91 protein-coding genes (1 of these 91 cut by a window edge) are annotated in these 95,719 nt (G+C 74.3%); 38 read left to right on the forward strand and 53 right to left on the reverse strand.

Annotation, left to right across the window (positions count from 1 at the left end; genetic code table 11):
• The 3 genes in view from N555_RS0124575 to N555_RS0124585 are tightly spaced (each overlapping or abutting the next) and all read left to right on the forward strand, a layout consistent with a single transcriptional unit that may run on beyond the window.
• On the forward strand, positions 1 to 614 hold the 3' portion of the coding sequence (locus N555_RS0124575) for a DedA family protein (protein WP_029434139.1). Its footprint begins 61 nt before the window's first position; 614 of the gene's 675 nt are visible here — the last part of the coding sequence; the start codon falls outside the window, past its left edge; its stop codon occupies positions 612 to 614.
• Positions 611 to 1,282 carry an HAD-IA family hydrolase gene (locus tag N555_RS0124580; protein ID WP_029434140.1) on the forward strand — a complete coding sequence of 224 codons (672 nt, stop codon included), beginning with the start codon at positions 611 to 613 and terminating at the stop codon, positions 1,280 to 1,282. The genes N555_RS0124575 and N555_RS0124580 overlap by 4 nt, the downstream gene beginning before the upstream one ends.
• Positions 1,279 to 1,905, forward strand: coding sequence for an alpha/beta hydrolase family protein (locus N555_RS0124585; RefSeq protein WP_029434141.1), 627 nt, complete (start codon positions 1,279 to 1,281; stop codon positions 1,903 to 1,905). The genes N555_RS0124580 and N555_RS0124585 overlap by 4 nt, the downstream gene beginning before the upstream one ends.
• Before the next feature lie 69 nt (positions 1,906 to 1,974).
• On the opposite strand, the gene N555_RS0124590 is transcribed toward N555_RS0124585, so the two are convergent.
• The 8 genes from N555_RS0124590 to N555_RS0124625 form a co-directional block, all read right to left on the reverse strand.
• Positions 1,975 to 2,967, reverse strand: a complete 993-nt coding sequence (locus N555_RS0124590) for an SRPBCC family protein (RefSeq protein WP_029434142.1) — start codon at positions 2,965 to 2,967, stop codon at positions 1,975 to 1,977.
• A gap of 95 nt (positions 2,968 to 3,062) precedes the next feature.
• Positions 3,063 to 3,920 carry an FAD binding domain-containing protein gene (locus N555_RS0124595; RefSeq protein ID WP_029434143.1) on the reverse strand — a complete coding sequence of 286 codons (858 nt, stop codon included), beginning with the start codon at positions 3,918 to 3,920 and terminating at the stop codon, positions 3,063 to 3,065.
• On the reverse strand, positions 3,917 to 6,409 hold the full coding sequence (locus N555_RS0124600; protein ID WP_029434144.1) for a xanthine dehydrogenase family protein molybdopterin-binding subunit: 2,493 nt from the start codon (positions 6,407 to 6,409) through the stop codon (positions 3,917 to 3,919). The genes N555_RS0124595 and N555_RS0124600 overlap by 4 nt, the downstream gene beginning before the upstream one ends.
• Entirely contained in the window at positions 6,406 to 6,888 is a 483-nt protein-coding gene (locus N555_RS0124605) for a (2Fe-2S)-binding protein (RefSeq protein WP_029434145.1), read from the reverse strand. The genes N555_RS0124600 and N555_RS0124605 overlap by 4 nt, the downstream gene beginning before the upstream one ends.
• A gap of 144 nt (positions 6,889 to 7,032) precedes the next feature.
• Complete coding sequence (locus N555_RS0124610; protein WP_051684444.1) at positions 7,033 to 8,301, reverse strand: MFS transporter; 1,269 nt, start codon at positions 8,299 to 8,301, stop codon at positions 7,033 to 7,035.
• A gap of 52 nt (positions 8,302 to 8,353) precedes the next feature.
• Positions 8,354 to 9,667, reverse strand: coding sequence for a GAF domain-containing protein (locus N555_RS0124615; RefSeq protein ID WP_029434147.1), 1,314 nt, complete (start codon positions 9,665 to 9,667; stop codon positions 8,354 to 8,356).
• 79 nt (positions 9,668 to 9,746) lie between these two features.
• Positions 9,747 to 11,177, reverse strand: coding sequence for a mycofactocin biosynthesis glycosyltransferase MftF (gene mftF / locus N555_RS0124620; RefSeq protein ID WP_029434148.1), 1,431 nt, complete (start codon positions 11,175 to 11,177; stop codon positions 9,747 to 9,749).
• Positions 11,174 to 11,716: a cysteine hydrolase family protein gene (locus N555_RS0124625; RefSeq protein WP_029434149.1), complete on the reverse strand. Its 543-nt coding sequence runs from the start codon at positions 11,714 to 11,716 to the stop codon at positions 11,174 to 11,176. Before N555_RS0124625 ends, mftF begins: the two co-directional genes overlap by 4 nt.
• An 87-nt stretch (positions 11,717 to 11,803) precedes the next feature.
• On the opposite strand from N555_RS0124625, the gene N555_RS0124630 reads away from it, so the two are divergent.
• Positions 11,804 to 12,805, forward strand: coding sequence for an iron-siderophore ABC transporter substrate-binding protein (locus N555_RS0124630; protein ID WP_029434150.1), 1,002 nt, complete (start codon positions 11,804 to 11,806; stop codon positions 12,803 to 12,805).
• Between the two features lie 19 nt (positions 12,806 to 12,824).
• Here N555_RS0124630 and mftE read toward each other — a convergent pair whose 3' ends face one another.
• The gene (gene mftE / locus N555_RS0124635; RefSeq protein ID WP_029434151.1) at positions 12,825 to 13,523 is read right to left on the reverse strand and encodes a mycofactocin biosynthesis peptidyl-dipeptidase MftE; all 699 of its coding nucleotides are present in this window, start codon (positions 13,521 to 13,523) and stop codon (positions 12,825 to 12,827) included.
• A gap of 9 nt (positions 13,524 to 13,532) precedes the next feature.
• A complete protein-coding gene (locus tag N555_RS0124640; protein ID WP_029434152.1) occupies positions 13,533 to 14,810 on the reverse strand; it encodes a multidrug effflux MFS transporter in 1,278 nt (425 codons plus the stop codon).
• Positions 14,811 to 15,032: 222 nt separating this feature from the next.
• On the opposite strand from N555_RS0124640, the gene N555_RS0124645 reads away from it, so the two are divergent.
• The gene (locus tag N555_RS0124645; protein WP_029434153.1) at positions 15,033 to 15,512 is read left to right on the forward strand and encodes a pyridoxamine 5'-phosphate oxidase family protein; all 480 of its coding nucleotides are present in this window, start codon (positions 15,033 to 15,035) and stop codon (positions 15,510 to 15,512) included.
• A gap of 280 nt (positions 15,513 to 15,792) precedes the next feature.
• Here N555_RS0124645 and mftC read toward each other — a convergent pair whose 3' ends face one another.
• The 3 genes from mftC to mftA are packed head-to-tail and all read right to left on the reverse strand — an operon-like array spanning position 15,793 to position 17,470.
• Positions 15,793 to 17,022 carry a mycofactocin radical SAM maturase gene (gene mftC / locus N555_RS0124655; RefSeq protein ID WP_029434154.1) on the reverse strand — a complete coding sequence of 410 codons (1,230 nt, stop codon included), beginning with the start codon at positions 17,020 to 17,022 and terminating at the stop codon, positions 15,793 to 15,795.
• Positions 17,019 to 17,342, reverse strand: a complete 324-nt coding sequence (gene mftB, locus N555_RS0124660; protein ID WP_231503149.1) for a mycofactocin biosynthesis chaperone MftB — start codon at positions 17,340 to 17,342, stop codon at positions 17,019 to 17,021. The genes mftC and mftB overlap by 4 nt, the downstream gene beginning before the upstream one ends.
• Before the next feature lie 8 nt (positions 17,343 to 17,350).
• Complete coding sequence (gene mftA, locus N555_RS27625) at positions 17,351 to 17,470, reverse strand: mycofactocin precursor MftA (protein ID WP_081866472.1); 120 nt, start codon at positions 17,468 to 17,470, stop codon at positions 17,351 to 17,353.
• Positions 17,471 to 17,598: 128 nt separating this feature from the next.
• Between mftA and mftR the strand changes: the two genes are divergently transcribed.
• On the forward strand, positions 17,599 to 18,198 hold the full coding sequence (gene mftR / locus N555_RS0124670; protein WP_029434156.1) for a mycofactocin system transcriptional regulator: 600 nt from the start codon (positions 17,599 to 17,601) through the stop codon (positions 18,196 to 18,198).
• 41 nt (positions 18,199 to 18,239) lie between these two features.
• Here mftR and N555_RS0124675 read toward each other — a convergent pair whose 3' ends face one another.
• A complete protein-coding gene (locus tag N555_RS0124675; RefSeq protein ID WP_029434157.1) occupies positions 18,240 to 19,445 on the reverse strand; it encodes a cysteine desulfurase-like protein in 1,206 nt (401 codons plus the stop codon).
• A gap of 43 nt (positions 19,446 to 19,488) precedes the next feature.
• On the opposite strand from N555_RS0124675, the gene N555_RS0124680 reads away from it, so the two are divergent.
• Positions 19,489 to 19,983: an SRPBCC family protein gene (locus N555_RS0124680; RefSeq protein ID WP_029434158.1), complete on the forward strand. Its 495-nt coding sequence runs from the start codon at positions 19,489 to 19,491 to the stop codon at positions 19,981 to 19,983.
• Positions 19,984 to 20,020: 37 nt separating this feature from the next.
• Here N555_RS0124680 and N555_RS0124685 read toward each other — a convergent pair whose 3' ends face one another.
• Both N555_RS0124685 and N555_RS0124690 read right to left on the reverse strand, forming a co-directional pair.
• On the reverse strand, positions 20,021 to 20,224 hold the full coding sequence (locus tag N555_RS0124685) for a hypothetical protein (RefSeq protein ID WP_029434159.1): 204 nt from the start codon (positions 20,222 to 20,224) through the stop codon (positions 20,021 to 20,023).
• 35 nt (positions 20,225 to 20,259) lie between these two features.
• Positions 20,260 to 21,672, reverse strand: coding sequence for a bifunctional 3-(3-hydroxy-phenyl)propionate/3-hydroxycinnamic acid hydroxylase (locus N555_RS0124690; RefSeq protein ID WP_029434160.1), 1,413 nt, complete (start codon positions 21,670 to 21,672; stop codon positions 20,260 to 20,262).
• A 129-nt stretch (positions 21,673 to 21,801) separates the two neighbouring features.
• Here N555_RS0124690 and N555_RS0124695 point away from each other — a divergent pair, with 129 nt between their 5' ends.
• Positions 21,802 to 22,929 carry an NDMA-dependent alcohol dehydrogenase gene (locus tag N555_RS0124695; RefSeq protein ID WP_029434161.1) on the forward strand — a complete coding sequence of 376 codons (1,128 nt, stop codon included), beginning with the start codon at positions 21,802 to 21,804 and terminating at the stop codon, positions 22,927 to 22,929.
• A gap of 49 nt (positions 22,930 to 22,978) precedes the next feature.
• On the opposite strand, the gene N555_RS0124700 is transcribed toward N555_RS0124695, so the two are convergent.
• On the reverse strand, positions 22,979 to 24,679 hold the full coding sequence (locus tag N555_RS0124700) for an AMP-binding protein (protein ID WP_029434162.1): 1,701 nt from the start codon (positions 24,677 to 24,679) through the stop codon (positions 22,979 to 22,981).
• 187 nt (positions 24,680 to 24,866) lie between these two features.
• Here N555_RS0124700 and N555_RS0124705 point away from each other — a divergent pair, with 187 nt between their 5' ends.
• Genes N555_RS0124705 through N555_RS0124715 form a run of 3 tightly spaced genes read left to right on the forward strand, consistent with a single transcriptional unit; the run spans position 24,867 to position 27,725 of the window.
• A complete protein-coding gene (locus N555_RS0124705) occupies positions 24,867 to 25,355 on the forward strand; it encodes a hypothetical protein (protein WP_197029145.1) in 489 nt (162 codons plus the stop codon).
• A 28-nt stretch (positions 25,356 to 25,383) separates the two neighbouring features.
• Positions 25,384 to 26,814, forward strand: a complete 1,431-nt coding sequence (locus N555_RS0124710; RefSeq protein ID WP_197029146.1) for a multicopper oxidase family protein — start codon at positions 25,384 to 25,386, stop codon at positions 26,812 to 26,814.
• A gap of 50 nt (positions 26,815 to 26,864) precedes the next feature.
• Complete coding sequence (locus N555_RS0124715) at positions 26,865 to 27,725, forward strand: helix-turn-helix transcriptional regulator (protein ID WP_231503151.1); 861 nt, start codon at positions 26,865 to 26,867, stop codon at positions 27,723 to 27,725.
• Here the strand turns inward: N555_RS0124715 and N555_RS28105 are convergent.
• From N555_RS28105 to N555_RS0124750, 7 genes are all read right to left on the reverse strand, one after another.
• Positions 27,722 to 29,590 (reverse strand): AAA family ATPase, encoded by a 1,869-nt coding sequence (locus tag N555_RS28105; RefSeq protein ID WP_156036520.1) that lies wholly within the window; start codon positions 29,588 to 29,590, stop codon positions 27,722 to 27,724. The genes N555_RS0124715 and N555_RS28105 overlap by 4 nt on opposite strands.
• 99 nt (positions 29,591 to 29,689) lie before the next feature.
• Positions 29,690 to 30,829, reverse strand: a complete 1,140-nt coding sequence (locus N555_RS0124725) for an NDMA-dependent alcohol dehydrogenase (protein ID WP_029434167.1) — start codon at positions 30,827 to 30,829, stop codon at positions 29,690 to 29,692.
• Between the two features lie 158 nt (positions 30,830 to 30,987).
• Entirely contained in the window at positions 30,988 to 31,713 is a 726-nt protein-coding gene (locus tag N555_RS0124730) for a hypothetical protein (RefSeq protein ID WP_029434168.1), read from the reverse strand.
• 47 nt (positions 31,714 to 31,760) lie between these two features.
• A complete protein-coding gene (locus N555_RS0124735; RefSeq protein ID WP_231503153.1) occupies positions 31,761 to 32,261 on the reverse strand; it encodes an MOSC domain-containing protein in 501 nt (166 codons plus the stop codon).
• A 110-nt stretch (positions 32,262 to 32,371) separates the two neighbouring features.
• Complete coding sequence (locus N555_RS0124740; protein WP_029434169.1) at positions 32,372 to 33,493, reverse strand: XdhC family protein; 1,122 nt, start codon at positions 33,491 to 33,493, stop codon at positions 32,372 to 32,374.
• A gap of 65 nt (positions 33,494 to 33,558) precedes the next feature.
• Positions 33,559 to 34,665, reverse strand: a complete 1,107-nt coding sequence (locus N555_RS0124745; protein WP_029434170.1) for a vWA domain-containing protein — start codon at positions 34,663 to 34,665, stop codon at positions 33,559 to 33,561.
• Positions 34,658 to 35,581 carry an AAA family ATPase gene (locus N555_RS0124750; RefSeq protein ID WP_231503154.1) on the reverse strand — a complete coding sequence of 308 codons (924 nt, stop codon included), beginning with the start codon at positions 35,579 to 35,581 and terminating at the stop codon, positions 34,658 to 34,660. The genes N555_RS0124745 and N555_RS0124750 overlap by 8 nt, the downstream gene beginning before the upstream one ends.
• A gap of 63 nt (positions 35,582 to 35,644) precedes the next feature.
• Here N555_RS0124750 and N555_RS0124755 point away from each other — a divergent pair, with 63 nt between their 5' ends.
• Positions 35,645 to 36,916 (forward strand): M18 family aminopeptidase, encoded by a 1,272-nt coding sequence (locus tag N555_RS0124755; protein ID WP_231503155.1) that lies wholly within the window; start codon positions 35,645 to 35,647, stop codon positions 36,914 to 36,916.
• Positions 36,917 to 37,033: 117 nt separating this feature from the next.
• Here N555_RS0124755 and N555_RS0124760 read toward each other — a convergent pair whose 3' ends face one another.
• The gene (locus tag N555_RS0124760; RefSeq protein ID WP_029434173.1) at positions 37,034 to 37,960 is read right to left on the reverse strand and encodes a DUF2382 domain-containing protein; all 927 of its coding nucleotides are present in this window, start codon (positions 37,958 to 37,960) and stop codon (positions 37,034 to 37,036) included.
• Positions 37,961 to 38,297: 337 nt separating this feature from the next.
• Here N555_RS0124760 and N555_RS0124765 point away from each other — a divergent pair, with 337 nt between their 5' ends.
• Together N555_RS0124765 and N555_RS0124770 are read left to right on the forward strand one after the other, a co-directional pair.
• Positions 38,298 to 39,107 (forward strand): DUF3097 domain-containing protein, encoded by an 810-nt coding sequence (locus N555_RS0124765; RefSeq protein ID WP_034512398.1) that lies wholly within the window; start codon positions 38,298 to 38,300, stop codon positions 39,105 to 39,107.
• Between the two features lie 65 nt (positions 39,108 to 39,172).
• A complete protein-coding gene (locus N555_RS0124770) occupies positions 39,173 to 40,624 on the forward strand; it encodes a hypothetical protein (RefSeq protein WP_156036522.1) in 1,452 nt (483 codons plus the stop codon).
• Between the two features lie 48 nt (positions 40,625 to 40,672).
• On the opposite strand, the gene N555_RS0124775 is transcribed toward N555_RS0124770, so the two are convergent.
• The gene (locus N555_RS0124775) at positions 40,673 to 41,512 is read right to left on the reverse strand and encodes an aldo/keto reductase (protein WP_029434176.1); all 840 of its coding nucleotides are present in this window, start codon (positions 41,510 to 41,512) and stop codon (positions 40,673 to 40,675) included.
• Positions 41,513 to 41,579: 67 nt separating this feature from the next.
• A complete protein-coding gene (locus N555_RS0124780; protein ID WP_051684445.1) occupies positions 41,580 to 42,833 on the reverse strand; it encodes an MFS transporter in 1,254 nt (417 codons plus the stop codon).
• Positions 42,834 to 42,947: 114 nt separating this feature from the next.
• On the opposite strand from N555_RS0124780, the gene moaA reads away from it, so the two are divergent.
• The 4 genes from moaA to N555_RS0124800 all read left to right on the forward strand — a co-directional run bounded on the left by moaA (position 42,948) and on the right by N555_RS0124800 (position 45,091).
• Positions 42,948 to 44,000 carry a GTP 3',8-cyclase MoaA gene (moaA, locus tag N555_RS0124785; protein WP_197029147.1) on the forward strand — a complete coding sequence of 351 codons (1,053 nt, stop codon included), beginning with the start codon at positions 42,948 to 42,950 and terminating at the stop codon, positions 43,998 to 44,000.
• 5 nt (positions 44,001 to 44,005) lie between these two features.
• Positions 44,006 to 44,254 carry a MoaD/ThiS family protein gene (locus N555_RS0124790; protein ID WP_029434179.1) on the forward strand — a complete coding sequence of 83 codons (249 nt, stop codon included), beginning with the start codon at positions 44,006 to 44,008 and terminating at the stop codon, positions 44,252 to 44,254.
• 4 nt (positions 44,255 to 44,258) lie between these two features.
• Entirely contained in the window at positions 44,259 to 44,471 is a 213-nt protein-coding gene (locus tag N555_RS0124795; RefSeq protein ID WP_029434180.1) for a hypothetical protein, read from the forward strand.
• An 86-nt stretch (positions 44,472 to 44,557) separates the two neighbouring features.
• On the forward strand, positions 44,558 to 45,091 hold the full coding sequence (locus N555_RS0124800; RefSeq protein ID WP_029434181.1) for a GAF domain-containing protein: 534 nt from the start codon (positions 44,558 to 44,560) through the stop codon (positions 45,089 to 45,091).
• 30 nt (positions 45,092 to 45,121) lie between these two features.
• Here the strand turns inward: N555_RS0124800 and N555_RS0124805 are convergent, their stop codons facing one another.
• Genes N555_RS0124805 through N555_RS0124830 form a run of 6 tightly spaced genes read right to left on the reverse strand, consistent with a single transcriptional unit; the run spans position 45,122 to position 49,219 of the window.
• Entirely contained in the window at positions 45,122 to 45,532 is a 411-nt protein-coding gene (locus N555_RS0124805) for a molybdenum cofactor biosynthesis protein MoaE (RefSeq protein WP_029434182.1), read from the reverse strand.
• Positions 45,529 to 46,107: a nucleotidyltransferase family protein gene (locus N555_RS0124810; protein ID WP_029434183.1), complete on the reverse strand. Its 579-nt coding sequence runs from the start codon at positions 46,105 to 46,107 to the stop codon at positions 45,529 to 45,531. The genes N555_RS0124805 and N555_RS0124810 overlap by 4 nt, the downstream gene beginning before the upstream one ends.
• A 12-nt stretch (positions 46,108 to 46,119) precedes the next feature.
• On the reverse strand, positions 46,120 to 47,172 hold the full coding sequence (locus N555_RS0124815; protein WP_029434184.1) for an ABC transporter ATP-binding protein: 1,053 nt from the start codon (positions 47,170 to 47,172) through the stop codon (positions 46,120 to 46,122).
• On the reverse strand, positions 47,169 to 47,984 hold the full coding sequence (modB, locus tag N555_RS0124820; protein ID WP_051684446.1) for a molybdate ABC transporter permease subunit: 816 nt from the start codon (positions 47,982 to 47,984) through the stop codon (positions 47,169 to 47,171). The genes N555_RS0124815 and modB overlap by 4 nt, the downstream gene beginning before the upstream one ends.
• Complete coding sequence (gene modA / locus N555_RS0124825; protein ID WP_029434186.1) at positions 47,981 to 48,781, reverse strand: molybdate ABC transporter substrate-binding protein; 801 nt, start codon at positions 48,779 to 48,781, stop codon at positions 47,981 to 47,983. The genes modB and modA overlap by 4 nt, the downstream gene beginning before the upstream one ends.
• Before the next feature lie 45 nt (positions 48,782 to 48,826).
• Complete coding sequence (locus N555_RS0124830) at positions 48,827 to 49,219, reverse strand: TOBE domain-containing protein (RefSeq protein WP_029434187.1); 393 nt, start codon at positions 49,217 to 49,219, stop codon at positions 48,827 to 48,829.
• 118 nt (positions 49,220 to 49,337) lie between these two features.
• Here N555_RS0124830 and N555_RS0124835 point away from each other — a divergent pair, with 118 nt between their 5' ends.
• Positions 49,338 to 50,459, forward strand: coding sequence for a DUF2786 domain-containing protein (locus tag N555_RS0124835; protein WP_029434188.1), 1,122 nt, complete (start codon positions 49,338 to 49,340; stop codon positions 50,457 to 50,459).
• Between the two features lie 89 nt (positions 50,460 to 50,548).
• Here the strand turns inward: N555_RS0124835 and N555_RS0124840 are convergent, their stop codons facing one another.
• The gene (locus N555_RS0124840; protein ID WP_197029148.1) at positions 50,549 to 52,438 is read right to left on the reverse strand and encodes an HNH endonuclease signature motif containing protein; all 1,890 of its coding nucleotides are present in this window, start codon (positions 52,436 to 52,438) and stop codon (positions 50,549 to 50,551) included.
• A 214-nt stretch (positions 52,439 to 52,652) separates the two neighbouring features.
• On the opposite strand from N555_RS0124840, the gene N555_RS0124845 reads away from it, so the two are divergent.
• From N555_RS0124845 to N555_RS0124860, 4 genes are all read left to right on the forward strand, one after another.
• Positions 52,653 to 54,467, forward strand: a complete 1,815-nt coding sequence (locus tag N555_RS0124845; protein ID WP_231503157.1) for a RecQ family ATP-dependent DNA helicase — start codon at positions 52,653 to 52,655, stop codon at positions 54,465 to 54,467.
• A gap of 110 nt (positions 54,468 to 54,577) precedes the next feature.
• The gene (locus N555_RS0124850) at positions 54,578 to 56,224 is read left to right on the forward strand and encodes a carbamoyltransferase family protein (RefSeq protein WP_029434191.1); all 1,647 of its coding nucleotides are present in this window, start codon (positions 54,578 to 54,580) and stop codon (positions 56,222 to 56,224) included.
• A 173-nt stretch (positions 56,225 to 56,397) separates the two neighbouring features.
• Positions 56,398 to 56,874, forward strand: coding sequence for a DUF4383 domain-containing protein (locus N555_RS0124855; RefSeq protein WP_034512399.1), 477 nt, complete (start codon positions 56,398 to 56,400; stop codon positions 56,872 to 56,874).
• Positions 56,875 to 57,022: 148 nt separating this feature from the next.
• On the forward strand, positions 57,023 to 58,234 hold the full coding sequence (locus N555_RS0124860; RefSeq protein WP_029434193.1) for an acyl-CoA dehydrogenase family protein: 1,212 nt from the start codon (positions 57,023 to 57,025) through the stop codon (positions 58,232 to 58,234).
• A gap of 70 nt (positions 58,235 to 58,304) precedes the next feature.
• Here the strand turns inward: N555_RS0124860 and N555_RS0124865 are convergent, their stop codons facing one another.
• Positions 58,305 to 58,505 (reverse strand): hypothetical protein, encoded by a 201-nt coding sequence (locus tag N555_RS0124865; protein WP_029434194.1) that lies wholly within the window; start codon positions 58,503 to 58,505, stop codon positions 58,305 to 58,307.
• A gap of 107 nt (positions 58,506 to 58,612) precedes the next feature.
• Here N555_RS0124865 and N555_RS0124870 point away from each other — a divergent pair, with 107 nt between their 5' ends.
• Together N555_RS0124870 and N555_RS0124875 are read left to right on the forward strand one after the other, a co-directional pair.
• Positions 58,613 to 58,933, forward strand: a complete 321-nt coding sequence (locus tag N555_RS0124870) for an ArsR/SmtB family transcription factor (protein WP_197029149.1) — start codon at positions 58,613 to 58,615, stop codon at positions 58,931 to 58,933.
• A complete protein-coding gene (locus tag N555_RS0124875) occupies positions 58,918 to 59,310 on the forward strand; it encodes a VOC family protein (RefSeq protein WP_029434196.1) in 393 nt (130 codons plus the stop codon). Before N555_RS0124870 ends, N555_RS0124875 begins: the two co-directional genes overlap by 16 nt.
• Positions 59,311 to 59,316: 6 nt before the next feature.
• Here the strand turns inward: N555_RS0124875 and N555_RS0124880 are convergent, their stop codons facing one another.
• A complete protein-coding gene (locus N555_RS0124880) occupies positions 59,317 to 60,915 on the reverse strand; it encodes an LCP family protein (protein ID WP_034512412.1) in 1,599 nt (532 codons plus the stop codon).
• Between the two features lie 179 nt (positions 60,916 to 61,094).
• On the opposite strand from N555_RS0124880, the gene N555_RS0124885 reads away from it, so the two are divergent.
• The 3 genes from N555_RS0124885 to N555_RS0124895 all read left to right on the forward strand — a co-directional run bounded on the left by N555_RS0124885 (position 61,095) and on the right by N555_RS0124895 (position 64,948).
• On the forward strand, positions 61,095 to 62,027 hold the full coding sequence (locus tag N555_RS0124885) for an acyl-ACP desaturase (protein ID WP_029434198.1): 933 nt from the start codon (positions 61,095 to 61,097) through the stop codon (positions 62,025 to 62,027).
• A 46-nt stretch (positions 62,028 to 62,073) separates the two neighbouring features.
• The gene (locus N555_RS0124890; protein WP_029434199.1) at positions 62,074 to 62,877 is read left to right on the forward strand and encodes an exodeoxyribonuclease III; all 804 of its coding nucleotides are present in this window, start codon (positions 62,074 to 62,076) and stop codon (positions 62,875 to 62,877) included.
• A 118-nt stretch (positions 62,878 to 62,995) separates the two neighbouring features.
• Positions 62,996 to 64,948: a potassium transporter Kup gene (locus tag N555_RS0124895; protein WP_029434200.1), complete on the forward strand. Its 1,953-nt coding sequence runs from the start codon at positions 62,996 to 62,998 to the stop codon at positions 64,946 to 64,948.
• 48 nt (positions 64,949 to 64,996) lie between these two features.
• Here the strand turns inward: N555_RS0124895 and N555_RS0124900 are convergent, their stop codons facing one another.
• Positions 64,997 to 66,490, reverse strand: coding sequence for an arylsulfatase (locus N555_RS0124900; protein WP_034512418.1), 1,494 nt, complete (start codon positions 66,488 to 66,490; stop codon positions 64,997 to 64,999).
• Between the two features lie 224 nt (positions 66,491 to 66,714).
• Here N555_RS0124900 and N555_RS28905 point away from each other — a divergent pair, with 224 nt between their 5' ends.
• From N555_RS28905 to N555_RS0124915, 4 genes are all read left to right on the forward strand, one after another.
• Positions 66,715 to 67,014, forward strand: coding sequence for a hypothetical protein (locus N555_RS28905; protein ID WP_231503159.1), 300 nt, complete (start codon positions 66,715 to 66,717; stop codon positions 67,012 to 67,014).
• Between the two features lie 65 nt (positions 67,015 to 67,079).
• Positions 67,080 to 67,814, forward strand: coding sequence for an SPL family radical SAM protein (locus N555_RS26425; protein WP_369794055.1), 735 nt, complete (start codon positions 67,080 to 67,082; stop codon positions 67,812 to 67,814).
• Positions 67,815 to 67,904: 90 nt separating this feature from the next.
• A complete protein-coding gene (yaaA, locus tag N555_RS0124910) occupies positions 67,905 to 68,687 on the forward strand; it encodes a peroxide stress protein YaaA (protein ID WP_034512420.1) in 783 nt (260 codons plus the stop codon).
• Positions 68,688 to 68,816: 129 nt separating this feature from the next.
• Positions 68,817 to 71,423 (forward strand): SpoIIE family protein phosphatase, encoded by a 2,607-nt coding sequence (locus N555_RS0124915; protein ID WP_051684447.1) that lies wholly within the window; start codon positions 68,817 to 68,819, stop codon positions 71,421 to 71,423.
• 7 nt (positions 71,424 to 71,430) lie between these two features.
• On the opposite strand, the gene N555_RS0124920 is transcribed toward N555_RS0124915, so the two are convergent.
• On the reverse strand, positions 71,431 to 72,087 hold the full coding sequence (locus tag N555_RS0124920; RefSeq protein WP_029434204.1) for an FMN-dependent NADH-azoreductase: 657 nt from the start codon (positions 72,085 to 72,087) through the stop codon (positions 71,431 to 71,433).
• A 105-nt stretch (positions 72,088 to 72,192) separates the two neighbouring features.
• Between N555_RS0124920 and N555_RS0124925 the strand changes: the two genes are divergently transcribed.
• Together N555_RS0124925 and N555_RS0124930 are read left to right on the forward strand one after the other, a co-directional pair.
• Positions 72,193 to 72,555, forward strand: coding sequence for a winged helix-turn-helix transcriptional regulator (locus tag N555_RS0124925; RefSeq protein WP_029434205.1), 363 nt, complete (start codon positions 72,193 to 72,195; stop codon positions 72,553 to 72,555).
• Positions 72,556 to 72,596: 41 nt separating this feature from the next.
• The gene (locus tag N555_RS0124930; RefSeq protein ID WP_029434206.1) at positions 72,597 to 74,006 is read left to right on the forward strand and encodes an amidase; all 1,410 of its coding nucleotides are present in this window, start codon (positions 72,597 to 72,599) and stop codon (positions 74,004 to 74,006) included.
• 61 nt (positions 74,007 to 74,067) lie between these two features.
• Here N555_RS0124930 and N555_RS0124935 read toward each other — a convergent pair whose 3' ends face one another.
• The 3 genes from N555_RS0124935 to N555_RS0124945 all read right to left on the reverse strand — a co-directional run bounded on the left by N555_RS0124935 (position 74,068) and on the right by N555_RS0124945 (position 80,237).
• On the reverse strand, positions 74,068 to 74,814 hold the full coding sequence (locus N555_RS0124935) for a YqjF family protein (protein WP_029434207.1): 747 nt from the start codon (positions 74,812 to 74,814) through the stop codon (positions 74,068 to 74,070).
• 78 nt (positions 74,815 to 74,892) lie between these two features.
• Entirely contained in the window at positions 74,893 to 79,821 is a 4,929-nt protein-coding gene (locus N555_RS0124940; RefSeq protein ID WP_081866476.1) for an NAD-glutamate dehydrogenase, read from the reverse strand.
• Positions 79,822 to 79,868: 47 nt separating this feature from the next.
• Positions 79,869 to 80,237 (reverse strand): phage holin family protein, encoded by a 369-nt coding sequence (locus tag N555_RS0124945; protein WP_029434209.1) that lies wholly within the window; start codon positions 80,235 to 80,237, stop codon positions 79,869 to 79,871.
• Between the two features lie 181 nt (positions 80,238 to 80,418).
• Between N555_RS0124945 and N555_RS0124950 the strand changes: the two genes are divergently transcribed.
• Together N555_RS0124950 and N555_RS0124955 are read left to right on the forward strand one after the other, a co-directional pair.
• Positions 80,419 to 81,606 carry an ATP-binding protein gene (locus tag N555_RS0124950; RefSeq protein ID WP_029434210.1) on the forward strand — a complete coding sequence of 396 codons (1,188 nt, stop codon included), beginning with the start codon at positions 80,419 to 80,421 and terminating at the stop codon, positions 81,604 to 81,606.
• A 37-nt stretch (positions 81,607 to 81,643) separates the two neighbouring features.
• Positions 81,644 to 82,393 carry a ZIP family metal transporter gene (locus N555_RS0124955; RefSeq protein WP_029434211.1) on the forward strand — a complete coding sequence of 250 codons (750 nt, stop codon included), beginning with the start codon at positions 81,644 to 81,646 and terminating at the stop codon, positions 82,391 to 82,393.
• Positions 82,394 to 82,399: 6 nt separating this feature from the next.
• Here the strand turns inward: N555_RS0124955 and N555_RS0124960 are convergent, their stop codons facing one another.
• Positions 82,400 to 84,112 (reverse strand): SpoIIE family protein phosphatase, encoded by a 1,713-nt coding sequence (locus tag N555_RS0124960; protein WP_081866477.1) that lies wholly within the window; start codon positions 84,110 to 84,112, stop codon positions 82,400 to 82,402.
• Positions 84,113 to 84,248: 136 nt separating this feature from the next.
• On the opposite strand from N555_RS0124960, the gene N555_RS0124965 reads away from it, so the two are divergent.
• Positions 84,249 to 84,707, forward strand: coding sequence for an ATP-binding protein (locus N555_RS0124965; protein ID WP_034512422.1), 459 nt, complete (start codon positions 84,249 to 84,251; stop codon positions 84,705 to 84,707).
• A 486-nt stretch (positions 84,708 to 85,193) separates the two neighbouring features.
• On the opposite strand, the gene N555_RS0124970 is transcribed toward N555_RS0124965, so the two are convergent.
• The 10 genes from N555_RS0124970 to N555_RS0125015 all read right to left on the reverse strand — a co-directional run bounded on the left by N555_RS0124970 (position 85,194) and on the right by N555_RS0125015 (position 93,698).
• Complete coding sequence (locus N555_RS0124970) at positions 85,194 to 85,682, reverse strand: hypothetical protein (protein ID WP_029434214.1); 489 nt, start codon at positions 85,680 to 85,682, stop codon at positions 85,194 to 85,196.
• Positions 85,679 to 86,041 carry a response regulator gene (locus N555_RS0124975; RefSeq protein WP_029434215.1) on the reverse strand — a complete coding sequence of 121 codons (363 nt, stop codon included), beginning with the start codon at positions 86,039 to 86,041 and terminating at the stop codon, positions 85,679 to 85,681. Before N555_RS0124975 ends, N555_RS0124970 begins: the two co-directional genes overlap by 4 nt.
• 29 nt (positions 86,042 to 86,070) lie before the next feature.
• Positions 86,071 to 86,574: a chemotaxis protein CheX gene (locus tag N555_RS0124980; protein WP_029434216.1), complete on the reverse strand. Its 504-nt coding sequence runs from the start codon at positions 86,572 to 86,574 to the stop codon at positions 86,071 to 86,073.
• Entirely contained in the window at positions 86,571 to 86,954 is a 384-nt protein-coding gene (locus N555_RS0124985) for a response regulator (RefSeq protein ID WP_029434217.1), read from the reverse strand. Before N555_RS0124985 ends, N555_RS0124980 begins: the two co-directional genes overlap by 4 nt.
• 6 nt (positions 86,955 to 86,960) lie before the next feature.
• Complete coding sequence (locus N555_RS0124990; protein ID WP_029434218.1) at positions 86,961 to 87,785, reverse strand: CheR family methyltransferase; 825 nt, start codon at positions 87,783 to 87,785, stop codon at positions 86,961 to 86,963.
• Positions 87,782 to 88,900 (reverse strand): protein-glutamate methylesterase/protein-glutamine glutaminase, encoded by a 1,119-nt coding sequence (locus tag N555_RS0124995; protein ID WP_029434219.1) that lies wholly within the window; start codon positions 88,898 to 88,900, stop codon positions 87,782 to 87,784. The genes N555_RS0124990 and N555_RS0124995 overlap by 4 nt, the downstream gene beginning before the upstream one ends.
• A gap of 373 nt (positions 88,901 to 89,273) precedes the next feature.
• A complete protein-coding gene (locus N555_RS0125000; protein ID WP_029434220.1) occupies positions 89,274 to 89,666 on the reverse strand; it encodes a VOC family protein in 393 nt (130 codons plus the stop codon).
• Between the two features lie 40 nt (positions 89,667 to 89,706).
• Complete coding sequence (locus N555_RS0125005) at positions 89,707 to 90,591, reverse strand: hypothetical protein (protein ID WP_029434221.1); 885 nt, start codon at positions 90,589 to 90,591, stop codon at positions 89,707 to 89,709.
• A gap of 238 nt (positions 90,592 to 90,829) precedes the next feature.
• Entirely contained in the window at positions 90,830 to 91,300 is a 471-nt protein-coding gene (locus N555_RS0125010; protein ID WP_197029151.1) for a chemotaxis protein CheW, read from the reverse strand.
• Between the two features lies 1 nt (position 91,301).
• Positions 91,302 to 93,698 carry a chemotaxis protein CheA gene (locus N555_RS0125015; protein ID WP_029434223.1) on the reverse strand — a complete coding sequence of 799 codons (2,397 nt, stop codon included), beginning with the start codon at positions 93,696 to 93,698 and terminating at the stop codon, positions 91,302 to 91,304.
• 265 nt (positions 93,699 to 93,963) lie between these two features.
• Here N555_RS0125015 and N555_RS0125020 point away from each other — a divergent pair, with 265 nt between their 5' ends.
• The gene (locus N555_RS0125020; RefSeq protein WP_231503163.1) at positions 93,964 to 95,139 is read left to right on the forward strand and encodes a pyridoxal phosphate-dependent aminotransferase; all 1,176 of its coding nucleotides are present in this window, start codon (positions 93,964 to 93,966) and stop codon (positions 95,137 to 95,139) included.
• 79 nt (positions 95,140 to 95,218) lie between these two features.
• Here N555_RS0125020 and N555_RS0125025 read toward each other — a convergent pair.
• A partial coding sequence (locus N555_RS0125025; RefSeq protein WP_034512634.1) for a methyl-accepting chemotaxis protein occupies positions 95,219 to 95,719 on the reverse strand: 501 nt, incomplete at its 5' end.

Here is a 95,719-nt window from a genome sequence, read left to right on the forward strand (position 1 = left end):
TGATCGACACCCTCGGGCCGATCGGCGTGGGATTCAGCATCCTTCTCGAGACCGTGATCCCGCCGATCCCCAGCGAGGCGGTCCTGGGCGCGGCCGGGGTGCTCATCGACACCCCGCTGGACTTCTTCCTGGTCGTCCTCTGCGCGACGATCGGCTCCGTCCTCGGCGCGATCTTCTTCTACTACGTCGGCCGGGCCCTCGGTCCGCGCCGGTCGCACGCCTTCCTCGACCGGTTGCCGCTGGTGGAGACCGAGGACGTCGACAAGACCTTCGAGTGGTTCGAGAAGCACGGCCGCGCCGCGGTGTTCTTCGGCCGGATGGTGCCGATCGTGCGCAGCTTCATCTCCGTGCCGGCCGGCGTCGTGCGCATGCCGGTCGGCCAGTTCCTGCTCTACACCGCCGGCGGCAGCCTGATCTGGAACACCCTGCTGGTGACGCTCGGCTGGCTGGCCCGCGACTTCGTCGAGGCGAACCTGCACTACCTGGACTACGTCGTGGTCGCGGTCGTCGTCCTGGCGGTGGCGTGGTTCGTCTACAAGAAGGCCACCGGCCAGCTGCGCCGTCCGCGCGACGCCGGCAAGGAGCTGCCGGTCGACCAGCGCGACCAGGCATGACGGCCCGCCGTCCCGCGGTCGTCGCCCTCGACGTCAACGAGACCCTGCTCGACCTCGCCCCGGTGCGCGCCGGGCTGGTCGAGCACGGGCACCCGCCCGACCTGCTGGCCACGGTCTTCGCCCGCACCCTGCTCACCGGCTTCGCCGCGGCCACCGCCGGCACCTGGTGCCGCTTCCGGGACGCCTTCGACGCAGCCCTGGCCCAGGCCACCGACCTGTCCGAGCGGGACCGCGGCCGGCTCGCCGACACCTTCCTCGAGCTCGGCCCGCACCCGGACGTCGAGCCCGCCCTGCGCCGCCTGGTCGAGGCCGGGGTCCGGGTGGTGACGCTGACGCACGGCTCCCCCGGAGTCGCCGAGGCGGGGCTGGAGCGGGGCGGCATCGCCCCGCTGGTCGAGCGGTCCCTGACCAGCGAGGTCATCCGCGCCTGGAAGCCCGCCCGCGAGGTCTACCTCTGGGCCGCCGGCGTGTGCGACGTCGAGCCGCAGCGGATGGCGCTGGTCGCCGCCCACGGCTGGGACGTGCACGGCGCCGTCCGGGCCGGGCTGACCGGGGTCTGGTTCCCCCGGTCCGAGCGCACCTACCCGGCGGTCTACGACCCGGCGGCGATCGTGGCCGCAGACCTCGGTGGAGCCGTCGACGCGCTGCTGGCACTGCCCCCCGCATGACGGAGATACCCACGCCCCTGGGCCCCGCGCGGGTCCGGACCGACGACCCGGCGGGCACCCCGCACGGCACGCTGCTGCTCGGGCACGGCGCCGGCGGAGGCGTGGAGTCGGCGGACCTGACGGCCGTGGCCCGCGACGTCGTCGCCGCCGGCTGGCGGGTCCTGCGCGTCGAGCAGCCGTGGCGGGTGGCCGGCAAGCGGATCGCCCCGGCCCCACCGCGCCTCGACGAGGGGTGGACGGCAGTGCTCGGCGCGCTGCGCGAGGAGGACCGGATCGCCGGTCCGGTGGTCTTCGGCGGCCGCAGCGCCGGCGCCCGGGTCGCCTGCCGGACGGCGGCGGCGCTGGGGGCCGACGGCGTCCTGGCACTGGCCTTCCCGCTGCACCCGCCCGGCCGGCCGGAGAAGAGCCGCGCCGCGGAGCTGACCGCGGTGGAGGTGCCGCTGGTCGTGGTGCAGGGCGAGACCGACGCCTTCGGCGCACCGGCCGACGTCGCCGCCGTGCTGCAGGGCCGGGGCACGGCGTCGGTCTACGCGGTGCCCGGCGACCACTCGCTCAAGAAGAACCCCGACGTCGTCGCCGCGGCCGCGCTGGCCTGGCTGGACGAGGTCCACCCGCGCGGCTGACCGCGCGAGATCTGCACACTCGTCAGCATCGGCTCGCGATGGCGACGAGTGTGCAGATCTCGCCGACGGTCAGCGGTTGCGGCGGCGGCGACGCCGGCGGACGACGAGGCCGACCACCAGGAGCACCGCCGCCGCGCCGGCCAGCGGCTTGGCGTAGCGGGCGAGCGCGGCCCCGCCGGCGACCTCGAGCAGGTCGATCGGCTCGGGCTCGGCGACCGGCGGGCGCATGGTCGCCGGGGAGCTCTTCGCCGGCCCACCCGTCGCCGGCCGGGGCGGCGGCGCGGTCGTGCCGGACGGCGGGGCGCTCGGCCGGGCGGCAGCCGCCGGAGCGGTGTCCGTCGCGGCCGGCGCGATGTCGGTGGCCGCCGGCGCGGTGTCCGTCGCGGCAGGTGCCGCCTTCTTCGCCGGCGCCTTCTTGGCGGGGGCCTTGGCGGCGCCCGCGGCGTCCGTCGCCGCCGCGGCGGTCTTCTTGGCCGCGGCTCCGGCCTTGCGGGCGGTCTCGGCGGCGGCGTTGTCCCCCGGCGTCTGCTCGACGGACGCGGCGACCTCCTCGACGGCCCCGGTCACCGTCGCCGCCGCGGTGGCGGCGGCGCTGCGGTCGGCGTCGCCCTGGGCGTCGCCCTCGCCGAGCTGGGCGGCGAGCTTGTCGGCGAACTGCCCGAGCAGCTTGTTGCCGACGTCGGTCATCACGCCGCGGCCGAACTGCGCCGGGCGGCCGGTGATGTTCAGGTCGGTGAGGACGTCGACGCGGGTGATCGAGCCCTCCTCGGCCAGCCGAGCGGTGACGACGGCGGCGGCGGTGCCGTTGCCGCGCTGGTCCTTGCCGCGGGCGTCGATGACCGCCTTGTGGGCCGCCTCGTCCTTCTCCACGAACGAGGCCTTGCCCTGGTAGGTCAGGTTGATCGGCCCGAGCTTCACCTTCACCCGGCCGGTGAAGTCGTCACCGGTGACCGAGTCCAGTGCGGCCCCCGGCATGCAGGGGGCGATCCGCTCGATGTCCAGCAGCACCCGCCAGGCCTCGTCGATGGGGACCGGGACGGTGAACGAGTTCTCCAGCTGCACGGGGGCGACCTCCTGACGGTGGACGGCTCGGCCGGCCCGCCGGGAGGGGCGGACCGGCCGAGCCGGTGGAACGCGGTTTCCGGTTGTGTCGGACGCTACAGCCCGGCGGCCGCCGACACCGCCCTGCGGGTCAGCACCTGTACGAGGTGCGCGCGGTAGTCGGCCTGACCGTTGAGGTCGCTGCTGGGGCTGGTGCCCTCGCCGGCCGACCGTGCCGCCGCGGCGATGGCCTCCGGGGTGGCGTCCGCCCCGGCCAGCGCCGCCTCGGTCGCCCGCGCCCGCAGCGGGGTCGGGCCCATGTTGGTCAGCCCGATCCGCGCCTCGGCGATGTGCCCGTTCTCGCGCCGCACCGCGGCCGCGACGGCGACGATCGACCAGGCCTGCGCCACGCGGTTGAACTTCTCGTAGCGCACCCCCCACGTGCCGCTGAGCTTCGGCACGCGGATCTCGACGAGGAGCTCGCCGTCCTCCAGCGCCGTCGTCAGGTAGTCGACGAAGAAGTCGGCGGCACCGACCGTCCGCCGTCCGTTCGGCCCGGCGATGACGAACTCGGCGTCCAGGGCGAGCGCGACCGCCGGCAGGTCACCGGCCGGGTCGGCGTGCGCCAGCGCGCCGCCGAAGGTTCCCCGCCGGCGCACCTGGCGGTCGGCCACCGTCTCGGTCGCCTCGGCGATGAGCGGCGCGTGCTGGGCGATCAGCGGGTCGGTGATGACGTCGTGGTGGGTGGTCATCGCGCCGATGACGAGCGTGTCGCCCTCCTCCCGGACGCCGCGCAGCTCGGTCACCCGGGTCAGGTCGACGACCGTCTCCGGAGCGGCCAGCCGCAGCCGCATGACCGGGATGAGCGACTGCCCGCCAGCGAGGATCTTGACGTCCTCGCCGCCGTCGGCGATCGCCTGCAGCGCCTCGTCGACCGTCGTCGGCCGGGCGTATGCGAACGGAGCGGGGATCACCGGTCACCTCCGAGCGAGGACTGAGGGGTGGAGACACCGGCGGTGGACTCCGTCTGCGCCCCGCCGTAGGCGTTGGTGCCGGCGGCGGCGCGCGCTCCGCCGTCCCCGCCCTCGTGGATGGCCCGCCAGACCCGTTCGGGGGTCAGCGGCATGAGGATGTCGGAGACGCCGAGGTGCCGGACGGCGTCCAGCGCGGCGTTCACGACCGCGGGCGTGCTGGCGATGCAGCCGGCCTCGCCCACCCCCTTGGCGCCGATCGGGTTGCCGGGGGCGACGTGCACGGTGTTGGCCGTGTCGAAGTGCGGCAGGTCCGCGGCCGAGGGCACCAGGTAGTCGACGAAGGAGCCGGTCGTCAGGTTGCCGTCGGCGTCGTAGACCGCCTCCTCGTACAGGGCCTGCGCGATGCCCTGGGCCAGGCCGCCGTGGATCTGCCCCTCGACGATCAGCGGGTTGACGACCGTCCCGACGTCGTCCACGCAGGCGTACTTGCGGATCTTCACCATCCCGGTGTCGGTGTCGACCTCCATCGCGCAGAGGTGCGTGCCGTGCGGGAACGAGAAGTTGACCGGGTCGAAGGTCGCCTCCGCGTCGATGGAGGGCTCGACGTCCTCCGGGTAGTTGTGCGCGGCGAACACCGCGAGCGCGATCTCCTGGATGCCGACGGCCGCACCCGGGGTGCCGCGGACGGAGAACTTCCCGTCGGCGAACTCGAGGTCGTCCTCGCTGGCCTCGAGCAGGTGCGCGGCGACCTTGCGGGCCTTGGCGACCACCTTCTCCGCGGCCTTCACCACCGCGGTGCCGCCGACGACCAGCGACCGGGAGCCGTAGGTGTCCATGCCGCGCGGGGAGACGGCGGTGTCACCGTGCAGCACCTCGACGTCCTCGAACGGGACGCCGAGCTGGTCGGCGACCAGCTGGCTCCAGGCCGTCTCGTGGCCCTGGCCGTGCGGCGTCGAGCCGGTGACGACCTCGACCTTGCCGGTGGGCAGCATCCGGATGGACGCCGACTCCCAGCCGCCCGCGCCGTAGCTGAGCGAGCCGAGCACCCGCGAGGGGGCCAGCCCGCACATCTCGGTGAAGGTCGAGAAGCCGATGCCCAGCTGCACCGGGTCGTTGGACTCGCGGCGCCGCTTCTGCTCGGCGCGCAGCTCGTCGTAGCCGAGCAGGTCGAGGGCCTTCTGGGTGGCCTGCTCGTAGTCGCCGCTGTCGTACTCCAGGCCCGCCACCGTGGTGAAGGGGAACTCCTCGGCACCGATCCAGTTCTTCCGGCGGAGCTCCAGCGGGTCCATGTCCAGCTCGACGGCGAGCTCGTCCATGATCCGCTCGATCGCGAACGTCGCCTCGGGCCGGCCGGCGCCGCGGTAGGCGTCGGTGGGCACCTTGTTGGTGAAGACGCCGTCGCACTCGAACCGGTACGCCGGGAACTTGTAGATCCCCGGGAACATGAACGCACCCAGCGCCGGGACGCCCGGCGTGATCAGCCGCAGGTAGGCGCCCATGTCGGCGAGCAGGCGGACCCGCAGGCCCTTGACGTTGCCCTGCCGGTCGCTGGCGATGTCGATGAACTGCACCTGGCCACGGCCGTGGTGGGCGGCCATCAGGGACTCGCTGCGCGTCTCGGTCCACTTGACCGGCTTGCCCAGCCGCCGGGCGACCAGCAGCGCCAGCACCTCTTCGGGGTTGACCTGCAGCTTCCCGCCGAATCCCCCGCCGACGTCGGGCGCGATGATCCGCAGCTTGTGCTCGGGCACGCCGGTGACCATCGCCAGCATCACCCGCAGCACGTGCGGGATCTGGGTGGCCGACCACATCGTGAAGTTGTCGCCCTGCGGCTGCACGACCACCGACCGCGGCTCCATGAACGCCGGGATCAGCCGCTGCTGCACCAGCCGCCGGCTGACGACGACCTCGGCATCGGCGAAGGCCTGCTCGGTGTCCACGCCCGTGCCGGCCTCGCCGGCGTCGAAGACGAAGTGGTAGCTGGTGTTGGACTCGAGCTCGTCGTGGACCAGGTCCGCGCCGTCCTGTACCGCCGTCTCCATGTCGAGCACCGGCGGGAGGAGCTCGTAGTCGATGTCGACGAGCTCGACGGCGTCGGTGGCCGCGGCCTTCGTCCGGCCGACGACGATCGCGACGGCCTCGCCCACGTGGTTGACCTGGTCGACGGCGATCGAGGGGTGACCGGGGTTGACCATGTCGGCCGTGACCGGCCAGGCGCAGGGGATGGAGCCCTGCTCCGCGGCGAGGTCGCGGCCGGTGAGGACGGCGACGACGTTCGGCGCCTGCTGGGCCGCGCTCACGTCGACCCCGGTGATCCGCGCGTGCGCGACGGGGCTGCGCACCACCGCGAGGTGGAGCATGCCGTTGAGGACCATGTTGTCGGTCCACGTGGTCCGGCCGGTGATCAGCCGGGCGTCCTCCTTGCGGCGGCGCGGCTGGCCGACCTCCTTGGCCGGGGCGAGCGTCGCGGCGTCCTCGGTGACGGTCATGCCTGACCCGCCGATCCGGAGAGCTCGCCGGCGGCCTGCTGCACCGCGCGGACGATGTTCTGGTAGCCGGTGCACCGGCAGAGGTTGCCCTCGATGCCCTCGCGGATCTCGGTCTCGCTGGGGCTCGGGTTCTCCTGCAGCAGGTCGATCGAGGCCATGATCATCCCCGGGGTGCAGAACCCGCACTGCAGGCCGTGCATCTCGTGGAAGGCCTTCTGCACGGGGTGGAGCGCGTCGGCGCTGCCCACGCCCTCGATGGTGGTGACCTCGCTGCCGTCGGCCTGGACGGCGAAGACGGTGCACGACTTCACCGCGTTGCCGTCGAGGTGGACGGTGCAGGCGCCGCAGTTGCTGGTATCGCAGCCGACGACGGTGCCGACCTTCCCCAGCTGCTCGCGCAGGTAGTGGACCAGGAGGGTCCGCGGCTCGACGTCGTCGCTGTACGACGCTCCGTCGACCCGCACGTTGATGGACGTCACGTAGGACCTCGCTTCGTCGCAGGACTGGACGTCGCGACCGGCGGACCGGGCGCTGCGCGAGTGTGTCCCTGCGGGAGTGACCTGGGCCACGTGGAGCGGGGCCGGCCGTGACCGGCGGAGGCATCTGAGGGGCGTACGCCCAGGTCAGCGCACGGCGGACGACGTTGCAGCGAGGTTGCACTCCCGGCGCTCGCGGCGCTCCAGCAGGCCCGAGGCGGTCAGGGCGACCAGCCCCAGCACGGCCAGCCCGGCCCCGGCCACCGCCGGCGCGCGGTAGCCGGCGCCGGCGGCGATCACCACGCCGCCCAGCCAGGCGCCGAGCGCGTTGGCGGCGTTCAGCGCCGAGTGGTTCAGCGCCGCCCCGAGCATCTTCGCGTCGGCCGCGACCGCCATCAGGCGCAGCTGCAGGCAGACGACGAGCACGGAGGCCGCGATCGACACCAGGAACACGACGGCGAAGAGCGTGGCAGCGCCGGCCGACGCGGCGGGGACCAGCGCGAGCAGCACCCCCATCGCCACCGAGGCGCTGACCAGCGACGGGAACAGCGCGCGGTCGGCGAGCCGCCCACCGAGCACCGTCCCGGCGACCATGCCGACGCCGAAGGTGAGCAGCACCCACGGCACCGCGCCGCGCGCCAGGCCGGTCACGTCCGTGGTCAGCGGGGCGATGTAGCTGTAGAGGGCGAACATGCCGCCGAAGCCGGTGACACCGACGGCGAGGGTGAGCAGCACCTGCGGCCGGCGCAGCGCGCCCAGCTCCGTGCCGATCGACGCACCCGGCGCCGGCGGGATCCGCGGCACCACGGCGACGACCGCCGCGAGCGTGAACGCCGCGAGGACGACGACGGCCCAGTACGCCGAGCGCCAGCCGAACTCCTGGCCGAGCCACGTGGCGGCCGGGACGCCGGCGACGTTGGCGACGGACAGGCCGAGCATCACCGAGCTGACCGCCCGTCCGCGCTGCTCGGGCAGCACGAGCGAGGCCGCCACCAGCGAGGCGACCCCGAAGTAGGCGCCGTGGGGGACGCCGCTGACGAACCGGGCGAGCAGCAGCATGCCGTTGCTCGCCGCCAGCGCGCTGAGGGCGTTCCCGGCGAGGAAGGCGACCATGAGGCCCAGGAGCAGGCCGCGCCGCGGGAGGCGGGCGCCGAGCGCAGCGATCACCGGAGCACCCACGACGACGCCGAGCGCGTACGCGGAGACGAGGTGGCCGGCGCTGGGGATGTCGACCCCGATGCCCTCGGCGATCTCCGGCAGCAGCCCCATCGTCACGAACTCGGCCGTGCCGATCGCGAACCCACCGACGGCCAGGGCCACGATCGCGGCCACCACCCGCCGCCGGGACGGCAAGGACGGGGTCGCCGGGGACGCCGGTTCCGCGAGGTCGAGGTCGAGGTCGGGGGCTGCGCTCACGTGAACGGGGCAAGGCGGCGGATGCGGCGGGCATTCCCGGCCGCGGTGGAGGTCACCCCGGCCGGCGGACCTGCCGCAGCCGGCCGAGGTGCGCGGCGACGGCCGCGCGGCGGGCCGAGCCCGCCGGCAGCACCTCGAGGCAGGCCTGCCACACCGCGGTGTCGGCCTGCGCCTCCGGCAGCCGGCTGTAGCGCAGCAGCAGCTCCGGCCGGCGGGCGGTGAGGACGGCGGCGCGGAGCCGGGAGGCCAGCCGCTCGCGCGCCGCGGCCACGCCGGGTGCCGAGGAGCGGGGCAGGACCGCTCCCGGATAGCGCTCGAGCGCCTCGGCCACGGCCCCGAGGTCCAGCAGCCGGCGGACCCGGTCGAGGTCGGTGACGAGCGGCCCGACCAGGCGGTAGGGACGTGAGCCGACCACGTTCGCGCCCACCAGCCGGCGCAGCCGGGAGAGCTCGGCGCGCACGGTGACGGCGGGGGCGTCGGCGCCGTGGCACTCCGCGGCCAGCTGCTCGGCGGTGCGCCCCTCGCCGGCGGCCGCGGCCTCGGCCAGCAGGAGCAGCAGCTCGGAATGCCGCAGCGACAGCGGCACCGGGCCGGCCGGCAGCACCAGGCGGGCCCGGTCCCGGCCGAGCACCTCGAGCCGGGGGGCCGGCCGCGGAGCCGCCGGCGGGGGCGGGCCGGTCCGCGCGTCGAGCGCGACCCGGTGCAGCCACCGCAGCTCGGCCTCGACCGCGGCCACCGTCGCCCTGACCAGCGTGAGCATCTGCGGGCTGGCCACGTGGTCCCCGCCGGTGACGTCGATGGCCCCGAGGAGCTCTCCGGTGACCGGCGAGTGGACGGGTGCGGCCGAGCAGCTCCACGGCTGGACGGGCCGGCGGTAGTGCTCGCTGCCGTAGATCTGGACGGCGTGGTCGAGGGCCAGTGCCGTCCCGGGGGCGTTGGTGCCCGCGACGTCCTCGGCCCAGCGGGCGCCCTCGACGAAGTTCATCCCCGCCGCTCGGCTGCGCAGCCGGGAGTCGCCCTCCACCCACAGCATCCGCCCGGCCGCGTCGGTGACGGCGACGATCATCCGGTCGTCCTCGGCGTCCTCGACCAGCAGGCGGCGGATCACCGGGAGCACCGGCGCCAGCGGATGCGCGGCGCGGAGGGCCTCGAGGTCGTCGTCGACCACGTCGACCGGCGGGGCCGCGCCGTCGGGGTCGATGCCGTTGTGCAGGCTGCGCCGCCAGGACTCCCAGACCACGCTGCGGACCTGCTGCGGCGGTCGCGGGCCGGCGGTGGCCAGCGCCTGGTGCGCGGCGCGCAGCCGCCGGGTCAGGGCGGGGTCGGGCCGCCCGTCGGGCAGCGCGAGCCACGGGGAGACGGTCATGCTCTGAAACCCGTGATGTGGCTCATGTCACGCTCATCGTCCCTGGTGGAGCGGCCGCGCACCAGGGTCCTCGGCACCCTCACAGCGGAGGCGGGCTCGCCGGCAGCAGCGCCCGGGCGCTGCGGGCCCGCAGCGCACCGGCCCAGAGGCCCGCGCCGTAGGCGAGGTCCTCGGCCCGGCGGGCCGCGACGAAGGTGGCCGCCCCCACCTCCGCCCGGTGCGGCCACCAGCCGGCCAGCCCGTCGGCGAGGGCGACCCCGGCCAGGAGGACGCGTGCGCGGCGGGAGAACACCGCGGCGGCGACCGCCAGCGGCCAGTGGTGGCGGGTGGCGGCGCGGGCGAACGTCCGGCCGGCCGTCGCCGTCCCCCGGAGCACGAGCCCCGCGGCCAGGGCGACCGGCGGGCGCGCGCCCGGCGGGGCCAGCCGGCGGGCGAGGCGCACCGTGGCGCCCGCCAGGACGCCGGCCGCACCCAGCCGGCCGAGCGCCGACCCGGACACGGCCAGACCCACGGCGGCCGCCGTCCAGGGCAGGACGACGACCGGCGCCACCGCCGCGCCGTGCCGCTGCGCCAGGAGGGCGGCCCCGGTGCCGTAGAAGGCCCGCCGGCCCAGCCACGAGCCCAGGGTCGCCGGGTGCTCGTGCGCCACCTCGGCAGCCGGCTCGTACCGGATCCGCCAGCCGGCCGCCAGCAGCCGCCAGACCAGGTCGACGTCCTCGGCGACCCGCATCGACTCGTCGAACCCCGGACCGAGCGCCGCCCGCCGGGTCAGCAGCGCGGCGCTGGGGACGTAGGAGACCGCGGTCAGCGGGCGGACCGCCGCCGCGGCGGGGCCCATGTCCAGGGCACTGACCGCCGCCTCGTACGCGGCCAGCGGCCCGGTCGTGGACCGCAGGGAGGTGATGCGGGGGGCGGCGACGGCGAGGCGCGGGTCGCCGAGGTGGCCGCGCAGCGCCGGCAGCCAGCCGGGGCGCGGCACGCAGTCGGAGTCCAGGAACGCCACGAGCGGGGTGTCCGCGGCGCGCAGGCCGGTGTTGCGGGCCGCGGCCGGGCCCCGCGAGACGTCGTGGCGCAGCACGTCCGCACCCGCCGCGGCGGCGACCGCGGCCAGGGCGGCGGGGTCGGAAGAGCCGTCGTCCACGACGAGGACCGGCAGCGCCACGGTGTCGGGATCGGCGCGGAGGGCGGCCAGGAGGCGGGCGACCCCGGCGGTGCGGTCCCGCACCGGGACGACGACGGTGACCGTCGTCCCGGGGTCGGGCAGCGCGCCCAGGTCGGGATGACCGATCCCGGTGTCGAGCAGCCGGCCCGCGAGCGCCGCCGTTCCCGCGTCGGTGACCGTCAGCCGGTCCTCGCGCAGCAGCTCGAGCGCCCGCGGGCGCAGGCGCAGCAGCCGCCGGGGGGAACCACCGAGCAGCGCCGTCCCGCCGTCCCGGCGGCGCACGCCCGGGTCGAGCCGGACGGTCCAGCCGTCCGGCAGCCGAGCATCCGGCGCCGCGGGGAGGCTCAGCCCAGGCCTCCGAGCACCGCGGCGGTGGTCGCCACCTGCACCAGCGGCGCGTAGCCGCCGACGAGCCGCAGCGTGTCCTCGTGCGCCCGGTCGCTCGCCCCGGCACACGCGTCGGAGACGACCCGCACCGCGATGCCGGCGTCGGCGGCCGGGAGCACTGTCGACAGCACGCAGCAGTCGGTGGCCACGCCGGCCAGGGTCAGCGGGCCCTCTCCGACGATGCCGGCCAGCTCGGGCCCCCACTTGCCGAAGGTGGTCGTGTCGACCACGGGCGCCGGGCCCGGGTCCTCGACCAGCCGGTACAGCGGCGCCTCCGGTGGCTGCAGGGCGAAGTCGTACTGCTCGTAGTAGTCGACCCAGGCGCCCTCGGGCTTCTCCGGGGCGACGAACCGGGTGAAGACGACGCGGTCGCCGAACGCCGCCACGAGCCGGCGGACGTTCGGCCGGATCTCGTCGAAGCGAGGCGTCGTCCACGGCGAGTCGGGATCGCGGAACACCTGCTGCAGGTCGACGACGACCAGCCACCCCTCGGGACGCACGTCGCCAGGCTAGCGACGGCCGTGACCGGGCCGTGACCCTCATGGGGTTAGGTGAGCCTTGCCTATCCGCCGATCGAGGAGTTCCGCATGCCGTCCCGAGTCCCCACCCGCACGGCCGCCCTGGTGGCCGCCGCCCTGCTGCTCGCCGGATGCGGGGACGACGGCGACGACGACGCCCAGTCCGGCGGCGGCGACGGCGGGTCGTCGTCCTCCGGCGCCTTCCCCGTGACGATCGAGACGGCGTTCGGGGACGTCACGATCGACGAGGAGCCGATCACCGTCGTGGCGCTGGGCTGGTCGGACGCGGAGACGGCGCTGGCCCTCGGTGTCCAGCCGGTCGGGGCCAGCGACTGGCTCGCCGTCGGCGGGGACGGGCTCGGCGAGTGGGTCGAGGAGTCCTACGACGAGGCGCCCGAGATCATCGAGACGCTGGAGCCCGACCTCGAGGCCATCGCCGCGCTCGAGCCCGACCTGATCCTGGACACCCGCTCGTCGGCCACCCAGGAGCGTTACGACTCCCTGAGCCAGATCGCGCCCACCGTCGGTCAGCCCGAGGGCGTGGGCCCGTACCAGACCTCGTGGCAGCAGCAGCTCGAGCTCGTCGGCCAGGCCCTCGGGAGGACGGCCGAGGCAGATGAGCTCGCCGCCGACCTCGAGCAGCGGATCGCCGATGCCGCCGCCGAGCACCCCGAGTTCGAGGGCGTCGAGGTCGCCGTCGGCGCCTACACGTCGGAGGGCTTCGGCGCCTACGTGCGCGGCGACGGCCGGGTCGACCTCATGGAGCAGCTGGGCTTCGTGAACAAGGAGGCCATCCAGGACGAGGCCGGCGAGAACTTCTTCATCCCGGTCGGCGACGAGCAGGTGTCGCTGCTGGACGCCGCGCTGACCGTCGTCTTCCCGATCTACGTCGAGGTCAGCGAGATCACCGGCAACCCGCTCTGGGAGACGCTGACGTCGGTCCAGCAGGGCCACGCGGTCGTCCTCGAGGACAAGGCCGTCGCCGACGCCTTCTCGGCCGCCTCGGTCAGCGGCATCGCGTACGCCCTCGACAACGCCGTCCCGCTGTTCGCCGAGGCGCTGGCCGGCTGAGCCGTCCCGACCGGGCGGCTCAGTTCCCGAGCCGCCCGGTCGCCGGATCCACCTGCCACCCGGCCACGGCGGCCACCAGCCGGTCGGCCAGGCCGGCCAGCAGCTCGGCCCCCTCGGCGGCGCCGGCGCCGGCCGGATCCCCCAGGACGCCGTTCTCGCTGACCGCGCGCACCCCCTCGGCGCGCAGCCGGGGCAGCAGCTCGCCGATCGGGGTGCGATCGCCGGCCACCGCCCGCTGTCCCAGCACCCACTCGGGTTCCACGTGCAACATCAGCGACGTCTCGGTGCGGCCGGCGTGGGCGTCGCCACCGGGCACCCCGCACGGCCACCAGGCGACGTCACGGCCCTCGGTGCGGAGCAGCGCCCCCGCCGTCCGGAGGGCGTCCAGGTTGCCGCCGTTGCCGTTCACCAGCAGCACCCGGCCGGCCCAGCGGCACGCCGACCGGCCGTACTCGACCAGCAGGCCGGTCAGCGCCTCGGTGCCCAGCGAGATGGTGCCGGGGAAATCCTCGTGCTCACCGCTCGCGCCGTAGGCCAGGGCCGGGGCCAGCAACGCCGAGTCGATCCGGTCGACCGCCGCGTCGGCGACGGCCGCGGCGACCGCGGTGTCGGTGATCAGCGGGAGGTGCGGGCCGTGCTGCTCCACCGCGCCCAGCGGCACCAGCAGCAGTGCCGACTCGGGCAGGTCCGGCCAGGTCGCGGCAGCGAGGGAGCGCACCCGGGAACCCTAGTGAGCGATGACCAGGACCTCGTCGTCGTCGGACGGGTCGGGCAGCTCCCACGGCCGCACGACCACGACCAGGACCACCAGGGCCAGCGTCAGGGCCAGGACGACGACCGTGCCCATGGCCAGCGCGTCGTTCCCGAGCACCCCGACCAGCGGGGCGACCGCGGCGCCGACCACGAACTGCACGGCACCGAGCATCGCCGCGGCGGTGCCGGCCGTGTCCCCGTGCCGGGCCAGCGCCAGGGCCGGTGCGTTGGGGAGACCGAGGCCGGTGGCGAACAGGACCGCCCACATGGGCACCGCCACCGCCCAGATGCTGCCGGTGTCGACCAGTGCGAGGCCGGCCAGGAGCGCGCCGGCGACCACACCGCCGATGGTCGCCCCGAGCAGCACGCGGGAGGGCGGCCACCGCTTCAGCAGGACGGGGTTGAGCTGGGTGGCGGCGATCAACCAGATCGCACCGGCCCCGAAGAAGAGCCCGAACTCCTGCTCGTCGAGGCCGAACTCGTCCTGGTAGACGAACGCGGCGCCCGAGACGTAGCTGAAGAGCCCGGCGATCACCAGGCCACCGACGAGCACCAGGCCGACGAACACCCGGTCCCGGAAGAGCCCCCGGTAGCTGGCCAGCGTGCTGCGCACCCCGACGGCGAGGCGGCGCTCCGGGGGGAGCGTCTCGCGCACGACGAACCACCCGACGACCAGCAGCAGCAGGCCGTAGGCGGCGAGGATGACGAAGACCCCGCGCCAGGACGTGTAGCGCAGCACCTGGCCGCCCAGCGCCGGCGCGAGCACCGGGAACGCGCCGATCACCAACATGAGCCGCGAGATCATCGTGGCCGCCGCGCGCCCGCTGAACAGGTCGCTGATGACGGCGAGGGCGACGACCATGCCGGCCGCCGTCCCGATGCCCTGCATCAACCGCAGCACGCCGAGGACGGCGACGTTGGGCGCCACCAGGACCAGCAGCGAGGCGATGACGTGCAGGGCGGTGCCGGCCAGCAGCGGCGTGCGGCGGCCGAGGGCGTCGGACAGCGGGCCCAGGACGAGCTGCCCCAGCCCCATCCCGACCAGGGTGCCGGTCAGCGTGAGCTGGACGCCCGCCGACGTCGTCAGCAGGTCGTCGGCCACGGTCGGCAGTGCCGGCAGGTAGAGGTCGATCGTCAGCGGCCCGAGCGCGACGAAGGCGCCGAGCGTCAGGGCGGTCCGTGCCATGCCCGGAGGCGCGGGGCTGGCGGCGGCCGCCTCGGCCGCGGTCGGCCGGTCGTGCGTCGTGGTCACGCGAGCGCTCCTGTGTCCGGGTGTGTCCCCCGGGTGCTGCGCTCCCGGCTCGTCGGGCCCAAGGGGCTGCGTCGCCCCGGCATTCCCGGTCCCGGCGCGTCGCTGCGCCGTCTCTCGTATGCCTTTCGGTTTCCCCTGTCCTTTGTAGCCCGTCGGCAGCCCACGTGTCACGGGACCGGCGCGAGGGCACCCGGTGGACAGGAACAGAGGAGAGGACGGGACATGAGCACCGAGGACGCACACAAGGTCGCCGAGCTGATCAAGGGGGAGCGCTTCGGCTTCCTCACGACGACGACGCCGACGGGGACCCTGACCAGCCGCCCGATGACGCTGCAGGAGGTCGAGTTCGACGGTGACCTGTGGTTCTTCGCCGAGCGCGGCGCCGACTGGCTCGACCACATCCGGGCCTCGCCGCAGGTCAACGTCGGGATCGGCTCCGGTGGCACCTGGGTGTCGCTGACCGGGCAGGCGGCGGTCGTGGACGACGTCGCGAAGAAGAAGGAACTGTGGAACGGCGGGGCCGAGGCGTGGCTCCCGCAGGGCCCGGAGGACCCGTCCGTCGTCCTGGTCCGGGTGGACGGCGACTCGGCGGAGTACTGGGACAGCCCCGGCGGCCGGCTGGCCACCGCCTTCAGCTTCGTGAAGGCCAAGGCCACCGGCCAGCGGATCGACGCGGGCGAGAACGAGGTCGTCGACCTCTGACGCGGCCCGCCGAGGTCGCCACTGTGCACTCGTCCACCGCATCCGCGACGGATGCGGTGGACGACTGCACACTCCCGGGTGGGCGCGCTCCCAGCGGGCTCGCAGCGGAACCGGAGGAGGCCCTCAGCCGGCAGGACGAGGCTCGGTGCACCCCACCAGGAGGTGCACCGTGTTCCTCGTCGTCGTCCTGATCGCCCTGCTGCTGACCATGACCCTGGCCGACCTCACCCCGGACCTGCTGCCGGAGCACGGCCGGGGCGTGGTGCGGCTGCCCTGACCCTTACTGCATGCCCGCCAGGGGCGACTCGTCGCACAGCTTGGCCGGGATGGAGGGGAACCCCAGCAGCGTCGGCTGGCCACGCACCGGGCCGGAGTGCGAGTGGTCGATGTGCGACTTCGGCGCGGTCCGGTCGGCGTCGCGGGCGGCCAGCGCCGTCTCGCCGTAGCCCTGCACGCACTCGGGGTCGGGACCGTCCAGCGGCAGGCCGGTGAAGAACTTCGCCGCCATGCAGCCACCGCGGCAGGCGTCGAAGTGCGCGCACTTGGTGCAGGCGCCGCCGGTCTGCGGCGAGCGCAGCTCCTGGAACAGGTCCGAGGTCTGCCAGACCCGCTGGAAGCCGCCCTCGTCACGGACGTTGCCGGCCAGGAAGTTCTCGTGGATGGCGAACGGGCAGGCGTAGACGTCGCCCACCGGGTCGATCAGGCAGACCACGCGCCCCGCGCCGCACAGGTTCAGCCCGGGGAGCGCCTCGCCGTACGCGGAGAGGTGGAAGAAGGAGTCGCCGGTGAGCACGTTGTCGCCGTTGGCGAGCAGCCAGTTGTAGAGCTCGCGCTGCTGGGCCTGGGTGGGGTGCAGCTCGTCCCACACGTCGGCCCCGCGGCCCGAGGGCCGGAACCGGGTGATCCGCAGCTGCGCGCCGAAGGAGTCGGTCAGCGCCTTGAACTGGTCGAGCTGACCGACGTTCTCGCGGGTGACGACGACCGAGACCTTGAAGTCCTTCATCCCGGCCTCGGCCAGGTTCTCCAGCGCCCGGGTGGCGGTCGCGAAGGAGCCGGTGCCGCGGACCCGGTCGTTGACCTCGGCGGTCGCGCCGTCGAGGGAGAGCTGCACGTCGACGTAGTCGGTCGCCGCCAGCTGCGCGGCCCGCTTCTTGTCGAGCTTGATGCCGTTGGTGGAGAACTTGACGCCGACCTGGTGGTCGATCGCGTAGTCGAGCAGGTGCCAGAAGTCCGGCCGCACGGTGGGCTCGCCGCCGCCGACGTTGACGTAGAAGACCTGCATCCGCTGCAGCTCGTCGATGACCCGCTCGGCCTCGGCGGTCGACAGCTCGCGGGGGTCCCGCCGGCCGGAGGACGACAGGCAGTGCACGCACGCCAGGTTGCAGGCGTAGGTGAGCTCCCAGGTCAGGCAGATCGGGGCGTCCAGGCCGTACTCGAACTGGTCGATCAGCCGGCCACCGACGGGACGGTCGGGGCGGACGGTGGGGCGGGACGGCAGGACGGCGGTCATGCGGGCAGCTCCCTGAGTTCGATCATCTGCGAGCGCGAGAGGTCGGCCAGCGCCTTGACGTAGGCGGGCCGTTGCGCCTCGGGCACCGCGCAGGCCTCGAGCGTGGCGTGCACGCTCGGGTGCTGCTCCAGTGACTCCACGACGCTGACCAGCAGCTTCGACTTCAGGAACGACAGCTTGCGGTTCCCGAAGTGGTACACGAGCGCCCCGAACGGCTCCGGGCGCATCGCCACCGACCGGGCCCGCTGCCAGGGGAGCTCCGGGTCGAACGCGGCCCCCGGGGCGTCCTGGTCCACGGCAGCGGGCTCGGCGGTGGTCACCGGCTGGCTCAGTAGACGCCGCACATGCCGTCGATGGAGACCTCCTCGACGAGGGTCTCCTCGACCAGCGCCTCCTCGGCCACGGCCGGGGTCTCGTTCTCGGTGCTGACGGTGACCTGCTCGGGCATGACGCCTCCTCGGAGATGGGTGACCTGGGTCGCGCCGAACGCTAGTGACACCCGGTGCCACAGGCAACACCGGGTGAACCGGCGGCGCGGCGGTTCCCGCGGCGGACCCGTCGGTACAGGATGGACGGGTGACCACCGCCCAGGCCGATCTGCGCGCCGACACCCGCGCGCGCCTGGAGCAGGTGGCCCTGGACCTGTTCACCGCCGAGGGCTTCGAGCGCGTCACCGCCGACGAGATCGCCGAGGCCGCCGGGATCAGCCGGCGCACGTTCTTCCGCTACTTCCCCACCAAGGCCGATGCCGTGTGGGGCGACTTCGCCGGCCACGTGGCCCGCCTCGAGGCGCGGCTGGCGGCGACCTCCCCCGCCCAGCCGGTGCTCGCCTCGATCTGTGCGGCCTACCTCGAGGTCAACGACTACCCGCCCGCGCAGCTGCCGCTCCTGCAGCAGCGGATGCGGCTGATCCTGGGCGAGCCGGCCCTGCAGGCCCACTCGCAGCTGCGGTACGCCGACGTCGACCGCGCCGTGGCCGCGCACGTCGCCCGGCGCACCGGCGTCGCCCCCGCCGCGCTGGTCCCGCGACTGGTCGCCACCAGCACCCGCGCCGCCGCGACCACGGCCTTCGAGGTGTGGCTGAACGGCGGCGGCCCGCTGGCCGACGGCCTGCGCCGCGCCTTCGACGAGCTCGCCGCCGGCTTCCCCGCGCTGCTCGCCGCCCCCGGCCACTAGCCCCCGGGCAGAATGGCGTTTCTGCACGGTGCGCAATGGCGCTATTGCCCGGTCAGGAGCTCCGTCAGGCCGGTCAGGAGCCGGTCGACGTCCTCGTCGTCGGTGTAGGGCGCCAGGCCGATCCGCAGGCCGCCGGCGTCCCCCAGCCCGAGGCGGCGGGACGGCTCGATCGCGTAGAAGGAGCCGGCCGGCGCGTTGACGTCGCGCTCGGCCAGGCCGCGCGAGAGCTCGGCCGCCGGGCGCCCCTCGGCGGTGATCAGCAGCGTCGGCGTGCGGTGCCGCGCCCGCGACCAGAGCGTGACGCCGGGCAGCGCGGTCAGGGCGTCCTCGGCGCGCACCCGCAGCCGGTCCTCGTGCTCCTCGACGGCGGTGAGCCCGCGCACCAGCCGGTCCCGCCGGTCGCCGGCACCACCCCCGAGCCCGGCCAGGTAGTCGACGGCCGCCGTCGTCCCGGCGAGCAGTTCGTAGGGCAGCGTGCCCAGCTCGAACCGCTCGGGGACGGCGTCGGTCGAGGGCAGCAGCTTGTCCGGGTGCAGCGTCTCCAGCAGCTCCGGCGCCGCGATCAGGCAGCCCAGGTGCGGGCCGAGGAACTTGTACGGCGAGCAGGCGAAGAAGTCCGCGCCGAGGGCGGCGACGTCGACCGGGGCGTGCGCGGTGAGGTGCACGCCGTCCACGAACGCCAGCGCGCCGGCCTCGTGCGCGAGGGCGGTGATCGCCGGGACGTCGGGCCGCGTGCCGATGAGGTTCGAGGCGCCGGTCACCGCCACCAGCCGTGTGCGCGAGCCGAGCACCGCCGCGACGGCGGACGGTTCCAGCTCCCCGGTTGCGGGGTCGAGGTCCGCCCACCGGACGGTCGCGCCCCGCGCCTGCGCGGCCTGTACCCACGGCCGCACGTTCGCGTCGTGGTCCAGGCGGGTCACGACCACCTCGTCGCCCGGGCCCCAGCCGGCGGCCAGCGTGCGCGAGAGGTCGTAGGTCAGCTGGGTCATGCTGCGACCGAAGACGACGCCCCGCGGATCCCCGGCGACGAGGTCCGCGACGGCGGCGCGCGCGGAGAGGACGACGTCGTCGGCGTTGCGCTCGGCGGCGGTGAGCCGGCCGCGGTTGGCGATGGGGCTGGTCAGCGTGGCGGCGACGGCCTCGGCGACCGGCGTCGGCACCTGCGAGCCGCCCGGGCCGTCGAAGTGGGCGGCGCCGGCCCGGAGTGCGGGGAAGGCGGACCGGACGGCGGCGACGTCGTAGCTCACCCGGTCAGCATGCGGGGTGCCGGGCGGCTGCGAGGATCCGGCCATGGAGAGCCTGACCCACAGCGATGCGGTCGTCGTGCCCGTCTCCGCCGAGGAGCTGTACGACCTGGTGTCGGACGTGACCCGGACCGGCGAGTGGAGCCCGGTCTGCCGGGCGTGCTGGTGGGACGAGGGCTGGCAGGGCGAGGACGGCGGCCCGCGGGTCGGCGCGTGGTTCACCGGCCGCAACGAGGTCCCGGGCCGCACGTGGGAGACGCGCAGCGAGGTGGTGGTGGCCGACCGCGGCCGTGCGTTCGCCTGGCTGGTCGGCGGATCGCTGGTGCGCTGGTCCTTCACGCTCGAGCCCGTCGACGCGGGCACCCGGCTGACCGAGTCGTGGGAGTTCCTGCCGGCCGGGCAGCGGGTGTTCGTCGAGCGCTACGGCGCCGACGCGCAGGCGCAGGTCGAGGACCGGACGCGAGCGGCCCGCGAGGGCATCCCGGCGACCCTGGCCGCCATCGCGCGCGTCGCCACCCGCCCGGACGACCCGGCGGCCTGACGCGGGGCCCGGACGGCGTCGCCCGGGCCCCTCCCGGTCAGGTCCCGGCGATGTTGCCCAGGCCGCCGCCCCCGGCGAACTGGCTGGCGAGCTGCATCGGGTCGACACCGAGCTCGCCGAGCACGCCGGCGTGCTCGTGGATGTCCACCTGGTCGGGGAGCTCGCGGTCGGCGCGGTCGGCCGCGGCGTCGTCGCCACGGGTACGGAGGAGGTCCACGATCTGGGACTTGTCGGTCTGCATACCGGAAGCCCTACCCGTAACTGCGGCGGGCACGCTCAAACCGCCGAGCGGATGATCCGGTCCGGCCGGACGGCGACCGTGTGCGCGCTCCCGAGCCACTCCGAGAGCACGCCGTCGACGTCGTCCAGGACGATCCGGCGGCCGTCCGCGAACGCCACCAGCCCGCTCGCCGAGCGGGAGAGCGTCGCGCTCCCCGAGCCGAGCACCTCGTCGACCGGGCACCGCCGGCCGTCGACCCCCACCTGCGCGCGGGGCAGCAGCGTGCCGGCCAGGCGCCGGCCGGCCCGGCCGGAGCGCTCCACCAGCGGTCCACGGCGCAGCGGCGGCGTGCGACTGTCCGTGGCGAACGCCGCCACGGCGGGGACCCGGTCCACCCCGGCGAGCACCGCCCGGCGCACCGCGGCCGCGCTCCGCCCGCCACCGGTCATCAGCGCCCCGACCAGCACCGCGAGCCGGACCAGCGCCCGGGCATGCGGCGCGCGCTCCGCCTGGTGGGTGTCGAGCAGCGACTCGCGGGCCTCGCCGGACAGGACGGCGGCCAGCTTCCACGCCACCTGGTGGACGTCGCGCAGGCCGAGCCCCAGTCCCTGCCCGATGAACGGCGGGGTCAGGTGCGCGGCGTCCCCGGCCAGCAGCACCCGCCCGGCGCGCCACCGGTCGGCGACCTGCGGGCGGTAGGTGTACTCGGCGATCCGCACGACCTCCGCGCGGCCCGCCCCGAAGGGCGCGAGGAGCTCACCCAGAGCCAGGTCCGCCGCGGTCTCCCCGGGCGCGAGCCGGGCCTCGAACCGGTACCGGTCCCCCGCCACCGGCATGAAGGTCGCCGCGCGCCGGGGATCGCAGACCTGGTGCACGCCCGGCCAGACCGGCAGCGGCTCCGCGGCCCGCAGGTCGGCGACCAGCCAGCGGTCGGCGCGGCCCAGGTCCCGCATCCGGGCGCCGATCAGCCGGCGGACCGTGCTGTTCGCGCCGTCGCAGCCCAGCACCGCCCGCGCCGGGACGGACCGGTCCCCCACCCGGACGCTCACGACGCCGTTGTCCTCGCTCAGGCCGGTCACCTCGGCCCCGTGCTCGATCCGGACCAGCGGCTCGGCGCCGACCGCGGCGCGCAGCAGGGCCTCGAGGTCGGGCTGGTGGAACATCGACGCCTGCGGCCAGCCGTGCAGCCCGGCACCGGGGTCGCGGCCGAACTCGGCGAGCACGCGGGCATGTCCGTCGAGCAGGCGCAGCCCGAGGGCCGGCCGGCTGATCTGCAGGAAGTCCCCGACGACGCCGGCGTCGGCCAGCGCGCGCAGCGCCTCGTCGTCCAGGTGCACCGCGCGGGGCTCGCCGTACGGCGACGCGTGCCGCTCCAGGACGAGCACCGGCAGGCCCCGCCGGGCGAGCAGCAGCGCCGCCGTCAGCCCCACCGGCCCGGCGCCGACCACGACCACCGGGACGCCGGACACCGCCCCAGTCTGACCGTCGACGCTGCACGACGTTGCAACCGGCGGGCCTGGGCTTGCGCCGTGCCCGCCGCCGGGTCAGCGTGACCGGCAGCACACGCCCGCGACAGCGGGCCGAGGGAGGGACGGACCGTGAAGACCAAGGGTGCACTGCTGTGGGGCGTCGGCGAGGAGTGGTCGATCGAGGAGATCGAGCTGGGCGACCCGAAGGAGGGTGAGGTCCAGGTCCAGCTCGCCGCCTCGGGCCTGTGCCACAGCGACGAGCACCTGGTCACCGGCGGCACGCCGGTCGCCTTCTACCCGGTCATCGGCGGGCACGAGGGCGCGGGCGTCGTCACCAAGGTCGGCCCGGGCGTGCAGGGGCTGAAGGAGGGCGACCACGTCGTCACCGCCTTCATCCCAGCCTGCGGGCAGTGCCCGCCGTGCTCGAAGGGGATGCAGAACCTCTGCGACCTGGGCGCGAACCTGCTGGCCGGCACGTCGATCTCCGACGGCAGCTACCGGATCCAGGCCAAGGGCAAGGACGTCCTCCCGATGTGCCTGCTCGGCACGTTCTCGCCCTACATCACCGTGCACCAGGCGTCGGTGGTGCGGATCGAGCCCGACATCCCCCTCGAGGTCGCCGCGCTCGTCGGCTGCGGCGTCACCACCGGGTGGGGCTCGGCGACGAAGGTGGCCGACGTGCGGCCCGGCGAGAACGTCGTCGTCATGGGCGTCGGCGGGGTCGGCATGAACGCCGTCCAGGGCGCGGCGGCGGCCGGCGCCAAGCGGGTCATCGCCATCGACCCGGTGGCCAAGAAGCGCGAGTGGGCCATGGAGATGGGCGCCACCCACACGTTCGCCAGCATCGAGGAGGCCACCGGCCCGATCAACGACCTGACCTGGGGCCGGATGGCGGAGAAGACGATCATCACCGTCGGCGACATCCAGGGCGAGGACGTCGCCGCGGCCCTGAGCGTCACCGGCAAGGGCGGCCGCGCGGTCGTCACCGGCATGGGCAACGCCGCCAACGTCGACGTGAAGCTCAGCCTGTTCGAGCTGACCCTGCTGCAGAAGGACCTGCAGGGCGCGATCTTCGGCGGCCTCGCGCCGCGGGCGGCCATCCCCGAGCTGCTCTCGCTCTACCAGGAGGGCCAGCTCAACCTCGACGACCTGGTGACCACGAAGTACTCCCTGGAGGACGTCAACCAGGGCTACCAGGACATGCGCGACGGCAAGAACATCCGCGGGATGATCGTCTACACCGACGCCGACCGCTGACCTGCGGGGAGTGGATTCGTGGGCGTGACGCCCACGAATCCACTCCGGGTCAGCCGCGCAGCTCGGGGAAGTCGCTGTCCTTGAACTCGGTGGCGCTGCCCGCGGGGGCCAGCTGCTCCTCGCGCTCGCGCAGCTCGACCCGGCGGATCTTCCCGGAGATCGTCTTCGGCAGCTCCGCGAACTCCAGCCGGCGCACCCGCAAGAAGGGCGCGAGCCGCTCCCGCGCGTGCCGGAACACCGACAGGGCGGTCTCCGCGGTCGGCTCCCAGCCCGGCGCCAGCGTGACGTACGCCTTCGGGACGGCGGCGCGGAGGGGATCCGGCACCGGGACGACGGCCGCCTCCACCACGGCGGGGTGCTCTATCAGCACGCTCTCCAGCTCGAACGGGCTGATCTTGTAGTCGCTGGCCTTGAAGACGTCGTCCGTGCGCCCCACGTAGGTGATGTAGCCCTCGGCGTCCCGGGTCGCGACGTCCCCGGTGTGGTACCAGCCGCCGGCCATCGCCTCCGCCGCCCGCTCGGGGTCGCTCTGGTAGCCGGTCATCAGGCTCAGCGGCCGTTGCGAGAGGTCGAGGCAGATCTCGCCGTCGTCCCCGGGCTCCCCGGTGACCGGGTCGACCAGCACCACGGGCACCCCGGGCAGCGGCCGGCCCATCGACCCGGGCTTGACCACCGCACCCGGGACGTTGCCGACCGACGCCGTCGTCTCGGTCTGGCCGTAGCCGTCCCGCAGCGTCAGCCCCCAGGCCCGCTGCACCTGCTCGATGACCTCGGGGTTGAGCGGCTCACCGGCGGCGAGGACCTCGCGCAACGACCCCGGGCCCGCGGAGAGGTCGGCCTGGATGAGCATCCGCCAGACGGTGGGCGGCGCGCAGAAGGTCGTGATGTGCGCGCGGCGCAGGCGGTCGAGCAGGGCCGGGGCGTCGAAGCGCGCGTAGTTGTAGAGGTAGACGGTGGCCTCGGCCGCCCACGGCGCGAAGAAGCAGCTCCAGGCGTGCTTGGCCCAGCCCGGCGAGCTGATGTTGAGGTGCACGTCGCCCGGGCGCAGGCCCTGCCAGTACATCGTCGACAGGTGCCCGACCGGGTAGCTGACCTGCGTGTGCTCGACCAGCTTCGGCCGGCTGGTGGTGCCGCTGGTGAAGTACAGGAGCAGCGGGTCGGTCGACACCGTGCCCGGGTGGCCGGGCGCCTCCTCCGGCGCGGAGTGCGTCTGCGCGTACGGCGCCCAGCCGGGCACCTCGCCGCCCACCACGACCCGGCCATAGTCGCCCGGGACCTGTTCGAACTTGGCGGCGTCGACGGCGTTGGCGACGACGTGCCGGGCCCCGCCGCGGCCGATCCGGTCGGCGAGGTCCGCGGGCCCGAGCGCGGTGGTGGTCGGCATGATCACCGCACCGAGCTTCATCACCGCGAGCATCGACTCCCACAGCTCGACCTGGTTGCCGAGCATGAGGACGACGCGGTCGCCCTTCCGCACCCCCTGCTCGCGCAGCCAGCCGGCGACCTGGTCCGAGCGGCGGGCGAGGGTGTCGAACGACCAGGACCCCTCGGTGCCGTCCTCCTCGACGATCACCAGGCCGGGCCGGTCGACGCCCCGGGCGATCGCGTCGAACCAGTCGACGGCCCAGGAGAATGGCCCCGTGAGCTCCGGCCAGCGGAACTCCGCGACGGCCCGCTCGTGGTCGCCGCTCAGGGCCAGCAGCTGGTCGCGGGCGGCTCGGTACGCGGCGGTCGCCGGGCTCTCGGTCATCGGTGGGGATCCCCTCTCGTCCACCTCGCATCCTCAGCGCGGGCCCGGGGCCCCGCCACCCCCGGACGTGCCTGCCGAGCTGCGCCTCCGCGCGGCGCACGAACGCCTGTCGACCGGTGCCCCGGCAGGTGTACAACCGCCGCGTCACCGGTCCCGGCCCACCCACGGGGGACGAGGGAGACAGATCGTGAAGCAGACCTACCGCGTCATCTCCGGGCTCATCGCCCTGGGCGTCCTCGTCCAGGCGGGAGCGATCGCCGCCGGCTGGTTCACCGCCCTCCACGACGTCGACAACGGCCTGGTCATCGACGACAACTACGACGGCAACGCGTTCCACGGCGTCCACGGCTTCGTGGGGTTCAACGTCATGCCGCTGCTGGGGCTGGTCCTGCTCGTCGTGTCCTTCTTCGCCGCCCGGACCGTCCCGGGCGCGCGGAAGTGGGCCGGCATCGTGTTCGGCCTGATCATCCTGCAGGTGGCCCTGGCGCTGTTCGCCTTCAGCGTGCCGGCCCTCGGCGCGCTGCACGGCATCAACGCCCTGGCCGTCCTCGGGACCGCGATCCGCGCGAGCATGCTGGCCCGCGACGCCGGCCCGGCCGGACCGCACGGTGCCGACCAGGTCGACGTCCCCGCGCAGCGAACCGGGTCCGCGGCCCCGCAGTCGCGCATTGTCTGACCTCCTCCGGCGGCGGTGGCGCGTACTGGTGCCCGCCACCGTCGGAGTGCTCCTGCTCGCCGGTGGCGGCTGGTACTGGTCGACGAGCCTGGTGCCCTCGACGTACTCCGTGATGGACATGGGCTACGCCGACTTCGGCGGCGGCCCCGAGCACGAGCACCACGGGTCGACGGGCACCAGCGTCGCGGACCTGACCGGGCCGGCGACCGGCGACCCGGACGTCGACGTGCGCCTGGAGGCACGCCAGCAGGCCTTCGACCTGGCCAGCGGCGAACGCGTCGAGGGCTACACGTTGAACGGCAGCTCCCCCGGTCCGGAGATCGAGGCCACGGTGGGCGACCTGGTGCAGGTGACGCTGGTCGACGTCGACGTGTCCGACGGCATCACCCTGCACTGGCACGGCGTCGACGTCCCGAACGCCGAGGACGGCGTCGCGGGCGTCACCCAGGACGCGGTGGAGCCGGGCGAGGAGCACGTCTACCGGTTCGTCGCCGAGGACGCCGGCACCTACTGGTACCACTCCCACCAGGTCTCCCACGAGCAGGTGGAGGGCGGCCTCTTCGGCACCCTCGTCGTCCGCCCGCCGGCCGCCGCCGGCGACGCGGACGAGCCGGCGGACGTCGTCGCGGCCGTGCACACCTACAGCGGACGACGGACGATCGGAGGCCGCACGGGCCTGACCCCGGTCCTCGCCGAGGACGGCGCCCCGGTGCGGGTGCGGCTGGTCAACACCGACAACGGCCCCCTGCGGGCGTGGGTGAGCGGCGGGCCCTACCGGGTCGTCGCGGTCGACGGCCGGGACGTGCACGAGCCGACCGACGTGTCCGGCGAGGGGGTGCTGGTCACCGCGGGCGGCCGGGTGGACCTGCTGGTGACCGCCCCCGCCCGGGTGGACGCCGGCGCGGGGACGGCGGTCGTCGTCGGTCCCGAGGGGGTGGAGGTGCCGGCCGATCCCGAGCCGCAGGAGCGCGTCGACCTGCTGAGCTACGGCGGCCCCGCAGCGCTGCCCTTCGACCCCGACCAGGCCGACCGGCGCTTCGAGTACCGGATCGGGCGGCGGATCGGCCTCGTCGACGGCGAGCCCGGCTTCTGGTGGACCATCAACGGGCACCTGTTCCCCGACGTGCCGATGTTCCACGTCACCGAGGGCGACGTCGTCCGGATGACCATCAGCAACGACAGCGGCGGCGTGCACCCCATGCACCTGCACGGGCACCACGCCGTCGTCCTCTCCCGGAACGGCGTCGCCGCCACGGGCAGCCCCTGGTGGGTCGACTCGCTCAACGTGGCCGACGGCGACAGCTACGAGATCGCCTTCCTCGCCGACAACCCCGGGCTCTGGATGGACCACTGCCACAACCTCGACCACGCCGCGGACGGCCTGGTCGCCCACCTGGCCTACGCCGGGATCACCGAGCCGTACCGGGTCGGCGGATCGCACGACAACGCCCCGGAGTGACCCCGCCCATCTGCACTAATGTGGTCCGCGTCACCTCGATGGGAGCCGCCGTGTCCCCCTCCCCGGCCGCACGCCCCGACGACGGCGACGTGCTCCGCGCCGCTGTGCGCGAGGTGCACGCGCAGTCGGGGATGAGCGTCGTCTTCGCAGGGCCGGTGCTCGCCTCTCCCGCAGGGACGGCGATCCGGATCGGCGAGCTGCTGGGTGCCCGGACGACGCACCTGCGCGACCTCGACGTCCGGGTCGGCGCGGGCCTCGGCGGGCGGGTGCTCGCCGAGGGCCGGCCCGCCGGGGTGGAGGACTACTCGGGGTCGCTGGACATCACGCACGAGTACGACGGGCCGGTCCTGGCCGAGGGGCTGTGCACCGTGGCCGCCGTCCCGGTGGTGGTGGCCGGCCGGCCGCGGGCGGTCGTCTACGCCGCCTCGCGGGAGCGGGGATCGGTCGGCGACCGGGTGCGCGACGCCCTCGCCCGGTCCGCCCGGCGGATGGCCTCGGAGCTGGCGATCCGCGACGAGGTCGACCGGCGGGTGGCACGGCTGACCGCCACCCCGGCCGACGACCAGCCGGCCCGCTGGGAGGAGGTCCGGGCCGTGCACGCCGAACTCCGGCTGGCCGCCCAGGACGCCGCCGACGAGGTCCTCCGGTCGCGGCTGCTCGACGCCTGCACCCGCCTCGCCGCGTTGGGCGCCGCACCGGACGCCCGGCCGGCGACGGTGCACCTCTCGGCCCGCGAGCTCGACGTGCTGGCCCAGGTCGCGCTCGGGTGCAGCAACCGTGATGCGGCGGAGCGGCTGTCGCTCCGGCCGGAGACGGTGAAGAGCTACCTCAGCGCGGCGATGACCAAGCTCGACGCGCACACCCGCCTGGAGGCCGTCGTCCACGCGCGGCGGCTGGGGTTGCTCCCCTAGCCGAGCAGGCGGGTGAGGGCGGGGCCGAGGTCGCGGATCGAGCGGACCATCTCCGCCGTCCCGCCGCCGCGGGCGGCGAGCGCGCGGGCGGCCTCCTCGGCCTCCGGCGTCGGCAGCGGGCACAGCACGTGCAGCCGGTCGATGCCGGCCAGCGCCGTCTCCGGCGGATCGCCGGTGGTGTGCAGGCAGTCCGACAGCAGGACGGCGATCCGCTCGTCGGCGACCGCGGGCAGCAGCTGGCGGCGGACCGCCCGGAGCGCCGCCGCGAGGTCGGTCATCCCGTGCCCGCGGAGGGTGACCAGGTGCTGCACGAGGTCCTCCGGCGCCCGCCGCTGCCCGTGCCGCTGCACCACGTCGACCTCCGCGCCGAAGGTCAGGACGCTGGTCTGCAGCCGTTCGTCGGCGGTCAGCACGACCCCGGCGGCGGCGATCGCGGCGATCGCGACCCCCAGGCCGGTCATGGAGCCGGACGTGTCGACGGCCAGGCACACCGCGCGGCGCGCCCCGGTCCAGGTGCGGGTGACCAGGTCCTCCGGCGCCAGGGCCCGGCCGGGGTCCCAGCGGTCCAGCGTGCGGTCCAGGTCCAGGTCGCCGTCCCCCCGGCGGTCGGCGACCAGCCGCCGGGTCCCGCGGGTACGGGTGCGGCCGACCCGGCCCACCTGCACGAACACCCGCGCGGCCACCCGCTGGGCCGCCGCGCGCAGCTCCCGGTCGGTGGCCAGCGCGAGGTCGGTGAGGAGCGCCGCCGCGGCGTCGGCGTCGGTGGCCATCAGGGCGGAGAAGGCCTCCTCGTCGAACTCCCCGACCTCGGGGCTGACCTCGTCGAACGACTCGTGCCGGGCGGCCATCTCGCGCCGTCCGGTCTGCCGCCGCGCGCCACCGCTGCGGCGGTCGCGGCGCAGCGACGACGCGGACTCCGGGCCCGCCTGCTGACCGGCAGGCGGGCCCTCAGCTTTTCCCGGGTCTCCCCCGTCCGCGGGCGGCGGCTCCTCGGCGGCCGGGGGCGGGCCGTCCGCCGGCCAGATCTCGTCGAGCAGGTCGTCGATCACCGCCTCCGCGGTGCGCTCGACGCCGTCGGCGACCCGGATCCGGCCCGAGAGCGCGGCGTACGCGGCGTCCCGGGTGGTCTCCCGGGCCCCGTCGTCGGCCAGGCCGGTCAGACCGCGCATCTCCAGCAGACCTCCGAGCAGCAGGACCAGGTCGATCGCGCCGCGCACCGAGGAGCCCATCCGGACGTCGCGGTGCTCGCGGGTGGCCCGGACCAGGCGCACGGCCAGCGCGGTGAGGTCCGCCGGGGCGGCGGTGACCGCGGAGGTGATCGACCGCTCGCCCGCGGCGTCCTGGTAGCCGAGGACGACACGGCACATCCGGTCGGCGATGGCCTGGCCGACGCGGGCGGTCCCGATGGCGTCGAAGGGGTTCATCGCCGCGATCAGCCGGAACCCCGCGGCCGCGCGCACGTGACCCAGCCGCGGCACGGTGATCTCGCCCTCGGTGAGCACCGTGATGAGGACGTTGAGCGTCTCCTCGGGGATGCGGTTGAGCTCCTCGAGGTAGAGCAGGCCCGAGCCGCGCATCGCCGTGAGCAGCGGCCCGTCGGTGAAGCTCTCGGGCACGTAGCCGGCGGCGAGGACGGCGGCCGGGTCGTACTGACCGATCAGCCGGGCCGGGGTGAGCTCGGCGTTGCCCTCGACGAAGACGACCTCCTGGCCGACGTCGGCCGCGATCGCCCGCAGCAGCGTGGACTTGCCCGTGCCCGGCGGCCCCTCGAGGACGACGTGCCGGTTGGTGCGCAGCGCGACGGTCAGCACCTCGCGCTCCCGGCGCAGGCCGATGACCGGGTACGGCGCGGTCTCCGCGGTCACGGTCCCCCTCTCCTGCTCGGCGAGATCTGCACAGAGGTCTTCAGCACAGGGCCCCCATCAGAGCGCGATACCGACGACTGTGCAGATCTCGCCGGCGGATCAGGCGGGTGCGCCCTCGAGCGGCGCAGTGTCGTACGTGATGACGCCGCGGATGTTCTTGCCTGCGACCAGGTCCTCGTAGCCCTGGTTCACCTGGTCCAGCGTGTACGTCGTGGTGATCAGCTCGTCGAGCTTGAGGTCGCCGGACTGGTAGAGCTCGACCATCTTCGGGATGTCGTGGAACGGGTCGCCGGAGCCGAACAGGCTGCCCTTCACGGTCTTCTCGAACAGCGTGAGCATGGCGCTGTTGAGCTCGATGTTGGTCTTGGTCGGGTCGGCCAGCCCGGTGATGACGGCGACGCCGCCCTTGCGGATCGTGTTCACGGCGTCGGCGACCACCTTCGCGTCGACCACACCGACCGTGATGATCGCCTTGTCCGCGCCGACGCCCCGGGTGAGCTCCTGGATGAGCTCGTGGGCCTCCTCGGCGGTCTCGCAGCTGTGCGTGGCGCCCAGCTGCTCGGCGGCCTCCCGTTTGTTGGGCAGCGGGTCGACGGCGACGACGTTGCGGGCCCCGGCCAGCGCCGCGCCCTGCACGCTGTTGATGCCGATGCCGCCGATGCCGTAGATGACGATCGTGTCGCCGGCCTCGGTCGCCGCGGCGTGCACGGCCGAGCCCCAGCCGGTCGGGACGCCGCAGCCGATGAGCACGACCTTGTCCAGGGGCAGGTCGGGGTCGACCTTCACCGCGGAGTTCTCGCTGATGACGGCGCGCTCGCTGAACGTGCCGAGCATGCACATGCCGCCGTAGTCGGTGCCCTGCTCGTCGTGGAAGCGGTAGGTGCCGTCGGCCAGCATCCCGTCGAGGATGGTGGCGCCCATGTCGCACAGGTTCGACTTCCCGGTCGAGCACCAGCGGCAGTGCCCGCAGACCGGCAGGAACGAGCAGATGACGTGGTCGCCGGGCTGCAGCCGGGTCACCCCGGGGCCCACCTTCTCGATGATCCCGGCGCCCTCGTGCCCGCCCACGATGGGGAACCGCGGCACGATGTCCCCGTGCCGCAGGTGCTCGTCGGAGTGGCACAGACCCGCCGCGACGTACCGGATCAGCACCTCGCCGGCCTTGGGTTCGTCGAGCTCGAGCTCGACGATCTCGAACGGCTGCCCGACGTCACGGAGTACGGCTGCCCTGGTCTTCATCGACCCTCCACTCCCCGGCCCCGACGCGGGAGCCAGACGTGCTACACGAATGGGTTCCGGCACCGGGTGGCGTGGTGCATCACGGGCCGGACGCCATCGTGGGCGCGGGAGTGTGATCCCGGCCACCCCCGGACGGGGGTGTGGCCGGTCGTGGCGGGTCAGCCGCCGAGGTCCTCCAGGTCCAGGAAGTCGGCCGGCGGGTCGATCGGCGCGACGGTGCCGAACTCGCTCAGCCGCACGACCCCGGCCTCGGCTCCCGTCTTCGAGAACTGCAACGGGTACGGCGGCCCGACCGCGGCGACGAGCATGACGGCACCCTCGGAGTCGCGGAGCTCGTGGACCGGCTGTCCGTCGAGCTCCGAGTCGCCGACCTCCTCCTCGATGGTCGCGCCGGGCGACCGCATCTCCTCGACCATCCCGGCGATCGAGAAGTCGGCGAACTCCTGCTCGCCGCCCGGCACCAGGACCCAGGTGCCGGCGAGGCCCGCCGCCATGACCGGGGGCACCCCCTGCGACGTCCACATCTCCTCCGGCGCCTGCATGTAGAAGGCGCCGCCGACCACGAGCAGCTGCACGGTGAAGCCCTGCACGGTCATGCTCCCGGCGACGTCGTCGCCGCTGAGCCGCAGGTCCATCTCGGCCTGCTCGCCGTCCATGGTCATCGAGCCCGCGATGCGCACGGACCCGGCCTGCTCCAGGGCGTCGATGGCCGCCTCGTTGAGCTCCGGTCCGGTCGGCGCGTCGGAGGCGGCATCCGCGGGCGCGCTGGGACCGGGGCCGGCCCCGAGGGTGCCGGCGGGGCTCGCCGAGCCGTCGATCGTGCTGCCGCACGCGGTGAGCAGCACCGTCGAGAGACCGGCGAGGGCGAGGGCGCGCAGGCGCATGGGGAGTCCGTTCGTCGCGGGGCCGGCCCGATCGGGACCGGCGCGACCTACATCGGCAGCCCGGTCCGGCTTCCGTACCGGACGGTGCCGGAACCGGCGGGCGGCGGCGGGCGCACGGCCGCGCCCGCGCGGGCCGGGTCCAGGGCGACAGGCGAGCGGAGGACGGCGGGGCCGACCCGCAGCACGCCGTCGGACAGCGCCGCGCAGCGCACGCCGCCGCGGCCGCGCATCCCGCGGTGCGCTCCGGGCGCCAGGACGACGTCCATCCAGGCACACGGGTTGGCCGGCCGGCCGCCGCGGAGCCGCACCTCGCCCTCGCCGCAGTCCAGCGCGAACTCCACGCCGCGCAGCGCCTCGACCTCGGCGCCGCGCAGGACGACGGTGCGCCGGGCCAGCAGCGGGTCGAAGGGCGGCACCCCGAGCTCCGCGGCCAGCGACTCGAGCGACTCGACGGCCAGCACGGTGAGCGCGGCATCGCGGTGCGCCGGCTTGCCGGCGTAGCGGTCGCCGACCACGCCGTGGCCGGCCCGCACCTCGGCCCGGCCCACCCTGTCGCCGTCCTGTGACGGAACGGTCCCGCCGGGTCGGCCGTCGTAGCGGTGCACCGGCGAGACGACCAGCCCGACGATCTCGACGTCGTAGGCGAAGGCGACCTCGCTCAGCGCTCGGCCGTCTCGTGGATCGGTCCGTCGAGGCCGGTCAGCCGCTCCCCCGACCCGCCCCAGCGGCCGGCGATGATCTCCGCCGCGATGGACACGGCGGTCTCCTCGGGCGTCCGCGCGCCGAGGTCCAGCCCGATCGGCGAGGAGAGGCGGGCGATCTCGTCGTCGGTCATGCCGGCTTCGGACAACCGCGCCAGTCGTTCGGTGTGCGTCCGCCGCGACCCCATCGCACCCACGTAGGCCACCGGCAGCCGGAGCGCGACCTCCAGCAGCGGCACGTCGAACTTGGGGTCGTGAGTGAGCACGCAGAGCACGGTGCGCTCGTCGATCCGCCCGCCGTCGACCTCGGCCTGCAGGTAGCGGTGCGGCCACTCGACGACCACCTCGTGCGCGTCGGGGAAGCGCTTCGGCGTCGCGAACACCGGCCGGGCGTCGCAGACGGTCACCCGGTAGCCGAGGAAGGCGCCGACCCGGGCGACCGCCGCGGCGAAGTCGATCGCGCCGAACACCACCATGCGCGCCGCCGGGGCGAAGGAGTTCACGAAGAGGGTGAGGTCGTCGCCGCGGCGCTCGCCGTCGTGCCCGACGTGCAGCAGCGCGGTGCGGCCGGCGGCGAGCATGCCGCGCGCGTCGGCGGCCACGGCGTCGTCCAGACGCTGCGAGCCGAGCGTGCCCGACACCCGGTCGGGCCAGACCACCAGCCGCTTGCCGAGCCGGTCGTCAGTGCCCTTCACGCAGGTGACGACGGCGACCGGCTCGTGCCGGCCCACCGACTCGGCGATCTCCCCGAGCTCGGGGAACGACTCGCGGGAGATCTGCTCGACGAAGACGTCGAGGATCCCGCCGCAGGTCAGGCCGACGGCGAACGCGTCGTCGTCGCTGACGCCGTAGCGCTCCAGCGTGGGGACGCCGGTGTCGACGACGTCCCGCGCCTCCTCGTAGACCGCGCCCTCGACGCAGCCGCCGGACACGCTGCCGACGGCGGTGCCGTCGGGCCCGACCAGCATCGAGGCGCCGGCCGGACGGGGAGCCGAGCGCCAGGTGGCGACGACGGTCCCCATGCCGACGGTCTCGCCCGCCTGCCACCAGCCCACCAGGTCGTCGAGCACGTCACGCACGGTTGCTCCCTTCAGTGGAGTGCCGGAGCGCAGAAAACCTGCACCGTGGCACTCCGCACAACGCCTCACACACGCGAGATCACTCCCGTGAGCTCCTCGAACGCGGCGAGGCTGTGCCCGGCCACGAACGCGTCCAGCGACGGCAGGGCCGCCTGCATCCCGCCGGTGAGCGGCTCGTAGCCGGCCCGGCCCTTGTGCGGGTTGACCCACACCACGGCGTGGGCGAGCCGGCGCAGCCGCGCCATCTGCTCGGCGAGCAGGTCGGTGTCCCCGCGCTCCCAGCCGTCGCTGCACACGACGACGACGGCGCCGCGGGCGGTGCCGCGCTGCCCCCACCGGTCCAGGAACGCCTTGAGCACCTCGCCCAGGCGGGTGCCGCCGGACCAGTCCGGGATCGCGCTGCCGCTGGCGGCCAGGGCCTTGTCCGGGTCACGCAGCCGCAGCTCCCGGGTGACCCGCGTCAGCCGGGTGCCGATGGTGAAGACCTCGGTCGCCGCCGGCCGGGCCCGCACCGCCACGTGCGCGAACCGCAGCAGCGAGTCGGCGTAAGGGCTCATCGAGCCGGAGACGTCGATCAGGAGGACGACGCGGCGCGGGCGCGGCCGGGCCCTCCGGTGCATCAGGCGGCTCACCTCGCCGCCGTCGCGCAGCGCCCGGCGGATCGTGCGGGCGGCGTGCACCGAGCCGTGGGCGCTCGGCCGGCGGCGGCGGGAGGCGCGCATCGGCGCGGCCGGCCGGAGCAGCGCGAACAGCCGGCGCAGCTCGTCCCGCTCGGCCACGGTGAGCTCGGCGACGTCACGGTGGCGCAGCACCTCGTCGGCGCTGGCCTGCCCGGCGACGTCGGAGGGCTCGTCGTCCTCCCCCTCGCCGGTGCCGCTCTCCAGCGGGGCCGACAGCGCCATGACCTGCCGCTGGTCCGCCGGCGCGGACCGCATCCGTGGCGACTCGCCGCCGAAGTAGGCGGCGAAGGCGGCGTCGTAGCGGTCGAGGTCGTCGGGGCTCCCGCACAGCGTGAGCCGCCCCGCCCAGTACACGGCGGTGGCGTCGAGGACGTCGAGCGCGCCCACCGCGACCAGCATCGCCTCCACCCGGTCCGGCGAGGCGGCGACACCGGCGACGCGCAGCGTGCGCGCGAAGCCGAGCACCGTGGCGACGACGTCCCGCTCAGCCACCGAAGAGCGCTCCGCGGGCGAGGGAGTGCACCCGGTCGGTGTCCTCGCGGTACTTGAGGACGGCGCCGAGCGTGCGGGCGGCGGTGTCGGGGTCGAGCTCCCGGGCACCGAGGGCGTGCAGCGCGGCGGCCCAGTCCATCGCCTCGGCCACGCCCGGCGGCTTGACCAGGTCGAGGGTGCGCAGCTTCGCGGTCGCCGTCGCGACCTCCCGGGCCAGCCGCTCGGTCACCTCGGGCAGGCGGGTGCGCAGGATGGCGACCTCGCGCTCGAAGTCCGGGTGCTCGAGCCAGTGGTAGAGGCAGCGGCGCTTGAGCGCGTCGTGCACCTCGCGGGTCCGGTTCGAGGTGAGCACGACCAGCGGCGGCACCTCGGCGCGGATGGTGCCCAGCTCCGGGATGGAGATCGTGAAGTCCGACAGCACCTCGAGCAGGAACGCCTCGAACTCGTCGTCGGCACGGTCGACCTCGTCGACCAGCAGCACGCTCGGGGAGTCCTCGAGCGCCTGCAGCAGCGGGCGGGCCAGCAGGAACCGCCGGTCGTAGAGCGAGGCCTCGAGCTGGTCGGTGTCGGTGGTCGCGTGCGCGGCCTCGGCGGCGCGCAGGTGCAGCAGCTGCCGGCCGAAGTCCCAGTCGTAGAGCGCCTGACTGGCCTCCAGGCCCTCGTAGCACTGCAGGCGGTAGATCGGCCGGGCGGTGACCTCGGCGAGCGCGCGGGCGAGCGCGGTCTTGCCGACGCCGGCCTCGCCCTCGAGGAACAGCGGCCGGCGCATGACCAACGCCAGGTACGCGGCGGTGGCCAGCCCCTCGTCGGGGAGGTACCCGGTGTCGCGCAGGGCGTCGGCCAGGGCGTCCGGGCTGGAGAAGTCGGCCGGGGTGGGCGGGGAGAGGCCTTCCGCCGGCAGGGTGGTCTCGCTCACGTCGCCGAGCATCCCACCTCGCGGGTCGGCCGGTCCGGAGCGCATGAGGGCACGATGGCGGGCATGCCCGACCTCTCCTCCGGGGACGACCTGCGCGCCTTCGTCGACGCCGCCCCGAGCCCCTTCCACGCCGTCGCCGAGATGGCCCGCCGGCTCACCGCGGCCGGCTTCTCCGAGCTCGCCGAGGACGACGCCTGGACCCTGGCGCCGGGCGACCAGCGCTTCGTCGTCCGCCAGGGCAGCCTGATCGCCTTCCGGATGGGCCGCGCCCCGCTGGGCGAGGCCGGGCTGCGGATGGTCGGCGCGCACACCGACTCACCGACGTTCCGCGTGCGGCCCCGCTCCGACGTCCGGCAGGCCGGCTACCGGCTGGTCGGCGTCGAGCCCTACGGCGGCGGCCTGTGGCACACGTGGCTGGACCGCGAGCTCACCGTGGCCGGCCGGGTGGTGCTCCGCGGCGGGGGGTCGGCGCTGGTCCGCCTCCCCGGCGCACCGCTGCGGCTGCCCTCGCTCGCGATCCACCTGGACCGGAGCGTGCGCGACGGGCTGACCCTCGATCCGCAGCGCGAACTGGTGCCCGTGTGGTCGCAGGACATCGCCGACGTCGCGGGCCTCACGGCGGCCGTCGCGCAGGCCGCGGGCGTTCCCGCCGACGACGTCCTGGGCGCCGACCTCGTCCTGGCCGACACCCAGCCGGCGGGCACCGCGGGAGCGGACGGCACCTGGATCGCCGCCCCGCGGCTGGACAACCTCGCGAGCTGCCATGCCGGCGTCACCGCGCTGATCGCCGCGCCGGCCGGCCCGCGGACCCAGCTGCTCGTCGCCAACGACCACGAGGAGGTCGGTAGCGGCTCCATGTCGGGAGCGCGCGGCAGCTTCCTCGAGGACGTCGTCGCCCGGCTGGTCGCCATCGCGGACCCCGGGGACGTCCAGGCGCTCCCGCGGGCGATGGCGCGGTCGCGGCTGGTGTCGGCCGACATGGCCCACGCCGTCCACCCGACCCGGTCCGAGCGGCACGAACCGGCGCACCAGCCGCAGCTCGGCGGCGGCCCGGTGCTGAAGGTGAACGCCAACCAGGCCTACGCCACCGACGGGGCCGGCGCCGCCTGGTTCACCGAGCGGTGCGCCGAGGCCTCGGTCCCGGTCCAGTACTTCGTGTCCCGGGCCGACCTGCCGTGCGGGAGCACGATCGGCCCGCTCACCGCCACCCGGCTGGGGCTGGCGACCGTCGACATCGGCGGGCCCATGCTGGCCATGCACTCCTGCCGGGAGCTGGCCTCGGCCCTGGACGTCCCGCTCGTCGTGGGTGCGCTGACCAGCTGCTTCGCCGACTGAGCGAGCCCGCACACGCCGCGGCGGCCGGGCCCCCCACGGCAGGTGGCCGGCCGGGACCTGTCCGCCGCCGGCCACCGCCGTGTGAGGGCCCGGCCGCCGCCGGGCGTGAGACGCAGGTCAGCCGAGGCGGCCGTCGCGGTCGCGGTCGAGGTCGGTGCCCCGGTCGCGGTCGCGCGTGGTGCCCTCGGCGCCCTCCATCTCGATCTGCTCCTTGCGGACGGTGTCGGTGACCGTCTCCTGGTCCGTCACGGTCTGCTTGTCCAGGCGGACCCGCTCGACCGGCACGGCTTCCTTGGCGACGACGGGACGCTCGGCGTGCAGCGTGACCTCGTGCTCCTCCTCGGAGATGGCCGGACCGTCCATGGCGTTGCCGATGTTGGCGTCGGTGATCGGCTCGCGCTCGACCCGCACCTCCTCGCGGGAGACCGGCACCGTCTCGGTCACGTTCTCGGAGACGACGTACTTGCGGAGGCGGGCGCGGCCGATCTCCTCGCTGCGGGTACCCACCGACAGCTGCTCCTCGGACCGCGTCATCGCGTCATCGGTCGTCGGGCCGGAGGTGTCGTGGCCGACGGTGCCGTGGGCGTTCGCCGTGTCGCGCCCGGCCGTGCCGGTGGTCGCCATGCCCGTCGTCGACTCGGTGCCGGTCATCGTGCCGGTGGTCGTGGTGTCCCGGGTGGTCATGCCACGGGTGGTGTCCGTGCCGGCGAACTGCTGGCCGGACTGACCCGAGGTGCCCAGGCCGTAGTAGCGGTAGAGCTCCTGCTCCTCCTGGGGGGAGAGGTGCCCGTCGGTGTCGATCTTGGGGGCGTCCTTCACCCGGTCCTTGCTCACGGGGACGCGGACGCCGTCGTTGGTGAGGTCGGCGTCGCGGATCGGGACGAAGGACTCCTTGGTGCCGAACAGGCCGGTGCGGACGGTGACCCACTCCGGCTGACCGGTCTCGTCGTCGAGGTAGACCTCGGACGCCGATCCGATCTTGCTACCGGTCTCGTCGTAGACGTCCTGGCCGATCACTCGGCTGATGCTCTCGGTACCGATCATCGTCGTTGCAGCTCCCATCTGAGCGCGGGGTGTCACGGTCACGTAGATGGGTGACCTCAGAGCTCCGAGCGAAACGAGACCGGCCGCTGCGACACGCCCGAGACCGGTCTCCTCCAGCGATGGCGGCCCTTGCGTGGCGCGCCATCCGACGGCCCGCCACGCACGAACGCGCAGCGCAGGGCGGGGGCGGCGGCCGTCCGTCGGCCGGGGTGATCCGGATTGCGAGGTCGGTTAGTTCCGGTGACTCAGCGTGAGAGCGGGCGTACTCGGGCGTGTCGGCCGTCACAGTTCGGCGCGTCTGCCCGCCGCCGCCCTTCCGGCTGCACACACTCGGGACGTGCCACCTCGCTCGCCTTACGACAACCTGGTCCACCCGCGGACGGTCAAGAAGGCCCTCCCCGAGGTGGAGGCCGCCCGCGACGTCGTCGTCGAGGACCCCAGCTCGGGGTTCGTCGGGGCCGTCGTCCGCTGCGAGAAGGACGTCGTCCACCTCGAGGACCGCTTCGGGAAGGTGCGCGCCTACCCGCTCGGCCCGGGCTTCTGGGTCGACGGCCGGCCCGTCGTCCTCGTGCGCCCGAAGGTGAACGCGCCGTCGGGGCCGCAGCGCAGTGCCTCGGGGTCCACCTACGTCGTCGGCGCGCGGGCCCGCGTGGCCCGTGAGGGCCGGATCTACGTCGAGGGCAAGCACGACGCCGAGCTCGTCGAGAAGGTGTGGGGCCACGACCTGCGCATCGAGGGCGTCGTGGTCGAGCCGCTGCACGGCGTCGACGACCTGCCCGGCATCGTGCGCGAGTTCCGTCCCTCGCAGGGCCGGCGGCTCGGCGTGCTGGTCGACCACCTGGTGAAGGGCTCCAAGGAGTCCCGGATCGCCGGACAGGTCACCGGCGAGCACGCGCTCGTCGTCGGGCACCCGTTCATCGACATCTGGCAGGCCGTCAAGCCGTCGGTGGTCGGGATCAAGGCCTGGCCGAACGTGCCCAAGGGCGAGGACTGGAAGACCGGCGTCTGCCGGCGGCTGGGCTGGGAGGACGACACCGGCTACGTCTGGGCGCAGCGCATCCTCGCGCGCGTGAAGGTGTGGACCGACCTCGAGCCGCAGCTCATCGGCCGGGTCGAGGAGCTCATCGACTTCGTCACCACCGACTGAGCCGGACGGGACCCGCCGGGCTCGGAACCCGTCCACCGGCGCCGGTTCCCTGCCACGCTGCGCGCATGACCTCACGGGGACGGGTGCGGACGGCACTGCTCGTCGCCGCACTGGCCGTCGGCCTGACCGGCTGCGCGGATGCGGGGGACGACGCTGCGGCACCGGCGGCGGGCATCGGCCCGGAGCGTCCCCCAGCAGGCGGTGATGACCTCGTTGTCGACAGCTCCCCGCTCGTCGCCCCGCTCGTCCTCGACCCGGTGCCGGACGGGTTGCTGCTCACCCATGTCGAGTACAACCGGCCGGGCAGCGGGCTGCAGTACAACGAGGCGGCGGGCGACTACGTGCCGGTGCGCGCCACGCTCTACGGCGATCCGGGGCTGGCAGACACCCTCGATGGGCCGGTCCTGCTGGTCGGCACGAGCTCCGGCTCCGCGAGCATCGCCGGCCCCGGGCGCGACGCCCCCGGGGAGCGGCAGGTCGACCTGGACGGGCGGAGCGGACGGGTGGTGACCGACGGCGATCGCACCTGGGTCCTGATCGAGGGGAACGACTACGTCGAGTTCGTCGTCGGCCGGGGGATCGGCGAGGACGAGCTCGTCGCGGCGGCGCGTGCAGCCGACTTCGCCTCGGCCACCGCGGCCCTCGACCCGGACACCGTCCCGGCCGGGCTCGAGCCCCTGATCGCCGGCGGCCCGCAGGACGGGCCCGGCTTCGGGTCCACCCCGGGCGAGTACCTGGAGCTCCGACGGGGTTCGACCGTGCTGCTGCTGTCCGCGGTGCGCGCCGATGCCCGCCTCGCGGCGCTCTGGGGCTTCTGGACCGATGACGCGACGGGCAGCGTGATCCGTGGCCGGCCGGGCTCTGCCGGCACCCTGCAGGGAACCGGCCAGGGGTGGCCGGACGCCGGAGCCCGGATCTGGGCCGAGGACGGCATGGTCGTCACGGTCGTCGACCTGGACGGGGGCGGGGACGAGCTGCTCGACCAGGTGGTGGCGAACCTGCGGGCGGGCACCGAGGCAGAACTGGAGGCCCTCCAGCGGCAGATCGCCGACCGCCCGCCGACCCGTGAGGAGGCGCCGACGTTCAGTCCGGACAGCGGCTTCGTGAGCGGCGTCGAGGGCGCCGCCCGGTGGTCGTTCGAGCTGTACCCCAATCCGAACCCCGCCATCGGCGACTGGAGCACCGCGTACTTCGACCTCACCTCCGGCGGCGGAGGCGGGGGGACGATCTTCCCCGTACCGCCGGTGGGCGAGATCGCCGTCTCCGTGGGCGGATCGATCGTGGGCGGCGCGGCCCCACCCGGGACCGCCCGCGTCACCGTCACCACACCGGACGGGAGCACCCGCGAGGCGGTGCTCTCCGACGTCGGCCCGCGTCCCGGCGAACGGGTGTGGGGCACCTTCCTCCCCATCGCCCCTGAAGCGACGACGTCGTCGACCCCGCCGTACGTCTTCTGGTCGATCACCGTGACCGCCTACGACGCGGCCGGCGCCGTCCTGGACAGCACGACGGTCTAGCGGAGTGCGACAGCGCAGGTTTCCTGCGCTGTCGCACTCCACTCAGCCTCAGCGGGGGACGTAGTCGAACGTGTCCGGGTCGGGGCCGGTGCGCTCGTTCCGGTTCAGGGCGGTGATGTCGCCCATCGCGTCCTGGTCGAGCGCGAAGTCGAAGAGCGCGAAGTTGTCCTCCATGCGGCTGCGCGTCACCGACTTGGGGAAGACGACGTCGCCGCGCTGCACGTGCCAGCGGAGCACGACCTGCGCAGGCGTCTTCCCGTACCGCTCGGCCACCCGCACGACCGCCGGGTCGTCGAGGACCTTGCCCTGCGCGATCGGCGACCAGGCCTCGGTGACGATCTCGTGGTCGGCGTCGAAGGCCCGCAGCTCGTCCTGCGTCAGGTAGGGGTGGATCTCGATCTGGTTGGCGGCCGGCCGGATCTCGGTCTCGGCGAACAGCCGGCGCAGGTGGTGGGGGTTGAAGTTGGAGACGCCGATCGCCCGGCAGCGGCCGCTGCGGTAGATCTCCTCCATCGCCTTCCACGTCTCCACGTAGTCGACGTCGATGGTCGGCAGCGGCCAGTGCACGAGGAACAGGTCGAGGGTCTCGAAGCCGAGGGCGGCCATCGTGCCGTCGAAGGCGCGCAGGGCGTCGTCGCGGCGGTGGAAGCCGTTGTTGAGCTTGCTGGTCACGAACACCTCGTCGCGCGGGATGCCCGAGCGCCGGACGGCCTCCCCGACCTCCTTCTCGTTGCCGTACATCTCGGCGGTGTCGATGTGCCGGTAGCCGATCTCCAGCGCCGTCGTGACCGCTTCGACGGTCTCGTCGGCCGGGATCTGGTAGACGCCGAAGCCCAGCTGGGGGATCTCGACACCGTTGTTCAGGGCGATGGTGGGCACGGTTGCCACAGGGGGTCCTCTCGATTCGCGGTGGAGCGCGCGACACCCGGTCGCGCACGTCCTTCCGTACGACCCGCTACCCGGCGGCCTCGCGCTCAACCGGCTCGGCCGGTGAGGGGTCGGGCACCCCGGCAGCCCTGAGCCACGGCGAGCCGACGATCGCCAGGACGCCGCCCAGCGCGGCCGCCAGCGCCGGGACGGCGAACGCGTCCTCCGCGCCCCAGGCGTCCACGGCGGCTCCGGCGAGGGCAGCCCCGAGCGTCACCCCGCCGATGATCCCGGCCGTGGTCCAGGTCAGCGCCTCGGTCAGGCTGCCGCGCGGCACCCGTGACTCGACCAGCGAGACCCCAGACACCAGCGTGGGCGCGATGGCCATGCCGCCGAGGAACGCCGCGGGCATCAGGAACGACAGCGAGCCCACGAGGAACAGCAGCTGCGCGGCGACGCCGAACAGCACCGAGCAGACGACGAACCGGGCGGCGAGCGTGCCGGGCAGCCGGAGGATGCCGTAGACGAGGCCGGCGATGAGACTCCCGGCGGCGAACAGCGCCAGGATCAGCCCGGCCGACGTCGGCGAGCCCTCGTCCTCGGCGAACGCGACGACGACGACGTCGATCGCGCCGAACGTGATGCCGACGCCCAGGGAGGAGATGGCGACCACGACCACGGGCGCGACGAGGATCCCCGACCGGCGGCTCGGGCCGCCCTCCTGCACCGGCTCGACCGGCGGCTGGCTGGCCCGCATGCCGCCGAGCGCCCAGCCACCGGCCACCCCGGAGAGCAACCCGGTGAGGAAACCGGCCGGCGAGGCGACCAGCGAGGCCAGCACCGTGACCAGCGGCGGGCCGACGACGAAGACGACCTCGTCGACGACGGACTCGAAGGCGAACGCGGTCTGCCGTTGCTCGGCTTCGGGCAGCGCGTTCGCCCACCGCGCCCGGACCAGGGAGCCGATGTTCGGTGACGCCGCGCCGGTGGCGGCGGCGAGCGCGAACCACGTCCACTGGGGCGCCCCGGCGACCACCGCGGTGAGGAACGCCAGCCCGGTGACGGTCAGGGCCACCATCGCGACGCGCAGCACGGTGCCCTGACCGCGCCGGTCGACGACCCGGGCCCACAGCGGCGAGGCGAGGGCGAAGGCGGCGGCGAGGGTGCCGGAGACCGCACCGGCGAGGCCGTAGCTGCCGGTCTCCCCCTCGACGAGGAGGACGGTGCCCAGCCCCAGGGTCGAGGCGGGGATGCGGCCGAGCCAGCCGGCGAAGGCGAACGCACGGCTGCCCGGGACGGTGAACAACCGGGCATAGGGGCTGAAGACGGTGCGCGACGACACGGGAACTCTCGCAAATCCTGGCCACAGGCGAGTGCGGAGGGAGTCCGCCGGGCTCTCGGGTGACCTGGCGACGGTAGCAACGCCGTCGCCGCCTTTCCGCACTACATTCGGCTCATGACCACGTCGAGCCCGCTCCCGGATCCGGTGCTCCGCCGCGCCGATCCGGCGCCGGGCACCGGCGGGCTGGTCGACCGCTACGGCCGGACCGCCACCGACCTCCGGGTCTCGCTGACCGACCGCTGCAACCTGCGCTGCACGTACTGCATGCCGCCCGAGGGGCTGGACTGGCTGCCCAAGGTCGAGGTGCTGACCGACGACGAGATCGTCCGGCTGGTGCGCATCGGGGTGGAGCAGCTCGGCATCCGCGAGGTCCGGTTCACCGGCGGCGAGCCCCTGCTGCGCCCGGGCCTGCCGGGCATCGTCGCCGCCGCCACCGCCCTGGAGCCGCGCCCCGAGGTCAGCCTCACCACGAACGCGATCGGCCTGGCCCGGGTCGCCCCCGCGCTGGCCGAGGCCGGGCTGGACCGGATCAACGTCAGCCTCGACACGCTGGACCCGGTCCGGTTCAAGCAGCTCACCATGCGCGACCGGCTCGACGACGTCCTCGCCGGGCTGGCTGCCGCGCAGGCCGCCGGGCTGACGCCGGTCAAGGTCAACGCCGTCCTGCTGCACGGGATCAACGACGTCGACGCCGTCCCGCTGTTGGACTACTGCCTGGAGCACGGCTACCAGCTGCGGTTCATCGAGCAGATGCCGCTGGACGCCCACCACGCCTGGACCCGCGGCCGGATGGTCACCGCCGAGGACATCCTCGAGCGTCTGTCCGTCGCGCACACGCTCACGCCGGACACCGAGGCACGCGGCTCGGCCCCCGCGGAGCGCTGGCTGGTCGACGGCGGACCGTCCACGGTCGGGATCATCGCCTCGGTGACCCGGTCGTTCTGCGGCACCTGCGACCGGACCCGGCTGACCGCCGACGGCCAGATCCGCAACTGCCTCTTCGCCCGCGAGGAGTCCGATCTGCGGGCGGCACTGCGGTCGGGTGCCACCGACGACGAGATCGCCGACCGGTGGCGGATCGCCACCCTGAGCAAGCTGCCCGGGCACGGCATCGACGACCCGAGCTTCCTGCAGCCGACCCGGCCCATGTCGGCGATCGGCGGCTGAGTCCCGTGAGCCCGGATGTCACCGTCCGCTACTTCGCCGGGGCCCGCGCCGCGGCCGGCGTGGAGACCGAGGACCGGACGGCGGCCACGCTCGCCGACCTGGTCCGCCAGATCGCCGACGCGCACGGCCCCCGGCTGGAGAAGGTGCTCACCGCCTGCTCGTTCCTGGTCGACGGCCAGCAGGCACGCGACCCCGGCCTGGCGCTGGCCCCGGGCACCGTCGTCGACGTGCTGCCACCCTTCGCGGGAGGATGAGTTCATGAGCGTCTTCGACAAGGCAAAGGCCAAGGCCGAGCAGCTGCTCGGGCGCGCCGAGGAGCTGTACGGGCAGACGCACGGCGACGCCGCCGCCACCCTCGACGGCGAGGCACGGCGCCTCGAGGGCGAGGTCGAGGAGGAGGACGCCGAGCGCGAGGAGGCGGCCGAGGAGGCCCGCCGGCACGGGGACGACGGCCTCGCCGGTTCGCGGTGACCCCGGCTTCCCAGTGACGGCCGGACACGTTCCGGCACGCGTCCGGCGATGAATGGGAACGAAGCCGGCGGGTAACGTGAACGGGTATGTCCCAGCCCGGGATCGACACCAGAGCGCTCGACGACATGACGCCGTGGTCCACCTGGCCGGCTGCCTCCGCCGGTGCGCTGCGGTACCTGCAGGCCCACTCCTCGTGGGACGTCTGGATGGTCACCCGCGTCGTCGGTGAGCACCAGATCGTCCTCAGCGCGGAGCCCGGGGACGCGATGCGCCCGGGGGCGAGCCTGCCGTGGGCGGAGAGCTTCTGCCGCTACATGGTCAGCGGCGAGGCCCCTCGCGTGGCGACCGTGACCGCCGCCGTGCCCGAGTACGCCAGCCGCACGCTGCCGAACGGCATGACGGTCTCGGCCTACCTGGGCGTGCCCCTGATCGCGGCGGACGGCGGGCTGTTCGGCACGCTCTGCGCCGTCGGCGGCCGCGCCAGACCGCGCAGCGCCGCCCGCGACCTGCCGGCCGCCGAGCTCATCGCCCGCATGCTCAGCTCGCTCCTGGCCGCGGGCATGGATCCCGGCCCCCTGCCCGAGCCGCTGTCCCTCACCGACGCCGTCGGCCCGTACTGACCGCTGCAGGCCCGGCGCACGGGTCCAGCGCTACGGGCAGGCGACCCACTCCTCCTCGCCGTCGGTGAAGACCTGCCGCTTCCAGATCGGCAGCCGCTTCTTCACCTCGTCGACGAGCTCCGCGCAGGCGGTGAACGCCGCGCCCCGGTGCGCCGCGCTGACCGCGCAGGCCAGGGCCACGTCCCCGATCCCCAGCAGGCCGATGCGGTGCGACACGGCGACCGCCTGCACACCGGGCCGGGCGGCGAACTCCTCGGCGAGCTCCCGGATCACGTCGGCGGCCGTGGGGTGGCCGACGTACTCGAGCTCGGTGACCGACCGCCCGCCGTCGTGGTCGCGGACGACGCCGGAGAACGACACCACGGCGCCGGCGGCCTTGTCGGCCACCGCGTCCTCGTGCTCGGCCACCGAGAGGGGCTCGTCGACCACCCGCGCGATCACGGCTCCGACGCTACCCCGCCCGGCGGGACGTCGAGGTCGACCGGATCGGCGAGACCGGTGCAGTCGACCTCGACCACCTCGCGTCCGGCCAGGTACCGCCGGGCACCCTCGTCGCCGGTCGCCGTCTCGGCCACCCCGGCCCAGTGGTCGCGGCCGAGCAGCACCGGGTGCCCGCGGACGCCGTCGTAGGTGGCGACCGCGAGAGCGCCCGGGGCGGCGTGCTCGGCCACCCGCTCCAGGGCCGCCGGCGTCATGCCCGGCATGTCGACCAGCGTGACCAGCACGGCGTCCACCCGCCCCGGCCAGCCGCGCAGACCGTCGAGGCCGGTGCGCAGCGAGGAGGCCATGCCGGTCTCCCAGTCGCGGTTTGCCAGCACCGTCGCGCCCGCCAGGTCCGCCGTGCGCCAGACGTCCACCGCCCGCGCTCCGAGGACGACGAGCACGGGATCGCAGACCACCCGCGCCGTCCGCACCGCGCGCTCGACGAGCAGGCTGCCCTCGTACTCGACCAGCGCCTTGGGCATGCCGTACCGGCGGCCGCCACCGGCGGCGAGGACGAGCGCAGCGGTGGTCACGCCCCCACCCTCTCAGCGTTCGTAGACCGCGACCTCGGAGGCCTTCACGCTCGCCCACAGCTCCGCGCCCGGGGCGAGCCCGAGTTCGGCGAACGCGGCGGCGGTGACGTCGGCCAGCAGCGGCACCTCGCCGTCGAGCTCGCAGCGCACCGTCGCCCCGTGCGGGGTCGCGCCGACCAGCCGCACAGGCCAGACGTTGCGCGGGCTGCCGTGCGGCGGGTCCGGCCACAGCGCCACCGACTCCGGGCGGACGGCGACGAACACCGATCCCGACGCCGGCTCGGCCACGGCCACCCGGCCACCGCCGTCCAGCCGGACCGTCGCCCCCTCCCCGGCGCCGGCGAGCAGGGACAGCCCGACCAGACGGGCGACGTAGTCCGTCCGCGGCCGGCGGGCCACCTCCCCCGGCGGCCCGGCCTGCACGACCCGGCCCTCCTCGACGACGAGCACCCGGTCGGCCAGCGCCATCGCGTCGACGGGGTCGTGGGTGACCAGCACCGTGCTGCCGGGGAAGTCCCCGAGATGCCGGCGCAGCTCCGCGCGCACGGTGAGCCGGGTGCGGGCGTCCAGGGCCGACAGCGGTTCGTCGAGGAGCAGCAGCGCGGGCTCCCCCGCGAGCGCGCGGGCGAGGGCCACGCGCTGCGCCTGCCCGCCGGAGAGCTCACCCGGCCGGCGGGAGCCGAACTCCGCCAGCTCCACCCGGGCCAGCCACTCCCGCGCCGCCGCCCGTGACTCCCGGCGGCCGGCTCCCCGGGTGCGCAGCCCGAAGGCGACGTTGTCGGTGACCGTGAGGTGCGGGAAGAGCAGGTGGTCCTGGAAGACCATGCCCAGCCGGCGGCGGTGCGCCGGCAGGTGCACGCCCGCGGCGACGTCGTCCCACGGCTCTCCGTCGACCTCGACACGGCCGCCGTCGGGCGGCAGCAGCCCGGCGAGCACCCGCAGCAGCGAGGACTTGCCGGCGCCGTTGGGCCCGAGGACGGCGAGCACCTCGCCGTCCTCCACGTGCACGTCCAGTTCCACGTGCAACACCCCGCGCTGCACGCGGACGGCGGCGTCGAGGCTCACGGCGCGGCTCCGGCGCGGCCCAGCCACCGGCCGCGGAGGGCGAGCAACGTGGCCAGCGAGACGGCCAGCAGGACGACGGAGAGCACGATCGCCGACTCCGGGTCGCGCTGGAGCGCCAGGTAGACGGCCAGCGGCATGGTCTGCGTCGTCCCCGGGAAGTTGCCGGCGAAGGTGATCGTGGCGCCGAACTCCCCCAGCGCGCGGGCCCAGCAGAGCACCGCACCGGCCGCGATGCCCGGGGCGACCAGCGGCAGCGTGACCCGGCGGAACGTCGTCCACCGGTCGGCGCCGAGGGTGGCCGCGGCCTCCTCGTAGCGGGCGTCGGCGGCGCGCAGCGCGCCCTCGACGCTGATCACCAGGAACGGCATCGCGACGAACGTCTCGGCGATGACCACGGCGGTCGTGGTGAACGGGATGGTCAGCCCGAACGTCTCGTCGAGCCAGCGCCCGAGGATGCCCTGCCGGCCCAGGACCAGGAACAGCGCGACGCCGCCGACGACGGGCGGCAGCACCAGGGGCACCGTGACCAGCGCGCGCAGGACACCGCGGCCTCGGATCCGGGAGCGCGCCAGCACCCAGGCCAGCGGCACCCCGAGCACGAGGGAGACCGCGGTCGCCAGGGAGGCCGAGAGCAGTGAGAGCCGCAGCGCCTGGCCCACGCCGGGCAGGGTCAGCTGCGTGGCCAGATCGCTCCACGGCGTTCGGATCAGCAGGGCGACCAGGGGGAGGACCAGGAAGGTGACCGCGGCGACGGCGGGGACGAGCAGGGGGAGCGGGATCCCGGGATCACGGCGCCGCGGCTGACCCCTCACGCGGTGCGGAACCCGGCGTCGGCGAGCGCCGCCTGCCCCTCGTCGGACAGGACGAGGTCGACGAAGGCCTGCGCCGCCGCTGCGTTGGGAGCGTCCGTGAGCACGCACACCGGGTAGGTGTTGACGGCGTCGTCGGCCTCGGGGAACTCGATGCCCTCCACCGAGTCCCCGGCCGCGGTCACGTCGGTGGCATAGACCAGGGCGGCGTCGACCTCCCCGAGCTCGACCTTGGTCAGGGCGGCGCGCACGTCCTCTTCCTGGGTGTCCGGCACGGCGGTGATCCCGGCGGCCGCGAAGACGTCCTCGGCGGCGGCACCGCACGGTACCTCCGGGGCGCACACCGCCAGGGTCAGCTCCTCCCGGCCGAAGTCGGCCAGCCCGGTGACGTCGGCGGGATTGCCCTCGGGCACGGCGATCTCCAGGACGTTCGACGCGAAGACCTCGGGATCGCCGTCGGCCAGGCCTGCGTCGGTGACGACCGTCATCTGGCTCGTGTTGGCCGACGCGAAGACATCGGCCGGGGCGCCCTGGGTGATCTGGGTGGCCAAGGCGGAGCTGCCGGCGAAGTTGAACTGCACGTCCAGGCCGGGGTTGTCGGCCTCCAGCTGGTCGCCGAGGTCGGTGAAGACGTCGGTGAGCGAGGCGGCCGCGAAGACGGTCAGGGTGCCGCTGAGACCACCGTCCTCCGTGGCCGACCCCGAGGACGACGTGGCCGTGTCGCCCCCGTCGTCCGACCCGCAGCCGGCGAGCAGCGCTACCGCGATCGCGGCGGTCAGGTACCGGGTCGGCTTCCGCATGTGCGGGACCTTAGCCGGATGGCACCTCCGCTCGCACGGAAGCGATCAGGGGACGTCGACGCTGACCTGCGTCGCCTTGACGGTGGCCACCGCGCGCACGCCCACCTCGAGGCCCAGCTCGTCGGCCGCCTCGCGCGACATCAGCGACACCAGGCGGAAGGGGCCGGCCTGGATCTCCACCTGGGCCATGACGGTGTCGCGGACGACGCGGGTGACGATCCCGGCCAGCCGGTTGCGCGCCGACGACGACCGCGTGGCGCCGGGCTCGGGCGCCTCGTGCAGCCCGGCGGCGACGGCGGCCAGGGCCTCGCCGTCGACGACCGCCGGCCCACCGCCCTCGCGGCGGGCGGCCAGGCGGCCGGTGTCGATCCACCGGCGCACCGTGTCATCGCTGACCCCGAGCAGCTGGGCAGCCTCGGCGATGCGGTAGGTGGCCACGGCCGGAAGGTAGCCGTCGCACTCGACGTCGTGTCACCGGTCCGCCGACCTGTGGACCAGCCGCCGTCGTCCACAGGGCTCGCGTCGCACCGTCGGCGCCGTGGCGCACCCTGCCGTCATGTCGCAGAACCCGACGGTCGACGACCGCCTGCTGGACGCCGTCGCCGATGCCTGGGAGCGGGGGTGGCGGCCCGCCGACCTCGTGCACGCCGTCGGGCGCACCGCACCGGGTCTGGCCGGCCTCGCTGCGGCGGTGGCCGCGGCCAGTGTCGAGACGCTGGCTTCTCGGCGGGAGATCCCGGCGGAGTGGTGGACACAGGTCCGCGAGGTGCGTCGTCGGGCGCGGGCCGCGAGACGGCCGGGCGACGTGCCCGACCTGCTGGTCCAGCTGCGACTGCTGCCACCTCTCCCGCAGCTGGGCGAGGCACCGTCCCGGTGGCGCCCGCGTTCCACAGGGGACGTCGGCGCCGGTGGCGGCCCCGGGTCCACGGAAGGGGCCAGGCCGAACGCCGGCGGCACCAGGGATGCGGCCAGCGAGGCCGGGGCGCGCGCGCTTCGGCGAATCCGGGCCCTGCTGGCCAAGGCGGAGTCGACCGACTTCCCCGACGAGGCGGAGGCGTTGACGGGCAAGGCCCAGGAGCTCATGGCCCAGCACGCCATCGACGCCGTCCTCCTCGAGCAAGACGGCGGTGCGGCGGCGACGACAGAGGTGGCCGAGCGGCGCCTGCACCTCGAGCCGCCGTACCTCGACGCCAAGATGCACCTGGTCAGCGCGGTAGCCGGGGCGAACGGGGTCCGGTCCGCCTGGTTCGGCTCCTTGGGCATCGCGGTCCTGGTCGGCACATCGGCGGACCTGGACGCGGTCGAGCTGCTGGTCACATCACTGCTGGTGCAGGCCGGCCGGGCGGTGCAGTCGGCCGGGAGGGCCGACGCGGGCCACACCCGGTCTCGCGGCTTCCGCCGCGCCTTCCTTCTCGCCTACGCCGTCCGGGTCGGCGAGCGGCTCGATGCGGCACGCCGCAGTGCGACGGCCGAGGCCTCGCAGGCGGCGACCGCGCGGGGCACCGACCTCGCACCGGTGCTGCGGAATCGCGACGCCGCGGTCACCCGAGCCTTCGAGGACCTCTTCCCGCGCCTGAGGACACGACGGACCACGTCCGTCGACCGTTCCGGGTGGCTCGCGGGCCGCGCTGCCGCCGAGTCCGCCGACCTGAAGCGCAAGCGCCCCCTGTCGTCCTGAGGCGCCACCGGGCGCCGGCTCGGTCGGCGAGCGCGGGCAGAGGATGTCCGTCGCCCCCGGCCGCGCAGCCGACCCGCCCGCCGCAGGGGTCAGAAGGGCGCTGCTTCGTCGTCAGGCCGCGGGCGGCGGCCGAGGACGAGGGCGCGGCTGCGGGCCCGGCGCTCGTCGGGAGTGAGGTGGCGCCAGTCGACCCGGTCGTCGATCGCTCGGGCGGCGCCCCTCTCGGTCGTCCTGCGGCCGGTCGCCCCGGTGTCGGCCGCGCTGCCGTCGTCGGTGCCGAAGCGGGGCGGGACGGTGGTGATGGTGGTGCCGCCGGGCAGCGTCCAGACCAGTCCGCCGTCAGACGTCCCGTCCAGGCGCCATCCGGGTGCCTGGTGGGATAGCCGGTGATGGTGTTCGCACAGTCCTTCGAGGTTGGTGTGCGCCGTCGGGCCGTGGGGATGGGGGACGCGGTGGTCGAGGTCGCATGTACGGATACGGGCGCGGCAGCCGGGGAACCGGCAACGCCGGTCCCGGAGCCGGACGAACCGGTCCAGCGGTACGGAGGGCCGGTAGCCGTCGGTCTCGGGTGGCGGGCCGAGTCCGTGGCCGTCTCGGGCGGCCCGGCGTAGTTCGATGCTGTCGGTGAGGGCGAGCAGGCAGCCGGTCAGCTCGTCGACGACGGCGATCCGGGGCCGTTCGGCCAGTGCGGTGTCAGCGATCCGGCGCGTGTCCACCAGAGCAGCGAGCGCAGCCTGCGGTCGATCCTCGGCGCCAGGGGCCGTCTCGCCGGTCCGGTCCGGGTCGGAGCCCTCGGTCGGCGGGGGCCCCGGTCGATCCGCGGGTCCACCGGCGGGGGGCGCGACGTCCGCCGGATCCGCCGCTGCGGCACCAGCCGAGACACCGTCGGCACCGGCGGCCGGGGCCGCCCCGGGGCGTGGCATGAGCCCGAAGGCGTAGACGAGCTCACGGACGAGTGCCGCAGGCACGGTGTCCCCGTCGATCTCGCCGGGCTCCTCGGCGTCCGGCCCGGTGCGGGTGAGAGCCCCGGCGGTGGCGATCACGGTCAGCAACACCTGCACCGGTGACCGCCCCTCGGCATCCGGGCGCAGCAGCAGATCAGCGGCACAGTCGACCATCCGCTGATCCCGGGTCCGCGGATCCGGCCGACCCTCCTCATCGGTCATGCAGGCATCCGCGTAGCCGACCAGTGCCTCGTAGCAGGCCCGGCCGACCGGCCCGGGCGTCACCAGGGTCAGCACCGCCATCCCGTCCTGCCCAGGCGCCAACGTCACCTTCCGGTCCCGCACCGCCTGCACCAGCCGCCGCACCGCCGAAGCCGCGTCGATCTTCGCGACTGCCCGCTTCGTGCACTCCCGCAACTGGGAGACCGTCTGCCGCGGCGCCCGCGGCAGCACCCGCGCCTCCACCAGCGCCTTCTTCTCGTCAGCGACCGGACGCAACAGATCCACCAACGCCCGGGCGTGCAACCAGGAGATGTCCCCGGCCTCCAACGACGCCAGGGTGGCCGGCAACTGCTCCACCAGCTCGACACAGTCGGCCAGCAACCCCGACGCCGTCCGACCGGGGATCCGCAACCTGGCCGCGACCTCCGCCACCGCCCACTCGCTCACCGTCGTCAGGGCCTCAGGCCGCGCAGCCCGTGACGCGGCCGATGCCGCACCGCGCTCACCGGGCTGCCGGTCCCACGCCGAGGGCCGGCACCGGGCGAACGACGCCAGTGCCCGCGCCCGCGCACCGGCCAGCTGTGCCAGCCCGCGCTCGAGATCCACGGCCGCGTCCAGCAGACCGGCCCCCTCGTCGAGCAGCCGTGCCCGCTCATCGAGCGGGCCCGACAGGGGTGCTCCGTCGGCTCCCCGCGCGGCATCGTCGACCGGGGGTTGGGTGGCGGGCTCGCCGCTCGTGCTGTCCGCCAGAGCCCCCAGCGAGCCGCGGCCGTGTACCGCCTCGATCACCCAGTGACCGCTAGCGCGGCGCACGACGATGCGGCTCCGCTGATGCGCCAGCCGGGTGCGCAATGCGAGTTCGACGACAGAGCACGGCCCCTCGCCCCCCGTCGCGCCATCCTCGTACATACGTTCGAGGATATCGCTCGCGCAGGCCTGTGATCAGCGGAATCGTGACTGTGGACGAACCGGGCACCTGTGGACGGCCAGTGCCCTGTCACCACGCCCGACGGCCAGAGTGGCGGACGTGAGCAGCACGGCAGCCCTCCAGACCGGCCGGGAACGGGCGGGACCCATCGACGCGGCGACCGCACCGGCGCGCCGTTTGTCGATCTCGACGTCCGGGCAGCGGCATCCGGTGCCACACAACTCAATGGGGGGATCCGCCTCCGTCCGCACCCGCCGGCTCCGCGAGGTCGCCCACGACGTCCTCGGCTTCGACGAGTTCCGCCCCGGCCAGGAGGAGGCCATGCGGGCCGTGCTCGCCGGGCGGGACACCCTCGGCGTGCTGCCGTCCGGCGCCGGGAAGACGGCGGTCTACCAGATCGCCGGCGAGCTCCTGGACGGCCCGGTGCTCGTCGTCTCACCGCTCATCGCCCTGCAGCGCGACCAGGTGGAACGGCTGACCGAGCTCGACGGACTCACCGGCCGGCCGGCGCAGCTCAACTCGACGCTCGGGGCCGCGGAGCAGCGAGCCGCGCTCGAGGGCCTGGCGGACGGAACGGTCCGCTACCTGTTCCTCGCACCCGAGCAGCTGGCGAAGCCGGAGGTCGTCGAGGCCGTCGCGGCGGCGCGCCCGGCGCTGTTCGTCGTCGACGAGGCGCACTGCGTCTCCGCCTGGGGCCACGACTTCCGGCCCGACTACCTGCGGCTGGGCACGGTCGTGGAGCAGCTCGGCCACCCCACGGTCCTGGCACTGACCGCCACCGCGGCGCCGCCGGTGCGGGCCGAGATCGTCGAGCGGCTCGAGATGCGGGACCCGGCGGTCGTGGTCGCCGGGTTCGACCGCCCGGAGATCCGGCTGGAGGTCGAGCAGCACGCCGACGCGCACGGCAAGCACCAGGCGGTGCTCGACCGGGTGCTGGCCGAGGTCGGTGAGGGACGCGTGCCGGGCATCGTCTACAGCGCCACCCGGAAGGGCACCGAGGAGCTGGCCGGCGACCTCACCGAGCGCGGCCTGCGCGCCCGGGCCTACCACGCGGGCCTGAACAAGGGCGAGCGCGAGGACACCCAGCGGGCCTTCATGGCCGACGAGCTCGACGTCGTGGTGGCCACCACCGCGTTCGGCATGGGCATCGACAAGCCCGACACCCGCTTCGTCGTCCACGCCGAGCCCGCCGACTCCCTCGACAGCTACTACCAGGAGATCGGCCGCGCCGGCCGCGACGGGGAGCCCGCGCTCGCCGTCCTCGTCTACCGCCAGGAGGACCTGGGGCTGCGCCGGTTCTTCGCCGCCGGCGCGCCCGCCGAGGAGGAGCTCCAGCAGGTCGCCGGCCTGGTCGCCGCCGCCCCGGCGGCCGGCCTGGACGACGGCGTGGAGATCAAGCAGCTGCGCGAGGAGACCGGCCGGGGCGCCACCCCGCTGGCGCGGGACCTGAACCTCCTCGAGCAGGTGTCGGCCGTCGTCCTGGACGAGGAGGGCGCCGCGCACCCCGCCGACGGCGGCCCCACCCCGTCCGAGGCCGCGGCCGCCGCCCGTGAGCTGGCCGAGCACCACGAGCGGGTCGACCAGAGCCGGGTGGAGATGATGCGCGGCTACGCCGAGACCACCGACTGCCGCCGCCAGTTCCTGCTCGGCTACTTCGGCGAGCAGCTCGAGGAGCCGTGCGGCAACTGCGACAACTGCTCGGCGGGGCTGGCCTCGGAGCGGACCACGGCCACCGAGGGGGACGACCCGTTCCCCCCGCAGTCACCCGTGGAGCACGCCGAGTGGGGCCCCGGCATCGTCATGCGGGTGGAGGACGACCGCGTCGTCGTCCTGTTCGAGGACGTCGGCTACAAGACGCTGGCGCTGGCCGCGGTCCTCGAGAACGACCTGCTGCGGCCGCGCAGCCCCGCCTGACCCGCGACGAACGTCCCGCTCTCGACCTGCGGGAACCCGGCGCCCATCGCATGATCGCGACGGGAGGAGCGCCTCAGCACCGGGCCCGGCCCCCGATCAAGGAGTTCTGCGTGAAGGTCCTCGGCATCAACGCGATCTACCACGACCCGGCTGCGGCGCTGGTGGTCGACGGCCGGATCGTGGCCGCGGCGGAGGAGGAGCGGTTCAGCCGGCGCAAGCACGGCAAGCGCCCCCTGCCGTGGAGCGCGTGGGAGCTGCCCGAGCTGTCGGCCGCCTGGTGCCTGGCCGAGGCCGGCCTGCGCCCGGAGGACCTGGACGCCGTGGCGTACTCGTTCGACCCGGCCCTCATGGGCACCCCGGAGGAGTCCGGGCTCGACGACCCCGGCGACGTGATGCGGAAGATGTACGCCGAGAAGGCGCCGGAGTTCCTCGCGCACGCGCTGCCCGGCCTCGACCCGGCGAAGGTCCGCTTCGTGAAGCACCACGTCGCGCACGCGGCCTCGGCCGGCCTCGGCGCCCCGACGGCGGACAACTCCGTGCTCGTCCTCGACGGCCGCGGGGAAGCGCACAGCCACCTGGCCGGGCGCTACACCGACGGGCAGCTGGAGATCCTCGCCGGGCAGGCGCTCCCCCACTCCATCGGTCTCCTCTACGAGGACCTCACCGACCACCTGGGTTTCCTGCGCAGCAGCGACGAGTTCAAGGTCATGGCGATGGCCTCCTACGGCAAGCCGCGCTTCCTCGGCGAGCTGTCGGAGCTGATCGTGGCCACCGACGACGGCGGCTTCCGGACGCCGAGGATCGACTTCTCCGAGTACGCGCCGCGGCTGGGCAAGGGCGACGACTGGACCGCCGACCACGCCGACCTGGCCGCCAGCGTCCAGCAGCGCGTCGAGGAGGTCCTGCTGGACCTGGCCCGCTGGCTGCACGACCGCACCGGCGACCGCACCCTCACCCTCGCCGGCGGGGTCGCACTCAACTGCGTGGCCAACACCCGCATCTTCGCCGAGACGCCCTTCGAGCAGGTGTGGGTGCAGCCCGCCGCCGGCGACTCCGGCACCGCGCTGGGCGGCGCCCTGCACGTCGCCCGCGGCCTGGGCGAGACGACCGAGCCGATGCCCGGCGCCGACCTCGGCCGCGGCTGGTCCGACGACGAGATCCAGAGGTGGCTCGACACCGCGGCCATCGAGTACGAGCGCCCGCGCGACGTCGCCGACGCCGTGGCCGAGGTGCTCGCGAGCAACGGCATCGTCGCCTGGTTCCAGGGCCGCAGCGAGTTCGGCCCGCGGGCGCTGGGGCACCGCTCGCTGCTCGCGCACCCGGGCTACGAGGCCAACCTGGAGCGGATGAACGACGTGAAGGGCCGGGAGCAGTTCCGCCCCGTCGCCCCGATGGTGCTGGCCGAGCGGGCGAGCGAGATCTTCAGCCGTGGGCCGATCCCCTCCCGCTACATGCTCTTCGTGCACGACGTGGCGCAGGAGTGGAAGGACCGCATCCCGACCGTCACCCACGTCGACGGGACGGCGCGGATCCAGACCGTCGACCGCGCCGAGGAGCCGCTCGTCGCACGCATGCTCGAGTGCTTCGAGCGGCGCACCGGACTGCCGGTCGTGGTCAACACCAGCCTGAACACCGCGGGCCGCCCGATGGTCGACGACCCGCGCGACGCGCTGGAGTGCTTCGGCTCGGCGCCGGTCGACCTGCTGGCCATCGGCCCGTTCGTCGTCCGGCGGCGCCGCTCGACGCTCCCCGGCTGAACCGCACAGCCGGCACGCGACGAATCCCGGGGGCACGGGCCCCGGCGATGACGGTTCGGCAACGGGTGTCGTCCGAACGGGCGACTGCTGTTACCGGAACGGCATCGGCGGGTACCTGATCCACCGAGTTGCCGTCAAGGACTGACGAGCGACGATCCCTCCTGGAGGACCCCATGGCTTCACCGCGGAACACCGGCGCCGCGCGCCCCGGCATGACCTGGCCGCAGCAGCTCGCCCTCGCCTTCGGCGTCATCTACCTGCTGGTCGGCATCGTCGGCTTCTTCATCACCGGCTTCGGCGACTTCTTCGGCAACGAGAACGCCCAGCCGCCGGCGCACATGGACGACAAGCTCTTGTTCTTCATGATCAACCCGATGCACAACGTCGTGCACATCCTGATCGGCGCCGTCGGCATCGCCCTGTCCCGCACGCTGGCCGGCGCCCGCACCTACGGCTGGCTGCTCGCGGTCGGCTACGGCGCGGCCTTCGTCTACGGCCTCATCGCCGTCGGCAACGACTGGGACTTCCTCAACCTGAACGCCGCCGACAACGTGCTGCACATCGCCACCGCGCTCGTCGGCCTGGTCATCGCGCTCGGCCCGGTGCGGACCGCGGTCGACCACCGCGACACCCGCGACACCCGCGTCTGACGCGGAGCCCCCTCTGGGGGCAGCGCACGGAGCCGGGTCCCTCCTCGAGGGGCCCGGCTCCGTCGCGTCCGGGCGCCGGCCGGGGGCGCACCCGGTCCGGTGCCACCCCCGGTGTGCCGGTGGTCACCCCTCCCTCTACCGTCCGCTCATGGACTTCGCTCTCTCCGCCAAGGCCGAGGACGTCTGTGCGCGCGCGTGGGACTTCATGCGCGAGCACGTGTTCCCCGCCGAGCCCGTCTACGAAGCCTGGCGCGCCGAGCGCGGCCACGACAACCACGAGCACCCGCCCGTCCTGGAGGAGCTCAAGGCCGAGGCGCGCAAGCGCGGCCTGTGGAACCTCTTCCACCACGAGCTCGGCGGGCTGAGCAACCTCGAGTACGCCTCCGTCGCCGAGATCACCGGCTGGTCGCCGACCATCGCCCCCGAGGCGATGAACGTGGGCGCGCCCGACACGGGCAACATGGAGACGCTCATGCTGTTCGGCACGCCCGAGCAGAAGTCGCAGTGGCTCGAGCCGCTGCTGGAGGGCGAGATCCGGTCGGGCTTCGCGATGACCGAGCCCGACGTCGCCTCCTCCGACGCCCGCAACATCCAGACGTCGATCGTGCGCGACGGCGACGAGTACGTGATCAACGGCCGCAAGTGGTGGACCAGCGGTGCCGCCGACGAGCGCTGCCAGATCTTCATCGTCATGGGCAAGACCGACCCCGAGGGCGCGCCGCACCGGCAGCAGTCCATGGTCCTGGTCCCCCGCGACACCCCGGGGTTGGAGATCATCCGGCACCTGCCGGTCTTCGGATACCAGGACCAGCACGGCCACTCGGAGCTGCGCTTCACCGACGTCCGCGTGCCGGTGACCAACATCCTGTCCGGCGAGGGCGACGGCTTCATGATCGCCCAGGCCCGGCTGGGCCCCGGCCGCATCCACCACTGCATGCGCGCCATCGGCATGGCCGAGCGCGCCCTGGCCCTCATGGTCGAGCGGACGAAGAACCGCGTCGCCTTCGGCCGGCCGCTGGCCGAGCAGGGCACCGTCCGCGAGGCGATCGCGCTGTCGCGCATCGAGATCGACCAGGCGCGGCTCTACGTGCTCAAGACCGCCGACCTCATCGACAAGTACGGGGCCAAGGGCGCCAAGACCGAGATCTCCGCGATCAAGGTGGCCGCGCCCCGCGTCGCCCTCGACGTCATCGACCGGGCCATCCAGGTGCACGGGGGCGCCGGCGTCAGCAACGACACCGTGCTCGCCCGCTTCTACGCCAGCGCCCGGACGCTGCGGATCGTCGACGGCCCCGACGCCGTGCACATCCGCGGTGTCGCCAAGGAGGAGCTCGCCCGCGAGCGCCCCTACCTCGGCTGAGCCCCGCCGCAGCACGCGAGAGGCCCAGGACCCGATCGGGTCCTGGGCCTCTCGCGTCCCGCCGTCCGGCTCAGGGGCTGAGCGTCGTCCCGAACGCCCCGCCGGCCAGGTGCGCCATGAGCTGGGTGCGGTCCAGGCCCGCCGCCTCGAGGGCCGCGGCGTCCCGGTCGGTGTCGATCTCGTCGGGCAGCTCCGCGGCCACCTTGTCGGCCATCTCGTGGTCGCCCTCGGTGCGCAACGTCTGCACGAGGGCCTTCTTGGTCAGCTTCACGGGGTTCCTCCGTCCTCGGCGGGTGCTCCGCGTCGAGTGTGGCCCCCGTCACAACGGGCTCGCCACCCTCTTGTCAGGCAAGCAGCCACTTGCCTATCGTGGCGGGGGTGGGCGACGCGCACGGGAACGTGTTCCGGGCCCTCGCCGACCCGACCAGGCGCGCCATCCTCGACGAGCTCCAGGACCGGAGCGGCCAGACCCTGTTCGAGCTGTGCGCCCGCCTGGTGACCAGGCACGGCGTCGGCTCGTCACGGCAGGCCGTCTCCCAGCACCTGGAGGTCCTCGAGGCAGCGGGCCTGGTGCACAGCCGGCGGGAGGGCCGCTACAAGTTCCACGACCTCGACACCACACCGCTGCGCACCATCACCGACCGGTGGCCACCGCCACCGGCCACTCCCGAGGAGGAACCCCCGTGCGGATCGGCCTGACCAGCATCTTCGTCGACGACCAGGAGAAGGCACTGCGCTTCTACACCGACGTGCTCGGCTTCCTGCCCAAGAACGACGTCCCGCTCGGCGAGCACCGGTGGCTGACCGTGGTCTCCCCGGAGGCCCCCGACGGCGTGGAGATCGTGCTCGAGCCGGCCGGGCACCCCGCCGTCGGCCCGTTCCGCGAGGCCCTGGTCGCCGACGGGATCCCCTTCAACGCCTTCACGGTGGACGACGTGCACGCCGAGGCCGACCGGCTCCGGGCCCTGGGCGTCCGGTTCACGCAGGAGCCGCTGACGATGGGGCCGGTGACCACCGCCGTCCTCGACGACACCTGCGGCAACCTCATCCAGCTCATGCAGGTGAGCGCCGGCTAGGAGCGGTCAGCCGTTCTTGCTCGGCGGCTCACCCGCCGCGCGGGCGGCTGCGGCCTGCTCGGGGTCGTATGCACAGGCCCCGGCGATGTCGTTGACCGGCTGCGCCGACGGCACCTCGCCGGCGGGTGGCGGCGGCTCGGAGGACTCGGGCGCCGCCGACGTCGACGGGGCCGCCGGCGCGTCCGGACCGAGCAGCGCGCTGTAGGCGATCAGCCGCATCTGGTCGTAGTCGGGATAGGCGGGGCTGATCACCGAGTCGTCGAAGACGACGCTGGTCACGTCCCCGTTCTTCACCCGGTCGCCCAGCTCGACGAAGTCGTGGAGGGCCGAGCGCGGGATGTCGGTGCTCACGATGTCGCGGGTGGCCGACGCCAGCTCCTGGTAGCTCTGCAGCAGGGTGAGCGGGTCGGCCTCGTCGATGATGGCGTCGATCGTGCAGCGCTGCCGGGCCATCCGGTCGTAGTCGGTGAGCCCGTAGCGGCCGCGGGCGAACTGGAGGGCGAGCCAGCCGTCCATGTGCTGATGGGGGCCCGGGACGATGTAGTCGTCCGGGAGCTCCTGGCCGGTGATCCCGTTGATGGGCACGTAGTAGTTGACGTTCAGCGTGATGCCGCCGAGGGCGTCGACGAGGCGGGCGAACCCGTCGAGGTTGACCAGCACGTAGTAGTCGATGGTCAGCCCGAGTGCCTCGCCGACGCCCAGCTTCAGGAAGTCCGCGCCGGGGTCGTCGGTCGGCCCGAGGATGTCCGGGTGGGCCGCGGGGCCGTTGCGGTAGACCGCGTTGAGCAGGCCCTCGCTCTCGGTCTCGCCCTCGAAGCCGTCGGGATAGACCTCGGCCAGCGGGCTGTCCTCGGGGAAGGGCAGGTTCTCCAGGTTCCGGGGCAGGCTGAACAGCACCGTGTCGCCGGTGTCGGTGTCGATGCTGGCCACGATGACGGTGTCGGTGCGGACGCCGTCGCGGCCGGCGCCGCCGTCGCCACCGAGGAGCAGGACGTTGACCCGCTCCTGGTCCCCGAACGGGTCCGGCTCGTCGACGACGGTCGCCGACTGCCGGTCGTCGGCGAACAGGTCGTCGATCAGCCCGGTCTGGGCGACGGCCACCTCACCCACCTTGAACGCGGGGTAGGCGATCCCGGCGACCAGCGCGGCGACCAGCAGCGCGCCGACCGCGTGCCGGACCCCCGAGGCCGGCCGCGACAGGAGCGCCCGGTAGCCGAGCACGACCACCAGCGCCCAGAGCACCGCGACGGTGATGACGGCGGCGAGCAGCCAGCGCAGTTGCACGGTGTCGAGCGCGATGTCGATGGCCGTCGACCGGCCGGCCGTGACCAGCCAGACCGCGCCGCCGACCAGCAGGAGGAAGACGGCCAGGACCGCCAGCCCGGTGCGCCGCCGGCCGGCCGCGAGGAAGCCGGTGCCGGGGACGACGGTGTTGGCGACGGTCCAGGCCAGGGTGGCGGCGAACCCGCGCGGCCGCGCGGGACGCCGATCCGCGGCGGGAGTCGTCGAGGCCGAGCCGGACCGCGACTCCCCGGTGCCGGGAACGGGCGGGAGCCCGCCCCGGGAGAGCCCGATCCGCCGGGTCGCGTCGTCGGCATCCGTCACGGACGCACTCCTCCGCGGCAGGGGCTCATCCCGCCATCGTCCCATCCGCTCGCCACCCGAGCGCGGTCGTGGAGGCCGTGCACCGAATACCATCCGAACGGCGTACGGCCAGCTCCGACCGGGTGTGACGGGCGCCTCACGGGGAACCACAGCTCGTACCGAGACGACCGGAGTGCACCGTGACCACCTCTGCGCAGACCGCCCTCCTGACCGAACTCGAGCCGGTGGTCGCCGACAACCTCGACCGGCACGTGTCGATGGCCAAGGAGTGGCATCCGCACGACTACGTCCCGTGGTCGGAGGGCCGCGACTTCGCCTTCCTCGGCGGTGCCGACTGGGCGCCCGAGCAGTCCCGGCTCGACGAGACGGCGCGGGCGGCGATGATCACCAACCTGCTGACCGAGGACAACCTGCCCAGCTACCACCGGGAGATCGCCACCCGGTTCGGCCGGGACGGCGCCTGGGGGCAGTGGGTGGGCCGCTGGACGGCGGAGGAGAACCGGCACGGCATCGCGCTGCGCGACTACCTGCTCGTCACCCGCGGCGTCGACCCCGTCGCGCTGGAGCGGGCCCGGATGGACTACATGGCCAGCGGCTACGACTCCGGGGACAAGAGCCCGCTGGAGGCGCTGGCGTACGTCTCGTTCCAGGAACTGGCGACCCGTGTCTCGCACCGCAACACCGGCCGCGCCACCGGTGACCCGATCGCCGACAAGCTGCTCGCGCGCATCGCCACCGACGAGAACCTGCACATGGTCTTCTACCGGAACCTCATGGCGGCGGCCTTCGACATCGACCCCGACCTCGCCATGCAGGCGGTGACCACGGAGGTCGTCGGCTTCGAGATGCCGGGAGCGACCATGACGGGGTTCCGGCGCATGTCCATGCTCATCGCCAAGGCCGGCATCTACGACCTGCGGCTGCACCACGACGAGGTGGTCAGCCCGGTGCTGCGCGCCTGGCGGGTGTTCGAGCGCACCGACCTCGGCCCGGCGGGCGAGAAGGCCCGCGAGGAGCTGGCCGAGTTCCTGACCGGCCTCGATGCGGCGGCCACCCGCTTCGTGGAGAGCCGGGAGCGGGCGCGCGCACGGGTGGCGGCCCGCGAGGCCTGACCGGCGGCGCGGTGCCCGACGGGACCACTCCGTAAGCTCGGTGGACGTGCGTCTGGCCACGTGGAACGTCAACTCCATCCGCTCTCGCGTCGACCGGGTGGTCGCCTGGTTGGAGCGCTCGGACGTCGACGTCCTGGCCCTCCAGGAGACGAAGTGCCGGGACGACCAGTTCCCCGAGGCCCGGTTCCGTGAGCTGGGTTACGACGTCGCGCACGTCGGCCACTCGCAGTGGAACGGTGTCGCGCTGCTGTCGCGGGTGGGGATCTCCGACGTCCAGGTGGGCTTCCCCGGCATGCCGTCGTGGTCGGCCAAGGAGGGGGTGGACCCGGCCCCCGAGGCCCGCGCGCTCGGCGCCACCTGCGGCGGCGTGCGGGTGTGGAGCCTCTACGTGCCCAACGGCCGGCAGCTCGGCGACCCGCACCTGGACTACAAGCTGGCCTGGCTCGAGGCGCTGCGGATCTCGGCCGGCGGCTGGCTGACCGACGACTCCGAGGCGCAGGTCGCCCTGGTCGGCGACTGGAACATCGCCCCGCAGGACGACGACGTGTGGGACATGTCGGTCTTCTCGCACTCCACGCACGTCTCCCCGCCCGAGCGGGAGGCCTTCCGCGGCGTGGTCGAGGCGGGGTTCAGCGACGTCGTCCGCCCGTACACGCCCGGTCCCGGGGTCTACACGTACTGGGACTACACGCAGTTGCGCTTCCCGCGCCGCGAGGGCATGCGGATCGACTTCGTGCTGGGCTCCCCCGCGCTGGCCCGGCGGGTGTCCGGCGCCCGGATCGACCGCGAGGAGCGCAAGGGCAAGGGCGCCAGCGACCACGCCCCCGTCGTCGTCGACCTGGCGGACTGACCCACCGGTCCCGGTCCGCGGGGCGCGCACGACGGCGGGGACGGCGCGGCGGTGCAGACTCGACCGGGCCGGGTCCGGGCCTCCGGACGCGGCCTCGCCATCCACGGGAGGCACGCTCGTGTCAGGTCCGACGACGGCGCCCGGGGCCACCGCACCCGCGCCCGACCCCGCACCGCCGGCGCACGGGCACGGCCGCGCGCGCAACGCGCTGCTCCTCGCCGCCCTCGGGGTCGTGTTCGGCGACATCGGGACCAGCCCGCTGTACGCCCTCCAGACGGTGTTCTCCATCGACGGCGGCGCCGTGCGGCCGACCGAGGGTGACGTCTACGGCGTGATCTCCATGATGTTCTGGTCGGTCACGCTGATCGTGTCGATCAAGTACATCGGCGTCCTCATGCGGGCCGACAACAACGGCGAGGGCGGCGTCATGGCGCTCACCGCGCTGGCCCGCCGGCTGTACTCCCGGAGCTCCCGGTCCGCGACCTTCGTCGTCCTCGGCATCCTGGGGGTGGCGCTCTTCTACGGCGACTCCCTGATCACCCCGGCGATCAGCGTGCTGTCCGCGGTGGAGGGCGTGCGGGTCGTCGCGCCGGGTCTCGGGCACCTGGTCGTGCCGGTGGCCGCCGTCATCCTCGCCGTCCTGTTCGCCGCGCAGCGCTTCGGGACCGGCCGGGTCGGCGCGCTGTTCGGGCCGGTCATGCTGCTCTGGTTCGCCGCCCTGGCCGCGGCGGGGGTGAGCGGGATCGTGGCGGAGCCGGGTGTGCTCCGCGGCCTGTCCCCGACCTACGCCGTCCTCTTCGTGGTGGACCACCCGGGCATCGCGTTCGTCGCGATGGGCGCGGTGGTGCTCGTCATCACCGGCGCGGAGGCCCTCTACGCCGACATGGGGCACTTCGGCCGGCCGCCGATCGCCCGCGCCTGGTTCTTCGTCGTCTTCCCGGCGCTCACCCTGGACTACCTGGGTCAGGCCTCGCTCATCCTCCGTCACCCCGAGTCGGCCGCCAGCCCCTTCTACCTGCTGTTCCCCGGGTGGGCACAGGCGCCCATGGTGCTGCTCGCCACCGCCGCGACGGTGATCGCCAGCCAGGCCGTCATCACCGGCGCCTTCTCGCTGTCGAGGCAGGCCGTGCAGCTCGGGCTGCTGCCGCCGGTCACGGTGCGCCAAACGTCGGAGCACGAGGGCGGCCAGATCTACCTGCCCGGCGTCAACGCGGCCCTCTTCGTCGGGGTGATGGTGGTGATGCTGTCGTTCCGCTCCGCGGAGCGGTTGGCCACCGCGTACGGCGTCTCGGTCACCGGGGCGCTCGTCATCGACACGCTGCTGCTGCTGGCCGTGGCCCGGGTGCTGTGGAAGTGGCCGCCGTGGAAGCTCGCTCTCGCCGCGGTCGCGTTCGGTGGCGTGGAGGCCACCTTCCTGGCGGCCAACCTGTCGAAGGTCGCCCACGGTGGGTGGCTCCCGCTGCTCATCGCGCTGCTGGTGTTCACCCTCATGACCACCTGGCGGCGCGGCCGGGAGATCGTCGCGGCGAACCGGAGGCGGCAGGAGGGGTCGCTCGGGGAGTTCGTCGAGGAGCTGTACGCGCGCGACATCCCCCGGGTGGCGGGCACCGCCGTGTTCCCGCACCCGGGCAAGGACACCACCCCCCTGGCGTTGCGGGCCAACGTCGAGCACAACCAGGTGCTGCACCGCGCCGTCGTCATCGTCACCGCCGGATCGGAGACCGTGCCGCACGTGCCCGTCGCCGAGCGCTTCACCCTCGATCACCTGGGCCACGAGGACGACGGCATCCAGCACCTGTTCATCCGCTTCGGCTTCTCCGACGAGCCGGACCTCCCCCTCGCACTGCGCCAGGCCGAGGAGGCGGGGGTGCTCGAGCCCGGCACCCTGGACGTCGCCGGTGCGTCGTACTTCCTCTCCCGGGGGCCGATCCGGCGCACCCGGGCCCATGGCATGGCGCAGTGGCGCAAGGCGCTCTTCGTCGCGCTGTCCCGCAACGCCGCCGACCCCACCGCCTACTTCGGGCTGCCGGTCGACCGCACCGTCACGATGGGCAGCCCGGTCGACGTGTGAGGTCGGCCGGCGGTCGTGGCAAGCCCGCCGGGGTCGCGGCCACGGCCGTCACTTGCCGGCGACGATCGAGTGCAGGAGCTTCTGCACCTGCTGCTGGACCTGGGCGTCCTCGACGTCGAACATCGCCCCGCTGATCCCGGCCGTCTGCAGCGGCCGGTTCGGGTACTGCTTGTAGGTCGGCAGCAGGCTGAGGGCCTTGGCGCCCATCTGCGGGGCCTGCCAGGTCTTCTCCGCCCAGCCGTTCATGAACCGGTCGTACCGCTCCCCCGGGTCGTTCCAGAGGTCGAACAGCTCCGGCGCGACGTTCGTGTACTCGGCGGCACCCTTCCAGCCCTCGCGGATGTTCCAGATCGCCTTCCACTTCCCGTGGCGCACCGCGCCGGGGATGAGCTCGGTCTCGGTCATGTAGAACCAGGTGTCCCGCGTCGAGGGCCCCGTCCCCTCCAGCAGCGCGGTCTGGTCACAGCTGTCGAAGATCGTCGGCACGCCGTCGCGGGCCTCGGTGGGGAGGTCGACCCCGGCCAGCGCCGCGAAGGTGGCCATGAAGTCGAGCGAGCCCACGATGTCGGCGGTGCGCCGGCCGGGCTCGATGACGCCCGGCCACCACGCGATCGCGGGGACCCGGCTGCCCCCCTCGTAGTCGGTGCCCTTGGTGCCCCGGAACGGGGTGTACCCGCAGTCGGGGTAGACGTCCTGCCACGCACCGTTGTCGGTCGTCCAGACGATGAGCGTGTCCTGCTCGATGCCGAGTCTCCGGACCTCGTCGACGACCGTGCCCACGTGGTGGTCGAGCTCGACCAGCGAGTCCAGGTACTTGCTCTTCCCCGCCGAGCTCCCGACGAAGTCCGGGTGCGGCAGGTTCGGCTGGTGCATCTTCGCGGTGTTCAGGTAGAGGAAGAACGGGGCGTCGGCCGTCGCGTGCTCGGCGATGTAGGCGGTGGCGTGCTCGACGGACTTCTCGTCGATGAACGGGATCTTCGCGGCGTCGAGCTTCTCGGTCTCCTTCCAGTGCTCGCCCGCCCGGCCCTCGACGGCACCGATCACGTCGCCCCACATCTTCATGACCTCGGGGTCGTCGAAGGGGAAGTCGGGGTTGAACGTCGGATCGGTGTAGGTGTACGCGTTCAGGTGGTAGAGCGTCGTGTTGTGCATCTCGTCGAACCCGTGCTCCGTCGGCATGGAGTAGTCCTCCTCGCCGAGGTGCCACTTGCCGATCTGGCAGGTGTCGTAACCGGCCTGCTTGAGCACGCTGGCGACGGTCCACTCCCCGGCGGGGAGCCCACCGCCCTGCCCGGGGAAGGCCACCGCCGTCATGCCACTGCGGATCGGCAGCCGACCGGTCATGGCCGCGGCCCGGCCGGGCGTGCAGCTGGGCTGCCCGTAGAAGGACAGGAACTGCAGGCCCTCGGCCGCGAGCCGGTCCAGGTTCGGCGTCGCCGCTCCCCGGTTCTCCCCGCCGCCGTAGCAGCCCAGGTCGCCCCAGCCGACGTCGTCGGACATGAAGACGATGATGTTCGGCCGGCGGGCGTCCGTGCGTGCCATGTGCGCTCCTCGGGATCGGGCCGCCTCGTTCGCGCCCGGACGGCGCCGGGAGGCCCCCGAGCGGCATGACGTCCGAGCAGGCGTACCGCGCTGCTGCCTGAGCAGAGGAGACCGTGCGGGACGCCGACCCGGCATCCGCCGGAGCGGATGAGACCGCTCCGTGGTGGTCGACCTCACCCGGGGCGCGGGCGGGGACCGGACCCGCTGGGGTGTCGTCCCGGGTGATGACCTCTCCGGTGCTCGCCCCGTCCCGCGTCTGGACGCCGTCCCGCGTCCTCGTCACCCGCTCCGCCGCCGAGCGGCCGCACGGGCAGCGCGTGCTCGCCCGGCTGGAGGCCGCCGGCGTGACCGCCGTCGAGCTGTTGCGCGGCGACCGGCTGCCCAACCTGCGCGGCGACGGCGACCGCGCCGCGTTCATGGCCGCCAAGGACACGCTCGCCCTCGTCGTGCCGCCGCCGTCCAAGCGCCGGCTGCAGCCGATCGCCCCGTCGGCGGACTTCCGGCTGGACCTCGCCGTGACCTGACCCACCCGCCCTGCCCCGCGCACTGCCAGTACTGCTATCTCGCCGGCTCGCTGACCGGCCCGCCGATCACCCGGGTGTGGGCCGACCTCGACGAGGCGCTGTCCGGCCTGGACGGCTACGTGGGCGCCGGCACCGTCACGTCGGGCACCGCGGCGCGCGGCGACGAGGGGACGACGTTCGAGGCGTCCTGCTACACCGATCCGCTCGCCCTCGAGCACCTGACCGGCGGCCTCGCCGCGGCGATCACGCACTTCGACACGCACGACTGGTCCGGCCCGGTGCAGCTGCGGGCGACCACGAAGTTCGACGACGTCGCCGGGCTGCTGGACCTCCCGCACGGCGGCCGCACCCGGCTGCGTTTCTCGGTCAACGCCACGTCGGTCGACCGCCGCTTCGAGGGCTCCACGGCGAAGGTCCCCGCCCGGCTGGCGGCTCTGGGCGCGGTCGCCGCGGCCGGCCACCCGGTCGGGCTGACCATCGCGCCGATCATGCCGGTCGAGGGCTGGCGCGAGGAGTACGGCGCCCTGCTCGACGACGTCGCCGCAGTGCTGCCCCCAGGCGCCGACCTCACCGTCGAGTGCATCACCCACCGCTTCACGCCCGGCTCGAAGGAGACCCTCCTCGACTGGTACCCGCGGACGAGGCTCGAGATGGACGAGAGCCGGCGCACGACCAAGCGAGGGAAGTTCGGCGCGGTGAAGCACGTCTACCCGAAGGAGACGATGGCCGAGCTGCGGAGCTGGTTCGAGCGCGAGCTGCCGGCCCGCCTCCCCTCCGCCCGCCTCCTGTACTGGACGTGAGCGACAACTGAGGCATTGGAGGCTTTCCCCACGTATCGACGCCGAGGACGTGGGGAGAGCTTCCTATGCCTCGACGTAACCTGGCTCCTCGTGCTCGTCCTGCTCCCCCCGTCCGAGACCAAGCACCCCGGTGGGGACGGCCCCCCGCTCGACCTCGGCGCGCTGGCGACGCCGGAGCTGACCCCCGTGCGCGAGCGGCTGGTCGAGGCGCTCGTGGAGCTGGCCGCGGACCCGGAGCTCACCGCGAAGGTGCTCGGTCTCTCGGGCAAGCAGGCCGCCGCCGAGGTCGAGCGCAACGCCGCACTCCTGACCGCACCCACGCTGCCGGCGCTGGACCGCTACACCGGCGTCCTCTACGACGCGCTCGACGTGCGCTCGCTGACCCGCGCCCAGCGGGCCCGCGCCGATCGCCGGCTGGCCGTGGGGTCGGCGCTGTTCGGGCTGGTCCGCGGCACCGACGCCATCCCGGCCTACCGGCTCTCGGCCGGCACCGTCCTGCCGGGGCTGCCGACGTTGCGGGCGCTGTGGAAGCCCGTCCTCTCCCCCGCGCTCGCCGCCGCCGGAGAGCTCGTCGTCGACCTGCGCAGCGGCTCCTACCAGGCGCTCGCGCCGGTGCCGGGGGCGGTCACGGTCGAGGTGCTGAGCGAGCGGCCCGACGGCTCCCGGTCGGTGGTCAGCCACTTCAACAAGGCGCACAAGGGCCGGGTCGCCCGGCTGCTGGCCACCACCACGGCCGAGCCGGCCGACGTGGTGCGGCTGCGGGCGCTGCTGCGGCGCGCGGGCCTGACCGTCGAGCACAGCGGCGGGACGGCGCTCACCCTCGTCGTCCCGGCCGACGAGGTGACGCGGCGCGACCGCATACCCGCCGACTGATCACCCAGCGTGCTGTCGCGCGGCTTTCCGGTCGAGCCTGTTGCCCGCAACGGACCTCCCGTGTCATAACTGTGCCGAAAATGAGCCGCAAGCCGGTCGGCTCCCGTGCCCATGGGGCAGAGGAGAGCTGTGTCCGACGCAGCGCGGCCCGCGCCTGCCGCCGACGAGCCGGCGACCGCCCGCGCCGCCACCCTGCTGCGCTCGGATCCCGAGCGGGTGGCGGCGGCGCTGCGCCTCCGTCCGACCGAGGCGGGCAACCCGGCGCTCGACCGGATCACCGAGCTCGCCGCCCGTCTGCTGGGTGCCCGCTCGGCGCAGGTGTCGCTCATCGACGACGTCCTGCTCGTGGCGGGCGCCGCGGGTGACGCCGCCCCGACGGTCGGGGACGAGATCCCCGTCGAGGAGTCGTTCTGCGGCCTGGCTGCCGCCGCGCGGGCGCCCCTGGTCATCCCCGACGCCGCCGCCGACGACCGCGTCCGCGACCTGACCTGGGTGACCGGCGGGCAGATCGGCGCCTACCTCGGCGCGCCGGTCGCCGCACCCGACGGCAGCACCGTGGGCACGCTCTGCGTCTTCGACCCGCAGCCGCACGCGTGGACCGACGCCGACGCGGGCCTGCTCGCCCAGCTGGCCGCCTCCGTCGCCACGGAGCTGGAGCTCGCCGCCCTGGTCGTGGAGTACGACCGGGTCCGGGTCAGCTGGCGCCTGGCCGTCGACGCCGGCGGGGTGGGTGCCTTCGACTGGGACCTGCGCACCGGTGAGCTCGTCTGGGACGAGCGGCTCATGGCGATGTTCGGCTACGCGCCGGCGGAGTTCGACTCCACCATGGGCGCGTTCCACGCACGGGTGCACCCCGGCGACCTGCCCCGGGTGTCGGAGGCGCTGCAGGCCTCGATCGAGTCCCGGCGCGAGTTCGAGGCCGAGTACCGGGTGGTGCTGCCCGGCGGGGACACCCGCTGGGTGCAGGCGCGCGGGCGGACCGTGACCGATGCCGACGGCACCCCCGTGCGGTTCGTCGGTGCCGCGTACGACACCACCGACCTGCGGTCGGAGGACGTGCGCGTGTCCCGGGTGCTGGAGGCCATGCCGGCCGGCTTCTACTCCCTCGACCGGGACTGGCGGTTCACCTACGTCAACGCCGAGGCCGAGCGGCTGCTCTGGCACTCCCGCGACGAGCTCCTGGGGGAGCTGTTCTGGGACGCCTTCCCGGCCGCGGTGAACAGCGTCTTCGAGGAGCAGTACCGCGCCGCCGTCCGCACCGGGCGGCCCACCGCCTTCGACGCCTACTACCCGCCCCCGCTGGACGGCTGGTTCGAGCTGCGCGCCTGGCCCAGCCCCGAGGGCCTGTCGGTGTACTTCGTCGAGGTGACCGAGCGCCGGCAGGTGCAGGCCCGGGCCGAGCGCTCGGCGCAGCGGCTGGCGCTCCTCGCCCAGGTCAGCGCCGAGCTCGCCGGCTCTCTGGACGCCCAGGCCGCCACCGCGCACCTCCCGCGGCTCGTCGCCCCCGCGCTGTCCGACTGGTGCATCGTCTCCCTGGTCGACGACGAGGGACGGCCCCGCGACGTGGGCCACTGGCACGCCGACCCCGCACTGCGGCCGCTGGTCGCCCGCTACGCGGCGGCGCGCCTGGACGCCATGCCCGCGACCGCCCCGGTGGGCCGTGCGCTGGTCTCCGGCGAGCCGGTGCACGCGCCGCTCCGCGAGGTCCTGGGCCTGCTCCCTCCCGGCGAGGCCCGCGACACCCTGACGGTGCTGGACCCCGAGAGCGGGGTCGCCCTGCCGCTGCGGGCGCGCGGGCGCACCCTCGGCGTCCTCACGCTGTTCTTCCGGCGCGGCTGGACCCCGCGCCAGGAGGACCTGGCCACGGCGCAGGACGTCGCCGACCGCGCCGGGCTGGCGCTGGACAACGCCCGCCTCTACCGCCAGCAGCAGCAGCTGGCCGAGGGGCTGCAGCGCAGCCTGCTCACCGAGCCGCCCGAGCCCGACCACGCCGAGGTCGCCGTCCGGTACCTGCCGGCCGCCGAGGCGGCGCGCGTGGGCGGGGACTGGTACGACGCCTTCCTGCAACCCTGCGGCGCGACGGTGCTCGTGATCGGCGACGTCGTCGGGCACGACACCGCGGCCGCCGCCGCCATGGGGCAGTTGCGCGGGCTGCTGCGGGGCATCGCCACCTACAGCGACGCCGCGCCGGCCGAGGTGCTGCGCGGGCTGGACGCCTCCATGGCGGTGCTCGGCACCGACGTCCTGGCGACCGCCGCCGTCGCCCGCCTGGAGCAGAGCGACGACGAACGGGCCCGGGGCGTCACCCGGCTGCGCTGGGCCAACGCCGGGCACCTCCCCCCGCTGGTCCTGCAGCCCGACGGCAGCGTCGCCGAGCTCGCCTCCTGGCAGGGCGACCTGCTGCTCGGGGTGGACGCCGACGCCGTCCGCAAGGAGTCCGTGGTCACCCTCGACCGCGGCGCGACGGTGCTGCTCTACACCGACGGGCTGGTGGAGCGCCGGGACTCCGACCTCGACGCCGGCGTCCTCCGGCTGCGGCAGACCCTGACCGAGCTCGCCTCCCTGCCACTGGAACAGCTCCTCGACGAGGTGCTGGAGCGGCTGGTCGACGGCCGCCCGGAGGACGACGTCGCGGTGGTCGCCGTCCGGCTGCACCCGCAGAGCCGGCCCCGTCCGCCCGAGGCCGGCCCCAACCGCGTGCCCGGCGTCGTCCCCGACGACCCCGCGACCCCCTGAGGGTCGCTCAGGCGGCGAGCGACCCGCGGCTGCGCAGGTGCGGCGCGTGGCCGGCGGCCTCGCGCTCCGCGGCCTGCTTGAGCTCGGCGGCGACGTCGGCGAAGGAGTCCAGGGCCGGGTTGACGCCGACGAGGGTGAACTCCCGCTCGACGACGCGCAGGTCCAGCTGCCAGACGTCCTCGAGGATCCGGCGCATCCAGGAGGTGGCGTGGTCCCAGCCCTCGCGCGGGGTGCCCGCGGAGTAGTTGCCGCCGCGGACCGTCACGAGGACGGCGGGCCTGCCGGCCAGGGGCGGCGGCGCGCCCGGGCCCATGCGCGGGTCGGTGATCACGAGGTCGACCCAGGTCTTGAAGTGCTGGGAGACGCCGAAGTTGTACAGCGGCACGGCGAACAGCAGCGCCTCGGCGTCGACCAGCTCGTCGGTCAGGGTGGCCGCGAGCGCCACGGCCTCGGCCTGCTCGGCGGTGCGCTCCGCGGCCGGCGTGGCGGACCCCGCGACGGCCGCGGCCCAGGCGGTGGCCGGCACGGGCTCGGTGCCGAGGTGGCGGCGGACCACCGGGGCCGCCGGGTCGCCCTCGCGCCACCCGGCCTCGACGATGTCGGCGATCTCGCGGCTGGCAGAGCCCTCGACGCGGATGCTCGCGTCCAGACGGAACAGGGACATGGGGTGCTCGCTCTCTGGGAGTTACTAGGAGATGACTAGTGCTTCGAGAAAGCTAGCACTTCGGGAAACGAAGTGATCCCTGACCCGGCCGCCTAGGATGGGCGGGTGTCCGAGGAGGTCCTGCACACCCCGCAGGCGTGCGACGACGCGCTGAGCCGCGCCTTCGGCTTCCTCGGCAAGCGCTGGAACGGGCTGATCATCGGCGTGCTGACCCGGGGGCCGGCCACCTTCAGCGGCGTGCGCCGCGCGGTCGGGGGCATCAGCGACTCCGTGCTGTCCGACCGGCTGACCGAGCTGGCGGCAGCCGGGCTGGTGCACCGGGCCGTCGATCCCGGCCCGCCGGTCGCGGTGACCTACGAGCTCACCGAGGCCGGTGCCGCGCTGCTGCCCGTGCTCGACCAGCTCACCGACTGGGCGCGGGAGAACCTGCCCGTGCAGCGCTGCGCCGAGCAGGCCCCCGGCTGCTGAGTGCCGCCGACCGGCACCGTCCGGTGTGGCAGCCTCGTCCGGTGACCGTCGACGAGGAGCTGTGCCTGCGGCCGGCCACCGAACTGGCCGCGCTGCTCCACTCCCGTGAGGTGTCGGCCCGGGAACTGCTCGAGGCCTCCCTGGCACGGATCGACCGGCTGAACCCGGGGCTCACCGCCCTGGTCACGCTCGATCCCGAGGGGGCCCGGGCCTCCGCCGACGTCGCCGACGCCGCCCTGGCCGCGGGCGACCCCGTCGGGCCGCTGCACGGCCTGCCCGTGGCACACAAGGACACCCACGTCACCGGCGGGATGCGCACGACCTGGGGCTGGCCGGTGTACGCCGACCACGTGCCGGCGCGCGACGAGCTGGTGGTCGAGCGGCTGCGCCGGGCCGGCGCGATCCGGGTCGGCAAGACCAACGTCCCCGAGTTCGCCGCCGGCTCGCACACCTTCAACACGCTGTTCGGGGCGACCCACAACCCGTACCGGCACGGGCTGTCGGCCGGCGGTTCCAGCGGTGGGGCCGCGGCCGCACTGGCCGCGGGCCTGGTCCCGCTCGCCGAGGGCAGCGACATGGGCGGCTCGCTGCGCAACCCGGCCGCGTTCTGCGGCGTCGTCGGCCTGCGGCCCACGCCCGGCCGGGTGCCGACCTGGCCGGCACCGATGGCCTGGTCCCAGCTGTCCGTGCAGGGGCCGATGGGCCGCACCGTCGCCGACGTCGCGCTCACCCTGTCCGCCATCGCCGGCCCCGACCCCCGGGTGCCGATCTCGCTGGACGCCGACACGGGCGACCCGTCCCTGCCCGAGGAGCTGCCGGGGCTGCGCGTGGCGTGGGCGCCGGACCTGGGCGGCCGGATCGCCGTCGACCGGGCGGTCCGGGAGGCGCTGGCCCCGGTCGTCGGGGTGTTCGAGGGCCTCGGCGCCACGGTGGAGGAGGCCTGCCCGGACCTCGGGGGCGCGGACGACGTCTTCGGCACGCTGCGCGCCTGGCTGTTCGACGCCTCCTTCGGCGACCTCGTCCGCCGCTCCCCCGAGCTGGTCAAGGAGGCCATCCGGTGGAACGCCGGGCAGGGGGCCCGCCTCACCGGCGCCGACCTCGCCCGCGCGGAGCAGCAGCACACCCGACTGTTCGAGCGGATCGTGGAGTTCTTCGACCGGTACGACGTCCTCCTGGCGCCGACCACCCAGGTGCTGCCCTTCCCGGTCGGGCAGGAGTATCCGACCGAGATCGACGGGGTGGAGCAGGCCAACTACCTCGAGTGGATGCGGTCGTGCACGCTGCTCTCCCCCACCGGCTGCCCGGCCCTGTCGGTGCCCGCCGGCCTGACCCCCGACGGCCTGCCGGTCGGGCTGCAGGTCGTCGGGCCGCCCCGGGCCGACCGGCGGGTGCTGGCGATCGGGCACGCCTTCGAGAAGGCGCGCGGACCGCTGCCCGCACCCGTCCTCTGACGCCGTCTGCGGCTCTCTAGCTTCGGAGCTAGAGAATCGCAGACGAGGGCATCGACCAGCGTCAGCCCCGCACGCGGGGGCCGAACCGGACGTCGACGCCGGGGGAGTACAGGACGCTGTCCGGCGGGCCGGCCACGGGCAGTCCGGCGGCCGCGGCGAGGTCGTCGTCCCAGCCGAGCAGCTCAGCCTGGTGCAGCGGCCAGGCCGGGTGCTCGTTGGGCCAGTAGCGGGTGCGGCCGAACGCGTTCTGGTGCAGGCCCCAGCGGCCGGTGAGGAAGGCCGCGAGGCGATCGGGCTCCGCCAGCCGGCCCCCGACGCGGAACTCGACCCGGCTGGCGGCTCCGCGCGGTGCGGGCCAGCGGCGGCGGGAGGTGTAGGTCAGCCGGTCGCCGTCGCGGTCCAGCCGCATCCGGGCCCAGGTGTAGGGCAGTCGCGCGATCCCGCGGGCGACGAGCACCGTCGGCAACCGCTCGGCCTCCAGCGACCGGAAGACCACGCCCCGGCGGCCGAGGCCGTCGACCGAGTACAGCCGGATGTTGGTCTCCAGGAACGAGCCCACCCACGGCAGCCCCGGGCTGCCGGCGATCCCGATGCGGCGCATCCGGAACGGGACGAGCCCGACGTAGGTGACCCCGTCGAGCACGTCCGGGCGGGTGCCCGGTGGCAGCAGCGGTGCGACCCGCGCCGGGTCGACCGCCCAGTGCAGGAAGGCCACGTCGCGCCACCCCTGGGTGAAGAGGGTGCGGCCGGCGGCGCGCGGCGCCGTGGCGGTGACCGGCTCGGGCTCGGCCGGGAGGAGAGGGGGCACTCCCCCAGCGTCCCCCTGCCCACCGTGCGGAATGGCGGTTCTGCACCGTGCGGAATGGCGGTTCTGCACGGAAGAGGGTCAGCGGCCGCGCAGGCCGCGGAGGGTCCGGACGGCGACCAGCAGCTCGGCCAGCTCCTGGCGGTCCCCCGACGAGAGGTCGGCGAGCTGGGCGGCGGCCCGGCGCTGGGTGGCGTCCCAGCCGTCGATCCAGCGGGCCACCAGCTCGGCGGCATCCGCGCCGGCGACCGCGCCCTCGACCACCTGCGCGGTGAGCGCGGCCTCCTCGGCGGCGAGGTCGTCCCGGAGCGTCGCGCGGGCCAGCGACGGCCAGCGCCGGTCCCGGGGCAGCGCGGTGACCAGCTCCCGCAGCGCCACGAGGCCGAGCCGCTCGGCCAGGCACTGCTGCACCCGGCCGGCCAGCTCGACGGAGGCGCCGGTCCGCTCGGCGACGACGGCGAGGTCCAGGGCGGCCGGCATCAGCGACGCGGCGGCGACCTCGGCCGCCTGCGCGGCGGGGACGCCGGCCGTCCGCAGCCGCCCGGTCCGCTCGGCGTAGGCGGCGGCCTCGGCGCCCAGCAGCCAGCCGGGCAGCCCCGCGCGCACCGCGGCGACGGGCGCGGTGAAGCGGGCGACCACCTCGCTGATGGGAACGGGCCGGTCGCCGGCCAGCTCGGGCCGCCGGAGCAGCCAGCGGGTCGCCCGCTCGGCCAGCCGGGTCGCCTCGGTGCGCAGCTCGATCTGGACGGCGGCGGGGACCCGGTTGTCCAGCGGACGGGCGGCGTCCCAGAGCCGGTCCACCTCGAACACGGTCCGGGCGACCGCGTGCGCCCGCACGACGCCGGCGAGCCCGACCCCGGTCTCCTCGGCCAGCCGGAACAGGCCGGTGACGCCCGCGATGTTGACCGACCGGTTCGTGAGGGCGGTGGCCACGATCTCCCGGCGCAGCGGATGGCCCGACACCGCGTCGGGGAAGCGCTCGCGCAGCGCGGTGGGGAAGTACCCGGTGAGCAGCGGGGCCAGCGCCGGGTCGTCGGGCAGCTCCGAGGCCAGGACGGCGTCCCCGGCCTCGAGCTTGGCGTAGGCGAGCAGCACCGACAGCTCGGGACCGGTGAGGGCCTGGCCGTCGCGGCGGCGCTCGGCGAGGGCGCGGTCGTCGGGCAGCGCCTCGACCTCGCGGACCAGCCGCCCGCTGCGCTCCAGCGAGCGGATGAACCGCTGACCGGCGTCCAGCAGGCTGCGGGCGGCGGCGACGTCACCGGCCAGCGCGGCGTTCTGCGCGTGGTTGTCGGTGAGGACGGCGACGGCGACCTCGTCGGTCATCCCCTGGAGCAGCGCGGCCCGGCGCTCGGGGTCCAGGCCGACGCCGTTGAGCGCGATCTTGATGTTGACCTCGTGGTCGGAGGTGTCCACGCCCGCGGAGTTGTCGATCGCGTCGGTGTTCACCCGCCCGCCGGCGAGGGCGTACTCGACGCGGCCGCGCTGGGTCAGCCCGAGGTTGCCGCCCTCGCCCACCACCCGCACCCGCAGCTCGCCGCCGTCGACCCGGACGGCGTCGTTGGCCTTGTCGCCGACGTCGAGGTGGCTCTCCGTCGCGGCCTTCACGTAGGTGCCGATGCCGCCGTTGAACAGCAGGTCGACCGGTGCGAGCAGGACGGCGCGGACCAGCTCGACGGGGGAGAGGCTCTCGGTGCCGGGGTCCAGCCCGAGCGCGGCGCGCATCGGCTCGCTCACCGGGATCACCTTCGCCGTCCGCGGCCACACGCCGCCGCCGGCGCTTATCAGCGTGGGGTCGTAGTCGGCCCACGAGGAGCGCGGCAGGTCGAACAGCCGGCGGCGCTCGGCGAACGAGGTCGCGGCGTCGGGCGTCGGGTCGACGAAGACGTGCCGGTGGTCGAAGGCGGCGACCAGCCGGATGTGCTCGGACAGCAGCATCCCGTTGCCGAACACGTCGCCGGACATGTCGCCCACGCCGACGACGGTGAACCCCTGGCTCTGCACGTCGACGCCGAGCTCCCGGAAGTGCCGGGTCACCGACTCCCAGGCCCCGCGGGCGGTGATGCCCATGGCCTTGTGGTCGTAGCCGACCGACCCGCCGGAGGCGAAGGCGTCACCCAGCCAGAAGCCGCGCTCCAGCGCGACCGAGTTGGCCAGGTCGGAGAAGGTCGCCGTCCCCTTGTCCGCGGCGACGACGAGGTAGCTGTCGTCGCCGTCGTGGCGGACCACGCGGTCGGGCGGCACGACCTCGCCGTCCTTCAGGTTGTCGGTGATCGACAGCAGCGCGCCGATGAACAGCCGGTAGCAGGCCTGCCCCTCGGCCAGCTGCGCCTCGCGCGAGGGGTCGGCCGGGGGCCGGCGGACGACGAACCCGCCCTTCGCCCCGGTCGGCACGATGACCGTGTTCTTCACCATCTGCGCCTTGACCAGGCCGAGGACCTCCGTGCGCAGGTCCTCGTGGCGGTCGGACCAGCGCAGCCCGCCCCGGGCGACCGCGCCGAAGCGCAGGTGCACGCCCATGACCCGGGGGGAGCTCACCCAGACCTCGCGTTCCGGCCGGGGCTGGGGGACGTCGGGCACCTCGGCCGGGTGCAGCTTGATCGCCAGCGGCGTGCCGGGGGAGGAGACGGCGTAGTAGGTGGTGCGCTGCGTCGCGAGGACGGCGGCGAGCAGCGAGGTCAGCAGCCGGTCGGCGTCCAGCGACTCGACCTCGCCGATCGCCTTCCGCAACGACCCGGCGAGGGCCTCCTGCCGCTCGGCCCGGCCGGCCGCGCGCCCGGGGGAGAACCGGGTCTCGAAGAGGGCCACCAGGCGGGCGACGACGTCGGGGTGGGCTGCCAGCGTGGCTTCCACGTAGGACTGGCCGAACGGCAGACCGGCCTGCCGCAGCCACTGCACGTAGGCCCGCACCACCGCGACCTGCCGCCAGTTGAGGCCCGCCAGGAGCACCAGCGCCCCGAGCCCGTCGTCCTCCGCCTCGTCCCGCCAGACGGCGAGGACGGCGTCGGTGAACCGCTCGGGCAGCGAGCCGGCGAAGGGCAGCTCACCGCCGGGCGCGGCCAGGCCGAAGTCGTAGATCCAGGCCGGGGGAGCGCCGATCCGGTCGATCTCGTAGGGCCGCTCGTCGACGACGTCCACGCCCATGTGCTGCAGCACCGGAAGGACGTCGGACAGCAGCAGCCGCTCGCCCACCCGGTAGACCGACAGCCGGGCCTCCCCGCCCTCCCGCGGCCGGCGCAGCAGCAGGCCCAGCTCGCCGGGGCCCAGGGTGTCCAGGCGGGCGAGGTCGTCGACGGCCGTGGCGGCGGAGAAGTCCTCCTGGTAGCCGGCCGGGAAGGCGTCGGCGACGCGGGCCAGGTACCGCTCGGCGTCGGCGCCGTGCCGGGCCTGCAGGGTGTCGGTGAGGTCGTCGGTCCAGCTGCGGGCGGCGGCGGCGAGCTCTGCCTGCAGCGCCGCGACGTCGGCGTCGGGCAGCACCGGCCGGCGGCCGCGGGCCACCGGCGGGCGGACGACGAAGTGCAGCCGCGCCAGCACCGACTCGGTGACGCGCGCGGTGTACTCGATGCTGCTGCCGCCCAGCCGCTCGAGCAGCAGCTGCTGCATCCGGGTGCGGACCTCGGTGGTGTACCGGTCGCGCGGGAGGTAGACCAGCGCCGACCAGAACCGGTTCTGCGGATCGCGGCGGAGGAACAGGCGGGTCTGCCGGCGCTCCTGCAGCTGCAGCACCCCGAGTGCGACCGGCAGCAGCTCGTCGGCGTCGACCTGGAGCAGCTCGTCGCGGGGGTGGGCCTCCAGCAGGTCCACCAGCTCCTTGCCGGTGTGGCTGTCCTCCGGGACACCGGTGCGGGCGACCACCTGGGCCACCCGGCGGCGCACCACCGGGACGTCGCGCACGCTGCTCGCGTACGCCGCGGTCGACCAGAGCCCGGCCAGCCGGTGCTGGCGGGGCGTGCCGTCGTCGTCGGGCAGGGTGACGGCGACGAGGTCGAGCCAGGCGCGCCGGTGCACGGTGGCCCGGACGTCGGCCTTCGTGACGGTCAGCAGCGCACCGTCGGCCGCGCGGAACTCCGGGGGCGCGGAGCCCGCGGCGGGGTCGCTGCGCAGCATGCCCAGGCCGGTGCCGGGGACGGCGTGGGCGGTGCGGGCACGGCCGGTGGGCGGCTCGACGTCGCGCGCGCCGAGGAACACGAAGTGCCCCTCGGCCAGCCAGCGCAGCAGGGCGGCGGTCTCGGCGGGGTCGTGCGCCGGGTCGGTGTCCTCGTCGTCGCCCACGGCGGGGAGCCGGTCGAGCCGGTCGGCCAGCGCGAGCGCGCGCCGGCGCATCCGGTCGGCGTCCTCGTCGACGGCGCGGACGTCGGCGAGCACCGTGCGGAGCCCGTCGACGAGGTCCTCGCGCGCCTCGTCGTCCAGCGGGCCGTCGAGGACGACGGCCATCCAGGACTCCGCCACGGCGTCGGGGCCGCACTCAGCGGGGTCGGCGCTGTCGCAGAAGGCGCCGATCCGCCCGGCGACGTCGCGGCGGACGACCAGCACGGGGTGGACGACGTGCTCGAGCCGGAAGCCCTGGCGGACCACCTCGGCGGTGACGGAGTCCACGAGGTAGGGCATGTCGTCGGTGACGACGAGGACGATCGAGCGGCTGATCGTCGACCCGCCGGGGCCGGTGCCGTGGCGGCGGGTGATCTCGACCGTGGCCGAGCCGCGCGGGCGGACGGCGGCGATCCGCAGGTGCTCGAGCGCGAGGGCGGCGAGCTCGGCCGGGTGCTGCCGGACGACCTCGGCCGCCGGCTCGCTCCAGTAATAGCGGCGGAACAGGCCGGGGAGGTCCGCGGCGGTGCAGCCCGCCGGCAGGGACGGATCGGACGGGGACTGCTCGGCGGCGGCCTGCAGCAGCTTGCGCTTCTCGTCGCGGGCGGCCTCGAAGGCGGCCAACTCGGTGGGCGCGGAGCCGTCGGGGGAGGGCTGCTCGGGGGAGGGACCGGCCTCGGCGACGCTGCCGGTGCTGCGTGCCATGCGCCGACGCTAGCCCCGCCGCCGCCCCCCGGCCCGACGGGACGCGCTCAGTCCCGGTCGAAGACCAGGTCGAAGACCCAGCTCACGAGCGCCAGGATGAAACCGCCGACGAGCGCCGCCCAGAAGTCCTCGACGGTCAGCCGCGTCGTCAGCAGGGCGGTCAACCCCAGCATCGCGGCGTTGAGCACGAAGTAGAACAAGCCGAGGGTGAGCAGCAGGAACGGCAGCGACAGCAGGGTCAGGATCGGCTTCGCCACCGCGTTCACGACCGCGAAGATCAGACCCACCCACAGGAACGTGCCGGTGATGCCCAGCGTCGCGTCCTCGTTGCCGACGACGTCGATGCCGGGGACGTTCTCGGCGACGAAGTAGAAGGCCGCCGCGAGGGCGACCACTTTGAGCGCGAACCTGATCACGGCGGGCACGCTAGCGGGGCCGGTGTCCGCGATCGGGGACCTAGTGCCGTCTAGAGAGTTCTAGGGTCGCGGCTAGAGGACCTCAGACGACGCTCGAGTCCCGCTGGTCCCGGGCGACACGCAGTAGCTCGTTCTACGGATGTCTACGGCGGCCGCTAGAGACCGCCATACGGTGCTCGACGTGGATCCCGTCCGGAACCCCTATGCCCCCGGCGCCGGCCAGCGCCCGCCCGAGCTCGCCGGGCGGGACGACGAGCTGTCCGCGTTCGACGTCGTGCTGGAACGCATCGCCCGCGGCCGGCCGGAGCGGTCCCTCGTGCTCACCGGGCTCCGCGGCGTCGGCAAGACCGTCCTGCTCAACCAGCTGCGCTCCGCGGCGATCGGCCGCGGCTGGGGGACCGGGAAGATCGAGGCCCGTCCCGACCAGTCGCTGCGCCGTCCGGTCTCCTCGGCCCTGCACATGGCGCTGCGCGAGCTCCGCCACCCGGACCAGGAGTCGATGGACGCCGTCCTCGCCACCGTGAAGGCGTTCGCCCAGCGCGCGGTCAGCAGCGACGCCAAGGTGCGCGACCGCTGGCAGCCGGGGATCGACGTCCCGGCGGCGACCGGGCGGGCCGACTCCGGGGACATGGAGATCGACCTGGTCGAGCTGCTGAGCGACGCCGCGGGGCTCGCCGCCGACGTCGGGAAGGGTATCGCCCTGTTCATCGACGAGATGCAGGACGTCCAGGCACCCGACGTCTCGGCCATCTGCGCGGCCTGCCACGAGCTGAGCCAGCAGGGGGCGCCGCTGATCGTGGTCGGCGCGGGCCTGCCGCACCTCCCCGCGGTCCTGAGCGCCTCCAAGAGCTACTCGGAGCGGCTGTTCCGCTACCTGCGCATCGACCGGCTGGACCGCGCGGCCGCCGACCGGGCCCTGCTGGCGCCGGCCGAGCGCGAGGAGGTCACCTTCGAGCCCGCCGCGCTCGACGCCCTCTACGCCGCCGCCGACGGCTACCCCTACTTCGTGCAGGCCTACGGCAAGGTCACCTGGGACGTCGCCGGCGCCTCGCCGATCAGCGCCGCCGACGTCGCCGTGGCCGCGCCGGTCGCCGAGGCCGAGCTCGCCGTCGGCTTCTTCGGCTCGCGCTACGACCGGGCCACCCCCGCCGAGCGGGAGTACATGCACGCGATGGCCGAGCTGGGCGGTCCGCAGGGCAACGCCGTCGCGACGTCCGAGGTCGCCGTCTCCCTGGGCCGCAAGCCCGCGTCGCTCTCCCCGGCGCGCGACTCGCTGATCAAGAAGGGCTTGGTCTACTCCGCCGAACGCGGGCAGATCGCCTTCACCGTCCCGCACTTCGGCCGCTACCTGCTCAGCCACCCCGACTGAGGGTTGGCCGCCGAGGGGCCCGGGCAGGGAGCCCCGCGTGCCGGTGTGGATCGAGGCGGGCCTGTGGGGCCTGCTGGGCGGGGCCGCCCTCGTCCTCGGGGCCCTCGTCGCCTGGTTCGTGCGCGTGCCCCAGCCGGTCATCGCCTCCGTCATGGCCTTCGGCTCCGGCGTCCTCATCTCCGCGGTGGCCTTCGACCTCGTCGCGGAGGCGGCGGACATCGGGGGCCTCGTGCCCACCGCGATCGGGTTCCTCGGCGGTGCGCTGGCCTACGTGGGCGCCAACGCCGTCCTCGCCCGGCGCGGCGCCCGCCACCGCAAGCGGTCCGGCGGGCAGCCCTCGGAGGACGAGCAGGCCGGCAGCGGCGCCGCGATCGCGGTGGGCGCGCTGCTGGACGGGGTGCCGGAGAGCGTCGTCCTCGGGCTGGGCCTGATCGGCGGTGGGGGAGTGAGCCTCTCGGTCCTCGCGGCGGTGTTCATCTCCAACGTGCCCGAGGGGCTGTCCAGCGCGGCCGGGATGAAGCGCAGCGGCCGCTCGGCCCGCTACGTGTTCGGCATCTGGGGCGGCATCGCGGTGGTCAGCGCGCTGGCCGCGCTCTTCGGCTACCTGGTGCTGGGGGACGCCGCCCCGGAGATCATCGCCGTCATCACCGCCGTCGCGGCGGGCGCGATCCTCACCATGGTCGCCGACACGATGATCCCGGAGGCCTTCGAGGAGACCCGCACGTGGACGGGCCTCATCACCACCGTCGGCTTCCTCGTCGCCTTCGCGATCGAGCAGGCCGGCTGATCCGGGTCAGCGGGCTCCCGCGCGGGTCCGCAGGGCCAGGACGGCGACGTCGTCCTCGGCGCCGTCGACCAGCATCTCGGTCAGCAGCCGGTCGCAGAACTCCTCGAGCGGGCGGTCGCCGAACCGGACCAGCAGCTCGCGGACCTGGTCGCGGCCGTCGTCCAGCGGGATCCCGCGGCGCTCGAACAGGCCGTCGGTGAACAGCAGCACCGTGGCGTCGTCGGGCAGGTCCGTGGCGCCGTCGGCCCGCGGCCCCCGCCAGCCGATGCCCAGCGGCGGCCCGATCGGCGCGGTGAGGTCGGTGACCCGGCCGTCGGCCCGGCGCAGCATCGGCTCGGGGTGGCCGGCCGACGACCAGCGCAGGGTGCGGCCGCCGGCTCCGTCGTGCTCGACCCGGCAGACCAGCGCGGTCGCCATGGTGGGCACCGCCAGCCCCACCAGGGCGTGGTCCACCCGGCGCAGCACTCCGGCCGGCTCCTCGAGCCGGTCGAAGGCGATGCCGCGGACCAGGGTCTTCACCTGGCCCATGGCCGCCGCGGCCTCGATGTCGTGCCCCATGACGTCGCCGATGACCAGGACCATGTCGCCGTCGGGCTGCAGGATGCTGTCGTACCAGTCACCGCCGATGGAGACCCCGCGGGTCGCCGCGCGGTAGCGGACCGCGGTCTCCAGGTGCGGCTGCTGCACCGGCGGGGAGAGCAGGGAGAGCTGGAGCCGCTCGGCGACCTGCTGGTTGGCCGCCGCCAGCCGGGCGTTGTCCAGCGCCAGTGCCGCGCGCCGGGAGGCGATCTCGGCGGTGCGCAGCTCGACGTCGGTGTGCGGCCCCCGCTCCGGACCGTTGACCAGCGTGATGGCACCGAACTGCTCGCCGCGGGCCAGCAGCGGGAAGGTGGCCACGGCAGCGGGCTGCAGCGGCTCCAGTGCCTCCCGCGCAGCCTCGTTGGCGACCATCTGCTCGATGTGCGCGCTGGTGAGCTGCGGGATGACCACCGGCCGGCCGCTGCGCAGCGCCGTCGGCACGGGCGCGGCCGGTCGGTTGCTGCCCACCCGTGCGTCCGCGTAGCGGTGCATCGCCTCGACCATGGCCGGATCGCGGTGCGCCCGGCCGACGTCCCGCCGGGTGCCGTCCGGGTCGACGACGCTCACCAGGCACCAGTCGGCCAGCAGGGGGACGACGAGGCGGGCGAAGCGGGCCACGGCCTCGTCGTTGTCCAGCGTCGACGTCATCGCCTGGCTGATGTCGCCGAGCAGCATGAGGTGCCGGCCGGCGAGCTCGGCGGCGCCGGCCGCGTCGGCGGCGCGCAGGGCGGCGTCCTCACGGGCGGCGACCGCGGCGGTCCGCTCCTCCTCGGCGCGCCGGCGGGCGGTGACGTCGTCGTAGGTGACCACCAGGCCCGCGTCGGTGAGGAAGGCGTCGGCCTGGAACCACGTCGCCAACGGCTCGAACCACGCCTCCGTGCGGCCGGACTCCCCGGTCCTGCGCACCGACGTGTAGAGCTTCTGGAACGGGCTGCCGACGGCCTCGGGGAACTCGTCCCAGATGCCCATGCCGAGGAGGTCGCCGACCGTGCGGCCGAGCACCTTGGCCCCCGCCGGGTTGATGTAGCTGAAGCGCCAGTTGTCGTCGAGGACGAACATCGGGCGGTCCATGCCCTCCACGGCCTGCTCCAGCAGGCCACCCGGAGGCGGCTGCGGCCGGTCGGTGATCACGACGATCACTCTGCCTCATCCGGACCGCCACGCCCGACTCCCGGGAGCGGACACCACCCCGACGGGCCCCACACGGTTGAGGCACCGCACCCCTGGGCACCTTGAGGACATCCGAGAAAACGGACACAAGTGACGGGGGAAGGACATGAGTCGACTGGCGTGGCCCCTGCGGCCGCTGCCGGACGGCCGGGGCGAGATGTGGCGATGGGACCTGCGGTCCCTCGCGGAGCTGCCGGCAGTGCGAGCCGCGCTGCGCGCCCGGTTGGACGAGGTCGGCTTCCCCCGCGACCCCGACGACCCGGTCGCCGACCAGATGATCCTCGCCTTCGACGAGCTCGCGTCCAATGCCCTGCGCCACGGCGACAGGCCGGTGGTCGGGACCGTCATCGCCGGCAGCGGCGGCTGGATCCTCGACATCAGCGACCGCGCGCGGGACACCATGCCCTCACCCGCGGTGGGCCGTGACCCGAGCCGGGGCGGCATGGGCCTGCACCTGGTGGCGCGGCTGTCGGTCGCCCACGGCTGGTACGTCGACGGTCTGAGCAAGCACGTGTGGGCCTGCCTGCCCACCACGGTCGAGTACCAGGAGCCGGTCCACTCCTGAGGGGCACGGCCCCGGCGCGAGTGGGGCCCGGAGGGTCCCGCGAGGGGACGGCAGGTGGGGCTCGACGCAGCCGGGGAACGGCTCGTGGCCGCGGTGCCGGGCCGAGTGGGGCCCGGAGGGTCCCGCGAGGGGACGGCAGGTGGGGCTCGACGCAGCCGGGGAACGGCTCGTGGCCGCGGTGCCGGGCCGAGTGGGGCCCGGAGGGTCCCGCGAGGGGACGGCAGATGGGGCTCGACGCAGCCGGGGAACGGCTCGTGGCCGTGTTGCCGGGCCGAGTGGGGCCCGGAGGGTCCCGCGAGGGGACGGCAGGTGGGGCTCGACGCAGCCGGGGAACGGCTCGTGGCCGCGGTGTCGTCCGGAGGACGACGGATCGCACAGCAGGATGCGCCCGGGGCGGCGGAGCGCGGGTGGCCCGGCGCCGCCCCGGGGCAGCTCGTCGGCACGGCGGGGGTCACCCGCGAGTGCGCGATGGGTGGTGCGGAGAGGTCAGGGGATGACCAGGGACAGGTTGCCCTTGCCGTAGCCGGGGACCTCGACCTGCAGGTCGAGCCGGTTGAAGGCGGCGAGCATGCCGGCGATGTCACCGTCGATGTCGTCGCCGGGGGCGAAGAGCTTGTGCAGCTTGGAGTGCGGCGCACCCGGCACGTTGAACAGCGCCGAGACGACGTTCACGACCTCGTAGAGCGCCTCGGTCAGCATCGACGACAGCTCGCCGTCCTCCTCGACCGCGTCCTGGACGCCGCCGGGGGGGAGCATCGCCAGCGCGCCGGCGGTCCAGGCCGACAGGGCCAGGTCCATGACGCACAGCGCGTTGACGTTGAGCTGCGGATCGACGTACACGGCGACCGACACGGGGGAGCGCTCGGTCGGGGTGACCGGTGCGCCGGGGGCCACGGCCACCGGCTTGCCGACCAGGCCCGAGAGCATGTCCTTGGCGTCCTTGCTGGTGGGCAGGACCCGGGTGTCGGCGCTCATGCGATCACCCCGTCCAGGTGCTCGGTGAAGGTGTCGGCGGTGAAGGGCTTGGCGATGAGGAACAGCGCGCCGGCGTTGGCCGCCTTGTCCCGCATCTCCGCCGAGCCCTCGGAGGTGACGAAGCCGAAGGGGACGGTCGAACCGGAGTTGCGCAGCGCCTCGAGGCACTCGATGCCGGTCATGTTGGGCATGTTCCAGTCCGACAGGACCAGGTCCGGCTTCTCCGACGAGACCTTGGCCAGCGCGTCGGCGCCGTCCTCGGCCTCGACGATGTCGTGGTCGTCGTAACCGGCCTGGCGCAGGGTCCGGATGACGATCTGCCGCATCACACGGCTGTCGTCGGCGATCAGGATCTTCACGGGGTGACTCCGTTCTCGTGCGTGGGTGATCAGGGGGTGGTGCTGTGCGGGGGCAGGGCCGGGAGCGCGCCCTGGACCGAGATGACGATCGGCTCGCCGCGCCAGAGCACGTCGATCCGGCAGACGTCGGCGGGGTTGCGGATCTCCGGTGCGGTGCCCACCGACGGCAGGCTGAGGGCCGAGTGGCCCGGGAGCACGGCCTTGACGCTGCCGCCGACGACGTTGGCGATCTCGCCGAAGGCGTCGACGACGTCCTCCTCCTCGAGCACCTCGGGGGCGCTCTCGCGGAGCAGGGCCCGGGACAGGTCCTCGGCGGTCCGCCGGCTGGTGGTGAGGACGACGCTGCCGGTCCACGGGCCGACGACGTCGACCCAGCTGGACACGACGTCCGCGGGCAGCTCACCCGGGATCGGGACCAGCACCTCGTCCTCACCGACGAGGGAGATCCAGGCCTCCTCGGTGATCGACAGGACCGTCGGCCCGTCGATCAGCTCGTCGATGACCGGGCGGGCGCCGATGTCGGTCGTCGTCACAGGGCAACCTCCTGGGGGAGAAGGCCGAGCAGCGCCAGCTTGTCGCGGATGGCATCGGCCGTGAACGGCTTGATCACGTACTCGTGCGCGCCGGCGGCCAGCGCTCGCACGATCTGGGTGTGCTCGCTCTCCGAGGTGACCATCATCATGGTCATCGAGCGCCAGGCCGGGTTGGCCCGCACGGCCGAGACGAACTGCAGTCCGTCCATGACCGGCATGTTCCAGTCGATGGTGGCCAGGTCGGGGACCCAGCCCTCGTTCAGGACGTCGAGGGCCTCCCCACCGTGGCCGGCGTCCCGGACCTCGTAGCCGAAGCCGGTCAGGATGCTGCTGACGATCCGGCGCATGGCGCGCGAGTCGTCGATCACCAGAGCACGCATGGTGTGTCAGGCCCCCTTCAGCGGGCGGTAGGCAGAGCTGCGGCCGAGGACGACCCGCTCCCAGTCGTTGTCGACGCCGAGAGTGGTCTCGGCGGCACCGAGGAACAGCCAGCCGTCCGGCTTCATGAGGGCGCGGACCCGGCGGAGGATCGCCTGCTTGGTGGGCAGGTCGAAGTAGATGAGGACGTTGCGCAGGTAGACCACGTCGAACGGGCCCATCCGCGGCAGCGGGGCGGCGAGGTTGCACTCGCTGGCGGTCACCATGCGGCGGAGCGTGGAGTTGACCTCCCACTCGCTCCCGGCGCGGGAGAAGTGGCGGACCAGCATCGCCGCCGGGAGGCCGCGGTTGACCTCCAGCTGGCTGAACCGGCCGGCGCGGGTCCGCTCGACCATCTCGCGGGAGAGGTCGGTGGCCGTGATCGACACCCGGCCCGCCGCGTTGGGCATCGCGTCCTCGAGGAGCATCGCGATCGTGTACGGCTCCTGCCCCGAGGAGCAGGCCGCCGACCAGATCTGCAGCCGCTCGTTGGGGCCACGCGCGCTCAGCAGCGAGGGCAGGACGGTCGTGGTCAGCGTGGTGAACGGGTCGCCGTCGCGGAACCAGGACGTCTCGTTGGTGGTGAGCGCCTCGACGATGCGCCGGGTGTCCTCCGGGTTCGGCCGGGTGCGGACGTTGTCGACCAGCTGGCCGACGTCGGCGAGCCCCTTCTGACGGGCGATCGGCAGGAGCCGGGCCTCGACCAGGTACTCCTTGCCCGGCGCCAGCACGATCGCGCTCTCCCGGTGCACCACCTGGCGCACCCAGTCGAAGCTCGTGGCGGTCAGGGTCATCGGACTCCTCCAGTGGCCAGCGCGGAGAACCGGCTGGGTGCGGTGCTGATGCTGGGACCGGTCAGCCGCCGCACGATGGTCTCGGCGATGCGGTCCAGCGGGAGGATTTCGTCGGCGAGGCCCGCCGAGGCGATGGCGCCCGGCATGCCCCAGACCACCGAGGTGGCCTGGTCCTGGACGACGACGGTGCCGCCGGCCTCGCGGATGCGGGCGGCGCCGAGCTTGCCGTCGGAGCCCATCCCGGTCAGGACGACCGCGAGGACGGCGCCCTTGTGCGCGTCCACGGCGGAACGGAACAGCGGGTCGACGGCCGGCCGGCAGAAGTTCTCCGGCGGGCCCTGGGTCAGCATCGTGGCGTTGCCGCGGGCGCTCGTCCGGATCGTGAGGTGGTGGTCGCCGGGGGCGAGGTGGACGGTGCCCGGCGACAGCTGCGTGCCGTCGACGGCCTCGACCACGCGCAGGGCGGACAACCGGTCCAGTCGCTGGGCGAACTGCCGGGTGAAGACCGGCGGCATGTGCTGGACCAGGAGCACCGGCACCGGCAGCGAGGCCGGCAGCGCGGGCAGGACCTTGGCGAGGGCCTCGGGGCCGCCGGTGGAGGAGCCGATGACCAGGATCGCCGGCTTCTCGACGGGGGTGGTCCGCGGCGCGGCCGGGCGGACCGGGGCGAGGGACGCGCTGGCGCGCACGGGGCCCGCGGAGACGAGGCGGCCGGTGAGCGCCTTGATCTTGGGGATCAGCTGCTCGCGGACGCTCTCCATCGACTGCGCCACGCTGCCCACGTTGGCGGGCTTGGTGACGTAGTCGTTCGCGCCGGCCGAGAGGGCGTCGAGGGTGGCCGACGCGCCGCGCTCGGTGAGCGTGCTGAACATGATGATCGGGACCCGGCTGCGCAGGGCCCGGATGGCCTTGACCGCCTCGATGCCGTTCATCTCCGGCATCTCGATGTCCATGGTGACCAGGTCCGGCTTGAGCTGCTCGACCTTGCCGACCGCGAGCTTGCCGTTGACGGCGGTGCCGACGACCTCGATGCCGGGGTCCTGGGAGAGCACGTCGGTCACGATCTTGCGGACGACTATCGAATCGTCGACCACCAGCACCCGGATCGGGTTCATCCGTCCTCCTGCTCCTGTCGGACAGCCGACGGGGGCTGCTAGTCGTGTATCGGCACCGGTTGTGGCCGGTTGAAGTTCGGCCGGGCGCAACCGGTTCCGCGCCTCGCGGCGGACCCGGGTGCCTCAGGCGTCACAGGAGTTGTCGGCCGCCACAAACGTCACCTGAAGTGCTGCGGCGGACTCGTTACGCAATCCGCGATGACTGCTCGCGGGAATGGCCGTTTCGCCATTTGTCGACCCGGCGGGACGGTCAGTGCGGCGGCTCCGGTCGCCGCTGACCAGGCCATTCCGCTCCTGCTACGGGGACTGTGCGCCCAGAGACCGTTCGGTCACCGGAACGGGCACCCAGCGCACACCGCTCGTGTCAGGACGCTCAGTCGGCGAGGAGCTCCGGCGACGGCGCGAACGGCGTGATGCAGAACGGGTGGCCGGCCGGGTCGAGCAGCACCCGCCACCGCGGGTCCGGCTGCGGGTCGGCCAACCGGGCGCCGAGGGCCAGGGCCCGCTCGGTGGGCCCGTCCAGCGCGTCGCCGGCGGTGAGGTCCAGGTGGACGACGGAGGCGCCGGGCCAGACCGGCGGGCGGTAGGCCTCGACCCGCTGAGGGATCAGCAGCAGCCCGGGCACCCGCACGCCGACGCTGTTCTCGCGCCGCCACAGCACCCGCCCACCGAGCAGCCGCAGGTAGAAGTCGGCCAGCTCGTCCGGGTCGGCGCAGTCCAGCGACACCCCGACGACCCGCACGTCGGCGGGCTCGACCTCGTCCACGGCCGGCACGCCAGCTCGCCGGAGCCGTCGGGGAACCGGGTCAGGCGGTGGTGACGCGCTCCCAGGGAGCGAGCAGGACCGACAGCGCGCTGGTGTCGAGCATGTCGCCCATCGTCAGGCCCTGGACCACCCCGGCGACGGCGTTCCAGACGCCCTGCGCGCCGTCACGACCGTCGAAGCCGCCGTCGGCGAACGCCTGCACCGCGAGCAGCTGCGCGCCGGCGAGCACCCGCAGGCGGCCGGACACGTGCGCGGCCCACGAGGCCTCGTGCATCGCCTTGGCCCACGGACGGCGCTCCAGCCGGCTCTCGTCGACGGCCTGGCGCCAGCGGGCCCGCGCGGCGTCGTCCTGGTCGCCGATCGCGGTCAGGAACGCGCGGACCTCGACCTCGGCGGGCCCCAGGTCCGGCTCGACGGGCGGGATCAGCCCGGTCGCCATCGCCAGCGCCAGCGGACCGGTCAGCTGCCGGCGGACCAGCGGGGGCAGCACGTCGGCGGCGAAGGAGCCGATGACGGCGTCGCCGAGCACGTCGGCGGCCGCTGCGAGCACGTCCTCGTCGAGGTGCGCGGCAGCGGGGTGCTCGGGCCCGAGGACGTCGTCCCGGAGGACCCGCTCCACGGCGGCGGCGTCCCCGATCAGCCCGCGCTCGAGCTGCTCGACCAGGACGGCGGCGCGGTCGGAGGTGCCGGCCGAGCGCAGGCTCGGCACGGCGGCGGCCATCTCCCGCGCCCGGCGGGCCCGGACCGCGAGGACGGCCCGCTCCTCCCGGTCACGGCCGGCCGACGGGTGGACGGCGGCGATGCCCTCGAGGGTGGCGGCGTCCGCGGTGAGTCCCGTCAGCAGGACGTCGGCGACCTGGCGCCCCAGCGGGAGGCGGACCAGGTCGAAGCCGAGAGTGGCGGCACTGACCAGCGAGTACGGCACGACAGCGCCTCCGGGAGCCGGGACAAGGGCAGGACCCATGCTGACCGGCATCGTCCCCGGGCGCCATGCGGCCCTCACTCGTCCGTTGGAGACCGTCGCCCTCGTCGTCGCGTGTCCCGGGTGGATCTGTTAGGGCGCGATCGCGCAGAGTGACGAGATCGGGGCCCGGAAACGACCCGGCCCCCTGCTCCACCCAGGATCGGGTCGAGCAGGGGGCCGGGTCGGGTCGCGCAGGGCCTCAGGGGCTGACGGCCTTGTGCACGTCGAGGGCCAACAGGAGCTGACCGTCGAGCTTGAACGCGCCCCGGATCAGGTCCCGGGCGTTGCCGTCGAGGGTGTCCGGCGGCGCCTCGAAGTCCGCCGGGTCGACGTCGACGACGTCGGCGATCGCGTCCACGAGCAGGCTGACGGCCTCGCCGTGCAGGCGCACGACGATGACGACGGCGTCGGTGTCCTCCGGCCGCGGCGGGCGCCCCAGGCGCTCGCGCAGCTCGATCGCCGTCACGACCTGACCCCGCAGGTTGATCAGGCCGGCGACGGCGGCGGGGGCCAGCGGCACCCGGGTCAGGCTCTGGCTGCGCAGGACCTCCTGCACGTGCGCCACCTCGACGCCGTACAGGTCGCCGTCGAGCCAGAAGGTGGCCAGCTGACCACCGATGACCGGCGCGGCGACGGCGTCGGTGGGGCGGGTGTCGGTCGGGGCACTCACGTCAGACCTCCATCAGGGACGAGGAGACGCCCTCGGGCGTCGAGAAGCCGGAACCGGTGCTGTAGAACGCCGGGTCGGCGGCGAGGATGGCCGCGCGGACGTCGAGCAGCTCGGTCACCTTGTCGCCGAGGACGGCGGAGCCGAGCAGGCCCATGTCCTCGATGTCGCTGCGGATGGCGTCCTCGCCGTCGACGATGTCGAGGATCTCCTCGACCACGATGGCCACGCTGCGGCCGTGGTCGCTGTAGACGATGACCTCGAGGACCTCGCGGTCGGTCTCGCCGTAGGCACCCAGGTGCCGGTCGAGCCGGACGATCGGGAGGATCGCGCCGCGGTACTGCACGACCTCGCGGTTGCCGACCCGCTCGACGTTCTCGGTGCGGACCTGCTCGAGCCGGGTGACGGTGTCGAGCGGGATCGCGACCCGCCGGCCCCCGCCGATGGCGGCCAGCAGCATCCGCTCGCGCTTGGACTCGCTGTCGGCCGCGGCCACGGCGGCGGCCACGCGGGCCTCCTGCCGCTCGGCGCTCTCGGTGCGCAGGGCCCGCCGGGCCAGCGCCTGGACGTCGAGGATGAGCGCGACCGTCCCGTCGCCGAGGACCGTGGCGCCGGAGTAGAGGCCGATCGACTTCAGCTGGCCGCCGACGGCCTTGACGACGATCTCCTCGGTGTTGATGACGCGGTCGACGACGAGGCCGAAGCGCCGGCCCTCGGAGCGCAGCACCGCGATGACCACGTGGCCGTCGTGCCGCTCGGAGGTGATGCCGAGGACGTCGGTGAGCCGGACGAGGGGGAGGAGCTCCCCGCGCAGCCGGTAGACCTGAGCGCCGCCGACCTCCTCGACCGCGTTGACGGCCTTCTCGGCGTCCAGCGAGACGAGCTCCTGGAGGCTGATCTGCGGGATGGCGTAGCGGTCGGTGGCGCACTCGACGGTGAGCGCGGGCACGATCGCCAGGGTCAGCGGGATGCGCAGCCGGCAGACGGTGCCGGTGCCGGCCACCGACTCGACCTCGATGGTGCCGCCGATGGCCTCGATGTTGGTCTTGACGACGTCCATGCCGACGCCGCGGCCGGACACGTTGGTGACGGCGGCAGCGGTCGAGAAGCCCGGCAGGAAGATCATCTGCAGGACGTCGGCGGCGGTCATCCGGGCCAGCTGGGCCTCGGTCACCAGGCCACGCTCGACGGCCTTGGCGCCGATCCGCGCCGGGTCGATGCCGGCGCCGTCGTCGGCGACCTCGACGACGACCTGGCCGCTCTCGTGCTTGGCGCGCAGGGTGAGCACGCCCTCGGCCGGCTTCCCGGACGCCTTGCGCTTGTCCGGCGACTCGATGCCGTGGTCGACGGAGTTGCGGACCAGGTGGGTCAGCGGGTCCTTGACGGCCTCGAGCAGGGTCTTGTCGAGCTCGGTGTCCTTGCCCTCCATCTCCAGGCGGACGCTCTTGCCGCACTGGATGCCGAGGTCGCGGACGACGCGCGGCAGCTTGGACCAGATGTGGTCGATCGGCTGCATGCGCGTCTTCATGACGCCCTCCTGCAGCTCGCTGGCGATGAGGTTGAGCCGCTGGGAGGCGCGGACCAGGTCGGTGTCGTTGGACCGGCCGACGTACTGGACGATCTGGTTGCGGGTCAGCACGAGCTCCCCGACGAGCAGCATGAGCTCGTCGAGCAGGTCGACGTCCACGCGGATGGTGCTGTCGGCGACGGCGCGCCGCGCCTGGCCGCCTTCGGCGGCGGGGGCGTGCTCCGGCTCGGCGGCCTCGGCGACGGGCGCGTCGACGACGGGGACCTCCACGGCAGGGACCTCCAGGACAGGGGCCGCGGCGACCGCCGCGGCGATGGGCTCGGCGACGGGCTCGGTGGGGGCCGGGGCGGCGGCGGGCTTCGCGGCCGGGGCCTTGCGGGTCCGCTTGGCGGCGGGCGCGGCGGGCGCCGGGGAAGCGGCCACGGCGGCCGGCTCCGCGGCGGGCGCGGCGGCAGCAGGCGCCTCGGCGGCAGGCGCCTCGGCCGGGCGGTCCTCCATCGCGGCGCCGATGGCCGCGACGACGTCGGAGACGTCGACGGTGCCCTCGCCGCCGGTGGCCTCGATCGAGGTCAGCAGGGAGCGGACGGTGTCGACCATGCGCAGCAGGACGCTGGTCCGCGCGGGGGTCAGGTCGAGGGCGCCGTCCCGCAGCCGGGAGAGCATGTTCTCCCCGATGTGCGTGACCTCCTCCAGGCGGTTGAACGCCAGGAAGCCGCTGGTGCCCTTGATCGTGTGGATCGTCCGGAAGATGCTCGAGAGCCGCTCCCGCGAGTTGGGCTCCTGCTCGAGGGCGACCAGGTCGGTGTCCAGCTGGTCCAGGTTCTCGTGGCTCTCGACGAGGAACTCCTCGACGATGTCGTCCAGACCGTCCACCGGTGCCTTCTCTCTGCTCTGCGTCGGGCCCGTGGAGGGCCCGTGGGTTCTGTCGGCACGCGGCCGCGCTACTCAAGGCGAGTGCGGGCTCCCGGCGCGGAAACGTAGGGATCCGCCGCGGTCCTCATCGGCACCCCGGCGGCGTGTCGGAACCGGTCCAGCCACAAATGTCGGTGACCGCCGCACCGGCGTCGACACGGCGACCGGCGGCCGCCCCCGCGGGGCCGGACGACGGCGGCGGGTCGGGCCTGGGAGATTGACCGGTGTGACCCTGCCGCGTGCCGCGCTGACCGAGCGGATGCAGCCCTTCGCCACCACGGTGTTCGCCGAGATGTCGGCGCTGGCCGTGCGGACCGGCGCGATCAACCTCGGCCAGGGCTTCCCCGACACCGACGGTCCGGCCTCGCTGCTGGAGGACGCCGTCGGCGCCATCCGCGGCGGGGCGAACCAGTACCCGCCCGGGCCCGGGGTGCTCGAGCTGCGCGAGGCCGTGGCCGCCCACCAGGCGCGCTTCCGCGGCATGACCGTGGACCCCGCCGACGTGCTGGTGACCGTGGGCGCCACGGAGGCGATCGCCGCCGCGGTGCTCGCGCTGACCACCCCCGGGGACGAGGTGGTCACCTTCGAGCCGTACTACGACAGCTACGCGGCCACGGTGGCGCTCGCCGGAGCGACCCGGCGCACCGTCGTCCTGCGCTCACCGGACTTCGCCGTCGACGAGGCGGCGCTGCGGGCGGCGTTCACCGACCGCACGCGCGTCGTGCTGCTCAACACCCCGCACAACCCGACCGGCAAGGTGTTCACCCGCGCCGAGCTCGAGCTCGTGGCGCGGCTGGCGGTGGAGCACGACGCGGTGGTGGTCGCCGACGAGGTCTACGAGCACATGACCTACGGCGTCCCGCACGTGCCGATCGCGACGCTGCCGGGTATGGCCGAGCGGACGCTGACGATCTCCTCGGCCGGCAAGACGTTCTCGGTGACCGGCTGGAAGGTCGGCTGGGTGCACGGCCCGACCGAGCTCGTGGCCGCCGTCCGGGCGGTGAAGCAGTTCCTCACGTTCGTCGGCAGCGGGCCGTTCCAGCCCGCCGTCGCCAGGGCGCTGGCGCTGCCGGACGAGTACTTCGACGGCCTGCGCGCCGACCTCGCCCGCAAGCGGGACCTCCTCGTGGCGGGTCTGGAGGCCGCCGGCTTCGCGACCAACCGGCCCGACGGCACCTACTTCGTCACCGCCGACGCCGCACCGCTGGGCTACACCGACGCGATGGCGCTGTGCTGGGACCTGCCGGAGCTGGCCGGGGTGGTCGGGGTGCCTGTGCGGGTGTTCCACGACGACCAGGACGCCGCGCCGTCGCTGGTCCGCTTCGCCTTCTGCAAGCAGGACGCCGTCCTCACCGAGGCCGCCGAGCGGCTGGCCGCGCTCGGCGCCCGCCTCGCGCACTGACAACCGCGGGCAACAGTGCAGTTCTGCACGGTGCAGAACTGCACTATTGCCCGTCGTCGGTAGCTGGAACTGCCCGTCGTCAGTAGGTGAAGCGGCCGACCGTGGTGCGCAGGTCGGCGGCCATCCGGGACAGCTCATCGACCGCGGTGCGGGTCTGCGTCAGCGCCTGGGTGGTGGAGTCGGCCGCGGAGGAGACGCCGGTGATGTTGTCGGCGATCTGACCCGAGCCCTGCGCCGCCTCCTGCACCGAGCGGGCCATCTCGTTCGTCGTGGCGGTCTGCTCCTCGACCGCGCTGGCGATGGTCGTCTGCCGGTCGGAGATCTGGGCGACGATCGAGGAGATCTCCGCGATCGCGGCCACCGCCGCCGTGGTGTCGCCCTGGATCGACTGGACCCGGCGGGCGATGTCCTCGGTCGCCTTCGCCGTCTCCTGCGCCAACTCCTTCACCTCGTTGGCCACGACCGCGAAGCCCTTGCCCGCCTCACCGGCGCGGGCGGCCTCGATGGTCGCGTTCAGCGCGAGCAGGTTGGTCTGCTCCGCGATCGAGGTGATGACCTTGACGACGTTGCCGATCTCGGC

This window comes from Blastococcus sp. URHD0036 (assembly GCF_000701365.1).
Taxonomy (GTDB): Bacteria; Actinomycetota; Actinomycetes; order Mycobacteriales; family Geodermatophilaceae; genus Trujillonella.

Excerpts from the sequence above, each read along its gene's own strand:
- N555_RS0124835 (WP_029434188.1), top strand. The coding sequence starts at position 49,338 with ATGTCGCAGAACCCGACGGTCGACGACCGCCTGCTGGACGCCGTCGCC.
- N555_RS0124965 (WP_034512422.1), top strand. The coding sequence starts at position 84,249 with ATGAGTCGACTGGCGTGGCCCCTGCGGCCGCTGCCGGACGGCCGGGGC.
- N555_RS0124985 (WP_029434217.1), bottom strand. The coding sequence starts at position 86,954 with ATGCGTGCTCTGGTGATCGACGACTCGCGCGCCATGCGCCGGATCGTC.
- N555_RS0124760 (WP_029434173.1), bottom strand. The coding sequence starts at position 37,960 with ATGATCGGTACCGAGAGCATCAGCCGAGTGATCGGCCAGGACGTCTAC.
- N555_RS0124630 (WP_029434150.1), top strand. The coding sequence starts at position 11,804 with ATGCCGTCCCGAGTCCCCACCCGCACGGCCGCCCTGGTGGCCGCCGCC.
- N555_RS0124800 (WP_029434181.1), top strand. The coding sequence starts at position 44,558 with ATGTCCCAGCCCGGGATCGACACCAGAGCGCTCGACGACATGACGCCG.
- N555_RS0124900 (WP_034512418.1), bottom strand. The coding sequence starts at position 66,490 with ATGGCACGCACGGACGCCCGCCGGCCGAACATCATCGTCTTCATGTCC.
- N555_RS0124860 (WP_029434193.1), top strand. The coding sequence starts at position 57,023 with ATGGACTTCGCTCTCTCCGCCAAGGCCGAGGACGTCTGTGCGCGCGCG.
- N555_RS0124855 (WP_034512399.1), top strand. The coding sequence starts at position 56,398 with ATGGCTTCACCGCGGAACACCGGCGCCGCGCGCCCCGGCATGACCTGG.
- N555_RS28905 (WP_231503159.1), top strand. The coding sequence starts at position 66,715 with ATGACCTCTCCGGTGCTCGCCCCGTCCCGCGTCTGGACGCCGTCCCGC.
- moaA (WP_197029147.1), top strand. The coding sequence starts at position 42,948 with ATGACCACGTCGAGCCCGCTCCCGGATCCGGTGCTCCGCCGCGCCGAT.
- N555_RS0124615 (WP_029434147.1), bottom strand. The coding sequence starts at position 9,667 with ATGACCGTCTCCCCGTGGCTCGCGCTGCCCGACGGGCGGCCCGACCCC.
- N555_RS0124770 (WP_156036522.1), top strand. The coding sequence starts at position 39,173 with ATGACCTCACGGGGACGGGTGCGGACGGCACTGCTCGTCGCCGCACTG.
- N555_RS0124755 (WP_231503155.1), top strand. The coding sequence starts at position 35,645 with ATGCCCGACCTCTCCTCCGGGGACGACCTGCGCGCCTTCGTCGACGCC.
- N555_RS0124685 (WP_029434159.1), bottom strand. The coding sequence starts at position 20,224 with ATGCAGACCGACAAGTCCCAGATCGTGGACCTCCTCCGTACCCGTGGC.
- N555_RS0124585 (WP_029434141.1), top strand. The coding sequence starts at position 1,279 with ATGACGGAGATACCCACGCCCCTGGGCCCCGCGCGGGTCCGGACCGAC.
- N555_RS0124700 (WP_029434162.1), bottom strand. The coding sequence starts at position 24,679 with ATGACCGAGAGCCCGGCGACCGCCGCGTACCGAGCCGCCCGCGACCAG.
- mftA (WP_081866472.1), bottom strand. The coding sequence starts at position 17,470 with ATGCCCGAGCAGGTCACCGTCAGCACCGAGAACGAGACCCCGGCCGTG.
- N555_RS0124920 (WP_029434204.1), bottom strand. The coding sequence starts at position 72,087 with ATGTCCCTGTTCCGTCTGGACGCGAGCATCCGCGTCGAGGGCTCTGCC.
- modA (WP_029434186.1), bottom strand. The coding sequence starts at position 48,781 with ATGCGGAAGCCGACCCGGTACCTGACCGCCGCGATCGCGGTAGCGCTG.
- N555_RS0124995 (WP_029434219.1), bottom strand. The coding sequence starts at position 88,900 with ATGAACCCGATCCGGGTGCTGGTGGTCGACGATTCGATAGTCGTCCGC.
- N555_RS0124725 (WP_029434167.1), bottom strand. The coding sequence starts at position 30,829 with ATGAAGACCAGGGCAGCCGTACTCCGTGACGTCGGGCAGCCGTTCGAG.
- N555_RS0124645 (WP_029434153.1), top strand. The coding sequence starts at position 15,033 with ATGAGCACCGAGGACGCACACAAGGTCGCCGAGCTGATCAAGGGGGAG.
- N555_RS0124970 (WP_029434214.1), bottom strand. The coding sequence starts at position 85,682 with ATGAGCGCCGACACCCGGGTCCTGCCCACCAGCAAGGACGCCAAGGAC.
- N555_RS0124580 (WP_029434140.1), top strand. The coding sequence starts at position 611 with ATGACGGCCCGCCGTCCCGCGGTCGTCGCCCTCGACGTCAACGAGACC.
- N555_RS0124795 (WP_029434180.1), top strand. The coding sequence starts at position 44,259 with ATGAGCGTCTTCGACAAGGCAAAGGCCAAGGCCGAGCAGCTGCTCGGG.
- N555_RS0124600 (WP_029434144.1), bottom strand. The coding sequence starts at position 6,409 with ATGACCGTCACCGAGGACGCCGCGACGCTCGCCCCGGCCAAGGAGGTC.
- N555_RS0124940 (WP_081866476.1), bottom strand. The coding sequence starts at position 79,821 with ATGGCACGCAGCACCGGCAGCGTCGCCGAGGCCGGTCCCTCCCCCGAG.
- N555_RS0124680 (WP_029434158.1), top strand. The coding sequence starts at position 19,489 with ATGGAGAGCCTGACCCACAGCGATGCGGTCGTCGTGCCCGTCTCCGCC.
- mftC (WP_029434154.1), bottom strand. The coding sequence starts at position 17,022 with ATGACCGCCGTCCTGCCGTCCCGCCCCACCGTCCGCCCCGACCGTCCC.
- N555_RS0124990 (WP_029434218.1), bottom strand. The coding sequence starts at position 87,785 with ATGACCCTGACCGCCACGAGCTTCGACTGGGTGCGCCAGGTGGTGCAC.
- N555_RS0124730 (WP_029434168.1), bottom strand. The coding sequence starts at position 31,713 with ATGCGCCTGCGCGCCCTCGCCCTCGCCGGTCTCTCGACGGTGCTGCTC.